Origin of the sequence: Tissierella carlieri (genome assembly GCF_018917285.1) — a bacterium.
GTDB lineage: Bacteria > Bacillota > Clostridia > Tissierellales > Tissierellaceae > Tissierella > Tissierella carlieri.
Genome location: NZ_JAHLOH010000053.1, coordinates 1 through 115,343 on the forward strand (window position 1 = coordinate 1; position 115,343 = coordinate 115,343).

The 115,343-nt window shown below is 30.1% G+C and carries 126 protein-coding genes, 12 tRNA genes, 1 rRNA gene, 1 riboswitch and 2 other annotated features (1 of these 142 running past the window's edge); of the genes, 127 read left to right on the forward strand and 12 right to left on the reverse strand.

Features of this window, described 5'->3' with window-relative positions; all coding sequences use genetic code 11:
• Nucleotides 1–28 precede the first annotated feature (28 nt).
• From rrf to KQI38_RS18960, 15 genes are all read left to right on the forward strand, one after another.
• Nucleotides 29–145, forward strand: a 5S ribosomal RNA gene (rrf, locus tag KQI38_RS18890).
• A gap of 110 nt (nt 146–255) precedes the next feature.
• Nucleotides 256–330, forward strand: a tRNA-Asn gene (locus tag KQI38_RS18895).
• Between the two features lie 21 nt (nt 331–351).
• Nucleotides 352–439 (forward strand) — tRNA-Leu (locus KQI38_RS18900).
• Nucleotides 440–475: 36 nt separating this feature from the next.
• Nucleotides 476–552, forward strand: a tRNA-Met gene (locus KQI38_RS18905).
• Nucleotides 553–608: 56 nt separating this feature from the next.
• A tRNA-Glu gene (locus tag KQI38_RS18910) sits at nt 609–683 on the forward strand.
• Nucleotides 684–697: 14 nt separating this feature from the next.
• A tRNA-Val gene (locus tag KQI38_RS18915) sits at nt 698–773 on the forward strand.
• Nucleotides 774–895: 122 nt separating this feature from the next.
• Nucleotides 896–972, forward strand: a tRNA-Asp gene (locus KQI38_RS18920).
• 109 nt (nt 973–1,081) lie between these two features.
• Nucleotides 1,082–1,157, forward strand: a tRNA-Thr gene (locus KQI38_RS18925).
• 40 nt (nt 1,158–1,197) lie between these two features.
• Nucleotides 1,198–1,282: transfer RNA gene (locus KQI38_RS18930), tRNA-Tyr, on the forward strand.
• A 16-nt stretch (nt 1,283–1,298) separates the two neighbouring features.
• Nucleotides 1,299–1,373 (forward strand) — tRNA-Gly (locus KQI38_RS18935).
• A gap of 67 nt (nt 1,374–1,440) precedes the next feature.
• A tRNA-Gly gene (locus tag KQI38_RS18940) sits at nt 1,441–1,514 on the forward strand.
• A gap of 3 nt (nt 1,515–1,517) precedes the next feature.
• Nucleotides 1,518–1,594, forward strand: a tRNA-Arg gene (locus tag KQI38_RS18945).
• Between the two features lie 1,546 nt (nt 1,595–3,140).
• Entirely contained in the window at nt 3,141–3,251 is a 111-nt protein-coding gene (locus tag KQI38_RS22890; protein ID WP_216562231.1) for a phage holin family protein, read from the forward strand.
• Between the two features lie 64 nt (nt 3,252–3,315).
• A complete protein-coding gene (locus tag KQI38_RS18955) occupies nt 3,316–3,999 on the forward strand; it encodes an N-acetylmuramoyl-L-alanine amidase family protein (RefSeq protein ID WP_246565926.1) in 684 nt (227 codons plus the stop codon).
• A gap of 357 nt (nt 4,000–4,356) precedes the next feature.
• Entirely contained in the window at nt 4,357–4,905 is a 549-nt protein-coding gene (locus KQI38_RS18960; protein ID WP_216562233.1) for a flavodoxin family protein, read from the forward strand.
• A gap of 235 nt (nt 4,906–5,140) precedes the next feature.
• Here KQI38_RS18960 and KQI38_RS18965 read toward each other — a convergent pair whose 3' ends face one another.
• Nucleotides 5,141–5,935, reverse strand: a complete 795-nt coding sequence (locus KQI38_RS18965; protein WP_216562235.1) for an MBL fold metallo-hydrolase — start codon at nt 5,933–5,935, stop codon at nt 5,141–5,143.
• A gap of 264 nt (nt 5,936–6,199) precedes the next feature.
• Nucleotides 6,200–6,445: a binding site (T-box leader), on the forward strand.
• 353 nt (nt 6,446–6,798) lie between these two features.
• On the opposite strand from KQI38_RS18965, the gene asnA reads away from it, so the two are divergent.
• The 31 genes from asnA to KQI38_RS19120 all read left to right on the forward strand — a co-directional run bounded on the left by asnA (nt 6,799) and on the right by KQI38_RS19120 (nt 36,517).
• Nucleotides 6,799–7,779 carry an aspartate--ammonia ligase gene (gene asnA / locus KQI38_RS18970; protein ID WP_216562238.1) on the forward strand — a complete coding sequence of 327 codons (981 nt, stop codon included), beginning with the start codon at nt 6,799–6,801 and terminating at the stop codon, nt 7,777–7,779.
• Nucleotides 7,780–7,902: 123 nt separating this feature from the next.
• On the forward strand, nt 7,903–8,355 hold the full coding sequence (locus KQI38_RS18975) for a GNAT family N-acetyltransferase (RefSeq protein WP_216562239.1): 453 nt from the start codon (nt 7,903–7,905) through the stop codon (nt 8,353–8,355).
• A 190-nt stretch (nt 8,356–8,545) separates the two neighbouring features.
• Nucleotides 8,546–10,207, forward strand: coding sequence for a glycosyl hydrolase family 18 protein (locus KQI38_RS18980; protein ID WP_216562241.1), 1,662 nt, complete (start codon nt 8,546–8,548; stop codon nt 10,205–10,207).
• 49 nt (nt 10,208–10,256) lie between these two features.
• Nucleotides 10,257–10,793 carry an O-acetyl-ADP-ribose deacetylase gene (locus KQI38_RS18985; RefSeq protein ID WP_216562243.1) on the forward strand — a complete coding sequence of 179 codons (537 nt, stop codon included), beginning with the start codon at nt 10,257–10,259 and terminating at the stop codon, nt 10,791–10,793.
• Between the two features lie 69 nt (nt 10,794–10,862).
• Nucleotides 10,863–11,507, forward strand: coding sequence for a zinc dependent phospholipase C family protein (locus KQI38_RS18990; protein WP_216562245.1), 645 nt, complete (start codon nt 10,863–10,865; stop codon nt 11,505–11,507).
• A 138-nt stretch (nt 11,508–11,645) separates the two neighbouring features.
• On the forward strand, nt 11,646–12,743 hold the full coding sequence (locus KQI38_RS18995) for a transglutaminase domain-containing protein (RefSeq protein ID WP_216562247.1): 1,098 nt from the start codon (nt 11,646–11,648) through the stop codon (nt 12,741–12,743).
• Between the two features lie 26 nt (nt 12,744–12,769).
• On the forward strand, nt 12,770–13,261 hold the full coding sequence (locus tag KQI38_RS19000) for an endolytic transglycosylase MltG (RefSeq protein ID WP_216562249.1): 492 nt from the start codon (nt 12,770–12,772) through the stop codon (nt 13,259–13,261).
• Between the two features lie 173 nt (nt 13,262–13,434).
• Nucleotides 13,435–14,169: a hypothetical protein gene (locus tag KQI38_RS19005; protein WP_216562251.1), complete on the forward strand. Its 735-nt coding sequence runs from the start codon at nt 13,435–13,437 to the stop codon at nt 14,167–14,169.
• A gap of 20 nt (nt 14,170–14,189) precedes the next feature.
• Nucleotides 14,190–14,822 (forward strand): CBS domain-containing protein, encoded by a 633-nt coding sequence (locus tag KQI38_RS19010; RefSeq protein ID WP_216562253.1) that lies wholly within the window; start codon nt 14,190–14,192, stop codon nt 14,820–14,822.
• A gap of 69 nt (nt 14,823–14,891) precedes the next feature.
• A complete protein-coding gene (locus KQI38_RS19015) occupies nt 14,892–15,485 on the forward strand; it encodes a BofC C-terminal domain-containing protein (RefSeq protein ID WP_216562255.1) in 594 nt (197 codons plus the stop codon).
• Nucleotides 15,486–15,564: 79 nt separating this feature from the next.
• A complete protein-coding gene (gene ruvC / locus KQI38_RS19020) occupies nt 15,565–16,059 on the forward strand; it encodes a crossover junction endodeoxyribonuclease RuvC (RefSeq protein ID WP_094904008.1) in 495 nt (164 codons plus the stop codon).
• 20 nt (nt 16,060–16,079) lie between these two features.
• The gene (ruvA, locus tag KQI38_RS19025; RefSeq protein WP_246565927.1) at nt 16,080–16,670 is read left to right on the forward strand and encodes a Holliday junction branch migration protein RuvA; all 591 of its coding nucleotides are present in this window, start codon (nt 16,080–16,082) and stop codon (nt 16,668–16,670) included.
• 14 nt (nt 16,671–16,684) lie between these two features.
• The gene (gene ruvB, locus KQI38_RS19030; RefSeq protein WP_216562259.1) at nt 16,685–17,698 is read left to right on the forward strand and encodes a Holliday junction branch migration DNA helicase RuvB; all 1,014 of its coding nucleotides are present in this window, start codon (nt 16,685–16,687) and stop codon (nt 17,696–17,698) included.
• A gap of 26 nt (nt 17,699–17,724) precedes the next feature.
• Nucleotides 17,725–19,092 (forward strand): SpoIID/LytB domain-containing protein, encoded by a 1,368-nt coding sequence (locus KQI38_RS19035; RefSeq protein ID WP_094904010.1) that lies wholly within the window; start codon nt 17,725–17,727, stop codon nt 19,090–19,092.
• Nucleotides 19,093–19,311: 219 nt separating this feature from the next.
• Nucleotides 19,312–20,337 (forward strand): tRNA preQ1(34) S-adenosylmethionine ribosyltransferase-isomerase QueA, encoded by a 1,026-nt coding sequence (queA, locus tag KQI38_RS19040; RefSeq protein WP_216562262.1) that lies wholly within the window; start codon nt 19,312–19,314, stop codon nt 20,335–20,337.
• Nucleotides 20,338–20,359: 22 nt separating this feature from the next.
• Nucleotides 20,360–21,484 carry a tRNA guanosine(34) transglycosylase Tgt gene (tgt, locus tag KQI38_RS19045; protein ID WP_216562263.1) on the forward strand — a complete coding sequence of 375 codons (1,125 nt, stop codon included), beginning with the start codon at nt 20,360–20,362 and terminating at the stop codon, nt 21,482–21,484.
• Between the two features lie 55 nt (nt 21,485–21,539).
• On the forward strand, nt 21,540–21,860 hold the full coding sequence (gene yajC, locus KQI38_RS19050; RefSeq protein WP_094904013.1) for a preprotein translocase subunit YajC: 321 nt from the start codon (nt 21,540–21,542) through the stop codon (nt 21,858–21,860).
• A gap of 136 nt (nt 21,861–21,996) precedes the next feature.
• Nucleotides 21,997–22,374, forward strand: coding sequence for a TIGR04086 family membrane protein (locus tag KQI38_RS19055; protein ID WP_216562266.1), 378 nt, complete (start codon nt 21,997–21,999; stop codon nt 22,372–22,374).
• An 80-nt stretch (nt 22,375–22,454) separates the two neighbouring features.
• Nucleotides 22,455–22,595: a six-cysteine ranthipeptide SCIFF gene (gene scfA, locus KQI38_RS19060; protein ID WP_094904015.1), complete on the forward strand. Its 141-nt coding sequence runs from the start codon at nt 22,455–22,457 to the stop codon at nt 22,593–22,595.
• Between the two features lie 175 nt (nt 22,596–22,770).
• Nucleotides 22,771–24,132: a thioether cross-link-forming SCIFF peptide maturase gene (gene scfB, locus KQI38_RS19065; RefSeq protein WP_216562268.1), complete on the forward strand. Its 1,362-nt coding sequence runs from the start codon at nt 22,771–22,773 to the stop codon at nt 24,130–24,132.
• A 10-nt stretch (nt 24,133–24,142) separates the two neighbouring features.
• Nucleotides 24,143–25,426 (forward strand): protein translocase subunit SecD, encoded by a 1,284-nt coding sequence (gene secD / locus KQI38_RS19070; RefSeq protein WP_246565928.1) that lies wholly within the window; start codon nt 24,143–24,145, stop codon nt 25,424–25,426.
• A gap of 15 nt (nt 25,427–25,441) precedes the next feature.
• Nucleotides 25,442–26,308 (forward strand): protein translocase subunit SecF, encoded by an 867-nt coding sequence (gene secF, locus KQI38_RS19075; RefSeq protein WP_216562271.1) that lies wholly within the window; start codon nt 25,442–25,444, stop codon nt 26,306–26,308.
• Between the two features lie 140 nt (nt 26,309–26,448).
• A complete protein-coding gene (gene recJ, locus KQI38_RS19080; RefSeq protein ID WP_216562273.1) occupies nt 26,449–28,221 on the forward strand; it encodes a single-stranded-DNA-specific exonuclease RecJ in 1,773 nt (590 codons plus the stop codon).
• Nucleotides 28,222–28,355: 134 nt separating this feature from the next.
• Entirely contained in the window at nt 28,356–30,518 is a 2,163-nt protein-coding gene (locus KQI38_RS19085) for a RelA/SpoT family protein (protein WP_216562275.1), read from the forward strand.
• Between the two features lie 14 nt (nt 30,519–30,532).
• Nucleotides 30,533–30,982 carry a D-aminoacyl-tRNA deacylase gene (gene dtd, locus KQI38_RS19090; RefSeq protein ID WP_216562278.1) on the forward strand — a complete coding sequence of 150 codons (450 nt, stop codon included), beginning with the start codon at nt 30,533–30,535 and terminating at the stop codon, nt 30,980–30,982.
• A gap of 11 nt (nt 30,983–30,993) precedes the next feature.
• Nucleotides 30,994–31,614 carry an MBL fold metallo-hydrolase gene (locus KQI38_RS19095; RefSeq protein ID WP_216562280.1) on the forward strand — a complete coding sequence of 207 codons (621 nt, stop codon included), beginning with the start codon at nt 30,994–30,996 and terminating at the stop codon, nt 31,612–31,614.
• Nucleotides 31,615–31,633: 19 nt separating this feature from the next.
• On the forward strand, nt 31,634–33,112 hold the full coding sequence (gene hemZ / locus KQI38_RS19100; RefSeq protein WP_216562282.1) for a coproporphyrinogen dehydrogenase HemZ: 1,479 nt from the start codon (nt 31,634–31,636) through the stop codon (nt 33,110–33,112).
• A 22-nt stretch (nt 33,113–33,134) separates the two neighbouring features.
• Nucleotides 33,135–33,545, forward strand: coding sequence for a bacteriohemerythrin (locus KQI38_RS19105; RefSeq protein WP_094904022.1), 411 nt, complete (start codon nt 33,135–33,137; stop codon nt 33,543–33,545).
• A gap of 91 nt (nt 33,546–33,636) precedes the next feature.
• Nucleotides 33,637–33,835 (forward strand) — a binding site (T-box leader).
• A gap of 43 nt (nt 33,836–33,878) precedes the next feature.
• Nucleotides 33,879–35,657 (forward strand): aspartate--tRNA ligase, encoded by a 1,779-nt coding sequence (aspS, locus tag KQI38_RS19110; RefSeq protein WP_216562285.1) that lies wholly within the window; start codon nt 33,879–33,881, stop codon nt 35,655–35,657.
• 159 nt (nt 35,658–35,816) lie between these two features.
• The gene (locus tag KQI38_RS19115; RefSeq protein ID WP_216562288.1) at nt 35,817–36,239 is read left to right on the forward strand and encodes a SoxR reducing system RseC family protein; all 423 of its coding nucleotides are present in this window, start codon (nt 35,817–35,819) and stop codon (nt 36,237–36,239) included.
• A 17-nt stretch (nt 36,240–36,256) separates the two neighbouring features.
• Nucleotides 36,257–36,517 (forward strand): metal-sensitive transcriptional regulator, encoded by a 261-nt coding sequence (locus KQI38_RS19120; RefSeq protein WP_235601411.1) that lies wholly within the window; start codon nt 36,257–36,259, stop codon nt 36,515–36,517.
• A 2-nt stretch (nt 36,518–36,519) separates the two neighbouring features.
• Here the strand turns inward: KQI38_RS19120 and KQI38_RS19125 are convergent, their stop codons facing one another.
• Entirely contained in the window at nt 36,520–36,957 is a 438-nt protein-coding gene (locus KQI38_RS19125; RefSeq protein WP_094904025.1) for a threonine/serine exporter family protein, read from the reverse strand.
• A 1-nt stretch (nt 36,958) separates the two neighbouring features.
• Nucleotides 36,959–37,747, reverse strand: a complete 789-nt coding sequence (locus KQI38_RS19130) for a threonine/serine exporter family protein (protein ID WP_216562291.1) — start codon at nt 37,745–37,747, stop codon at nt 36,959–36,961.
• A gap of 158 nt (nt 37,748–37,905) precedes the next feature.
• Here KQI38_RS19130 and KQI38_RS19135 point away from each other — a divergent pair, with 158 nt between their 5' ends.
• From KQI38_RS19135 to spoIVA, 6 genes are all read left to right on the forward strand, one after another.
• Nucleotides 37,906–39,135, forward strand: a complete 1,230-nt coding sequence (locus KQI38_RS19135; protein ID WP_216562293.1) for a serine hydroxymethyltransferase — start codon at nt 37,906–37,908, stop codon at nt 39,133–39,135.
• 104 nt (nt 39,136–39,239) lie between these two features.
• Nucleotides 39,240–40,568, forward strand: a complete 1,329-nt coding sequence (locus KQI38_RS19140) for a DUF512 domain-containing protein (protein ID WP_216562295.1) — start codon at nt 39,240–39,242, stop codon at nt 40,566–40,568.
• An 11-nt stretch (nt 40,569–40,579) separates the two neighbouring features.
• Nucleotides 40,580–41,899 carry a ribosome biogenesis GTPase Der gene (gene der, locus KQI38_RS19145; RefSeq protein WP_216562297.1) on the forward strand — a complete coding sequence of 440 codons (1,320 nt, stop codon included), beginning with the start codon at nt 40,580–40,582 and terminating at the stop codon, nt 41,897–41,899.
• A complete protein-coding gene (plsY, locus tag KQI38_RS19150) occupies nt 41,899–42,492 on the forward strand; it encodes a glycerol-3-phosphate 1-O-acyltransferase PlsY (protein WP_216562300.1) in 594 nt (197 codons plus the stop codon). The genes der and plsY overlap by 1 nt, the downstream gene beginning before the upstream one ends.
• A gap of 13 nt (nt 42,493–42,505) precedes the next feature.
• Complete coding sequence (locus KQI38_RS19155) at nt 42,506–43,534, forward strand: NAD(P)H-dependent glycerol-3-phosphate dehydrogenase (protein WP_216562303.1); 1,029 nt, start codon at nt 42,506–42,508, stop codon at nt 43,532–43,534.
• Between the two features lie 115 nt (nt 43,535–43,649).
• Nucleotides 43,650–45,128, forward strand: coding sequence for a stage IV sporulation protein A (spoIVA, locus tag KQI38_RS19160; protein ID WP_216562306.1), 1,479 nt, complete (start codon nt 43,650–43,652; stop codon nt 45,126–45,128).
• A 40-nt stretch (nt 45,129–45,168) separates the two neighbouring features.
• Here spoIVA and KQI38_RS19165 read toward each other — a convergent pair whose 3' ends face one another.
• From KQI38_RS19165 to KQI38_RS19175, 3 genes are read right to left on the reverse strand one after another with little or no spacing between them, the layout of a single operon-like run.
• Complete coding sequence (locus KQI38_RS19165) at nt 45,169–45,393, reverse strand: hypothetical protein (RefSeq protein ID WP_216562309.1); 225 nt, start codon at nt 45,391–45,393, stop codon at nt 45,169–45,171.
• Nucleotides 45,394–45,421: 28 nt separating this feature from the next.
• Nucleotides 45,422–45,763: a hypothetical protein gene (locus tag KQI38_RS19170; protein ID WP_216562312.1), complete on the reverse strand. Its 342-nt coding sequence runs from the start codon at nt 45,761–45,763 to the stop codon at nt 45,422–45,424.
• Nucleotides 45,764–45,794: 31 nt separating this feature from the next.
• Entirely contained in the window at nt 45,795–46,181 is a 387-nt protein-coding gene (locus tag KQI38_RS19175; protein WP_216562315.1) for a helix-turn-helix domain-containing protein, read from the reverse strand.
• Nucleotides 46,182–46,843: 662 nt separating this feature from the next.
• On the opposite strand from KQI38_RS19175, the gene KQI38_RS19180 reads away from it, so the two are divergent.
• The 6 genes from KQI38_RS19180 to KQI38_RS19205 all read left to right on the forward strand — a co-directional run bounded on the left by KQI38_RS19180 (nt 46,844) and on the right by KQI38_RS19205 (nt 49,488).
• Nucleotides 46,844–47,305 (forward strand): sigma-70 family RNA polymerase sigma factor, encoded by a 462-nt coding sequence (locus KQI38_RS19180; protein WP_216562318.1) that lies wholly within the window; start codon nt 46,844–46,846, stop codon nt 47,303–47,305.
• Nucleotides 47,306–47,497: 192 nt separating this feature from the next.
• Nucleotides 47,498–47,683: a hypothetical protein gene (locus KQI38_RS19185; protein ID WP_216562320.1), complete on the forward strand. Its 186-nt coding sequence runs from the start codon at nt 47,498–47,500 to the stop codon at nt 47,681–47,683.
• Nucleotides 47,684–47,927: 244 nt separating this feature from the next.
• The gene (locus KQI38_RS19190) at nt 47,928–48,227 is read left to right on the forward strand and encodes a hypothetical protein (RefSeq protein WP_216562322.1); all 300 of its coding nucleotides are present in this window, start codon (nt 47,928–47,930) and stop codon (nt 48,225–48,227) included.
• A gap of 11 nt (nt 48,228–48,238) precedes the next feature.
• On the forward strand, nt 48,239–48,910 hold the full coding sequence (locus KQI38_RS19195) for a copper amine oxidase N-terminal domain-containing protein (RefSeq protein WP_216562325.1): 672 nt from the start codon (nt 48,239–48,241) through the stop codon (nt 48,908–48,910).
• Nucleotides 48,911–49,019: 109 nt separating this feature from the next.
• Nucleotides 49,020–49,184 (forward strand): hypothetical protein, encoded by a 165-nt coding sequence (locus tag KQI38_RS19200; RefSeq protein ID WP_216562327.1) that lies wholly within the window; start codon nt 49,020–49,022, stop codon nt 49,182–49,184.
• Nucleotides 49,177–49,488: a phage holin, LLH family gene (locus tag KQI38_RS19205; protein WP_216562330.1), complete on the forward strand. Its 312-nt coding sequence runs from the start codon at nt 49,177–49,179 to the stop codon at nt 49,486–49,488. The genes KQI38_RS19200 and KQI38_RS19205 overlap by 8 nt, the downstream gene beginning before the upstream one ends.
• Before the next feature lie 31 nt (nt 49,489–49,519).
• Here KQI38_RS19205 and KQI38_RS19210 read toward each other — a convergent pair whose 3' ends face one another.
• On the reverse strand, nt 49,520–49,690 hold the full coding sequence (locus tag KQI38_RS19210; RefSeq protein WP_094900013.1) for an aspartyl-phosphate phosphatase Spo0E family protein: 171 nt from the start codon (nt 49,688–49,690) through the stop codon (nt 49,520–49,522).
• Between the two features lie 341 nt (nt 49,691–50,031).
• Between KQI38_RS19210 and KQI38_RS19215 the strand changes: the two genes are divergently transcribed.
• A complete protein-coding gene (locus tag KQI38_RS19215; RefSeq protein WP_216562334.1) occupies nt 50,032–50,244 on the forward strand; it encodes a LexA family protein in 213 nt (70 codons plus the stop codon).
• A 177-nt stretch (nt 50,245–50,421) separates the two neighbouring features.
• Here the strand turns inward: KQI38_RS19215 and KQI38_RS19220 are convergent.
• Nucleotides 50,422–50,498 (reverse strand) — tRNA-Pro (locus tag KQI38_RS19220).
• A 238-nt stretch (nt 50,499–50,736) separates the two neighbouring features.
• Between KQI38_RS19220 and KQI38_RS19225 the strand changes: the two genes are divergently transcribed.
• The 12 genes from KQI38_RS19225 (at nt 50,737) to pyrR (ending at nt 58,894) form a co-directional block, all read left to right on the forward strand.
• Nucleotides 50,737–51,111, forward strand: a complete 375-nt coding sequence (locus tag KQI38_RS19225; protein WP_216562336.1) for a hypothetical protein — start codon at nt 50,737–50,739, stop codon at nt 51,109–51,111.
• A gap of 11 nt (nt 51,112–51,122) precedes the next feature.
• Nucleotides 51,123–52,415, forward strand: coding sequence for a biotin/lipoyl attachment domain-containing protein (locus KQI38_RS19230; RefSeq protein WP_216562339.1), 1,293 nt, complete (start codon nt 51,123–51,125; stop codon nt 52,413–52,415).
• A gap of 16 nt (nt 52,416–52,431) precedes the next feature.
• Nucleotides 52,432–53,121 (forward strand): YggS family pyridoxal phosphate-dependent enzyme, encoded by a 690-nt coding sequence (locus tag KQI38_RS19235; RefSeq protein WP_216562632.1) that lies wholly within the window; start codon nt 52,432–52,434, stop codon nt 53,119–53,121.
• Nucleotides 53,122–53,131: 10 nt separating this feature from the next.
• Nucleotides 53,132–53,569, forward strand: coding sequence for a cell division protein SepF (locus tag KQI38_RS19240; RefSeq protein ID WP_216562341.1), 438 nt, complete (start codon nt 53,132–53,134; stop codon nt 53,567–53,569).
• Nucleotides 53,570–53,591: 22 nt separating this feature from the next.
• Nucleotides 53,592–53,858, forward strand: a complete 267-nt coding sequence (locus KQI38_RS22895; protein ID WP_216562344.1) for a YggT family protein — start codon at nt 53,592–53,594, stop codon at nt 53,856–53,858.
• Nucleotides 53,859–53,870: 12 nt separating this feature from the next.
• On the forward strand, nt 53,871–54,656 hold the full coding sequence (locus tag KQI38_RS19250; protein WP_216562347.1) for a YlmH family RNA-binding protein: 786 nt from the start codon (nt 53,871–53,873) through the stop codon (nt 54,654–54,656).
• Between the two features lie 14 nt (nt 54,657–54,670).
• Complete coding sequence (locus KQI38_RS19255; RefSeq protein WP_216562350.1) at nt 54,671–55,204, forward strand: DivIVA domain-containing protein; 534 nt, start codon at nt 54,671–54,673, stop codon at nt 55,202–55,204.
• A gap of 63 nt (nt 55,205–55,267) precedes the next feature.
• Nucleotides 55,268–56,020 carry a bifunctional 3-deoxy-7-phosphoheptulonate synthase/chorismate mutase gene (locus KQI38_RS19260; protein WP_216562353.1) on the forward strand — a complete coding sequence of 251 codons (753 nt, stop codon included), beginning with the start codon at nt 55,268–55,270 and terminating at the stop codon, nt 56,018–56,020.
• A 120-nt stretch (nt 56,021–56,140) separates the two neighbouring features.
• Entirely contained in the window at nt 56,141–56,773 is a 633-nt protein-coding gene (locus KQI38_RS19265; protein ID WP_216562355.1) for a TraR/DksA C4-type zinc finger protein, read from the forward strand.
• A 206-nt stretch (nt 56,774–56,979) separates the two neighbouring features.
• Nucleotides 56,980–57,438, forward strand: coding sequence for a signal peptidase II (gene lspA / locus KQI38_RS19270; protein WP_216562358.1), 459 nt, complete (start codon nt 56,980–56,982; stop codon nt 57,436–57,438).
• Nucleotides 57,438–58,361 (forward strand): RluA family pseudouridine synthase, encoded by a 924-nt coding sequence (locus tag KQI38_RS19275; protein ID WP_216562361.1) that lies wholly within the window; start codon nt 57,438–57,440, stop codon nt 58,359–58,361. Before lspA ends, KQI38_RS19275 begins: the two co-directional genes overlap by 1 nt.
• Nucleotides 58,362–58,363: 2 nt before the next feature.
• Entirely contained in the window at nt 58,364–58,894 is a 531-nt protein-coding gene (gene pyrR / locus KQI38_RS19280) for a bifunctional pyr operon transcriptional regulator/uracil phosphoribosyltransferase PyrR (protein ID WP_216562364.1), read from the forward strand.
• Nucleotides 58,895–58,906: 12 nt separating this feature from the next.
• Here pyrR and KQI38_RS19285 read toward each other — a convergent pair whose 3' ends face one another.
• Nucleotides 58,907–60,682, reverse strand: a complete 1,776-nt coding sequence (locus tag KQI38_RS19285) for an Rqc2 family fibronectin-binding protein (RefSeq protein WP_216562367.1) — start codon at nt 60,680–60,682, stop codon at nt 58,907–58,909.
• Nucleotides 60,683–60,862: 180 nt separating this feature from the next.
• On the opposite strand from KQI38_RS19285, the gene KQI38_RS19290 reads away from it, so the two are divergent.
• The 18 genes from KQI38_RS19290 to KQI38_RS19375 all read left to right on the forward strand — a co-directional run bounded on the left by KQI38_RS19290 (nt 60,863) and on the right by KQI38_RS19375 (nt 77,313).
• Nucleotides 60,863–61,744: a YicC/YloC family endoribonuclease gene (locus KQI38_RS19290; protein WP_216562370.1), complete on the forward strand. Its 882-nt coding sequence runs from the start codon at nt 60,863–60,865 to the stop codon at nt 61,742–61,744.
• A 15-nt stretch (nt 61,745–61,759) separates the two neighbouring features.
• Nucleotides 61,760–62,017, forward strand: coding sequence for an extracellular matrix/biofilm regulator RemA (remA, locus tag KQI38_RS19295; RefSeq protein WP_094900026.1), 258 nt, complete (start codon nt 61,760–61,762; stop codon nt 62,015–62,017).
• Nucleotides 62,018–62,042: 25 nt separating this feature from the next.
• Complete coding sequence (gene gmk / locus KQI38_RS19300) at nt 62,043–62,657, forward strand: guanylate kinase (RefSeq protein WP_216562373.1); 615 nt, start codon at nt 62,043–62,045, stop codon at nt 62,655–62,657.
• A gap of 1 nt (nt 62,658) precedes the next feature.
• Entirely contained in the window at nt 62,659–62,868 is a 210-nt protein-coding gene (gene rpoZ / locus KQI38_RS19305; RefSeq protein ID WP_094900028.1) for a DNA-directed RNA polymerase subunit omega, read from the forward strand.
• Between the two features lie 11 nt (nt 62,869–62,879).
• Nucleotides 62,880–64,088 (forward strand): bifunctional phosphopantothenoylcysteine decarboxylase/phosphopantothenate--cysteine ligase CoaBC, encoded by a 1,209-nt coding sequence (gene coaBC, locus KQI38_RS19310; protein ID WP_216562376.1) that lies wholly within the window; start codon nt 62,880–62,882, stop codon nt 64,086–64,088.
• Between the two features lie 39 nt (nt 64,089–64,127).
• Nucleotides 64,128–66,608: a primosomal protein N' gene (gene priA, locus KQI38_RS19315; protein ID WP_246565930.1), complete on the forward strand. Its 2,481-nt coding sequence runs from the start codon at nt 64,128–64,130 to the stop codon at nt 66,606–66,608.
• A gap of 11 nt (nt 66,609–66,619) precedes the next feature.
• Complete coding sequence (def, locus tag KQI38_RS19320) at nt 66,620–67,102, forward strand: peptide deformylase (protein ID WP_216562378.1); 483 nt, start codon at nt 66,620–66,622, stop codon at nt 67,100–67,102.
• A gap of 2 nt (nt 67,103–67,104) precedes the next feature.
• Nucleotides 67,105–68,034 (forward strand): methionyl-tRNA formyltransferase, encoded by a 930-nt coding sequence (gene fmt / locus KQI38_RS19325; RefSeq protein WP_216562381.1) that lies wholly within the window; start codon nt 67,105–67,107, stop codon nt 68,032–68,034.
• Between the two features lie 19 nt (nt 68,035–68,053).
• Complete coding sequence (locus KQI38_RS19330) at nt 68,054–68,752, forward strand: zinc metallopeptidase (protein ID WP_216562384.1); 699 nt, start codon at nt 68,054–68,056, stop codon at nt 68,750–68,752.
• Nucleotides 68,753–68,780: 28 nt separating this feature from the next.
• Nucleotides 68,781–70,157 (forward strand): 16S rRNA (cytosine(967)-C(5))-methyltransferase RsmB, encoded by a 1,377-nt coding sequence (gene rsmB / locus KQI38_RS19335; protein ID WP_246565931.1) that lies wholly within the window; start codon nt 68,781–68,783, stop codon nt 70,155–70,157.
• Nucleotides 70,158–70,213: 56 nt separating this feature from the next.
• Entirely contained in the window at nt 70,214–71,266 is a 1,053-nt protein-coding gene (rlmN, locus tag KQI38_RS19340) for a dual-specificity RNA methyltransferase RlmN (RefSeq protein ID WP_246565932.1), read from the forward strand.
• Nucleotides 71,267–71,278: 12 nt separating this feature from the next.
• Nucleotides 71,279–72,010 carry a Stp1/IreP family PP2C-type Ser/Thr phosphatase gene (locus KQI38_RS19345; RefSeq protein ID WP_216562385.1) on the forward strand — a complete coding sequence of 244 codons (732 nt, stop codon included), beginning with the start codon at nt 71,279–71,281 and terminating at the stop codon, nt 72,008–72,010.
• Nucleotides 72,011–72,023: 13 nt separating this feature from the next.
• Entirely contained in the window at nt 72,024–73,973 is a 1,950-nt protein-coding gene (gene pknB / locus KQI38_RS19350; protein ID WP_216562388.1) for a Stk1 family PASTA domain-containing Ser/Thr kinase, read from the forward strand.
• 9 nt (nt 73,974–73,982) lie between these two features.
• Complete coding sequence (gene rsgA / locus KQI38_RS19355; protein ID WP_216562391.1) at nt 73,983–74,858, forward strand: ribosome small subunit-dependent GTPase A; 876 nt, start codon at nt 73,983–73,985, stop codon at nt 74,856–74,858.
• Between the two features lies 1 nt (nt 74,859).
• Nucleotides 74,860–75,507, forward strand: a complete 648-nt coding sequence (gene rpe / locus KQI38_RS19360; RefSeq protein ID WP_094900039.1) for a ribulose-phosphate 3-epimerase — start codon at nt 74,860–74,862, stop codon at nt 75,505–75,507.
• 38 nt (nt 75,508–75,545) lie between these two features.
• A riboswitch (TPP riboswitch) is annotated at nt 75,546–75,645 on the forward strand.
• 57 nt (nt 75,646–75,702) lie between these two features.
• Nucleotides 75,703–76,251, forward strand: coding sequence for an energy-coupled thiamine transporter ThiT (gene thiT, locus KQI38_RS19365; protein WP_216562395.1), 549 nt, complete (start codon nt 75,703–75,705; stop codon nt 76,249–76,251).
• A 169-nt stretch (nt 76,252–76,420) separates the two neighbouring features.
• Nucleotides 76,421–77,056 (forward strand): thiamine diphosphokinase, encoded by a 636-nt coding sequence (locus KQI38_RS19370; RefSeq protein WP_216562398.1) that lies wholly within the window; start codon nt 76,421–76,423, stop codon nt 77,054–77,056.
• 86 nt (nt 77,057–77,142) lie between these two features.
• On the forward strand, nt 77,143–77,313 hold the full coding sequence (locus KQI38_RS19375) for a hypothetical protein (protein ID WP_158220037.1): 171 nt from the start codon (nt 77,143–77,145) through the stop codon (nt 77,311–77,313).
• Between the two features lie 41 nt (nt 77,314–77,354).
• Here KQI38_RS19375 and rpmB read toward each other — a convergent pair whose 3' ends face one another.
• The gene (rpmB, locus tag KQI38_RS19380; protein WP_094900042.1) at nt 77,355–77,546 is read right to left on the reverse strand and encodes a 50S ribosomal protein L28; all 192 of its coding nucleotides are present in this window, start codon (nt 77,544–77,546) and stop codon (nt 77,355–77,357) included.
• A gap of 212 nt (nt 77,547–77,758) precedes the next feature.
• Between rpmB and KQI38_RS19385 the strand changes: the two genes are divergently transcribed.
• The 6 genes from KQI38_RS19385 (at nt 77,759) to KQI38_RS19410 (ending at nt 83,459) form a co-directional block, all read left to right on the forward strand.
• Nucleotides 77,759–78,115, forward strand: coding sequence for an Asp23/Gls24 family envelope stress response protein (locus tag KQI38_RS19385; RefSeq protein ID WP_094900043.1), 357 nt, complete (start codon nt 77,759–77,761; stop codon nt 78,113–78,115).
• An 18-nt stretch (nt 78,116–78,133) separates the two neighbouring features.
• Nucleotides 78,134–79,780, forward strand: a complete 1,647-nt coding sequence (locus KQI38_RS19390) for a DAK2 domain-containing protein (protein WP_216562401.1) — start codon at nt 78,134–78,136, stop codon at nt 79,778–79,780.
• Nucleotides 79,781–79,836: 56 nt separating this feature from the next.
• Entirely contained in the window at nt 79,837–81,888 is a 2,052-nt protein-coding gene (recG, locus tag KQI38_RS19395) for an ATP-dependent DNA helicase RecG (RefSeq protein WP_216562404.1), read from the forward strand.
• A gap of 66 nt (nt 81,889–81,954) precedes the next feature.
• A complete protein-coding gene (rsmD, locus tag KQI38_RS19400) occupies nt 81,955–82,512 on the forward strand; it encodes a 16S rRNA (guanine(966)-N(2))-methyltransferase RsmD (RefSeq protein ID WP_216562407.1) in 558 nt (185 codons plus the stop codon).
• Between the two features lie 12 nt (nt 82,513–82,524).
• Complete coding sequence (coaD, locus tag KQI38_RS19405; RefSeq protein ID WP_216562409.1) at nt 82,525–83,007, forward strand: pantetheine-phosphate adenylyltransferase; 483 nt, start codon at nt 82,525–82,527, stop codon at nt 83,005–83,007.
• A 5-nt stretch (nt 83,008–83,012) separates the two neighbouring features.
• Nucleotides 83,013–83,459: an ATPase gene (locus KQI38_RS19410; protein WP_216562412.1), complete on the forward strand. Its 447-nt coding sequence runs from the start codon at nt 83,013–83,015 to the stop codon at nt 83,457–83,459.
• Here the strand turns inward: KQI38_RS19410 and ylbJ are convergent.
• Nucleotides 83,452–84,669, reverse strand: a complete 1,218-nt coding sequence (gene ylbJ, locus KQI38_RS19415) for a sporulation integral membrane protein YlbJ (protein WP_216562415.1) — start codon at nt 84,667–84,669, stop codon at nt 83,452–83,454. The genes KQI38_RS19410 and ylbJ overlap by 8 nt on opposite strands.
• 53 nt (nt 84,670–84,722) lie before the next feature.
• Complete coding sequence (locus KQI38_RS19420) at nt 84,723–85,967, reverse strand: nucleotidyltransferase (RefSeq protein WP_216562417.1); 1,245 nt, start codon at nt 85,965–85,967, stop codon at nt 84,723–84,725.
• Nucleotides 85,968–86,082: 115 nt separating this feature from the next.
• Between KQI38_RS19420 and KQI38_RS19425 the strand changes: the two genes are divergently transcribed.
• From KQI38_RS19425 to fliI, 32 genes are all read left to right on the forward strand, one after another.
• Nucleotides 86,083–87,279, forward strand: a complete 1,197-nt coding sequence (locus tag KQI38_RS19425; RefSeq protein WP_216562421.1) for an acetate/propionate family kinase — start codon at nt 86,083–86,085, stop codon at nt 87,277–87,279.
• A gap of 66 nt (nt 87,280–87,345) precedes the next feature.
• The gene (locus tag KQI38_RS19430) at nt 87,346–87,864 is read left to right on the forward strand and encodes a YceD family protein (RefSeq protein ID WP_216562424.1); all 519 of its coding nucleotides are present in this window, start codon (nt 87,346–87,348) and stop codon (nt 87,862–87,864) included.
• A 13-nt stretch (nt 87,865–87,877) separates the two neighbouring features.
• A complete protein-coding gene (gene rpmF / locus KQI38_RS19435; RefSeq protein ID WP_072972552.1) occupies nt 87,878–88,057 on the forward strand; it encodes a 50S ribosomal protein L32 in 180 nt (59 codons plus the stop codon).
• Between the two features lie 113 nt (nt 88,058–88,170).
• Nucleotides 88,171–89,169, forward strand: coding sequence for a phosphate acyltransferase PlsX (gene plsX, locus KQI38_RS19440; protein ID WP_216562426.1), 999 nt, complete (start codon nt 88,171–88,173; stop codon nt 89,167–89,169).
• Between the two features lie 20 nt (nt 89,170–89,189).
• A complete protein-coding gene (gene acpP / locus KQI38_RS19445) occupies nt 89,190–89,423 on the forward strand; it encodes an acyl carrier protein (protein WP_094900052.1) in 234 nt (77 codons plus the stop codon).
• Between the two features lie 53 nt (nt 89,424–89,476).
• The gene (rnc, locus tag KQI38_RS19450) at nt 89,477–90,202 is read left to right on the forward strand and encodes a ribonuclease III (protein ID WP_256310251.1); all 726 of its coding nucleotides are present in this window, start codon (nt 89,477–89,479) and stop codon (nt 90,200–90,202) included.
• Nucleotides 90,195–91,280: an elongator complex protein 3 gene (locus KQI38_RS19455; RefSeq protein WP_216562428.1), complete on the forward strand. Its 1,086-nt coding sequence runs from the start codon at nt 90,195–90,197 to the stop codon at nt 91,278–91,280. Before rnc ends, KQI38_RS19455 begins: the two co-directional genes overlap by 8 nt.
• Nucleotides 91,281–91,341: 61 nt before the next feature.
• The gene (smc, locus tag KQI38_RS19460) at nt 91,342–94,920 is read left to right on the forward strand and encodes a chromosome segregation protein SMC (protein ID WP_216562431.1); all 3,579 of its coding nucleotides are present in this window, start codon (nt 91,342–91,344) and stop codon (nt 94,918–94,920) included.
• Nucleotides 94,921–94,930: 10 nt separating this feature from the next.
• Nucleotides 94,931–96,214: a signal recognition particle-docking protein FtsY gene (gene ftsY, locus KQI38_RS19465; RefSeq protein ID WP_216562433.1), complete on the forward strand. Its 1,284-nt coding sequence runs from the start codon at nt 94,931–94,933 to the stop codon at nt 96,212–96,214.
• 83 nt (nt 96,215–96,297) lie between these two features.
• Nucleotides 96,298–96,681 carry a YlxM family DNA-binding protein gene (gene ylxM, locus KQI38_RS19470; protein ID WP_216562436.1) on the forward strand — a complete coding sequence of 128 codons (384 nt, stop codon included), beginning with the start codon at nt 96,298–96,300 and terminating at the stop codon, nt 96,679–96,681.
• Entirely contained in the window at nt 96,681–98,021 is a 1,341-nt protein-coding gene (gene ffh, locus KQI38_RS19475) for a signal recognition particle protein (RefSeq protein ID WP_094900161.1), read from the forward strand. The genes ylxM and ffh overlap by 1 nt, the downstream gene beginning before the upstream one ends.
• Nucleotides 98,022–98,054: 33 nt before the next feature.
• Nucleotides 98,055–98,312, forward strand: coding sequence for a 30S ribosomal protein S16 (gene rpsP, locus KQI38_RS19480; RefSeq protein ID WP_094900059.1), 258 nt, complete (start codon nt 98,055–98,057; stop codon nt 98,310–98,312).
• Between the two features lie 33 nt (nt 98,313–98,345).
• A complete protein-coding gene (locus tag KQI38_RS19485; protein WP_094900060.1) occupies nt 98,346–98,576 on the forward strand; it encodes a KH domain-containing protein in 231 nt (76 codons plus the stop codon).
• Between the two features lie 47 nt (nt 98,577–98,623).
• The gene (rimM, locus tag KQI38_RS19490; RefSeq protein ID WP_216562439.1) at nt 98,624–99,127 is read left to right on the forward strand and encodes a ribosome maturation factor RimM; all 504 of its coding nucleotides are present in this window, start codon (nt 98,624–98,626) and stop codon (nt 99,125–99,127) included.
• Nucleotides 99,124–99,855 (forward strand): tRNA (guanosine(37)-N1)-methyltransferase TrmD, encoded by a 732-nt coding sequence (gene trmD / locus KQI38_RS19495; RefSeq protein ID WP_216562442.1) that lies wholly within the window; start codon nt 99,124–99,126, stop codon nt 99,853–99,855. Before rimM ends, trmD begins: the two co-directional genes overlap by 4 nt.
• Nucleotides 99,856–99,963: 108 nt before the next feature.
• Nucleotides 99,964–100,311 carry a 50S ribosomal protein L19 gene (rplS, locus tag KQI38_RS19500; RefSeq protein WP_094900063.1) on the forward strand — a complete coding sequence of 116 codons (348 nt, stop codon included), beginning with the start codon at nt 99,964–99,966 and terminating at the stop codon, nt 100,309–100,311.
• 45 nt (nt 100,312–100,356) lie between these two features.
• A complete protein-coding gene (ylqF, locus tag KQI38_RS19505) occupies nt 100,357–101,205 on the forward strand; it encodes a ribosome biogenesis GTPase YlqF (protein WP_216562447.1) in 849 nt (282 codons plus the stop codon).
• An 11-nt stretch (nt 101,206–101,216) separates the two neighbouring features.
• Entirely contained in the window at nt 101,217–101,825 is a 609-nt protein-coding gene (locus KQI38_RS19510; protein ID WP_216562450.1) for a ribonuclease HII, read from the forward strand.
• Nucleotides 101,826–101,844: 19 nt separating this feature from the next.
• Complete coding sequence (locus KQI38_RS19515; RefSeq protein ID WP_216562453.1) at nt 101,845–103,308, forward strand: hypothetical protein; 1,464 nt, start codon at nt 101,845–101,847, stop codon at nt 103,306–103,308.
• Between the two features lie 4 nt (nt 103,309–103,312).
• On the forward strand, nt 103,313–103,612 hold the full coding sequence (locus tag KQI38_RS19520; RefSeq protein WP_216562456.1) for an EscU/YscU/HrcU family type III secretion system export apparatus switch protein: 300 nt from the start codon (nt 103,313–103,315) through the stop codon (nt 103,610–103,612).
• Entirely contained in the window at nt 103,602–103,955 is a 354-nt protein-coding gene (locus tag KQI38_RS19525) for a YraN family protein (RefSeq protein ID WP_216562461.1), read from the forward strand. The genes KQI38_RS19520 and KQI38_RS19525 overlap by 11 nt, the downstream gene beginning before the upstream one ends.
• Before the next feature lie 99 nt (nt 103,956–104,054).
• Nucleotides 104,055–105,584 (forward strand): YifB family Mg chelatase-like AAA ATPase, encoded by a 1,530-nt coding sequence (locus tag KQI38_RS19530; protein ID WP_216562463.1) that lies wholly within the window; start codon nt 104,055–104,057, stop codon nt 105,582–105,584.
• A gap of 6 nt (nt 105,585–105,590) precedes the next feature.
• Nucleotides 105,591–106,685 (forward strand): DNA-processing protein DprA, encoded by a 1,095-nt coding sequence (gene dprA, locus KQI38_RS19535; RefSeq protein WP_216562465.1) that lies wholly within the window; start codon nt 105,591–105,593, stop codon nt 106,683–106,685.
• A gap of 24 nt (nt 106,686–106,709) precedes the next feature.
• Nucleotides 106,710–108,794, forward strand: coding sequence for a type I DNA topoisomerase (topA, locus tag KQI38_RS19540; RefSeq protein WP_216562467.1), 2,085 nt, complete (start codon nt 106,710–106,712; stop codon nt 108,792–108,794).
• A gap of 128 nt (nt 108,795–108,922) precedes the next feature.
• Nucleotides 108,923–109,702, forward strand: coding sequence for a GTP-sensing pleiotropic transcriptional regulator CodY (gene codY / locus KQI38_RS19545; RefSeq protein ID WP_094900071.1), 780 nt, complete (start codon nt 108,923–108,925; stop codon nt 109,700–109,702).
• Nucleotides 109,703–109,941: 239 nt separating this feature from the next.
• Nucleotides 109,942–110,319 (forward strand): flagellar basal body rod protein FlgB, encoded by a 378-nt coding sequence (gene flgB / locus KQI38_RS19550; RefSeq protein ID WP_338114490.1) that lies wholly within the window; start codon nt 109,942–109,944, stop codon nt 110,317–110,319.
• A gap of 2 nt (nt 110,320–110,321) precedes the next feature.
• The gene (flgC, locus tag KQI38_RS19555) at nt 110,322–110,762 is read left to right on the forward strand and encodes a flagellar basal body rod protein FlgC (RefSeq protein WP_094900073.1); all 441 of its coding nucleotides are present in this window, start codon (nt 110,322–110,324) and stop codon (nt 110,760–110,762) included.
• 5 nt (nt 110,763–110,767) lie between these two features.
• Nucleotides 110,768–111,064, forward strand: a complete 297-nt coding sequence (gene fliE, locus KQI38_RS19560) for a flagellar hook-basal body complex protein FliE (protein WP_216562471.1) — start codon at nt 110,768–110,770, stop codon at nt 111,062–111,064.
• Between the two features lie 25 nt (nt 111,065–111,089).
• On the forward strand, nt 111,090–112,607 hold the full coding sequence (gene fliF, locus KQI38_RS19565) for a flagellar basal-body MS-ring/collar protein FliF (protein ID WP_216562473.1): 1,518 nt from the start codon (nt 111,090–111,092) through the stop codon (nt 112,605–112,607).
• A 12-nt stretch (nt 112,608–112,619) separates the two neighbouring features.
• Nucleotides 112,620–113,624, forward strand: coding sequence for a flagellar motor switch protein FliG (fliG, locus tag KQI38_RS19570; RefSeq protein ID WP_094900076.1), 1,005 nt, complete (start codon nt 112,620–112,622; stop codon nt 113,622–113,624).
• On the forward strand, nt 113,617–114,384 hold the full coding sequence (locus KQI38_RS19575) for a FliH/SctL family protein (protein WP_216562475.1): 768 nt from the start codon (nt 113,617–113,619) through the stop codon (nt 114,382–114,384). Before fliG ends, KQI38_RS19575 begins: the two co-directional genes overlap by 8 nt.
• Nucleotides 114,377–115,343, forward strand: the 5' portion of a protein-coding gene (gene fliI, locus KQI38_RS19580) for a flagellar protein export ATPase FliI (protein WP_216562477.1). 371 nt of this gene lie beyond the right edge of the window; only the first 967 of its 1,338 coding nucleotides appear in the window; it begins with the start codon at nt 114,377–114,379; its stop codon lies off the right edge, out of view. Before KQI38_RS19575 ends, fliI begins: the two co-directional genes overlap by 8 nt.

Here is a 115,343-nt window from a genome sequence, read left to right on the forward strand (position 1 = left end):
CATGAAAATTGTATAGAAGTAGTTTTCGTCTGGTGACGATAGCAAGATGGACACACCTGTACCCATACCGAACACAGAAGTTAAGCATCTTAACGCCGATGGTACTTGGTTGGAAACGACCTGGGAGAGTAGGAAGTTGCCAGGCTTTATGACCTAACCCAATGAGCTTTAGCGAATTGCAGGTAGGTCAAAGGCAATGAGCACCAAATTTGCATGACCAAAGGGAGTGTGCAAATTTGAGTTGCGAAACTGCATTCTTGGGTAGCTCAATGGCGGAGCAACCGGCTGTTAACCGGTAGGTTGTGGGTTCGAGTCCCACCCCAAGAGCCAAAGAAATATAAGGCAATGTATGCCGGGGTGGCGGAACTGGCAGACGCACAGGACTTAAAATCCTGCGACCCTTAAAGTCGTACCGGTTCGATTCCGGTCCTCGGCACCACAAAGATTTATAAAATAGCTGTAAAGAGCAGCGTGACGCGGGATGGAGCAGTCTGGCAGCTCGTCGGGCTCATAACCCGGAGGTCGTCGGTTCAAATCCGGCTCCCGCAACCATAATTTACTTAGCACCCGAAGGGGTCAAGCATTACATAAAAGACGGATGAAAATAAGGCCCCATGGTCAAGCGGTTAAGACATCGCCCTTTCACGGCGGTAACCCGGGTTCGAATCCCGGTGGGGTCACCATAAAAAACATATATGGGCGCATAGCTCAGTTGGGAGAGCACCTGCCTTACAAGCAGGGGGTCACAGGTTCGAGCCCTGTTGTGCCCACCATTATGACCTAACTTAACGAACGATAGTGAGTTTTAGTAGGTCAAACGCAACGAGCACCAAATTTGTACGACCGATAGGGAGTGAACAAATTTGTGTAGCGAGACTGCGAAAAAAATATTTGCGGCCTGGTAGTTCAGATGGTTAGAATGCCAGCCTGTCACGCTGGAGGTCGAGGGTTCGAGTCCCTTCCAGGTCGCCATTAATCAATTAGCAATTCACGATGCACAATGCACAATTAAGAAACATTCTGAGCAAAACGAGAAATTTTGGTTTGAAAGTTTGATTTTTCAATTGTGAAATGAGTAAGTGCTGGCGTAGCTCAATCGGCAGAGCAACTGACTTGTAATCAGTAGGTTGGGGGTTCAATTCCTCTCGCCAGCTCCATTAATCTACAATGTAGTCCTTTAGGGCGCTTAAGTGATGAGGAGGAGTACCCAAGAGGCTAAAGGGGACGGACTGTAAATCCGTTAGCTAAGCTTTCACTGGTTCGAATCCAGTCTCCTCCACCATTAATTTATTTTATATGCGGAAGTGGCTCAGTGGTAGAGCATCGCCTTGCCAAGGCGAGGGTCGCGAGTTCGAATCTCGTCTTCCGCTCCACAAATTCTTATGAAGAGTATATATTCTTCATTTTTTTAACTAATATAATAGCTTTATAATGAATTATGCGGGTGTAGCTCAGTGGTAGAGCCCCAGCCTTCCAAGCTGGTTGCGAGGGTTCGATCCCCTTCACCCGCTCCATTTGTACCCTTAGCTCAGCTGGATAGAGTGTCTGGCTACGAACCAGAAGGTCGGGGGTTCGACTCCCTCAGGGTACGCCAAAAAGACATAACTTTCCGTCAATGGGAAGTTATGTCTTTTTTTATATTATATAATATAGCATGATGTGATACATTTCAGCTTATTACATTTCAGCTTATTACATTATTTTGGGCATGAGCGAACACTGTCTATACATATGTAGTCTATGTATAAAGATAGTAAAATAAGTCAGTGTATGGGGCATCACACTAGATATCTAGGAAAAGAGTTAAAATATCTGAGAAACTAAAAACATTTAATTAATATATTGTTTTATGAATATTATGAATATGTTGTTTAATATCAAATAAATAGAGATAAGAAATCTAATATGATGTATCCAAAATGTGAAGAGATAGATATTAAAGACTAGGCTACAAAAATAATCTAGAGTTTTTAATTAAAACTCATTATTTCAGAAAATTTCGACCGAGTATATTGGGTTTAGGTAAGAGTAAATTATGGTGTTAATATAAATGGGGTTATATAACGTATGATTAAGACGTTTTAAGTCGAAATAAAGGCTTGTTTGTAAGTTTAGGATAAAACCTATAAAATAAAAGGGACTTTTAGTAGCTCCCATGAGATAAAATTTAGCCCAAAATTAGCCCATTAGTTTTTGATGGAATGAAACTATAAAGAACTATATTAGACATGCAATGTTGAAATCAAGCAGTTTTTAAGCTATAACTAACTATATAAAACTATATTTATAGAGCTAGAAGGTCGGGAGTTAGACTCCCTCAGGGTACGGCAAATTTGTCAGGCCGAAAAAGATGCAAGATTATATCTTTTTCAGCCTGATTTTTTATTGTATATTAGATTTGGAAAAAAGTAATATAACAAATAAGAAAACTAGAGGAGGGACGGTTTCATGATTGAACAAATTATTCAAGAAGAGCGTTTTTATTTCATAAGTAATGACTATACCTGCACTGGTGCATATATTCACCATTTGGTGTACATTGCAAATATAAAATAGAATGGTTTTTATTTATAGCTGTTAAGGAACTTAAAAAAAGTATAAAAAAGAATCGGGGACAAGCCCCGATTCCATTATTCTAAATTAGAAGAAATCACAGTTAAAGAAAATAATCACTAGAATTAAAAAGAAGAATAGTAAAGAAGTGTCCATACCACATTCTCCACCAAACCAACTACCACGAACTTTATTGTCAGTCATAACAAATACCTCCTCCTTAATATATCAGCAAGTGAGGATTAAAATAAGAAATAATTATTATATTAGGATTCTTTAGATCCTAATACATTATATGGCGAATGATGCTAAAGTGTTAATTATTATTTTAAAAATAGTGATATAGTGAGTTAATCCAGATAAAAGCCTGTATAGAAAAAATATCACTACTAGGAGTATGAGGAAATTAGTTCAAGTGAGGTCCTATATAATCATAATAAATATACTCATAAATGATAATAAAAATTTATAAAAAATTAATTGAAGATGAAGAAAAAATTCATATATTTAAAAATGGAATTAAAAGTAGGAATATCAAGGGGTTTGGAATAAGCAGAAATATGTAAGAAAGACATGGATTAATTATAGTGTTAATATCTTATAGATTAGACATATATTTTGAGACAAGTTTCATAAAATATACAGTAATAATAGGATATATTGTAAATGAATTATTATCTATAGCTGAGAGTACATAGTTAAAGGGAGTATATTCCTCTACAATATCTCAAGCTATTGATATATAGAGAAAGGAGAATAATAATGAGAGTATTTTTAGATGCAGGGCATGGAGGCAAAGATCCAGGAGCATTAGGTAATAGTTTACGAGAAAAAGACATAAATTTATCCGTAGCTTTAAAAGTAGGTGAAATTTTAAAAAGATACAATATAGATGTGCTATACTCAAGGACTACAGATATATTTGTAGAACTTCTAGGGAGAGCGACTATGGCTAATAAAGCTAATGCAGATATATTTGTATCTATACATTGTAATGCAGATGAAAGTGTAAATGCTAAAGGTGTGGAAACATATAGTTATCCTAGTAGCAGTAAAGGTACTACACTAGCTAAATATATTCAAGACAGTATACTACAAAATAAAGTATATACATTAGACAGAGGAATAAAAATAGCTAACTTTGCAGTATTAAGACAAAGTACTATGCCAAGTGCATTAATAGAGTTAGGGTTTATTACTAATATAGAAGATTGTAAAATTCTAAGAGATAAACAAGATGAATTAGCCTTAGCAATATCCAAAGGAATTTTAAATAATCTGGGAATTAAAGAAACTACAGATGTAGAAAACTATAGTGTTTGGGCAAAGGAAGCTATGGAATGGGCAATAAAATTAGATCTAACTGATGGAACAAGTCCTAAGGAACCTGTCACATTAGAAAGATTTATAACAGTTCTCCATAGATATAATAAGACTCTAGAGTAATCTAGGATATTTTGTTTTAAATAGAGAAGAGACCTACTTAAAGGTCTCTTTATATATGGGGGTGTTTTATCTATTTGGGTGAACTAAGATAACGAACTTTTGATAAGGCATGTATAATGCCTAATATTATTATATTAATTTAACTAAATTATGTGAAACAAATATCTAACTTATAGAATAAAAGTTAATTTTGTAAATGAATCACGATTAACTCAGAAGTCTGAGAGTTAGATACTCTATAATATCTATTGAAAGAAAGTAATATATTTTTTTGCGCTTATATGGTAGAATCCTGATATATTGTACATCAGTTTTAAGATGTAAATCTATAGATTGTTTATAGAAGGGAGTAAAAAGATGAAAACATTAATATTTAATGGTTCTCCAAGAAAAAATGGTGATACTGTGAGTCTAATAAATATAGTCTTAGAAAATTTAAAAGGCGAATATAAAATTATCAATGCATATGATAATGATATTAATCCATGTACTGATTGTAGATATTGCTGGGAAAATGCAGGCTGTTGCATAAGTGATGGGATGCAGAAGATATATAAATATATAGAAGAGTGTGATAATATTTTAATTGCTTCACCAATTTATTTTTCAGAATTAACAGGAGCTTTGTTAAATATAGGTAGTCGCTTACAAACATATTTCTGCGCCAAATTCTTTAGAAAAGAAAAACCGATTAAAAAGGCAAAAAAAGGTGCAGTAATTGTTGTAGGTGGTGGTGATGGTAATATTAATAAACCTTATGATACTGCTTGTTGCTTACTTCGTCATATGAATGCTTATGATATTTTACCAGTAGTATTTAGCCATGATACAAATAATAAACCTGCTAGAGAAGATGAAACAGCGTTATTGGGAGTGAAAAATATTTTAAAATACTTTAATGAATAGTATTTTATTATGAGCAGAACACCTATTTTAAAGAGAATAATATAGTACATTAAAGCGTTTTTCAAATAGCATTATCAATAAAGAAGACAGGCAAAATGGTCATAATTCGGCTGTCTTCTTTGCGAATAAGCGAAAGGCAACCTCAAAATGGGACTGCCTTATTGCAATGTAATTGGGATTAGCTTTAATGGATCAAAAATCACTCATATCAAGTGAATGCTCATAATTCTACAAATTAGGCTTCAATTGTTTCTCCACATGACAGATAAAACAGATTGGATATTTGTTGTGATAGAAACTGAAATGCTTCTGTTCCCGTGCAATGACATGTATAGAATTGGGTTTGGATGTACTTTTTCAACTCTTGTGCAATATCATTTAATAAGGCTATGGATACGGTTTTCTTAGTCAATGGATTGAACAAGTGATAGCCACCAACACATAGTTGTGGATGATATGATTTGGCTTTTTCCATAATATTCACAATACCTGCATGACCACATCCCATTATAAGTGCTGTTTGATTTTCTTTAATGATTAAGTTGTGTTCGTGCAAAAAATCATCTTTTTGACCTTTTGCAAATAGAGCATCATTCGCTTTAGAATAACATTTATCTGTGTGGCTTACAGTAAACAGGCTTAACTCATCATCAATTTGGTAGTCACCTTCGACTAAGACAACCTGCGGATGGTTTTCAAGTCTATCGTCAATACCAATACTCACTTTCAGAAAAATGAACTTGCTATAATGTGGCTCAAATGCTTTCTTTTGCACATAAATTTTAGCAGTTGTGTTGATTTGCAAAAACCGACTTAAAGCTCCTCCGTGATCCATATGCCCATGTGAGATAATAACTGTGTCAACCTTAGAAAGATCAATACCTCTTGTTTTAGCATTATCAAAAATAGTATTGTCAGGACCTAAGTCAAATAGAATTTTATGATTTTGTGTTTCTATGTATAATGATAAACCATGTTTGGCTTTTAATTCACATTTAGTTTGATTCTCAACCAATGCCGTAATTTTCATACTGATCCTCCATGCAAGATTATATAAGTTTGCTTTATAAGCATATACCGTTTGAAAAAAATTTACTTGGTAATATATATGAAAAGTTTACCATAATAAAGTGAATGCTTCAAGATTTAATTTGTGACATTGATAGGGCAGTTAATTCAATTATTTTGATTACATTTTTCATTTAGAAACTAGTTTACATAAATAAAATTTAAAAATATTTTTATTTTCTCTTGACTTTAGTTAGATATCACGCTATACTATTTATAATTTAAAAATAACGCTTTGATAGAAAGAGTAGTTTATTGAAGATGTTATAGAGAATCGGTGATGGTGGAAATCCGATACAAATCAATAAGCGAAGAACATTCTTGAGCATCTAACCGAAATTGTAAAAGAGTAGGCCTAGACGGGAATAGCCTGATATCGACTATAGAGTATCGACTGTAAAGTCCGTACTTATTTAAGTGAGCTTATTGCTAACTAAGGTGGTACCACGGAATTTAACCTTTCGTCCTTTATTTGGATGAAAGGTTTTTTTATGATCTAACTCAGTGAACGTAATGAACTAAAGGTAGGTCAAACATACCATTCGCTTCGTTGTCCGTTTTGTCTACAATTCGCTATGCTCATTGGACAAAAATGCAATGAGCACCAACCTTAATGTAGAATTTATCATTAAGAGTGCCTTTAGAGGCAAATCCATACGAATGTAGACCCCAGCGGACACTACTGAATTATACCCTACGGGGCAGATAGAGGTAGCGAGTGAATAGATTTGAGTTGCGAAACTGCGTAAAATGACCTGAAGAAAGCAAACAAAGGGGAGGTTATTTTTGTTTGTTATTATGAATTTTAAATTAGGAGGAAGAAAGATGAGACAGTTAAATCCAAGAGAAACTCAAATAGCAATAAAAGAAATAAAAGATTATTTTGAGAGAAAATTATCAGAAAAACTAAATTTAATTAGAGTATCAGCTCCATTATTTGTAACACCAAAGAGTGGATTAAATGATAATCTTACAGGAGTAGAAAAAGCAGTGTCTTTTGAAATGAGAAAATATAATGAGAAGATTGAAATAGTACAGTCCCTAGCAAAATGGAAGAGATTAGCATTAAAGTGGTATGGATTCCATATTGGTGAAGGGCTTTATGCAGATATGAACGCTATACGCCCAGATGAAATTTTAGATAATATACACTCTATTTATGTCGATCAATGGGATTGGGAGAAGGTAATAGGAAAAAGTGATAGAACGACAGACTATTTAATTAAGATAGTAAAAGATATATATGATGTTTTTAAAGAAACTGAAAGGTATATAAATAATTTATATCCGAAAATTTTTACCCATAAATTACCGGAAGATATAAAGTTTATTACTACTCAAGAACTGGAGGATCTATATCCTAATGAAACTCCAGAGAAAAGAGAACACCTTATAACAGAAAAATATGGAGCAGTATTTCTATCAAAGATTGGACGAAAATTGAATTCAGGTAAACCTCATGGAACAAGGTCTCCTGATTACGATGATTGGAACTTAAATGGAGATATTATATTTTGGAATCCTACAACAAATGCTGCTTTAGAATTATCCAGTATGGGGATAAGAGTTGACGAGGAAGCATTAAAAGAACAATTACAAATAGCTGATGCTGAAGAAAGAAAATCCTTAGAATACCATAAGCAATTGTTAGATGGGGAATTACCAGCTACAGTTGGAGGTGGAATTGGTCAATCTAGAATATGTATGTTTTTTTTAGAGAAAAAACATATTGGAGAGGTTCAGGCATCGGTTTGGACAGAAGAAATACTACAGGAATGTAGAGAGAATAATATATTCCTATTGTAGAAATATCATTATAAAAGTTTGTTTTGAAATCCATTGATAGTCAAGTTCTTTTGAAAAGTTAAAATTATAGGAATTTATACTTAGAAAGAAGTATTTATGATTAAATAAAGGGTGGAGATACTGATGTTTGAGTTCAAAGATTTTGATTTTCTAACAGATGGTGAGATTGATTTAAGAATAGAAGATAAAACACCTTCTAATGAAGAAAAAGGATATTTGCCAGCATATAAATATAGGATTACCATGCATAATTCAAATGATAGCATAGGTAATATTGATATTCGTATTGGATATAATGAGAATATTTATTATGGTGGTAATATTGGCTATAGTATTGAACAAGCTTATAGAGGCAATAATTATGCGACAAAGGCTTGTGAAATTATTAAACAAGTAGCAATTGCTCATGGAATGGATAGATTGATAATAACCTGTAATCCAGATAATTTTCCATCTCGAGCAACTTGTGAGAAAGTAGGTCTTAAACTTAAAGAAATAATAAATTTGCCACCTTATAATGAAATGTATCAAGATGGAGAGAGGCAAAAATGTGTATATGAATGGAGTTTAAAATAATAGTTCTTCATAATTTTTTACTTTATATATTAACAGGTAGTCTAGATTTAGGTTTAAACTTGACTACTTGTTTTAGTTCATATGATATATAACTAAATTAATATTAATTGCATTTGTATAAACGTATACTTTACATTATACTATGTAAGTAGGATAAAATATTATTTTGCTCAGACAAGGGGGGAATAAATTGAAAAAAAATGTATTAATTCTGCTTTTAATATTAATTTTAGGTGGAAGTATTGGTGGATTTATTTATTATGAACAATATATAAGTCCTAGTCGAAAAGTAATTGCATATTCTGACGATTTATATTTAATTGTTGAAGATCAGGAGGTAGATAGTGAAGATGCAGTGCTATTTTACGAGGATATATTGTATATTTCATTTCCAACTATTGAATATTTTGTAGATAATGATATATTTTATGATGATTCAGAAGAAACATTAATAATTACTGATAAAGAGAAAGTTCTTAGATATAAATTAGATGATACGACTGCAAGTGTTAATAACAAAGAATTTCTTATTACAAATGTAATAAGAAAATTTAATGAAAAGATATATATTCCTATAGATATAATCTTAAAAAACTACAGTATAGATATTAGTTATTTTGAAGAAACAAATGCTGTTGTACTTGATTACGGTGACATAATTTATTTAAAGGGTGAAGTTATTGGAGAAGATGCTGTAATAAGAAGTAATTTGGATATAAGATCGCCTATTGTAGCAAAAGATATCAATGCAGGAATGATTCTAAATGTATATGCAGAATATGAATCTTGGTATAAAGTAAGGACCATAGATGGAATACCAGGATTTATTGAAAAAAAATATTTAAAAATAAATTATACTAAAGATTTGTTTAAAGTAGAAAAATCTATTGAGGAAGACACTCAAGGTATAGGCAGAGAAATTATAAATCTAACTTGGGATTATACCTATAGAAAGATACAAAATGCAGAAGGAATAGATGAAATTCCTGGCATTAACATAATATCACCAACATGGTTCTCTATTACAGATAATAATGGAAATATATTAGATAAAGGAAATATAGAGTATGTGAAAAAGTATAATGAGTTGGGCTATGAAATTTGGCCATTAATTAATAATAATTTTGATCCAGATTTAACTCATGAACTTTTATCTAAAAGCAGCATGAGGGAAAAATTGATAGTAGATATATTAAATCTTTATGGAGAATATGGATTTCAAGGGATTAATATTGATTTTGAGAATGTACATTTAAAGACTAAGGACTTCCTTACTCAATTTTTAAGAGAGTTATATCCAGTATTTAAAGAAGCTGGAATGAGCGTATCTATGGATGTGACAGGTATGTCCACATCTGAAAATTGGTCTTTATGTTTTGATAGGAAAAGGCTTTCGGAAGCTGTTGATTATATGATTCTAATGGCATATGATCAACACTGGGCTAGTAGTCCTATTGCTGGATCAGTGGCAGAATACCCATGGGTTGAGAAAAGTATACTAGGTGTATTGGAATATATTCCCAATGATAAGCTAATCTTAGGAGTACCTTTTTATACAAGGTTATGGATAGAAAAAGAGGGAAAATTATCTTCTCAAGCATTGTCAATGGAAACGGCTAATAAGTTTATATTAGAAAATAATATTAATTTAATTTGGGATAATAATTCTTTACAATACTATGGGGAAATAGAAAAAGATAATATTATATATAAAATATGGTTAGAAGATGCAAAATCCTTAGATAAGAAAGCTTCATTAATCCATAAGTATGAATTGGCTGGTATAGCCTCTTGGAGAAAAGGTTTTGAAACTGCTAATGTCTGGGATAGCTTGGATAGAGCATTAAATTAATATATAAAATAAGAAATAGATTTAATATTTAATTTATAGGAGTGATTTTATGTTTAAATATAAAGATGCACAAATCAAGACTATATTAGGAGATATAACAAAAATAGAGGTAGATGCTATAGTAAATGCTGCTAACAACACCTTATTAGGAGGTGGAGGTGTTGATGGTGCTATTCACAGAGGGGGAGGAAAAAGAATATTAGAACAATGTAAAAAGATTGGGGGTTGCCCTACTGGGGAAGCTAGAATAACTACAGCTGGAGATCTTCCAAGTAAATATGTAATACATACAGTAGGCCCAATATATAAAGATGGAATATCAGGAGAGGAAAGATTATTATATAATGCTTACTATAGTTCTCTAAATCTTGCTAAGGAATATAATATCAAAACAATTGCATTTCCATCTATATCAACTGGAGCATATGGTTATCCCATTGAAAAAGCCATGAAAATTGCAATAAAATCAGTTATAGATTTCATTGATAAAGAAAAGATTGATTTAGATATCACCTTTGTTCTTTTCAATAATGATGATTTTTTACTGTATAATAATTATCTAAATGAGAAATTATTACAATTTTGATATATATTTTATGTTGACTTTATTTTCTAATTATTATACTATAAGTGGGACGTAAGTTTTTGCAAAGGGGTGTTTAAAATATTCTCAGACTCTCATAAAATTATTGCATCGAAAATATATGATAATGTATTTGATATATATGGTTTAAAATTAGATAAAGAAAAATTATTGTGGGGATCAGTGTGTCCTGATATACTGCCTCAATATAAATTTATTAGACATTATAAAGATGAAAGCTTAAATTATATTGCTAAGGAAATTATGAAGGTCATATTTATTAGTAGATATCTAGAATTCAATAAAATGCTAGATCCATTAGCAATAAAAATATTGAGTAAAAAGATAGGAATAATCTCTCATTATTTAAGTGATTATGTGTGTCTTCCCCACGCAAGTAGATGGACATTTATGGATAGTATGATAAAACATATAAAATATGAATCACAATTAAATGATTTTGCGGTAAATCATGATTTTAAAAAGAATGTAATTAATATTGATGATTTGGATATATATGATATTCCTACAACAAAGTTAAGAAATACTATAAAAGAATATATTGATAAAGTTGTAGAAGAATATTCATTAAAAATAGGTTTTAAGAACGATTTGAATTTTGCACTCTCTCTAAACCTAAAAATATCCTACTTCATATTAGATACTATTACAGCATACTCAGATGAAATAGATAGTCATTTTGCGTTAGAATTTTAATTTTTAGATATATTTCTATAAACAAACCTTTTAAATAAAAATTTAAAAGGTTTGTTTTTTATTTTAGGACCATCTTTCTAGTTGGAGTATTATAACTTTTATTATATACTATTAGTGAAGATATTGAGGAGTGAAATTATGAGAAAAAAGTTAATAAAAATATTTTTAGTAGAGATTATTATAATTATAATTGCTTTTGTATATTTTTTTTCAAGATATAATATGTACGATACTTCGTTACAAGGTAGTTTAAGAGTAAATACAGACGAAAATCCAGTAGAAGTTAATAAAAGATCTAAGCTCTATTTAGAGCTTGAAAAAGGATTACTAGAGGGTAAGGAACGAATAGATATTAAAAGCATGGCTTTATTCAAAGACCCTAAAGAGATATTTAATGTTTTAGAAGAAATATCTAATGAGAATCCTGAGATAATGTATTATAAAGCAGCTGAATATCAGTTTGGGAATTTAAGTCTTTTTTATTCAAAATCCAAGGAAGATATAAACAATCATCAAAAGGAAATACGAAAGATAAGAGAAGCGTTTATATCAAATTATATATTACCAGAGATGTCTGATTATGAAAAAATATTAACCATACATGATTATATTATTAATAATAGTAAGTATGATGATAAACTATTTATAAGTGGAGTAGTCCCCCCTGAGTCCTATTCTAGTTATGGAATATTAGCATTGGGGCGTGGTGTATGTGAAGGATATGCGAAATCTATGAAATACTTATTAGATGGAATAGGAATTGAATCCATGATAGTGATCGGAGAATCCAAGGGAGAAAATCATGCTTGGAATTTGGTGAAAATAGAAGATGAGTATTACCATGTAGATACTACTTGGGATGACCCGGTGACAAGTGATGGCTCTGATATAATAAGATATAATTTTTTTAATTTAAATGATGATGAAATATCTAAATCACATACTTGGAATAAGGAAGACTACCCATCTGCAAATGGAGAAAAATATAATTATTTTAAATATAATAACTTTATTGTAAATGGAAAAGATGAATTGAAAGACCAAATAAAAAATATTCTTTTGAAAAGAAAGTCACATTTATTAATAAAGATAAATAATTTCAATAATGAGGACATATTATTAAATGAAATTATTGAAAATGCTGTGTATGAAAATTATAAATTAATAAGCTTGAAAAGCTATTCATACTCTGTTGACGAAGAATATGGTATAGTAAGTTTTGAGTTTTACTATTAGATAAGATATGTAAGGAGAGTTGATTTATGGACAAAAAAATTAAGATTACATATTTATTTTTAGGAGTAGGTATAGGTATTATTATTGCTAGTACTTTGTATTCATTTTATCCCAAGATAGAATATATAGATTTGACCGACGATATAATAATGGAAAGAGCAAGAAGTCTAGGTATGGTTGGTTTAAAAGAGAGCATAGACGTAATAAATAAGGAAGAGTTAGCAGATGAAGAAAATACTATGGAATCAGCCAATGATGAAATGAAGGAAGTACAAAAAGATATAGAAGAAATAAAAGCGGAGGTAGAAGAGAGAGAAATTGTTGTGGAGAGTGGCTCTAGTCTAACTAGGGTTTCAAAACAACTTTATAATGCAAACTTAATAGATAATATAGATGAATTTATTTCATTTGTCAAAGATAAAAAATTAGATAAAAAAATTGTTACTGGGAGTTATAAAATTGAATTAAATAGTTCCTATGATGAAATAATAGAAATTCTAACTAAAAGGCCTAATTAGCTATATAACCTTTATCCAAGATATTAAGTTTTTGTAAAAAAACTATTATATATTTTTAATCAATTATGAAGAATTATGTAGTATAATAGTCTTTACTGTCCTTTAAAATTTTGTAGTTACAATGTTTAATACATCTAAGGATTGTCAACAATTGATAAAAAGGAGGTATTGATGTGGCAATAGCAAATAATGATATATGTAGTATTTATGATGGACTAATATATAAATTTCTTTATAAAAATGATATCAATTGCATACATATCCTCCTTAATCTATACGATTTAGAAGAAAACATTACAAATATCTGCCCCAAATACGTGTCTATACATCATCTTAAAAAACATATTAGTAAATTTTTAAAACAAAGGAAGGGTAATCATTTTATATCTTTAAATCTTGGACAACTAATTCATGAAGATATTAATCGGTTAGAATTATTTATTTATCTTGAAGGGTACAAACATGGTTATTTTAATAATTCTTGGGTAAATATTTTAGAAAAGATAACAGTAAACAATATACCTCTAGATAAATTATATAAAAGTAAATATTTGTATCATTTTGATAATACAACAAAGCAAGTGTTAGATATTAAAGCTATGATTGGTGAAGAAATTCAGGAAAGTGAAAGGCTAAATAAACATCTATATAATATTATTAGAGACTATTGTAATAAGCTGTTAAAAGGAAAGATTTTTAATTTAAATAGACATTTAGATAAACAGTTAACAATAGAATATAATTCAAGAATGTATAGAATTAAGGAAGATGATGGCATATTAACTTTGGAGGAATTAAATAATATTTATAAAGAAATAGTAAAAGTAGTACTTAAAGATGGTTTAAAACTCTATAAAGAAGCCTACTGGTATGGGTTAAATGATAGAGTATTAAAGAGATATAGATAATAGTTAAAGGGGGAGCTTAGATGTTTATTAGAAATTATATGTTATCAAAAGGAAATTTAACTACAGTTGAATTGGAAGAAAACTTAGGTAGTGCCCTTGAGAAAATCAATGAAGGAAATTTTTTATCATTACCAGTTTTAGATGGTAATGAATTTAAGGGTATTCTTATGAAAGAGGCTGTTTATAGAAATTACTTAGAGTCTGGAAAATGTAATAAGGATGAATATTTAAATAATACTAAAGTAAAAGAAATATATAATAACAGTTATGAATCGATTTCTGCAGATGAGAGGATTGAAAAAGCTTCTTATCTTTTGAAAGAACTCAGAACACCATTCTTACCAGTTTTTGATTCTAACAATAAATTTGTAGGTATATTAACCCATTTTGCAATATTCAATGCTTTTTCAGAGATTTTTGGAATAGATAAAGGAACAAGAATTGTTGTAAATATGTTTGATCTACCAGGTCAATTAGCAAGACTTACAGATTTAATTAGAAAAGAAAATATAAATATAATAAATTTTGCTATTATGGATCCAAAAGTACTAGATTTGATTCAAGTTGTACTTAGAGTTGATACTGATGATGTAGATAGATTAGTTGATAAAATTCAATCTGCAGGTTTTAAGATTGGTGAGGTAACAAAATAATAGATGAATGTATAAAAATTCCTAAAATGGATACAATATCCCTCTAGATAGTAATCTGGAGGGATATTTATGAAAAAAGATAGAATTTTACCTATTTTCTTTTTTTCTTTAACTTTGTTTTTGATAAGCTTTATATTTGGTTATCAATTAATGAGTAAAAAGTTAAATCCAAAAGATATTAGTAAAGTTAATGAAAAAGAAACAGATATGTCAGAGCATTCAGGGAGAGAAATATTAAGCGAGGAGAGTAGAATTTCTCCAAATACATTTATAGAAGAGAGAATTCATTATACAGCATGTGATCATGTCGTTACAAAAGTTGAAGTAGTAGAAGATGAATTTGTTAATATGACTAGAGATGAATATACTAGATATTTAGATGAAAATTATCCAAATAAAAGAATAATTTCATATTCATCTAACAAAATAACATTAGGGATTACCAAAAATCATTTATGTGAGAATCATTATGTTGTTGGAGAGGAAGATGGTCTTATAGCTATATTTCGGATAGGAGAAAATGGCGAAAGGCTATTAGAAAAAGTATTTACAGATTATCCTATCTCACTACTAATGGAAATCGATCAAGAAAAAATAGTTGAAGGAATAGTAGTAGATAGTGAGGAAGAATTATCTGAAATTCTAGAGAATTTTATTAGTTAGCTAAGTTAGAAATTCTAACTTAGTTTTTCTTTGGAAATATGGTACAATAATATATATATTTATAGAAGGGAGATTATGGATGATAATTCTAGGAATTGATCCAGGGATTGCAATAGTTGGATATAGTATTATAGAGTGCAATGGAAATAATTTTAAGGCTATTGATTATGGATGTATAACAACGGATTCAGATATTTTATTTCCCGATAGGATAAAGATAATATATAATAAACTTACTGAAATTATAGAAAAATACAGACCAGAAGACTTAGCTGTTGAAGAATTATTTTTTAATAAGAATGTAAAAACAGCAATAAAAGTTGGACAGGCCCGCGGTGTAGAAATATTAGCAGCTGTTAATAAAGGTATGAATATATATGAATATACTCCTCTACAAATAAAACAAGCTGTTGTAGGATATGGTAGGGCAGATAAGAGTCAAGTACAAGAGATGGTAAGGATATTATTGAACTTAAAAGAAAAACCTAAACCAGATGATGTTGCAGATGCTTTAGCAGTTGCTATATGTCATGGTAGTTCTATTAAATTTAAAGAATCCTTTAGAATGAAATAATATTACAGAGGGTGAATATATTGTTTGAATTTATTATTGGAGATGTAGTATCCATTAAAGAAGATTATATAGTATTACAGAATAACGGGATAGGTTACAAGATATTTACATCTACTAATTCAATGATTCAACTTGAGTTAGGGATGAGAAATGCAATGATTTTTACATACCTTAATGTAAGAGAAGATGGATTATTTCTTTATGGATTTACATCAGAAGAGGAAATTAATATGTTTAGGCTACTTCAGATGGTTTCTAAAATTGGTCCCAAAAGTGCATTAGGAATCTTATCTACACTTACACCAAATCAGATTAAGGTAGCTGTAATAAAAAAAGAGTTAGATATTTTATGTAAAGCACCAGGTATTGGTAAAAAGACTGCCGAGAGAATGGTTTTAGAACTTAAAGATAGAATAGACAAGAATATTGAGGTTGTAGAAGATAATATTAGTGGAATTAAGCCTAATGATTATCATGAGGCAATAGATGGTTTGATGTCATTAGGATATACTAGATTAGAAATAGAAAAGATTATTAGGACAATGGATATATCTAAGATGAATATTGAAGATATAATTAGAGAAGCATTAAGAAAATTATCAAAACATTAAGAAGGTGTTAATATATGGAAGATACTAATGATAGAATAGTGGCTGGAAGTTTGAGAACTGAAGACTTGGAAAGTGAATTAACATTAAGACCTAAATGGATTACTGAATATATAGGTCAGGATAAGGCTAAGGAAAAATTAAATATTTTTATTCAAGCAGCTAAGGGAAGGAATGAATCATTGGATCATGTCTTATTATATGGACCTCCTGGGCTAGGTAAAACAACTTTGGCAAATATTATTGCAAATGAAATGGGAGTTAATATTAGGGTAACATCAGGACCTGCCATTGAGAGACCGGGAGACTTAGCAAGTATCTTAACTAATCTTTCCGAAGGTGATGTTTTATTTATTGATGAGATACATAGGATTAATAGAACTGTAGAAGAGATCCTATATCCTGCAATGGAGGACTTTGCTTTAGATATAATAATAGGTAAAGGTCCCTCTGCTAGATCAGTAAGGCTTGATTTATCTAAATTTACACTTATTGGTGCAACTACTAGAGCTGGACTTCTAACATCTCCCCTTAGGGATAGATTTGGTGTAATGCTGAATTTGGAATTATATGATGAGGAGAGTCTTAAACAGATTATAGTTAGGTCTGCTGATATATTGAATATAAGGATTGAAAATGAAGGAGCTCTGGAAATAGCTAGAAGATCTAGAGGAACTCCTAGAATTGCAAATAGATTATTAAAGAGAGTAAGAGATTATGCTCAAGTCGTAGAAAAGGGTGTAATTACCTGGGAAGTGGCAAAGAAGGGTTTAGAAATCCTTGAAATTGATGAGTTAGGGCTAGATAGTGTAGACAGAAGATTAATTCTCACTTTAATAGAAAATTTTAATGGTGGACCAGTTGGTGTAGATACATTATCTGCCGCAACAGGAGAGGAAAGAATTACAATAGAAGATGTATATGAGCCATATCTTTTGCAAATAGGATTTTTAAATAGAACTCCTAGAGGAAGAGTAGTTTCTAAAAAAGCATATGATCACTTTGGAATTCTCTATACTGAAGAACAATAAAAAATGACATAGGAAGGAGTAAGGCAATGAATAGGAAGATACCTAGAATTTTAATTTGTATACTGCTGTTAATTTTATTACCTGTTAAAATATCTTATGCCAATTCAATTAATACTCAATATATAGATATTAGACTGACAAAACCCATAGTACAGAATAATGTAATTAATCTTGGAAGTGATAGTGGTTTTTTACTATTTGATTTAAATAATAAAGATAATTCTATAGGGAGTATAAGTGAAACTAGTATTAAAGCTGTATTAGGAGAAGATGGTATCAATCTAGTTAATTCTCAAAACAATATTGTATTTACTTTACCTAAAGATGGAAGTGTTTTAATTTCTCAAAATACATTAGATAATCAATTAATAAAGGTTGAAAAAGATCGTTATAGAGATTATATTAGATTAGTCAGTAAAAATAATGAGATTTTTGTTATAAATCATGTAAATCTTGAGAATTATCTATATGGGGTAGTTCCAGCAGAAATGCCAGCAACTTTTCATATAGAAGCGCTAAAAGCACAGGCAGTAGCTTCTAGGAGCTTTGCTCTTTCAAATATAAAGAAGCATTCAGCAGAAGGATTTAATTTATGTGATACGACTCATTGTCAAGTATATTCAGGCTTTGAATATGAAAGACCTTCAACTAATCTAGCTGTAGATGAAACAAAGGATATATTTGCATATTACAATGGAAAAGTAATAGAGGCGATATTCCATTCAACTAGTAGTGGTTTTACAGAAGATAGTGTAAATGTATGGGGTGGAGATTTGCCATATCTAAAGTCTGTAGAAGATAGCTTTTCTAGTGAATCTCCTTATAGTATCTGGAATTTTAGTATTAATATTAATGAATTAAACAATAATTTAGTTTCATCTGGAATAAACATTGGAGATTTACAGGGAATTGAAGTTATTGATGCGACCTCTACTGGTAAGGTGAACAAAGTGAAAATAATTGGAACTAAAGGAGAAAAAACTATAGGTGGAACCGAATTTAGAAACTTAGTAGGTGCTACGAAATTTAAGAGTTCTTGGTTTAGCATAAAAGGTGGAAATGCTAATTCATCAAGTAGTCAAGTTTATGTTATAAGCGGAGATACACTTAAACCACAAACTATAGATACTAGCAAAGCTTATATAATAGATGGGAAAGAAAAAAAGACAGTAACAAGAAGTACGGTGAATAGGGCTATTGGAAAAGATAGAGTAGAATCCATAGGAGAATTTTATCCAGTATCGTCTTCCGAAATAGTGATAGAAGGGAAAGGCTTTGGTCATGGAGTAGGTATGAGCCAGTTTGGAGCTAAGAAAATGGCTGAATTAGGGTATGATTTCGAGGAGATTCTTAAATATTATTATACTGGGATAGATGTCTTGCCAAATAATTAATATGTAAATCGATAGATAGGCTAGAATATTGATGTGACTGATAAAAAAGTGCTTAGTAATTAAATGTCTAAGATAATAGAATAAATTTATATGATCTATAAATTTGGATGAAAAAGTTGCTAAATAACTAATAGCTAAAAAAATATATTTACATTTTAAATATAATTGGATAAAAGAATTGTATAGTGGTCAATAATTATAATAAAGAAGGATGGTTTAATGAAACGAGAAGATTTTAATTATTTTTTGCCAGAAAATCTAATTGCTCAACACCCTTTAGAGAATAGAGAGGAATCTAGATTGTTGATATTGGATAAAAAAACTGGGGAAATAGAACACAAAACGTTTAAACATATTATAGAATACTTGGACAAAGGAGATTGTTTAGTATTAAATGATACAAGAGTAATACCTGCTAGACTATTTGGTAATAGAATAGGTAAAGAAGAAAGCATAGAAATATTACTTCTTAAGAGAATAGAAAATAATGTATGGGAGTCTTTAGTGAAGCCTGGGAAAAAGGCTAGGCCTGGACATATAATAGAATTTGGTGGAGGAATTTTGAAGGGTGAAGTTTTATCAATAGAAGAAGATGGAACTAGAATTATAAGATTTGAATATAAAGGAATATTTGAAGAGATTTTAGATAAATTAGGTGAAATGCCTTTACCTCCATATATAACGGAGGTATTAGATGATAGGGAAAGGTATCAAACCGTTTATTCAAAGAATAAGGGCTCTGCCGCAGCTCCTACTGCAGGTCTTCATTTTAGTAATAATTTATTAGATGAAATTAAAGATAAGGGGGTCAATATAGCATATATAACTTTGCATGTTGGACTTGGTACTTTTAGACCTGTTAAGGTGGATAATATTTTAGATCATCATATGCATTCAGAGTATTACAATATCTCAGAGGAAGCTGCTGCAATAATCAATAATTCTAAACATAATGGTGGAAAAGTAATATCTGTAGGCACTACTTCTACAAGGACTTTAGAAACTGTGGCTGATGAAAATGGAAAGATTATATCTAAATCAGGATGGACAGATATATTTATTTATCCAGGATATAGGTTTAAAATTATAGATAGATTAATTACAAATTTCCATTTGCCTGAATCAACTTTACTTATGCTAGTAAGTGCATTAGCTACCCAAGAAAATGTATTTAATGCATATAGAATAGCCGTAGAGAAAGAATATAGATTTTTTAGTTTTGGCGATGCCATGTTTATAAAATAGGGGATATCATAGGAGGAAGATTATGGCAATAAGATTTGAACTATTAAAAGAAGCAAAGGATTCTAAAGCAAGGCTTGGTAAATTATATACTCCCCACGGAGTAATAGAAACACCAATATTTATGCCTGTAGGTACTAGAGCTACTGTCAAAGCTATGACACCAGAAGAAGTAAAAGGTTTAGGAGCACAAATAATTTTAAGTAATACTTATCACTTATATTTAAGACCGGGTCATAAATTAATAGAGGAAGCAGGAGGATTACATAGATTTATGAATTGGGATGGCCCAATTTTAACCGATAGTGGAGGATTTCAGGTTTTTAGTTTAGGAGATTTGAGAAAAATAAAAGAAGAAGGTGTAGAATTTAGATCCCATATTGATGGTTCTAAACATTTTATAAGTCCTGAAAAGTCAATTGAAATTCAAAATTCACTAGGATCAGATATTATGATGTGTTTTGATGAATGTACTCCTTATCCTGCTACATATGAATATGCAAAGCATTCCATGGAAAGAACAACTAGATGGGCTAAAAGATGTAAAGATTATCACAAGGATTGGGATAAGCAAGGATTATTTGGAATAGTACAAGGCGGGGTATATAAGGACTTAAGGGAACAAAGTGCAAAGGAATTAGTAGAGTTAGACTTTCCGGGATATGCAATAGGTGGTCTTAGTGTTGGTGAACCAAAGGAATTAATGTGTGAGATATTAGATTTTACTACACCTTTATTGCCTAGAGATAAACCTAGATACAATATGGGTGTTGGAACTCCTGATTATCTATTTGAATCTGTAATTAGAGGGATAGATATGGCAGATTGCGTGTTACCTACTAGAATTGCACGGAATGGGACAGTTCTTACATCTCAAGGAAAACTAGTTATAAGAAATGCAAAATATTCAAGAGATTTTACTAAGTTAGATCCAGAGTGTGATTGCTATGCTTGCACTAATTATTCAAGAGCTTATATCAGACATTTATTTAATGTGGATGAAATTCTAGGATCAAGACTTACTACAATTCATAATTTATACTTCTTGATAAAACTTATGGAAAACATAAGAAATGCGATAAAAGAAGATAGATTACTTGAATATAAAGAGGAATTTTATAAAAAATATGGTTATAATGATAAAAATTAGGTGAATTATTTAAAATATATTGTATAATAGATTATAGAAAAGGAGGGATTTGTACATGCCACAACAGCTTCAAGGATTAATAATACCAATTGGTTTTTTAGTCATATTTTATTTTATGGCAATTAGACCGCAAAAGAAAAAAGAACAACAAATAAAAGAAATGAGAAACAGCCTAAGAGTTGGAGATGAAGTAATTACCATAGGTGGAATTTATGGTAAAATTATCAAAGCGAAAGAAGATATAATAACTATAGAAGTAGGATCTTCTAAAACGAAGCTAGATATGACTAGATGGTCTGTTGGTTCAGTAGTTAGCAAAAATGAATCAAAAAATAACAAAACTGAAGAAATAAAAACTGAAGAAGATGATAAATAACAAAAAAAGCTTCCTAATTTAATAAGGAAGCTTTTTTATGTAATAAATATTGGTTTCCTTAAATAAATTAAGGATAAGGAGCCCTAAAGGACTACCAAATTATTTCCTATGGAGTAAATATAAGGAGGGATATAATGTGAAAACCAAGAATTTGAACAAAAATATCTATTTATTAAAGGGGTTGGTTCTGGCCTATATTATCACATGTATTTTGATACTATTTTTTTCAATACTATTAACTTATTCAAGTCTTAGAGAAAATAAAATGCCTCTAGTGAATACAATAATCATGGTGATAAGTGTAACCTCAGGTAGTGTTTATGTAGCAAAAATGGTTAAAGAAAAAGGATGGATTAATGGAGGAATAATAGGTATGGCATACTATCTAATATTAATTATGCTTAACTTTATATTTCTAAAGCCTTTAGTATTAGATATATTTTCAATTTCAAAGTTAGTATTGGCATGTATTATAGGAATAATAGGAGGAATTATTGGGATAAACATATCATAAAAGAATAAAAAAAACTTTAAATAAAAAAACTAATATGGTATAATAAGTAGCAGTAAATAGATGCTAAGGAGGGATTTAAGATGAAATACATAAAGACAATATCTGGTAGTAATCTGAAAGATACTATATCCAAGGGCGGATGTGGGGAATGTCAAACTTCCTGTCAATCAGCTTGTAAAACATCCTGTACTGTAGGAAATCAAAAATGCGAGAATAAATAAGAATATAAAGGGTGGTGGTTTATCCATTACTTTTTATGCCCATAGGAAAGTTCTTACTTATTTTAGATTTGTTAAAGAGAACTTTCCGTATATGGGTTTCATAAAAAGATACCTTATAATGCTTCGATGGAAGCTTTTTTTATTTGTATAAAATTGTCAATTAGGAGGAACTTTAATGAATAAAGCATCAAAGATGCATAAGTTTCATTTAAATAATAAATATATTATTTTAGATGTAAATACTGGTGCGGTACATGTAGTTGATAAAATTGTATATGAAATCATAGATTATTATGGTGAAAAAACTATAGATGAAATAAAGAATACATTTAAAAGTACCTACGGCGAAAAAGCGGTAGAGGATGTATATAATGAAATAGATCAATTAGCTAAGGAAGGACTTTTATTCTCTGAAGATGTAAACATTTCTCACTTCAAATATAATGAAGAAAATATTGTTAAGGCGATGTGTTTGCATGTAGCTCATGATTGTAATTTAAAATGTAGTTATTGCTTTGCATCACAAGGTGATTTTAAAGGAGAAAGATCACTGATGTCTTTAGAGGTAGGGAAAAAGGCATTAGAATATCTAGTTAAGAATTCAGGGGCAAGAAGAAATTTAGAGGTGGATTTTTTTGGCGGAGAACCTTTGATGAATTTTAATCTAGTCAAGGATTTAGTAAATTATGGAAGAGAGTTAGAAAAGAAATATAATAAAAACTTTAGATTCACTATTACTACAAATGGAATTTTACTTGATGATGAGAAGATTGATTATATCAATGAAAATATGTCAAATGTTGTTCTTAGTTTAGATGGCAGAAAAGAAGTCAATGATAATATGAGAAAGACAATTGGTGGAGAAGGTAGTTATGATATTATTTTACCTAAGTTTAAAAAGATGGTAGAAAAAAGAGGGGACAAGGATTACTATATTAGAGGTACCTTTACTAGTAATAATATTGATTTCTCTAATGATGCATTAGATTTTTATAATAACGGATTTAAAAAGATTTCAATAGAGCCAGTAGTTACATCTGAGGAAATGGATTATGCTTTAAGAGAAGAACATTTACAATCTGTTCTAGACGAGTATGAGAAATTCTCTAAAGAGTATATAAATATAAAAAAGATGGACAAGGATTTTTACTTTTTCCACTTTATGATAGATTTGACTCAAGGTCCCTGTATTATAAAAAGAGCTGTTGGATGTGGAGCGGGATCCGAATACATGGCTGTTACTCCAGAAGGTGATTTATATCCTTGTCATCAGTTTGTAGGGGAAGAGGAATTTAAGTTAGGAAATGTTATAGATGGAGTTCAACGAGAGGATCTAAGACAAAAATTTAAGAAGGCTAATGTATATAATAAAGAAGAATGTAGGGAATGTTGGGCGAGATTTTACTGCAGCGGTGGTTGTCATGCAAATTCCTATCATGCGCACAATGATCTTAGTAAGGCATATAAGATTGGTTGTGAAATGGAAAAGAAAAGAATTGAATGTGCCATATCTATACTGGCAAATTTAGATGAGTAGGAGGAAGAATATGAAAGCCAAAAGTACTATAATTTTTATATTGATACTAGCTATAGTAGGAGGTAGTACGTTTTTAGCATTAAATGGTGCCAATATTGGAAAATATGAAATTATTAGAGCGAAAGATGCTATAGACTTAGGTCTGGATTTAGCAGGTGGTGTTTATGTAGTTCTAGAGGCTCAAACTGATGCTAAGGGTGCAGAACTTCAAAGAATCATGGAGCAGTCAAAGGCAATTATCAATGAGAGAGTAAATGGCCTTGGAGTATCAGAGCCTAATATATCAATTGAAGGTAGCAATAGAATAAGAGTTGAACTAGCAGGTATAGATGATCCTCAAAAAGCAATTGAGTTAATAGGTAAGACTGCACAATTACAGTTTGTAGATCCAAATAAAGATGTTGTATTGACAGGTAAAAATGTAATTGGTTCAGAGGTACAATATCATAATAATCAATTAGGCCAACAAGAAATTGTAGTAAGCTTAGAACTTGACAAAGAGGGGACTAAAAAATTTGCTGAAGCTACAGGACGACTTACTTTAGAACCAAATAGAGAGGACAGGATTATCTATATAATTTTAGATGATCAAATAATATCCTATCCTGCAGTACAAAGTGCAGAAGAAGGTGGAACAGCTATTACAGACGGTAAGGCTGTTATAACAGGAGGTTTTTCACTAGAAGAAGCTAGTCAATTAGCTACATTGATTAGGGCAGGTGCTTTACCAGTTGAGATGAAGGAATTACAAACCTCCCTTATAGGACCTACGTTAGGTTTGGAGGCATATGAAAGAAGTATCAAAGCGGGAGCAATTGCACTTCTTATAATTATGATATTTATGATAATAATATATAAAATTCCTGGTTTTATTGCTTCTATTGGTTTGATTATATATACATTGATAACAATATTTACAATGTCATCTTTAGGGGTTAAATTAACTCTTCCAGGAATAGCAGGTTTAATCTTATCTATAGGAATGGCCGTAGATGCAAATGTTATAATATTTGAAAGGATAAAAGAAGAAATAAAAGCTGGCAAAAGCATAAGAACTGCTGTAGATGCAGGATTTAAGCGAGCTCTTACTTCAGTAATGGACTCAAATATAACTACATTTATAGCTGGAGTTGTATTATATTACTTTGGAATTGGTCCAATTAAAGGATTTGGAGTAACCTTAATTATTGGTATAGTGGCTTCTATGATAACAGCAGTTATTATATCTAAATATTTATTAAAGCTAATGGTATCAATTACAGGTAATAAAAATACTAAACTTTATGGAGCTTAATAGAGAGGTGAAAATATGAATATTATAAAAAATAGGAAGATATTTGCAATATGTTCAATCGCTATAATAATAGCAGGAATTCTTATGTTTTTCATTAAAGGTTTAAACTATGGAATTGATTTTACTGGTGGGACTTTGATTCAGATAAATGCAGGAAAATTTATACCTATAGATGAAGTTAGAGAAATAACCGATGAATATGATAAAAATGTAAGCATTTTACATGGAGGAACTGAAAAAGACGAATTAATAATAAAAAGCACTTTAGATTTATCTAATGATGTAATAACAGATATAATAAATAAATTTACAGAAAAATACGATATAAACAAAAATAACTTTCAATCTGAAAAATTTGGTCCTTTTATGGGAGCAGAAATAAAAAATAAAGCTTTATTATCTACCTTAATAGCTACTGTACTTATGTTAGGCTATATTACTTGGAGATTTGAATTCAATTTTGGCGTAGCAGCTATCGTAGCATTAGTTCATGATATACTGATTATGTTAGCTGTTTATTCAATTCTTAGAATTCCAGTAAATAGTTCATTTATTGCTGCAATATTAACTATTCTAGGCTATTCTATAAATGATACAATAGTTATTTTTGATAGAATAAGAGAAAATACAAAGTTATATCCTAGAGAATCAGTTGAAAATATAATAAATAATAGTATTAAACAATCTCTAAAAAGAACAATATATACTACACTGACTACATTGATGGCTGTTACTGTATTATATATTTTAGGAGTTGAAGATGTTAAAGTACTGACATTACCTCTTATTATAGGTATGATATCTGGAGTTTATTCTTCATTATTTATTGCAGCTCCATTGTGGTATGAACTTAAGAATAGAAAAATAAAAGCTGCTAAATAAGCAGTTTTTATTTTCAATGATAAAAACTTTGTCAAAAAATGAAGAAATAGATAATAAGAACTAGAATTAAATGTGATTAAATGATAGAATTTAGATACTAATTAGTGTGTCTAAATTTTATTTCTATTGGAGTGAAGTAATTGGAAAGATGGTTTATAAAAAATAAAGTTGCTGATTATAAAAAAATAGCAAGGGATTTCAAAATATCTGAATTTTTATCTAAGCTACTAGTTAATAGAGATATTATTGATTATAATTTGATTGATAGTTTTATATCTTCTAGCTTAGATAGATTACATGATCCTAGTCTTATGAAGGATTTACTAAAGGGTGCAGATATTATTAGAGATAAGATAATAAATAAAAGAAAGATAAGAATAGTAGGAGATTATGATGTAGATGGAGTAATCTCAATTTATTTATTATATACAGGCATAAAAAAATGTGGTGGAAATGTGGACTATGTTATACCAAGTAGAATCAATGATGGATATGGTATAAATAATGAAATTGTTAGAGAAGCGGAAAAAGATGGGATAGATACTATAATAACTTGTGATAATGGTATTGCAGCAATAGAACAGATAAAACTTGCAAAAGAACTTGGACTAACAGTAATAGTAACAGATCATCATGATTTACCTTTTGTAGTAGATGAAGCTGGGGAAAAGAAATATTTATCTACAGAGGCAGATGCTGTGATAAATCCAAAGCAAAAGGATTGTAATTATCCATTTAAAGGACTTTGCGGGGCAGCTGTAGTGTTTAAATTAATACAAAAGCTATACTTCATATTTGAATTACCCTTAGAATCTACATATTGTTTGCTGGAATATACTGCTATTGCTACAATTTGCGATGTAGTTGATTTAATTGATGAAAATAGAATTATAGTGAAAAAGGGCCTAGAACTTTTAAATAATACAGAAAATATTGGACTAAAAGCTTTGATAAAAGAAACAGGAGTTGAAGATAAAGAGATAGGCGTTTATCACATAGGATTTATTATTGGACCAAGCATCAATGCTTCTGGAAGATTAGATTCTGCTTTAAAAGCCTTAGAGTTACTCTTATCAAATGATTTAGATCATGCAAATCTTTTAGCGAAAGAGCTTCGTGAACTAAATGAAGAGAGAAAACAAATGACCATAGATGGAGTAGAGAAAATAATTAACATTATTGAGAATTCCGAGATAAAGAAAGATAAGATACTAGTTATATATGAGCCAGAAATACATGAAAGTATTGCAGGTATCATAGCAGGAAGAATTAAAGAAAAGTATAATAGACCTACAATAGTATTAACTCAAGGAAAAGATGGAGTTAAAGGCTCAGGAAGATCTATTGAAGGATATAATATGTTTGAAGAGATATCAGAGTGTAAGGATCTATTATTAAAATTTGGCGGGCATCCTATGGCAGCTGGATTATCATTAGAAGAAACAAATATAAGTCAATTCAGAAAAAAGTTAAATGAAAACACAAGTCTAACAGATGATGATTTAATATCTAGAATATATATTGACATGCAACTTCCACTAGAATATATTAGTTTTAAGTTAATTGATGAATTAAAGCTTTTAGAACCCTTTGGAAAAGGCAATAATAAACCTATATTTGGTGAAAAAAATCTAAAGATTAATCGTGGTTTTGTATTAGGTGCCAATAAAAATGTTTTAAAATTAATATTAGAAAATGAGAATAGAAAAATAATAGAAGGAATATTTTTTGGAGATATTATGACTTTTGAAAATAGAATTAATGAAATATATGGGAAGGGAGAACTTGATAAAATTTATAAAGGAATAGGGAATAATATAAAATTAGATATATTATTTTATCCTTCTGTTAATGAATATAATGGAAATACTAATTTACAAGTTACAATTCAAAATTATAGAATTAATAAATAATTAAACTTTAGATTAATAAATATTTTTTTATATGGTATATTAACGTAATCGTTATAAATAGTCAATTATGGGTAATTATAAGTAATCAAACTACTTTATATATACATTCATTATAGGTGAAGAAGGTGAATTCAATGTTAGAAAACTTACTCTTGAAAATTGAACAATATAATCCACAAGCTGATTTAAGTCTTATAGTGAAAGCATATAATTTCGCACAGTCGGCTCATGCTGGGCAAGTAAGAAACTCAGGTGAAAACTTTTTTGTTCATCCATTTAATGTAGCTATGATATTGGCAGATTTAAATATGGACACTGCTACTATAGTAGCAGGACTGCTTCATGATGTCATAGAGGATACGGAAATAAGTCATGAAACTATTGCAGAAGAATTTGGCGTTGAGATAGCTGATTTAGTCGAGGGTGTCACAAAGTTAAAGAAACTACAATATAAAACTAAGCAGGAAAACCAAGCTGAAAATTTGAGAAAAATGGTTTTGGCTATGGCAAATGATATAAGGGTTATTATAGTTAAGCTAGCAGATAGACTTCATAATATGAGAACATTAGAATATATGAGAGATGAAAAAAGAAAAGAAAAGGCTTTAGAAACTCTAGAAATATATGCTCCTTTAGCTCATAGACTAGGAATCTCTAAAATAAAATGGGAATTAGAAGATCTATCTTTAAGATATTTAGATCCCGTAAATTATTATGATCTAGTTGAGAGAGTTTCAAAAAGACGACAGGAAAGAGAAGCATATGTAAAAAACATAATAGAGACATTAAGCAATAAACTTGATGAAGTTAACATAAAATATGATATCAGTGGGAGACCGAAGAATTTTTATAGCATATATAAGAAGATGGTTCATCAAGGAAAAGCTTTTGAGCAAATATTTGACTTAACTGCTATAAGAGTCATAGTAGATAATATTAAAGACTGTTATGAAGTATTAGGTATAGTTCATAATCTATGGAAGCCTTTACCGGGCAGATTTAAAGATTATATTGCTATGCCTAAACCTAATATGTATCAGTCTATTCATACTACTGTAATTGGTATGAAGGGAGAAATATTTGAGGTTCAAATACGCACATGGGAAATGCATAGAACAGCAGAATATGGTATAGCTGCTCACTGGAAATATAAAGAAGGAAGTAATAAATCTGATAATTTTGATGATAAACTTACATGGTTAAGACAACTATTAGAGTGGCAATCGGATTTAAATGACCCTAAGGATTTCATGGAAACATTAAAAATAGATTTCTTTACAGATGAAGTATTTGTTTTTACTCCAAAGGGAGATGTGATAAATCTTCCAGATGGTTCTACACCAATCGATTTTGCATATAGGGTACACACTGAGGTTGGGAATAAGTGTGTAGGAGCTAAAGTAGATGGAAGAATAGTACCTCTAAATTATAGATTGAAAAATGGAAATATCGTTGAAGTTATTACATCAGCTAATAGCAATGGACCTAGTAGAGATTGGATAAAAATAGTAAAAAGCACTCAAGCAAAAACTAAAATTAGACAATGGTTTAAAGCTAAGGAAAAAGACTTTAATATCATAAGAGGAAAAGAGTTATTAGAAAAAGAGGTTAAACGATTAGGTTATAAGTCCTCAGAAATTTTAAAGGATGAATGGATAAAAAATATAGCATCTAAAGTGAGTATAAATTCTATTGATGATTTATATGCAGCTATTGGATATGGTAGTATAACATTGAATCAAGTAATCTCAAAATTAAGAACCCAATATAATGAATATTATAAAATAACAGATGAGAAGGCCTTTGTGGAGAGTAAGATCCAACAGACTACACAAAATAAAATAAGTAAACCTACTCAAGGTATCAAAATAAAAGGAGTAGATAATATTAAAATTAGGTTTTCTAAATGCTGTAATCCTGTGCCCGGTGATGAAGTAGTAGGATATATAACTAGAGGCAGGGGTGTTTCTGTTCATAGAACTGACTGTCCAAATATAACTATGTCAGATGATGCAGAAAGATTCATTGAAGTAGAATGGGATTTTCAAAAGAAAGCATCCTATCCTGCAGAAATTCAAATTAAAGCATCTGATAGATCAGGTCTTTTAGCAGAAATTACTCAAAAGATAACAGATTCTGATTTAGGAGTAATATCTTTAAATGCTAGAACATCTAAAGATAAAATAGTATTTATAAATGTAACCCTTGAAATTAAAGATATTGAAGAGTTAAGGGATCTAATGAGAAAAATAAAAAGAATAAGAAATGTAATGGATGTATATAGAGTTACAGCTTAGAGAGAGGGAGATATATGAGAGCAGTTGTGCAAAGAGTTACAGAAGCATCGGTCAAAGTAGATAATGAGATAGTTGGGGAAATTGGCACTGGACTATTAGTACTACTTGGAGTAGGTGAAGGAGATAGTTCTAAGGATTTGGATTATCTAGTAGATAAAGTATTAGGGCTTCGCATATTTCAAGATGAAAATGATAAAATGAATTTATCTTTATTGGATATCAGTGGAGAATTATTAGTAATTTCTCAATTTACACTTTATGGTGATGTAAGGAAAGGTAAAAGACCTAGCTTTACAGATTCAGCACATCCTGATATTGCAGAGAAAATTTATTTAGAATTTATTGATAAATGTATAGAAAAAGGGATAAAAACAGAAAGAGGTATTTTTGGTGCAGATATGAAGGTAAACCTTATAAATGATGGACCTGTTACTATATTATTAGACAGTAAAAAGACATTTTAGGAGGTATAGAATTGAAGATAATAAGAATACCAGCAGGTATATATGCAGCTAATTGTTATGTTATATATTCAGAAGCCACTAGAGACGGAATAGTAGTAGATCCAGGAGGAGACGTAGATGAGATACTCACATCAGTAAGAGAAAACCAGCTTAAAATAAAATATATAGTATTAACTCATGGTCATGCAGATCATATAGGGGGAATAATTAATCTTAAGAAAGCATTGCCTGCTTCTGTAATGATACATGAAGAAGATAGAGAGATGCTAATTGATGGAAGTAAGAACTTATCTACAATGATGGCTATGGGTACTATAGAAATAGAACCAGATTTGTTACTTAAGGATGGGGACATAATAGAGTTTGGCGATGAAAAGGCTGAGATTATTCATACTCCTGGTCATACCAAAGGAGGAATATGTATAAAAATTGGAGATAATATAATAACAGGAGACACTTTATTTGCAGGATCAATAGGTAGGACAGATTTACCAGGTGGAGATTATGAAACCATTATAAAATCAATAAAAGATAAACTATTGATTTATCTAGATGATGTTCAAGTATTTCCAGGACATGGAGCTCCTTCTACTATAGGTAGAGAAAGGGTTTCAAATCCTTTTTTACGTTAATATTAAATAAGGTGATTATGTGATAAAAATATTGTTAATAGGTCATGAGATTAAATATGAATTAGTTGAATTAGTCAGAGTCTTTTTCCCAGGGGAAGAGATTCTTTATATTGATAGATTAGATGAATATACAGGTGAGGGTACTCTTATTATCAATTATTTATATGAAGAAGATGGAAAGTTATATACTATAACAAAGATATATAGGGATAATATTTTAATTAATCAAGCAACGGAAAATATTAGTACTCTAGAAGTATATGGTGATTCTATAGATAAATATATAAGAATCGGAATTAAAAAATCATTATATAATACATTAATTTCTCTAGGAGAGAGTAAAATTCCATGGGGAGTATTGACTGGTATAAGACCAGTCAAAATCGTTCATGATTTATTAGATAAAGATATAAACGAAAATGAGATAATCAGAGTATTAGCAGAAGAATATAAATTATCCTTTGATAAAGCTAAGTTGATACTGGATATTGGAAGAAAGCAAAGGGAATATATCTACCCTTTAAATAAGGATAGGTATAGTCTATATGTTAGTATACCATTTTGCCCTACTAGATGCTTATATTGTTCCTTTCCAGCATTACCCATAGGCAGATATGAAAATCATATTAAAGAATATACTTCAAAGGTAATATATGAAATTGAACAAATTAGTGAAATGATGAAAGGTAAAAAGATTAATACAGCATATATAGGGGGAGGTACCCCTACAGCAATTCCATTAATGGAACTGGAAAAGATAATTCAAGCTATTTATTATAGATTTGGACAAAAAAATATAAAGGAATTTACTGTAGAAGCTGGTAGACCAGACACTATTACAAAAGAATATCTAACAATGTTATATAAAAACGAAGTTGGAAGAATAAGTATTAATCCACAAACTATGAATGATGACACCTTGAAACTAATTGGAAGACAACATAAATCTAAGGATATTATCGAGACTTTTAACTTAGCTAAAGAAATTGGTTTTGATATAATTAATATGGATTTGATTGTGGGGCTTCCAGGAGAAGAGATTAAACATATAAAAAAAACTCTGGAAGAAATTCAGAAATTAGATCCAGAAAACCTAACGATACATACACTTTCGGTAAAAAGAGGGTCTAAATTCAAAGCTACTATTGACCAATATTCATTACAAAGTCAGAATATTTTAAGTGCTATGTTAAATGAAACCAGAGAGTATACCAAAGATATGGGCTTAGAACCATATTATCTTTATAGACAAAAGCAAATATTAGGTAACTTTGAAAACATAGGCTATTGCAAGGCTAAAATGGAATGTATATATAATATAGCTATGATGGAAGAAAAAGAAACAATAATGGCGGCTGGAATGGGTTCTGTGTCTAAGATTTTTTTCCCAGAAGAAAATAGAATAGAAAGAGTCCCAAATTTTAAAGATTTAAAAGAGTATCTGGAAAGAAGCAGTGAATTGATTGAAAGGAAGAAAAAGATACTAGGAAACAATTAATACAAAGGAGGATTTTAGGGCTATGCTATGGTGGACAGATGACCTTAAAACAGGTATAGATTCTATAGATAAACAGCATAAGAGTATATTTGATAAAGCTAGTGAGATTTTTAATTTAGAAACAAATTCTAGCACAAAAGAAATTGAAAGTATATTTGTGTTTTTAATGAGTTATGCAAATAATCATTTTTATGAAGAAGAAATTTTGATGATGGAAAATTCATATGAAAATTTTATTGAGCATAGAAGACAACATAACTATTTTATTGAAGAAATCTATAATATATACCAAAATATTGTAAATGGACATGCATCTGAGGAAAACCTAAATAATCTAAAGGTATTAATAATTGACTGGCTTGCAAACCATATTAATGGAGATGATAAAAAATACATTGAAAGGATTAAAGAGAAATCAACAATCGTATATTAAGATTATATAAACAGAAGATATACATTAAGAGATTAGATGATTTTACTTCTTGACATGATTTATTTTATAGTCTATAATTAATGAAAATAAATATAATACGATGAAAAGGAAGAGTAGTTGAATTCCTTAGTTATAGAGAGTCGGTGGAGGTGGAAATCCGATACTAATATTCGATGAAGACACTTTGGAGTAAATAATCTTTAATGATTAATTCGCAGAAATGCGTTAAGTTTTTGAGTGAGGAAATACCTAATTAGGGTGGTACCGCGAGATAACCTCTCGTCCCTGTATATCAGAGATGAGGGGTTTATATTTTTTTGAGGAGGTATGTATATGTCAGAAAAGATGGGTAACTTAAGAAGAACTATTATGTGTGGAGAATTGAGACCAGAGCATGATGGTCAAGAGGTGGTATTGATGGGATGGGTACAAAGAGAGAGGAATTTGGGATCAATCATATTTATTGATTTAAGAGATACGACTGGAATTTCTCAAATTGTATTTAATAATACAGTATCCAGCGAAATATTTGATAAGGCAGAGAAAATTAGATCAGAGTTTGTATTAGCAATAAGAGGTAAAGTAAGAATTAGACAATCTATAAATAAAGAAATACCAACTGGAGAGGTAGAAGTCTTAGTAGAAGAGCTTAGAATATTGGATGAATCTGAGACTCCGCCGATTTATATTAAAGATGATGATAATGTATCGGAAGGCATGAGATTAAAATATAGATATCTTGATTTAAGAAAACCATCTATGCAAGAAAAGTTGAAATTAAGAGCAAAAACTGCCAAAGTGGTCAGAGATTTCTTAGATGATAATGGGTTTATTGAGACTGAGACCCCTATGCTTACAAAACCAACACCAGAAGGAGCTAGAGATTATTTAGTGCCAAGTAGAGTAAACCCTGGTGAGTTCTATGCCCTACCACAATCTCCGCAGCTTATGAAGCAGCTTCTTATGGTTGCAGGAATGGATAGATATTATCAAATAGTTAAATGCTTTAGGGATGAAGATCTAAGAGCTAATAGACAGCCTGAATTCACTCAAATAGATATTGAAATGTCATTTGTAGATGTTGAGGATATTATTTCAATTAATGAAAAATTATTATATAAATTATTTAAAGAAATTAAAGGAATAGAAATAAAACTACCAATAGACAGAATGACCTATAGTGAGGCTATGGAAAGATATGGGGTAGATAAACCAGATTTAAGATTTGGATTTGAGTTAAAAAATATTTCTGATCTGGTTCAAAATTGTGGATTTAAAGTATTTAGCGGAGCTGTGGAAAGTCAAGGTTCTGTACGAGGTATAAATATTAAAGGATATGGAGATAGATTTACTAGAAAAGATATAACTGCTTTGGAGGATTATGCAAAGACTTATGGCGCAAAAGGATTGGCTTGGATAAAGATTACAGAAGAAGGTATTACTTCCCCTATTGCAAAATTCTTTAGTGAAGAAGAATTTGCTAATATTTTGGAAAGAATGGAAGGAGAAAAAGGTGATTTAATTCTTTTCGTAGCTGATAAAAATTCAGTTGTATATGATAGTTTAGGTAATTTAAGAAATGAAGTAGCTAAAAGATTAAATATAATTGATCCTAGTGATATGAAATTAGTTTGGATTACTGAATTCCCATTATTTGAATATGACGAGGAAGAAAATAGATATGTAGCAAAGCATCATCCTTTTACCCATCCAATGGATGAGGACATAGAACTTCTGGAGTCTCAGCCTGAAAAAGTAAGGGCTAAGGCTTATGATATAGTTATTAATGGAGATGAAATGGGTGGAGGAAGTATCAGAATCAATAATTCTGATTTACAAAAGAGAATGTTTAGTGCATTAGGATTTACAGAGGAAGAAGCTTGGGATAAGTTTGGATTCCTTTTAGAAGCTTTTAAGTATGGAACTCCTCCACATGGAGGTATTGCATATGGATTTGATAGACTTATTATGCTTTTATCAAATACATCAAATATTAGAGATGTCATTGCTTTCCCTAAAACTCAATCTGCTACATGTTTGATGACAAGCGCACCTACTACTGTATCAGAAAAACAGTTAGAAGAAGTTCATGTAAAGCTTAATATTAAATAGTATATAGGCTAATATAAGAGTCATTTAAAATTATAAGTATTAGTAAGAACTGGATTGGATAACACTTTACTGATAGTTTATGATATAATAAATATAACTAACAGATTATATTACAAATTAGTAAAAAATAAATGACACTGTGCTTTAGGAGGTGTACCTATGGATCAAGTTGGATTTGTAAGAAAAGTATCCAATGGAAAGGTTGAAGTAGAAGTAAGGAGAATCTCAGCATGTGGAGATAACTGTAAAAGCTGTGGTGGGAGCTGTCATGCTCCAAATCATGTTGTTATCCTTCCAAATAATATAGATGCTAAAGTAGGAGATCTTGTTGAGATAAAAGGAGAAACTAAAAATATATTGAAATATACTATGGTTGTATATATGATTCCTTTTACTATGTTAATTTTAGGAATATTAATAGGTATGAAGACTTTTAAAAACCTAGAAATATCTAATTATGAGCCTTTGAGTTTCTTAATAGGTTTAGTATTTATGGCTTTAGGATATTTTATAGTTAAAACTATCGATAAAAACATTGGAAAGAAGGAAGAAGACATTATAAGAATGACAAGAATTATTTAGATGAAGGGGTGCGACTGTTGGGAGATAAAACTGCTGTTATCAAAAGGTTAAGAAGAGTTGAAGGACAAATAAAAGGTATACAAAAGATGGTTGACGAAGACAAGTTTTGCGGGGATATATTAATCCAAGTAGCTGCTGCAAGAGCAGCATTAAATAGTGTAGGTGGATTAATACTTGAAAATTACATGAAAAATTGTTTAAAACATTATTTAGAAGGTGAAACTGAAGAAGAGGCATTAGATAAATTGGTAGATATAATGATAAAATATACAAAGTAAATCTAGTCTTTTAGTTTAACTCTTCTTATTGACCTAGAGAAACCTGAAGAAATTATTATTCCTACAGCTATGGCAGCGGCTATAAAGAAAGTTTCTACACCTTTAGTTGCAGCCATAGTAAAATCATTTTCTATTATAGCAAGCATTGTGTAATACATGCCAGCACCAGGAACCAATGGAACTATTCCAGAGGTGATAAATATGGTTGCTGGCTTTTTGCGTAGTCTTGCCAAAAATTCACCTAATAATCCTACGGTGACAGCACCAAAAAATGTACCTGTTATATTACTATGAAATACTTTTGTAGTTATATAGTATAAAGTCCAGCCTATAGAACCATTAAGACCAGCGTACCCTAAGGTTTCCTTTGGAGAGCTAAATAATACAGAGAATCCAATTGTAGATAAAAATGATAATACTAATTGTTTGATTATATCCAAGTTAAAATACCCCCTTAGCATAAAAGTTGAGAATGATTCCAACACCGAGTGCTATTGCGATTGCAGAAAATACAGCTTCTGCACCTCTAGATAGTCCAGATACAAAATCTCCTGACATAGTATCTCTAATAGAGTTTGTAATTGCAACTCCAGGAACTAAACACATTATAGAACCTATTATTACCTTATCAATATTTTCACCTACTCCAATATGGACTAAAATATGGGAAAGTAAAGCTGCAAGAGCTGAACCAATTAAATTATCTATAAAGAAAGTAAGTTCAAGTTTGGATATTAGATTTACAATAGTCAAGGCAATAAAACTTACAATAGCAGATCCAATGAAGTCTAGAACTGAGCCTCCAAATAGAACACAAAAAAATGCTGCAGCTAAAGAGCCAAAGATAGTTTTAGTTAATCTTGTATATCTATTTACTTTATTTATTCTTTTTAATTCCTCAAGCCAAATATCTAGAGGTTGCTGGGAATTAACAAAGGCACGAGAAAATTCATTTACCATAGCGATTTTATTTAAATCTATAGAAATAGATTTAATTCTTTTAATATAAGACATCAATTCACCTTTATATTCCAAGGATATAAAGATTCCTGTTGGAACTATATAAGCATCAACATATTTAATTCCCTTTCTTGATTTGCAAATTCTAATTATAGTATCTTCAACTCGATAGATTTCAGCTCCACTTTTAAGCATTATACTGCCAGCTAAAGTTGCCAAAACTAATAATTTTTTGATTTCTTCTCTATTATAGATTTCAGAATTATCCATATTCTCACCTCTTTGATTAATATTCTTGTAAAAGTAGTAAAAAATCTATATAATGTAAATGACTGGTTTTTTTACCTTTTAAATTGATTATATTATATTATAGCATAATATGCTTATAATTAATTACAAAAAATAAAAGATGAGGGGAGTATAAGAAGATGGATTTTACAAATTTAACTAAGCATGATCCTGAAGTAATGAATATTATTGAAATGGAATTAAACAGGCAAAAAAAGCATATTGAACTTATAGCTTCAGAGAACTTTGTAACCCCGCAGGTAATGGAAGCAGCAGGCAGTTATTTAACTAATAAATATGCAGAAGGATATCCAGCTAAAAGATATTATGGTGGATGCGAAGTAGTGGACAAGGTTGAAAACTTGGCTCGTGACAGAATGAAGGAAATATTTGGAGCTGACCATGCTAATGTACAACCACATTCAGGTTCTAATGCTAATTTAGGAGTTTATTTTGCAGTATTAAAACCTGGTGATAAGGTATTAGGTATGAATTTATCACAAGGTGGTCACTTAACTCATGGTAGTCCAGTTAATATCTCAGGTACCTACTTCAATTTTATAGCTTATGGAGTAAATAAAGAAACAGAGACAATAGATTATGATGAAGTTAGAGAAATCGCTTTGAGAGAGAAGCCAAGAATGATAGTAGCTGGTGCTAGTGCATACCCAAGACAAATTGATTTTGCTAAGTTCAGAGAGATTGCAGATGAAATAGGAGCATATTTAATGGTAGATATGGCTCATATAGCAGGTTTGGTTGCAGCAGGACTTCACCCTAATCCAGTTCCTTATGCTGACTTTGTAACTACTACGACTCATAAAACACTTAGGGGACCACGTGGCGGAGCAATACTTTGTAAAGAAGAGTATGCAAAGGCAATAGATAAAGCAATTTTCCCTGGAATTCAAGGTGGACCATTGATGCATATAATTGCTGCTAAGGCAGTTGCATTTGGAGAAGCTCTACAGGATGATTTTAAAGCTTATCAACAGCAAACAATTAATAATGCAAAAGCTTTAGCTGAAGGATTATTAAAAAATGGTTTTAGACTTGTTTCAGGAGGTACAGATAATCACTTAATATTAATAGATGTTAGAACTAAGGGATTAACAGGAAAAAAAGCAGAAGCTCTTCTAGATGATATTGGTATAGCAACTAACAAAAACACTATTCCTAATGATCCAGAATCACCATTCATAACTAGTGGAATAAGGATTGGTACACCAGCTATGACAACACGTGGAATGAAAGAAGAAGATATGATGGAAATAGCAGAAATAATTACATTGGCTTTAGATGAGAATAATGATAGAGATGAAATAAGAGCTAGAGTAGCTAAATTATGTGATAAATATCCATTATACTAAGCAAAATGAAAGGCCTACAGATAATTCTGTAGGCTTATCTTTACATATGAGCTATACTGTATTAGAATAATAAACATATACTTAAAATCAATTGAGGTGTAGAAATGGAATTAAAAAACTTTAATGAGGATAAAAATATTATAGAAGAAGTTGCAAAAGGCAGTATAGCAGAAGAGTTGGAAATAGAACCGGGAGACATATTATTATCTATAAATGATACTCCTGTTAGGGACATTATTGATTATAAATATTTGGTTTCAGATGATTATATAGTAGTTGCTATAGAAAAAAAGGATGGAGATATTTGGGAATTTGAAATAGAAAAGGATTTTGATGAAGACTTGGGTTTGGTATTTACTAATCCTTTAATAGATAAAGCTAAATCCTGTAGAAACAAATGCATCTTTTGCTTTATTGATCAATTACCTCCTAATATGAGGGAAACTTTATATTTTAAAGACGATGACTCGAGGCTATCTTTTTTACAAGGAAATTTTATCACTTTGACTAATATGAGTGATGAAGAGATAGATAGAATTATAAGCTATAGACTTAGTCCTATAAATGTAAGTGTTCATACAACCAATCCAGAGCTTAGGGTAAAGATGTTGAACAATAAAGATGCTGGAAAGGTATATGAGATATTAAAAAGATTTAAAGATGCTAAGTTAGAAGTTAATTGTCAAATAGTATTAGTACCTGGAATAAATGATGGTTCTGAACTAGATAGAACTTTATCCGACTTATCTAAATTATATCCTACTATTGAAAGTGTTGCTGTAGTACCAGTAGGTATAACTAAATATAGGGAGAAACTTCAAGAATTAAAACCATATACTAAAGAATCAGCGAATGATTTATTGGATTTTATATCCGATAAACAAGAATATTTTTTAGAAAAGCTAGATACCAGATTTGTATTTGCTTCTGATGAGTTTTTTGCATCCACTAAGAGAGAACTTCCTAAATACGATGAATATGAAGGATTTCCTCAATTGGAAAATGGCGTAGGACTTATGAAATCCTTTGAAGATGAAGTAATTAAGGAACTTAAGCTAATAAAATCTACAATTAATAGTAAGAAAAGATATATTTTGGCTACTGGGACTTTAGCATATGATTTTATGAATAGAATAAAAGATAAGATACTTGAAAAATTTAATGGATTAGAATTAATAGTTATACCAATAGTTAATAAGTTTTTTGGAGAGACTATTACTGTATCTGGACTAATAACAGGTCAGGACTTAGTTGCTCAATTAAAGGGATATGATAATGTAGATGGGATCATTGTTCCGAGAACTATGATGAAGAGAGATGAGGAAATCTTTTTGGATAACTTAACTATTGAAGAAGTATCTAAAGCATTAGATATTCCTGTAATCTCATCTAAAGTTGAAGGAAAAAATTTAATTGATATAATAAAGAATTGAGGGATGAATAAATGAATAGAGCAATTGTTTGCATAGTTGGGAGACCAAATGTAGGAAAGTCAACTTTATTTAACAAATTAGTGGGAAAAAGAATCGCAATAACAGAAGATACACCAGGAGTGACTAGAGATAGGATTTATGCTGAGGGAGAGTGGCTAGGGAAATATTTTACAGTAATAGATACAGGTGGACTTGAACCTGAAAATGAAGAGATAATTATGAAAAATATTAAAAGACAAGCTGAAATGGCTATAGACACGGCTGATGTTATTTTGTTTGTAGTGGATGGATTAGAAGGGCTAAATTCTACAGATAGAGAAATAGGAAATATGCTTAGAAAATCAGGCAAAAATGTAATAGTAGCTTGTAATAAAATTGATACCCCCAATTTTAAAAATCAAGTGTATGAATTTTATGAATTAGGGCTTGGAGAACCTATGATTATATCTGGTGAACAAGGCCTTGGTATTGGAGATTTATTAGATGAGATAGTGAAACATTTCCCTGAAGATAAGGATACTGATTATGATGAAGATTTAATAAGAGTTGCTTTAATAGGTAAGCCAAATGTAGGTAAATCTTCTTTAATCAATAATATCTTGGGAGAGGAAAGAGTAATCGTAACCAACATTCCAGGAACAACTAGGGATGCCATTGATACTTACTTTAACTTTGGTGATAATAGATATGTATTTATTGACACTGCAGGGTTAAGGCGTAAGAGAAGTATTTATGAGGATGTCGAAAGATATTCTGTAATAAGGACATTGACTGCTGTAGATAGATCAGATATTTGTGTACTAGTTATTGATGCAGCAGAAGGTGTCACAGAACAAGATACTAAGATAGCAGGATATGCTCATGACAATGGAAAAGCTATTATTATTGCTGTTAACAAATGGGATTTAGTTAAAAAAGATAGCAATACTCATTTAGAATTTGAAAAGGAAATTAGAAGAGTCTTAGGATTTATAACATATGCACCGATTATTTTTATTTCAGCATTGACAGGCCAAAGAGTAGATAAACTATTAGAGTTAATAAATGTAGTAAATAATAATTATAATTTAAGGATTAGCACAGGTGTATTAAATGATATAGTAAATGAGGCCGTATTAATGAATCAGCCTCCTAGTGACAAGGGTAAAAGAGCAAAAATTTATTATGGTACACAAGTTTCTGTAAGACCTCCAAAGTTTGTAATATTTGTAAATTATAAGGAACTTATGCATTTTTCATATGTAAGATATTTGGAAAATCAAATAAGAAATCATTTTGGTTTTGTAGGTACACCTATCCAATTTGAATTTAGACAAAAGGGAGAAAAATAATGAGAATACTTATAACTATATTATTATCTTATCTAATAGGATGTTTTTCATCAGCTTATTTTTTAGGAAAGATATCGAAAAATATTGATATAAGAAATTATGGAAGCGGAAATGCTGGTGCCACTAATGCACTTCGAGTTCTAGGTAAAAAGGTGGGAGCATTAACTTTTGCTTTAGACATATTAAAGGGAGTAATAGCTGTACTAATAGGGAAATACATGTTTGGATTTAACGGAAGCCTTTTAGCGGGAATTTTTGTTGTTTTAGGGCACGATTTTCCTATATTCCTTGGATTTAAGGGTGGAAAAGGGGTGGCAACATCTTTCGGAGTTTTATTGATCCTTAATTGGAAAGCAGGCTTAATATGTTTATTAGTAGCTGCTAGTATAATAATATTTACTAAATATGTATCTCTAGGTTCAATTGCAGCTTCTATTTCTGCACCTGTTGCTATGGTATTAACTTTAGATTCAGTAAATAAGTATTTATATATTACTACATGGGTGCTTGCGGCACTATCTGTGTATAGACATAAGGCTAATATACTTAGACTATGTAGAGGAGAAGAGAACAAGCTAGGAAATAATATATAGGTAGGTGTTATAAATGACGGAACAAATTGGAATATTAGGAGGCGGTAGTTGGGGTACTGCCCTAGGAATCTTATTGGCTAACAAGGGCTATGGTGTTCAAATATGGTTAAGAGATAAGAATCAAATTGAAGAAATCAATAATTCAAGAATTAACAAAAAATATCTTCCTAATACAGTATTACCATCAAATTTAAAATTAACAAATGATTTAGAAGAGGTTAACTATAAAAAAGATTTAATAGTTTTATCTGTAGGAACTCAAGGCATTAGAGAGGTCTTAGAAAACTCAAAGCCCTATATTAAAAGGGATCAAGTAATAGTAAATGTTTCTAAAGGAATTGAGAATGAAACTCTACTTAGAATATCTCAGATAGTCGAGGAAATAGTACCAAATAGTAAGTACGCTATAATTTCTGGGCCTTCTCATGCTGAGGAGGTTGCCAAAGATATGCCTACTACAGTTGTTTCTGCTTCTAAGGACAAAGAAGTTGCTGAATATGTCCAGGATCTATTCATTACTCCTAGTTTTAGAGTATATACAAATCCAGATGTTATAGGTGTAGAACTAGGTGGAGCTTTGAAAAATGTAATTGCATTAGGAGCTGGAATATCAGATGGCTTGGGTTGGGGTGATAACACTAAGGCGGCACTTATGACCAGAGGTATATTTGAAATGGCTAGACTTGGTGAGAAAATGGGTGCACAAGCAAGCACATTTTTAGGTTTAGCAGGTATAGGAGATTTAATCGTAACTTGTACAAGTATGCATAGTAGAAATAGAAGAGCTGGCATATTAATTGGACAAGGAATAAAAATAGATGATGCTATTAGACAGATTGGAATGGTTGTAGAAGGTATAAAGACAGCAAAATCTACTTTTGAACTGTCTAAGAAATATAATATTAACATGCCTATTACTGAAGAAATATATGGAGTGATATATGAAGGTAAGGATGTTAAAGACTCGGTTTCTAATTTAATGATTAGAGATAGAAAGCATGAAATGGAAAATATAGTATTAGAAAATAATAATTTATGGTAACCTGCTATTTTTAGCAGGTTTTTTTCATTAGCTTGTAATATTTCATAGTACTAGACGTATATATATAATGTTAAGTATTGTATTTAAATAATTATATTCATAAGGGGGGAATGATGTGGAGGTATTTGATATATACAAAGATATTGCAGAGCGAACAGATGGAGATATTTATGCGGGCATTGTCGGACCAGTTAGAACAGGCAAATCTACTTTTATAAAAAGGTTTATGGAACTGCTTGTTTTGCCTAATATCGACAATAAGCATAAAAAAGAAAGAGCCAAGGATGAACTACCTTTAAGTGGGTCAGGAAAAACAATAATGACTACAGAACCCAAATTTGTACCTAATGAAGCCGTAGAGCTTACTTTAAATGAAAATGTGAACTTTAAAGTAAGAATGGTAGACTGTGTTGGATACTTAGTTAGTGGAGCTTTAGGTCATGAGGAAAATTTCATACCTAGAATGGTTACTACCCCTTGGTATGAGAAAGAAATTCCTTTTGAAGAAGCAGCTGAGATAGGTACAAGAAAGGTAATAACAGATCACTCTACTATTGGATTAGTTGTAACAACAGATGGATCTATAACTGATATAGACAGATCTAACTATATAAAAGCAGAAGAAAGGGTAATTTCAGAATTAAAGGAATTAGGAAAACCATTTGTTATAATTTTAAATTCAAAGCATCCTAACTTAGATAGTACAATTGCTCTTAGAGAAAGTTTGCAAAGTAAATATGGAGTATCGGTAGTGGTCGTAGATTGCTTAAATATGGATGCTCAAGATATTGAAAAGATTTTTGAAAAATTATTATTTGAATTCCCTGTGAAAGAGGTTACCATCAATCTTCCAAAATGGATAGAAGGATTACCAAAGAAACATTGGATAAAGTCAAGTATATTGAATTCATTAAAAGAAACAATTGAAGGTCTTCAAAAACTAAACGAAGTTTCAAGCTTTTTGAATCCCCTAAAAGAATTAGAAATTGTAAAAAATGTAAAATTGGTTGAAATTAAATTAGGAGAGGGGATTGTACATTCTGAGATAGTTATTGATGATGGATTATTCTATAGTGTATTAAAGGATATGACTGGATATTCTATAGAAGGAGACTATCAATTATTAGGCCTAATTTCTAAATTAGCAGAAACGAAAAAGAAATATGATAAGATTGAAAAAGCATTAATTGAAGCCAGAGATATTGGGTATGGCTTAGTAAGCCCTAGTTTAGAAGAACTTGAGCTTGCAGAACCTGAAATCTATCGTCAAGGAAATCGTTTTGGAGTAAAATTAAAGGCGAAAGCACCATCACTTCATGTACTTAGGGCAGATATAGCAACTGAAGTTTCTCCGCTTATAGGCACAGAAAAACAATCTGAAGAGTTAATACAATATTTATTATCTGAGTTTGAAGGAGAGCCTTCAAAGATTTGGCAATCAAATTTATTTGGAAAGTCCTTGTATGATTTAGTAAATGAACAACTTCAAGGAAAGCTTAGCACAATGCCAGAAGATGCAAGGCAAAAACTTAGAAGGGCTCTTGAAAGGATAATAAACGATGGTAGCGGAGGATTAATCTGTATAATCATATAATAAAAAAGGTAGAATGATTTTCTACCTTTTTTCATATTTATTAAATGATCTTTTTATCTTCTTCAGATGAATCTATTTCTATGGTATTTGATTTTTTAAATATCTTAGTATCTTTTAATGTATAAACTAAAAATATTCCTGCAAATAAAGCTAATACTTGAAAAACAAGTAAGGCAAAATCTTTATTAATAATACTTGATACTGCGGCAACTATAGAAATCATAACAATAAAATATCCAAATATCTTTAATATCTTTCCTAACATTTTACTATCCCCCTAATAAATCTAGATTTTATATATATTTAATTACTCTTTCTGCTACTATATCAGCTTCATTTTCAAAATATGTATATTGCATGTTAATCCCAATCATATATCCCATTTGTGGCATATCTTGTGTAATGTGTTTTATTTCATGTACAAAAGTTTTACATTGAGTTTCATAGTTTACATTTCCATTCAAAATAAGATGATATTTCTTTCTCCGACTAAGATATACAAATCCTAGTACACTACATTCTAAATTAAATGCTATAGATGTTCTAATATCATAAGCATTCATTACTTCATGAAAAGAAATATTTCCGTCAATTAATGATCTAAGTAAAGGTTCATCTAATATATCTATCTTCATTTGCAGTGCCCCCTTTGTTGCCTTATACATTTTATTCGTTCTCTCTATCCTCTTCGTCCTCAATAGCTTTTATTATTCTGATAACCTGCTGTATTCCTTTTGGTGATAAATCCTTAGTTTGTTTAAACAGCAATTGTAAGTCTTCTCTTTCTTTTAATATATTCCAGAAGTCTAATAATTCTTTATCATCCTTTAAAGTGTTAGATATTTTTATTGTAGAATTATTTTCACCTAATAATATGCTTACATCCACCTCTAGACTATTGGCAATTAGTTTCAAGGAATCTAAGCTTGGATTATATCTATCTCTCTCTAAATCAGCCAAGTAGGAACGGGAAAGATTACTTTTTTCAGCTAATTCTTTCTGTGTAAGACCCTTCTCTTTTCTATATTTTTTGATATTTTCCCCTATAGTCATTTTACCAACCTCCTAATGTCGTAACAACCGACTATATTTAGTATATCCAAATTAATACGGAAATACAATACATAAAAAGACATAAATACAAGATAGATTAAGAAAGAAGACGGTCATACAATATCAGTCTAATTTAATTCAATTTTTATACCCAAAATTAAGATATTTGATATTTTACACAAGGACGGATATACAATACAATCTAAGTAAGAGGTGAGAGGAATGAATAATAAAAAAACAATAGAACAAGAAATAAGAGATAAAAGAATTCAGAAGGAGAAAAAATAATTACAAATAACAAAAAAACGTAACAATACCAAGAGGCTATCTTTTTGATACAGAAAATGGAAGTATATGTCTAATGTAGAAATTTTGATTAAATTGGTTTCATGCTTAGGATTGGATATTAATTTTTTATCAAAAATGACGGAAATACAATTAGAATTAAAGGAGGAGTAATTATAAGGAATTTAAAAAAGGAAGGTTATATTAACTAAAATTAAAAAGAATAAAGGAAAATAAATAATAAAAAGTTTCTAACAGCTATCAATTATATGTCTATATAGAAATTTGGAGCATATGACCAATATGGATAGATTAGCTATGAAGATTAAAAAAATTATAGAAATCATAAGAAAACGAATCTAAGGGGGAACAAAACAATGGATAAATATAAAGCTGTAGAAAAATTATTATATAATTATAAAATGTCTGAGATAAGTATAGAAAATATGAAAGAAGAAATAAAACGTTTAGAAAGAGAAGATGGATTAACTGCAATAAACTATGATTCAGTAAAGATAAGCCCTACATTTAAAATCAGTAGTAGTACAGAAAGTACAATGCTATCCATATTAGAGAAAATAGATTATTTAAGACATAGTATAGAAAGGATTAGCGAAAAATTAGAATCTATAGATAGGGCAATGGAGGGACTGAATGAAGTAGAAAGACTAGTAATAGAAAAAAGATATATAGAAGGACTGCAATGGTGGCAAGTAGCCTATTTAGTCAAATATAGCGAAGTTCACAGCAAAAGAATAAGAAAAAAAGCTATAAATAAATTAGTAGTAGGAATATATGGAGAGAATGATACGAATATGATACCTTTTGAGTCAAAATAGGTGGTATTATAGTAGCATGAGATTATGTCTCAAATACAAGTTCATTATAACTAGATAGAACAGTAGTATACTGTGAAAATATCCTCTAGAAAAAAATATAAAAATAAGTAAGCTGATGGAGAAATCTATCCGCTTATTTTATTTTTGTATTCAAAAAGATATTATCATAATTAAATTAAAGGAGGGAGAATCATGATCATAGGAGAATATATAAGACAAACAGATATAGACGCATACAACAAATTAATGCAGACAGATGAGAAAGATATAGATAAGGAAAAGAAAGAAATCAAGATAGGGGATAGTATAGAAAATCTAATGAAATCTGATAGCTACTGTAGAAAGGGTAGGAGGATTAAACAAAGGGGATGGAGTTAAAGGATGCATAAAGAGATTTAGAAACTATTAATAAAGTTGCTGTATATTATGTTATGGATTTGTATGAAGTGAAGATGAAATTACAATTACTTCGGGAGGAATACCAGAAATGGCATAGTTAAATTCTGATTTGGCTGATTATGTAGAAGTATAAATGAAAGTGGGAATACAGATAGGGCTGCAACTGATGAAATTAATTTATAAAAAATGATTTTAAATTGAAACGCAGATCGGGAGGTAGAATATGGAACAATGTAAATGTACTAAAGAGGGAGAAATAGCCACATTAAAAGTAGAAAACAAGACAATTTTTAAAGAGATAGATAATCTGAAAAATATACAAAATACTATATTAGAATTATCTACAAATATAACTAGACTTGTGGAGCAGATGAGAGAAACAAAGGAAGATGTGAAAATCATTAGAGATGATTTAGATGAGATTAAAAAAATCCCTTCATCTGATCTCCAATATTATAAGAAATTAATTATAGGCGGAGTTATTACAATAATGCTAGGTTTTTTAATAGGTAAGTTATTGTAGGGAGTGATATATTGGATAATATTAAATTAGTAGAGCATTGTAAAATAGCAGAGAAAGAGAAATGGGGCTATGTCTATGGTACATTTGGTACTGTATTAACAGAGCCTTTATTGCAGCAGAAGTTAAAACAGTATCCAAGTAAAGTTAAAATATATGAATCTTTTATTAGAGAAAACTGGATGAATAAGAGGATTGTAGATTGTGTAGGACTTATTAAATCTTTTCTTTGGTGGAACGATGGAAACATCAAATATAATCTAAGTGAAGATAAATCAGCTAATGGAACTTATAATTTGGCAAAGGAAAAAGGTCCTATACCTACAATTCCAGAAATGCCTGGAATATGCGTATGGAAGGATGGACATATAGGAGTATATATCGGTAATGGAAAAGTAATAGAAGCAAGAGGAACTAAACAAGGAGTGATCAAATCTCCTCTAAAAGGTAATTCTTCAGTTAGATGGACCCATTGGTTTAAACACCCTTATATTCACTATATATCTTCAAGAGAAACTATAGAAGTAAACATCAATGGTAGAAAATTGAATCTGGAAGGTTATTTAGAAGATGGAATCAACTATATTAAATTAAATGGCAGTGATATACCGATCAGAACTATCGGAGAATTATTAGGATTTAAAGTATCTTGGGATGATAAAGATAAGTTGGTGGTAATGGAATGAATAAGTTGTCTACAGATGAATTAGATAAGATAAAGAAAATATTAGTGCTAGAAGAAAAAATAAAAGCAAAACAAAGTTTTCCAAAAAGATAGTAACATTAATAATTGTAATGAATATCTTATTTACTACTATAGTTTTCTTATACTATAAGACTGGTTCAGAACCTTCCATACTTATAGAAAAATGGTTTAAATTTACTGGAACAGAGCTTATTGCCATGACAGGTATAAAAATAGTTGATATTTTTAAGGAGGGATTTGGTAAAGATGAATGAAGGGATGATTAAGATAATATTGGGTTTAATTGGATTATTAGGCACCATTATAACTTATTTATTAGTGCCTTATCTTAAATCCAAGACCACAAGAGAACAAAGAGAAAATGTTTATTTTTTAGTTACTCTTGCAGTTCAAGCAGCGGAACAGATTTACGGATCTAAAACTGGAAATCAAAAGAAGGAATATGTTATTAATTATTTGAATAGTCATGGTATAAGTGTATCTGTAGAAGATTTAGATATGATGATTGAGGCAGCAGTAAAGGAACTTAATATTATACAAGAGAAAGCCTTGGAGTAATCTAAGGCTTTCTCTTGTATAAATAGTATAATTATAACTTTTTAACAATTAGATCATTATACTTACTAATAGCAATATTAAGTTCTTGACTAGCTTTAATGATTTCCGAATCTTGTAGATTGAAATTTTTCTTCTCAATTAATTCATTTAAGTTCTTCTTTAATGTATCTATATCTTTAAGTAATTCTTGTATCTCAGACAAAATTAACACCTCCTGCATATTAGGATGTGTTAAAAAAAATTAAATATAATGGGAAATAATTGAAAATAAAAGCTAATATTATATGCTACAGATATTGCACAGTATAATTATTAAAAGATAAAGCAACATTATCCAATAAATAATGTAACCATATCAATATGAAATACTCAGATAAAGTCTACAATATTAAATAAATAAAAAAACTAAAAAAGATATATAGTTTTTCTAAAAAGCATATAAGAATCAAAATTAATAATATAACCTATTTCACCAGAAATTGACAAATTCCTCCTTTACACAGAACTAACGTTCATATATAATCAATTAAAGGGGGAATTTACATGCTAACTGAAAGAGAATCACAAGTATTAAATATAATATTAGATTATGTAAAGGAGAATGGATATGCTCCTAGCGTTAGAGACATATGTCAGCTAATAGGACTTAGTTCTCCTAGCACAGTACATAAATATTTAAAAAATCTAGAATCAAAAGGATTTGTAGAGAGAAAAGGAAGCTCTCCTAGAGCATTAAAAGTACTAAATAAGAATTAAATTGATAGCTATTTAATAAAACAGAAAGGACCATTAAGGTCCTATTTTTTTGTTGAAAATTATTAATATTTACGTGCCACTTGAGCCGATTTTAATAAATTATATCCAAATATACACAATTCAGAAAAACATAAATGGATATTTTACAAGGTTACAAAGGTATACCAAGACGTAAAATGGTCGGGATGACTGGATTTGAACCAGCGGCCCCAAGTCCCCCAGACTTGTACGCTACCAAACTGCGCCACATCCCGCTAGATTTTATTATACTAAATATTATTTTAGAGATAACATTTTTATTATACTCTAAAACTTCTTATATTGCAAATATATTACTAAAACTTCTATATTCAACATCCATTTACATAGAATTACATAAAAATACATAAAAAATCAGTACTTAATATTCATAATTTGATTTCGTAAAGTAGTTTAAAACAGCATATAGTTATGTTATACTATTAATATGTTTAAGATTTTGGAGGTGTAGGATTGTTATATTATTTACGAATCATGCTAGTATTACTATTTATAGCAAGTATATTTGGATATATATTTGTAATATTAAAAGAAAAAATCTATTTAAAAAATAATATAATAATAATTGATAAAAAAGTAGTTACACAAGAACATTTAAATGAGGCAGATATGAAAGAATTTATTTTAGATGGATTAAGAGTAAAGGCTGGAGATGAGATTAGGGTTATTACAAAAGAAAATAAGAAGTATAATGGAATACTTTTAGGAGCGAAGAAAAAGGATAAATCCATATTGATGGTTACACATAGAGATGAAATAAAACTTTTCGCAATTGACAATATTTTGAAATTTAAGGTAGTAAGCAAGTATGGAAAGTTTTTTAATTAAGGGTGAAATATATGTCTTATGAGAAAAGAGAAAAAAATAGAAGGAAAAGAAGAGTTTTTCGTACTGCAATTATATCATTTGTCCTTATATATTTAATATTTAGAGCAGTTCCTTCTTTACTTGCAAGCAATGCAAAAACAATATTACCTGAAAAGGGGACTTTGATAGAAAAACTTTCTACTCAAGGCTTTGTGATAAAAAATGAGACAGTGATTAAATCAACTAGCAATGGTGAATTACAAACTTCTTCTACGGAGGGACAACGATTATCTGCAGGTGTTGAGGTTGCTAGTGTTAACTCTTTAAATGATACTTCATCACTAAAGGAGGAACTTTCCCAACTAGAAGAATCGATTTCTGCTTTAGAAAAGTCTGAAATTGAAACTAAGATTATATTAAATGAAAAAGAAAAAATTCTAGAGATGAAGGATTCCTTAGTTAATGAATTACAAAATGCAATTGCTACAGGCAATTTTGACGAAATTTATTTATTAAAGAGTCAACTTTCTTTGTATGATGAAAAAAATAAAGATATTTCTTTTTCTAATACATTAGTAGGACAAAGTATTGAAAATTTAAAATCAAAAAGAGATAGTATTAATTCAGAAATTAAGAGTAACAATATAAAATATTATTCTAGCCATGGAGGAATCATATCTTATGTGGTGGATGGCTATGAAGAAAATTATTTACCTAAGGACTTTGAAAACTATACTTATGATAAATTAGTTTTAAAGGAATTAAAAGATGCGGATATAAAAACAAAATCAGCTATAACTGTAGGTGAACCTATTTATAAAATCATAGATAATTTTGAATGGTATATTGCTATGAAAATAGAGGACTTAAAACAGATTGAAGGCTTTCAAGTTGGAAACAATATTAAAGTCACACTAGAAAAGGACAAGCGTGAGCTTAAGGCCAAAATTGTATCGATTAATCCTTCTGATAAAAAAGGTGTTGTTGTAGTAAGACTTAACACTATGCTACATGATTTTTATAATATTAGATTTCCTAAGGTAGATATTATAAAATCTAAAAAAGAGGGATATAAAATACCTACAAAATCAATTGTAGATAAAGATTCTATAAAAGGGGTATATATTAAGGACAAAAGTGGTATAGTGAAGTTTAGACCTATTATTATCATTGGTGAAGATGATAATTATACTTATGTTGATATAGGTGACAATAGTGGAAATATTACAATAGAAGGTCAAAAACAGCCAGTAAAAACTATAACTTTATTTGATGAGATATTTTTAAATACTATTAATATAAAAGAAGGACAAATACTTAATTAAGATGGAGGGGATGAAAATATCTATTCAAAGTAACATAATCATGATAGAAGAAAATATGGAAAAAGCTTTAAAGAAATCTGGTAGAGAAGGCGAAAAGGTTGAACTAATAGCTGTTACTAAGACTATAGATATCGATAGAATAAATGAAACCATTAGAGTTGGCATTTCTAATATAGGCGAAAATAAAGTTCAAGAACTAGAAAAAAAATATGACTTAATTGGTGATACAGTAAACTATCATATGATAGGACACTTACAAACCAATAAGGTCAAAAATATTATTGGAAAGACTAGACTGATACATTCTTTAGACAGATTATCATTAGCAAAAGAATTAGATAAGCGTTCGAAGAACAATGCTATAGTAACAGACGTTCTGATACAGGTTAATGTAGCTGAAGAAGAAAGCAAATTTGGTCTTAAAGTAGAAGAAGTTTTATACTTTATTGAAGAAATCTTAGATTTCAAAAATATTAAAATTAGAGGGTTAATGACAATTGCCCCTAATACAACAGATGAGATCCTTTTAAGAAAGATCTTTAGAACTTTGTATAATTTAAAAGAGAATATAAAAAATAAAAATTATGAGAATTTATCTATGGATTATTTATCCATGGGGATGACAAATGATTATGAACTAGCAATCGAAGAGGGCTCCAATATGATTAGAGTTGGTTCTGCCATTTTCGGTAAAAGAAATTATTAGGAGGGATATAATGAGTAATTTTATGGACAAAATTAAGTATTTCATAGGTGTACAGGACTTAGAAGATGAAGAAATGAATGAAGATTATGAAGAATACGAAGAAGATTATGATGTGGCAGTACCTACTAAAACAAAAAAGTTAAATAATAAAGTTGTAAACATCCATACTAATAGTAACATGAAAATTATAGTACATGAACCTCTTAGCTATGATGAAGCGCCTAGCATAATAGATGATTTAAAATCTAGAAAAACAGTTATTGTAAATTTAGAACAATTAGATAATAATATTAAGAGACAGATATTTGATTTTATCAGTGGCGGTCTATATGCTTTGGAAGGTAACATTCAAAAGGTTACAAAAGACATTTTTATTTTTGCACCTAGTAATGTAGAAATTGATGGATTGAAAGATGAACTTAAAAGTAAAGGTATATTTTCTTGGTAGAAAAAGGAGTAGATTATATTAAATGTTACTGTTATATAGGTCAATTATAATATTACTTAATTTAATAGAAATACTAATTGTAGTTAGGATTGTACTTTCTTTCCTAAATATTCATAGTGAAAATCTTTTTACTCGATTAGTTTATGAATTAACAGAACCTGTACTTGGACCCGCGAGGCAATTAATTGCAAAACTAGGATTAAATACTGGTATTTTTGATTTTTCGCCTCTATTAGCCATTCTTTTTTTAAGAGTAATATACAGTATTGCTAGCAGAATATTACTATAGATAGGTATTAAGATGAAAATTGATAAAGATAAATATACTTCTCATATAAAAGACAATGATAAGATTATAGATATGAGAAGAATTATAGACAAAGTTGAGATAGTAATGAATAATCACTCCTGTGAATCTACAGATTTTCTTGATCCATATGAGAGATTATTAGCCAAATCAATTCTTAATAGATTTGATGAAATAGATTACTTAGAAAATGGTGGAACTATACAGGCTGAGAGACAAATAATAACTATTTATCCTAGCTATTATGATCCTGATAATCTCCCTCAGAAAATTACTGCTTTAAGGATATATGGCGATTTAGATGGATTATCTCATAAGGATTTTTTAGGGGCAATACTTAATTTAGGTATAAAGAGGTCAAAAATAGGGGATATTTTAGTACATGGAGATTATACAGATGTAGTAATAAAAAAGGATATAGGAGACTTTCTTTTATTCAATCTAGAAAAAGTAGCAAATAAGAAGGTCAGAATAGAAGAAAAATCTTTGAATTCTATATCTTCTGTTGAAATTTTATACAAGGAAATAAATAAAACCTTGTCTTCCTACAGGCTTGACGTATATATTAGCTCTAGTTATAATTTATCAAGGCAAGAAAGTATGGATATAATAAAATCGGGATATGTGAAGGTTAACTGGGAACCTATAGATAAGCCTGCTAAGGAATTAGAAGTTGGAGATGTAATTTCTATTAGAGGATATGGACGTTCTATTCTTCACTCTGTTGAGGGATTAAGTAAAAAGGGGAAAATAAAAGCTACTATAAGAATATTAATTTAGATGGAGTGAGACAAATGATTACACCACTAGATATACAAAATAAGGAGTTTAAGAAATCTTTAATAGGCTATAATACACGAGAAGTTGATACTTATTTAGATTCTATCAATGATGATTATGAAAAGCTATATAGGGAAAATATTGAGCTCAAAGATAAGATAGGGATATTAACTGACCAAATTAGACAGTATAATAATCTGGAAGAAACGTTGAAAAGTACATTAGTAATTGCTCAGAGTACAGCGGATGATGTAACCAGTGCTGCGAGAAAGAAAGCTGAGCTAATAATTGAAGATGCTGAAATTCAGGCTAAGAATAGAACTAATGAAGCACTTAATGAAGTTAGAAATATAATGAAAGAGTATGACTATTTGAAAAAAGAGATTTTTATTTTTAAAACTAGATATGAATCTTTTATTAAAGCACAACTTATTTCTATAGAAGAATTCTATAAGGATTATGAGAATAAAAATCAAGCTAAAAATATAGATGTTGACGAAGAATCCATAGATGAAAATTTAGATGAGATTGACCATTTAGGGGCATAATAGCCTCTTTTTTTCTTTAATTGGAAATTTATAATTTACATGAAAGTAGTTGGAGGAATTTAAATGACTAGAAGTATTGAAATAGATAGTGAAATTTGTATTGGAGATGGTTCCTTTACGATTATTGCAGGTCCTTGTGCAATAGAAGATTATAGACAAATGGAAGATATTGGTAGATTTCTATCTGATTTAGGAGTTAAGATATTAAGAGGTGGTGTTTTTAAACCAAGGACTAGCCCTAATTCCTTTCAAGGATTAGGATTAGAAGGATTTAAAATTTTAAATGATATTAAAGCAAAATATAATTTCAAAATAATTTCCGAAATAATGGATCCAAGAGATATAGAAGAATCACAGAATTACATTGATATTATTCAGATAGGTTCTAGAAATATGCAGAATTTTTCATTGCTAAAAGAAGTTGGTAAAACTCATAAGCCAGTAATGCTAAAAAGAGGAATGAGTGCCACTATTAAGGAATGGATTATGGCTGCGGAGTACATTAGAATAGAGGGTAATGAAAAAATCATCTTATGTGAAAGAGGAATTAGAACATTTGAAGATTACACTAGAAATACATTAGATTTAATGAGTATTCCTATATTAAAGGAAAATACAGACTATCCAATATTCGTAGATCCATCTCATGGTACTGGTAGAAGGGAATTGGTTTTTCCAGCATCGAAGGCTGCAAAAGCTTTAGAAGCAGATGGTATAATAGTAGAAATACACCCAAATCCAGATAAGGCTTTATCAGATGGATTTCAATCTCTTGACTTTGAAAGATTTAAGGATCTATATAAAAAGCTAACATAAATATCATGATAATTTTGAAATAATGTAATTTTATTCTATCTTAAATTTTGAATGTTTATTGCTCTGCTGGATATATTATTAATCAAGACATAATTTATCATTGCAAGATTGGAGGAAGCTATGGATAAGAATAAACTTCATTATTTTAGAAAAAGATTATTAGAGGAGAAGAAAAATTTATTAAAAACATTAGATAATATGAATAATATGGAAGAATACGGTTCCATGGATGTATACTACAGTGAGTTATCTAATTATGATAATCATCCTGCTGATATTGGTACTGAATTATTCATGATGGAACAAGATAATGGATTTAAAAATAGAATGAAAGATACCTTATACGAGATAGATAGTTCTTTAGAAGATATTAAAGATGGTAGTTATGGACTTTGTAAGAAATGTAAGAGCAAAATCAATGAAGAAAGGCTTGATCTTATACCTTATTTAAAGAATTGCATAGAATGTGCTGATAGTATTACGATTACACAGAATACTAGAATGGATAATAGACAATTTGTCCCTATAGATGAAGAACATAATTCATTTAGTGATACTACAGAAGATATGGTAGAGTTCGATAGGGAAGATGCCTATCAAAAAGTGGCATCATTTAATATGGTTCCTGATGACCCATCATTTACCACTGGTGATCACCTGGGGATTATGGATGAACAGGATGGTGACGGCGGTGATGGAGTTGAGGAAGTTGAGAATATATCTCAAGAATATTATGATGATACTTTAAAATAAAAAATCTTCTATCGCAGTATTACAAGATAGCCTTTTGATTCTATATGCCGAGTTCTTGTTAACAAGATAATAAAGTGAAAACTTTTTATAGATTAAAAAACCTCTGGATAGTATTCAGAGGTTTTTTTAATCTTCCTAACTATTGATATTAATATAATAATAATATAAAATAGAATGTATACTTAAATGACTAGGAGGAATCAAATTTGATATTTATTTTATCTGCTGTTATTATTTTATTAGATCAACTTAGTAAATTTGCTGCTATTAAGTATTTAAAGGGTTCAGCTTCTTATAATATAATTCCTAATTTCTTTAGATTATCTTATGTTGAAAACTTTGGTGCTGCTTTTGGGATTTTACAGAATAAGAAAATATTTTTTATTATTATAACTTGTATAGTAATATTTTCTCTTTCTTTTTTTCTAATAAAAAATTATTATAAATTAAATATATTCATGAGACTAGGACTTGGAATGTTCTTAGGAGGTACCATAGGTAATTTTATTGACAGAGTTAGATTCGGTTATGTTGTAGATTTTATTAGCTTTAGGTTGTTTAACAAGTTTGAATTTCCTGTTTTTAATATAGCAGACATTTCTATAGTGGTAGGAACCTTTATAATATTAATTTTAGTACTATTTGATAAGTATGAGGGGTTATAATGGATATTGTTGAATTTTATGTTGATGAAGATGACAATGAAAGATTAGATGCCTATCTTGCAAAAGAATTAGATGAAATCTCTAGATCTTATATACAGAAACTGATTAAAGAAGATCTAGTCTATGTGAATGATAAGCATGTGAAATCTAGTTATTTAGTTAAAGAGGGAGATTATATAAAGGTAAACCTTCCTAGCCCTAAGAAACTGGAAATTATCCCTGAGGATATACCAATAGATATAGTCTATGAAGACGAAGATCTAGCTATTATTAATAAGCCTCAGGATATGGTTGTTCATCCTGCACCAGGTAACTATACTGGAACCTTAGTTAATGCATTATTATTTCATATTGATAATTTATCCTCTATAAATGGCATTATAAGACCTGGCATAGTCCATAGATTAGATAAAGATACCTCTGGACTATTAATTATAGCTAAAAATGATAAGGCGCATAGAATTTTATCAGAAAGTCTTAAAGAGAGAAATGTTAAAAGAGTTTATATCTCCTTAGTTCATGGAATACTCTCTAATGATGAGGGAACCATTAATGCACCTATAGGAAGACATGGAACTGATAGAAAGAAAATGACAGTAACTCAGAAAAACAGCAAAGAGGCCATAACACATTATAAAGTATTAGAAAGATATAACAATTACTCTTTAGTAGAAGTTAATCTAGAAACAGGAAGAACTCATCAAATAAGAGTACATATGGCTTATATTAATCATCCTGTAGTAGGGGATCCTGTATATTCTAAAGGAAAAAATGAATTTGGATTAGATAAACAAATGTTACATGCTTATAAATTGGGCTTTTCTCATCCATCAACAGGAGAACATATGGAGTTTCAAATTGATTTGCCTGAGTATTTTAAGAATATTTTAAATACCTTAGAAACCAAAAGGAAGCAGGGATGAATATGAATGTCAAAGCAGTGATTTTAGATGAAAAAGCTATACAAAGAGCAACAACCAGAATAGCTAATGAGATAATTGAAAGAAATAAAGGGATTAAAGATATTGCTTTGGTCGGAATTAAGACTAGGGGATGTCCTTTCGCAGAGAGATTGGCTAAGAAAATTGAAGAGATTGAAGGAGACAGTATTCCAGTATTTTCTCTTGATATTACTTTATACAGAGATGATTTAACAGAAATTAGTGAAGAACCGATAGTCAACGATAACGTGGATATAAATATTGATGGTAAAATAATTATTCTTGTAGATGATGTTATATATACTGGAAGAACTGTTAGAGCTGCTTTAGATGCTTTAGTAGATAAAGGAAGACCTTCTAGAGTACAATTAGCTGTTTTAATAGATAGAGGCCATAGGGAGCTTCCAATTAGGGCTGACTACGTAGGTAAAAATGTTCCTACATCTAAATCTGAGAATGTAAAGGTAAATTTTAAAGAAATTGATGGAATAGATCAAGTGTTTATAATTAGTTAAAAAGGTAAAATCCTAGGATTCTACCTTTTTAATATTATCTACTAATTCTCTAGAAGGATTGATAATCATAGTTTTAAAGTTTTCATATATTACCATTCCAGCTTTAGCATTTTTAGGTTTCTTGACGTTTTTTCTCTCTGTATAATCCACTGGTACATGATTTGAGTTTTTCCCTTTACTATAATATGCGGTTAATATCGCCGCCTCTTCTAAAGTAGAATCTGGAATAGCTTTACCTTCTTTGCCTATAATCACATGACTGCCTGGCATATTTTGAACATGCAACCATAAATCATCTTTATGAGATAAACGAAGTGTTAAATAATCATTTTGCTTGTTATTTTTTCCTACGTAAATATTAAATCCATCTTTTGAAATATAATGAAGAGGCTTAGAAACTGAATCCTCTTTTTTCTTTTTCTTTTTTAGAGAACCTTTTATATAACCTTCACTGATTAATTCCTCTTTAATTTCATCTAACTCTTCAATTTCAGTTGAATTTTCTATACTCATAAGTACATTTTCTAGATATGAAACCTCATCTTCTGTCTCAGGTATTTGTTCTAACAGTAACTGATGGGCATTTTTCAGCTTTGAATATTTTTTATAATATTTCTGAGCATTTGCTACAGGAGATAGTTTTATATCAAGAGGAACATTTAGCTTATTCATATTTTCATCATAGAAATTTTCAAGTTCTATATTATTTGCTCCCCTAGGGACAACGTGAAGGTTAGCAGATAATAAATCAGCATAAATCTTATATCTTTCCCTATCTTGACTTTCTAGTAATTCTTCTTTTTGTTTTCCTAACTTATTTAATGTTCTATCTAATTTTACCTGAATTGATTTCCTAATGGATTGTGATTTCTGACTTATTCTATCTATAATATCTTTCCTACGATAGAAATTATCTAAGAGTTTTGATATGGAATCAAATGAAAGCTTATTTTCTACTCCGAATTGATTAAGATCCATGGCGTGAAAAGCTACTATTTCAGCTTTATTATTATTTAAGACTGAAATAGGTGTGAATTCTTCCTTAGATATTTGATTCATAAATTTATTAAAAGAAAGATATAAAGTATTTTTATCTTTTTCATACATACTACCAAGATTTCTATCTATATCTAAATTTGCATCAAAGCATATCTCTCTACTTATTAATGGACTTAATCCTAGATAGCTAAAATAAAGAAATTTAAAACAAGGTAAATTTTTGTCTGATGAATTCATAATGTCAAAGAAAACTTCTTTTGTAATATCTAAAGGATTAACCTTATCCTGTAGTGGCGGATATTCATAAACCATACCTGGCAATATCTGTCTAACTCTACTCATATCTTCATAAACTCTCTTTACTGAGTCTATTATTTTAAGTGAAGATTTATCTGCTAATACAATATTGCTATGTTTGCCCATTATTTCAATGATTATTCTTTTTTCTGTAGGTTGACCTAGTTCATCTATAGCTGATATATCAATAAAAGCTACTCTATCCAAGCTAAACTGCTCAATATTTAATATTATTCCTCCAATAAGGTGTTTTCTTAGAAGCATACAAAACATAGGTGGTTCAGGAGGATTTTTCTTAGAATAATCTGTTAAATAAACTCGTGGATTATTACTACTAGCAGACATTATTAATCTATAATTAATCCCCTTATTATGAATATGGATTAGAATTTCATCTTTCTCCTGCTGATAAACTTTATCAACTCTTCCTCCCACTAATTTTTCTTTTAATTCTTTAACAACTGCTTTTGTTACAATACCATCAAATGCCATATTAATTCCTCCAATATTAACTAAGACTACTAAAAGTATACCACTATATTAAGAAATAATAAACTAAAAGGAATTAGAAAGAGAATATTAAAAATTTGTAATATATAGTAGATTAATATTAATATAAGATATATAATACTTAACTGTAATACAATAAGTGGTGAAAGAGAGGTGTTTATTATGATTAAGAGTATGACAGGTTTTGGTAGAGGTGAATTTAGTAACGAATTCTATAATTTTAGGGTGGAAATAAAGGCTGTTAATCATAGATACAATGATATTATAGTCAAAATGCCTAGACATATTGCATATTTAGAAGAAAAAGTTAAAAAAATTATAAAAACGGAAATTAGTAGAGGTAAGATTGATGTATATATCAATCTAGATTATATAAATGAATCAGCTATAGAAATTAAAGTAGATATTCCTTTGGCAAAAACCTATAAATCTGCTTTAGAAGGGTTATGTAAAGAACTGAATCTAGAGGATAATGTTAGATTATTTAATATACTAGGTTTATCTGAGATCATAAAAACAGAAAGAAAAGAATTAGATGAAGATACTGCATGGACTTGTCTAAAAGAAGCATTAAATGTAGCCCTTAGAGATATTATGGGTATGAAAGTAGTAGAAGGGCAAGAGTTAAAAAATGATATGATTTCAAAATTAAATAGAATTGAAGCAATAGTATTGGAAATAGAGAAAAGGTCTCCATTAGTTGTATTGGAGTATAAAGATAAGTTAAAAGAAAGAATTAGCGAGTTGCTTGATAAGGACATTAGTATAGACGAGGATAGAATTACTTCTGAGGTAGTAATTTTTGCAGATAAGAGTAATATTAATGAAGAGATTGTAAGGCTCAAATCTCATGTAAAACAATTTTTATCTATATTGGATGAAAAAGATTCAGTGGGAAGAAAGCTTGACTTTTTGATTCAAGAAATGAATAGAGAAATAAATACAATTGGGTCAAAAGCAAATGACATGTTGATTTCTCAAAATGTGGTAGAAATAAAATCAGAATTAGAGAAAATAAGAGAACAAGTTCAAAACGTTGAGTAGTTAGGGAGGATGATTATGTCAATAAAATTAATTAATATTGGTTTTGGAAATATTGTCTCAGCCAATAGAATAATCGCTGTGGTCAGCTCTGAATCTGCACCTATTAAAAGATTGATTCAAGAAGCTAGAGATAATGGACTTTTAATAGATGCAACCTATGGAAGAAGGACTAGAGCAGTTATAATTACAGATAGTCAGCATGTAATTTTGACACCTGTTCAGCCAGAGACGGTTGCAAATAGATTTCATGATAAAGAAGAACATACTGAATAATTAATATAGAAAGTTGGAGATACAAATGTCAAAAGGTTTTTTACTTATTATTTCAGGTCCTGCTGGTACTGGCAAAGGTACCGTATGTAAAGCATTATTAGAAAGAAATAAAGATATAATATATTCTATTTCTGCAACTACAAGAAAACCAAGGGTTGGAGAAGCGGAAGGTGTTAATTACTTTTTCATAGATGAAGAAGAGTTTAAGAGGATGAAGAAGAATGATGAATTTTTAGAGCATGCCTATGTACACACCAATTATTATGGAACCCCTAAGAAATTTGTTATGGATGAAGTCAACAAAGGGGAGATTGTTTTGCTTGAAATAGATGTACAAGGAGCTTTGCAAATTAAGAATAATTACTCTGAGGCAGTATTTGTGTTTCTTTTACCTCCAACAATGGAGGAATTGAAGAATAGAATAGTTAAAAGAGGAACAGAAACTGAAGAGGATATAAATAGAAGATTTGAAAATGCTTTTAAAGAATTAGACTTTGTAGGCAAATATGATTACTTTGTTGTAAATGACAAGATAGAAGATGCTGTATCAGATATTGAAGCAATAATAAAGGCAGAAAAATTAAGGGTAAAGAGACATTCTGATATTAAAGATAAAGTTATTTCACAGGGAGGTAAATAATATGTTAAATCCATCTTTTAATGAATTAGGGAAAAGGGGAGATAGTAGGTATACACTGGTTATGCTTACGGCTAAGAGGGCTAGAAAAATTATTGAAGGAGCTGAGCCACTGGTTGAAACCAATTCTAAAAAACCAGTGAGTATTGCTTTGGAGGAAGTTTTAGAAGGGAAAATAACTTATACTAGACCACCTATAAATAGTATAAAGTAGGAGGTAATTATATGCTAAAGGGTAAAACCATTGCACTTGGAGTTACAGGAGGAATTGCTGTATATAAAGCTGCTGATATTGTTAGTAGGTTAAAAAAACTCCATGCTAATGTTGAAGTTATTATGACAGAAGGAGCTACTGAATTTGTCACTCCCTTGACTTTTCAAACTATGTCGGGAAACGTAGTTCATAGAGAAATGTTTAGTGAGATCACAAACTATGATGTAGAACATATATCACTTGCACAAAAAGCAGATATTATTTTAATTGCTCCAGCAACTGCAAATACTATAGGTAAAATAGCCAATGGTATAGCTGATAATTTATTGACTACAGTGGTAATGGCCTCTACAGCTAAGATAATATTTGCACCTGCTATGAATACTAAGATGTATCAAAATCCTATTGTAAAGGAAAATATAAATAGGTTAAAAAGTCTTGGATATAGTTTTATTCAACCAGGAGCAGGACGACTTGCGTGTGGAGATTATGGTGAAGGAAAAATGGCAGAGCCGGTAGATATTGTAGAATATATTATTGATAGTCTTGTAGAAAAAGATCTATCTGGAAGGAAGATAGTTGTGACTGCCGGACCAACAATAGAACCATTAGATCCTGTTAGATATATGACTAATCATTCAAGTGGAAAAATGGGATATAGCATAGCTAAGGAAGCTGTATCTAGAGGTGCAGAAGTTGTGTTGATTTCTGGGCATACATCCATTACTCCGCCAAAAGAAGTTGAACTTGTCAAAGTAAAAACCACAGAAGATATGTTAAAGGCAGTTGCTAAGCATTTTGATTTCTGTGATGTATTAATAAAATCTGCTGCCCCTGTTGATTATAAGCCTGAGACTGTAAGTCCTATTAAGATAAAGAAAAAAGAAAATGAAGAAGATGAATTAATTATTAAATATGTTAAAAATCCAGATATAGCCGCTTACTTTGGTAAACAAAAAAAGCATCAGGTTATGGTTGGATTTGCAGCCGAAACTGATGATTTAGATAAATATGCACTGGAAAAATTAAAAAAGAAAAATTTTGATTTTATAGTAGCAAATGATGTAACAAAAGAAGGGGCAGGCTTTGATGTTGATACTAATATAGTGACTATAATTGATAATAAGGGTATAAAGACCAATTATCCAATGATGAATAAAAGAGAAGTTGCAAGAGTCATAGTGGATAAGGTAAAATATATATTAGATAATAAAAGCTAGATTGGACTATCTAGCTTTTAATATTCACATATAAAAGGAATGATTAAATTGAATAAGAAATATGCACAAATTATAGTAAATAATAGAGCATCACAGGTTGATCGACCATATACATATATTGTTGATGATGATTTAAAGGATGTTGTGAAAGAAGGCATGAGAGTAATAATTCCCTTTGGGAAAGGAAATAAATTGATAAAAGGAATTGTAGTTCAAATTATTGATTATTGGAATGATGGATATAGTTTAAAAAAAGTTGTTGATGTATTAGATGATAAGCCTTTAATCTCGAAGGAACTAATAGACTTAAGTACTTGGATGAAGGAATACTATTTATCATCCTATATAGATGCTTTTCAGCCGGTACTGCCTCCAGGAGACTTTAAAGAAGTGAATACATTTGTAGAGAAAGTAGAAGATTACTATAATAAGGATATAAATGAGGATGAATTAAAGATTATTTCTTATTTAGATATTAATGGAAAGATATTATTAGAAGATTTAAAGAAAAGTTTAAAGCTTCCTAATATTAATAAAACATTGAATTCTTTAGAAAATAGAGGGATTATAGAAACTACAATAGATATAAAAACAAAAATAGATAGGAAGTTGGAAAAATGGGTTAAACTCTTACAAAGAGAACTTTCTTTGCTAGAGATGTATGATAGTATTGGAACAAGAGCTGTTAAACAAAGAGAGATAATCCAGTTTCTTTATGAAGTAAAAGATATTTCTTTTAAGGAACTTTCAGAGAAGATGAATACAACATTATCTACAATAAAAGCAATAGAAAAGAAAGGATTATTAAAGATATATGAAAGAGAAGTTAATAGAGATCCAATAAAAAAGGATATTAGTGATTATAAAAAACATGATCTATCAGTTGCCCAAAGAAAAGTTTTTGATAGAATTGTAAGATCATTTAATAAGGAGAACGAGGAGAATAAGTTTTTAATTCATGGAGTAACAGGAAGTGGAAAAACAGAAATATACCTGCAGCTCGTTGAAGAAATGATAAAAAATGAAAAGGGTTCTATTATACTTGTTCCAGAGATATCCCTTACTCCTCAGACTATTGATAGGTTTGTTGGTAGGTTTGGAGATCTAGTAGCTGTATTACATAGTAGGTTATCTTATGGAGAAAGGTTTGACCAATGGAGAAGAATAAAAGAGGGGAAAGTTAAAATAGTTGTAGGTGCTAGATCTGCTGTATTTGCTCCTTTTAAAAAACTAGGACTTATAATTATTGATGAGGAACACGAAGCCACGTATAAATCATCTCAAAATCCTAAATATAATACTGTTGAAGTTGCAGCTAAAAGAGTTGATATTGAAAATGCATTTTTGGTCATGGGTTCAGCTACACCTTCCTTAGAAACTTACTATAATAGTTTAAATGGAAATTTAAGACTTCTAGAATTACAAGAAAGAGTAAATAAATATGCATTACCGGAAGTAATAGTAGTAGATATGAGAGAAGAGCTAAGTAATGGCAATAAATCTATATTTAGTAAAGAATTATATGATTCTATATGTGAAAATTTTAGAAATGGAAAACAAACCATATTATTTTTAAATAGAAGAGGGTTTTCTACTTTTGTATCATGCAGAAATTGTGGATATGTAGTAAAGTGCGATAATTGTGATATATCAATGACATATCATAGAAATATGAATAAATTAAGATGTCATTATTGTGGTTTAGCTATAAATCCTCCAAGCATTTGCCCTGTATGTAAATCTAACTATATTAAATATTTTGGTATAGGAACTGAAAAGGTGGAAGAACTTGCAAGAGAGTTATTTCCAAATGCTAGAATAGCTAGAATGGACATGGATACTACGACAGGAAAGGGAAGTCATGAATCAATTTTAGAAGATATGAAAAATGGTAAAATAGATATTCTAATTGGGACACAGATGATTTCAAAGGGATTAGATTTTGAAAATGTAACCTTAGTAGGTATAATAGCTGCTGATACTACTTTGAATTTGCCAGATTTTCGATCTCCAGAACGTGCTTTTCAATTGGTCACACAGGTAGCTGGAAGAGCTGGGAGGGGAGATTATAACGGTAAGGTTATACTGCAAACTTATAATCCCGAACATTATAGTATCCAATTTTCTAAGGAACATGATTATAAAAGTTTTTATAATACAGAAATATCCTTGAGACAAGAGTTTTTATATCCCCCTTTTTTAGACCTTATTAGTTTGCTTATATATGGAGAAAATAATAATAAAGTTGCATCTATAGCTAAGGAGGTATATAATTTACTTGTTGAAGAATCAAAGTGGATTGAAAGAGAAATATTAAATAATCATATTATTGGACCATATCCTGCACCTTTAGAAAAGATTAAAAATAATTTTAGATGGCAAATACTAATTAAATCTAAAAGAGAAAATATAAGTAGTTTAAAAACTCTTTTAAAAAGGGTATGTATAGACAATAAATATAAATTAAAAATAGATGATGTAAAATTTAGCATTGACATTGACCCAAATTCTATACTATAGGAGGAATATAAATGGCATTACGTGAAATAAGACTATATAATGATCCAATCTTGAGAAAAAAATCTAAGGAGATTACAGAAATTACAGATAGAATAAAAATTCTTTTAGATGATATGATAGAAACAATGAATGAGGCAGAAGGAGTTGGGTTAGCAGCTCCACAGGTAGGTGTTCTCAGACGTGTAGTAGTTATAGATGTAGGTGAAGGACCTATTAAATTGATAAATCCAGTTATATTGGAAACACAAGGTGAAGTAATAGATATAGAGGGTTGTTTATCTGTGCCCAACCGTTCAGGCACTGTAAATAGACCTGAGTGGGTTAAAATAAAATATATAGATATAGATGGAAAAGAGAAAACACTAGAGGGAAGAGGACTATTAGCAAGGGCTATCTGCCATGAAATTGATCATCTAGAGGGTATTTTATATACAGATAAAATAATTGAAGAAGTGGAAATAGAAGAAGATGAAGATTTAAGTAATGAGGTGTAAGTATGAAGATTGTATTTATGGGAACTCCTGATTTTGCTGTACCTACTTTGGAGTCCTTATTTTCAAAAGAATATTCTATAGAATTAGTTATAACACAAAAAGACAAACCTAAAGGGAGAGGAAAGAAAGTTCAATATACTCCAGTGAAGGAAAAGGCGTTAGAATTAGGATTAGAAGTTTATCAACCTGAGTCTATCAATGATATAGAAGCAATTAATACGATTAAGTCAATAAATCCAGACTTTATTGTTGTTGTTGCCTATGGACAAATATTAAAAACAAATATTTTAGAAATTCCTAAATATGGATGCTATAATGTTCATGCATCATTATTGCCTAAATATAGAGGTGCAGCTCCTATAAACTGGGCAATAATAAATGGTGAAAAAGAAACAGGAGTTACTATTATGGAGATGGAAGAGGGTCTAGATACTGGTGATATGGTATTGTGGAAATCAATTCAGATTAGTTCAGATGATGATGCTCCAAGTATACATGATAAGCTTTCTGAGCTAGGAGGAGAGCTAATAATAGAGGCCTTAGAGGGTATTAGAAATGGAGCATTAACTAAAACTCCTCAGAATCATAATTTATCAACATATGCTCATATGTTAGATAAGGATATGGGTAGAATAAATTGGAATGATAAAGGGGAAAATATCATAAATTTAATTAGAGGATTAAAACCTTGGCCTTCTGGATATACACAATATCAAGATGAAATTGTAAAGATACACAAAGCAAGTTTGACAGATAAAGTCAAAGAAGGAAATAATGGTGAGATAATAAAGGTAGACAAAGAAGGCATATATGTGAATACACAGGATAAAATTGTTATTTTAGAAGAAATTCAATTTCCTGGGAAGAAGAAATTAAAAGTAGAAGAATATTTAAGAGGAAACTCTATAGAAGAAGGTATTATTTTAAAGTAGATAAGAGAGGAGAATTGGAATGATAGGAAACTATTATGGTGGTGGATATTATAGTTCATGGATATTATTTGTTCTTCCTGCGATGCTATTTGCTTCCTATGCTCAGCTTAAGATTAGTTCAGCATTCAATAAATATTCTAGAATCTCTAGCGGAACAGGGTATACTGGTGCTCAGATTGCAAGGATGATATTAGATAGAAATGGACTCCACGATGTTAGAGTTGAGCAAGTAGGAGGAAAATTGACAGATCATTATGATCCTAGGACTAAAGTTGTAAGACTATCCAGTTCTATTTATGGAGGAAATAGTATTGCTTCTATGAGTGTAGCTGCCCATGAAGTAGGTCATGCTATCCAGCATGCTGAAGGATATTTTCCATTAATTCTTAGAAATAATATAGCACCGATTGCAAATATTGGTTCAAGGCTTGTATGGTTGTTTATTATTATTGGATTTGCAATATCTCCATTTTTCATCGAACTTGGAATTGCTTTATTTTTAGCTGTAGTGCTATTTCAAATTGTAACATTGCCTGTAGAATTTAATGCAAGTAGTAGAGCTTTAGTTCAATTGGAAAATGGGATTATGGAAAGAGATAAGATTAAACCAGCAAAAGACGTATTAAAAGCCGCGGCATTAACCTATGTAGCTGCAACATTAGTGGCTATTGGAGAACTTCTCAGGTTGTTGGCATTAACAAGTAGAAGAAGAGATTAGAAATTTGGGGGATAAGTCCCCCTTTTTTTTGAATATTAATAGAAAATACAGAGGTGTTAGAATGAATTTATCTGCTAGAGAAATAGCATTAAATATACTATACGAAATTTTTGAAAATGGAGCATTCTCTAATATAACTATAAAAAAACATTTAGTAGAAGGACTAGATCATAAGGAAGAGGGATTAATTAGAGAAATTGTATATGGAGTTTTGGAAAATGATATTTACATAAATTATATAATATCAAAAGCATCAAAAATAAAGTTGAAGAAAATTCATCCGGTTATTTTAACTATACTTAAGATAGGAGTATATCAGCTTATATTTATAGATAGAATACCTCCTAGTGCAGCAGTTAATGAATCTGTTAATTTAGCTAAGAAGCATGGGCATAAAGGGACTATTGGATTTGTAAATGGAATTTTAAGAAATATAAGTAGAAATAAAGATGAATTTATGAAAATAGAAGTGAAAGATAAGATAGATTATATTTCGATAAAATATTCTCATCCCAAATGGATGGTAAAAAGATGGATAAAAGATTATGGTGATGAATTCACTGAAGAACTATGTAGAAAAAATAATGAATCCCCTGAGTTAAATATACGAATAAATACTTTAAAGACTAATAAAGATGAGTTAAAAGAAAGATTAATAGATTATGGATTTATAGTTAAGGATGGTATCTATGCTAGGGACTCTTTAATCATAGAAAATCCTGTTAGAATAACTGAACTTCCCGAATTTAAAAAAGGACATTTTATTATTCAAGATGAGAGTAGTACCTTAGTGGGACAAATCATGGATCCTATTTCTGGAAGTACAGTTGTCGATCTTTGTAGTGCCCCTGGAGGAAAAGCAACACATCTGGCACAGATAATGAATAATAAAGGAAAAATATTGAGTAGGGATATTTATGAACATAAGATTAGGCTTATTGAAGAAAATGCAAGGAGACTCGATATTAATATTATTGAAACTTCTATTTCCGATGCAACTAAAAGAGATGAATCTTTAGTAAATATTGCAGATTATTTGTTATTAGATGCTCCCTGTTCTGGTCTAGGTCTAATTAAGAGGAAACCTGAGATTAAACGAAATAGAAGAGAAGAAGATATAGATGAATTAGTTAAGCTACAATATGATATTTTAAATAATGCAAAGGATTATTTAAAAATAGGTGGAATATTAATTTATAGCACCTGCACTATAGAAAAAGATGAAAATATTAATTTGATTAATAAGTTTTTAGAGAAAAATAAAAATTTCAAGCTAGTTAATATAGAAGATAAAATGAACAATAAACAGGATATAACAACTTTAAAAAGTGGATATATCCAGTTATTTCCTCATATTCACAATACTGATGGATTTTATATTGCAAAAATAATTAAAGAAAGATAGATATATATTTAATAATTATGTATAATATTATATTAGGATAGCATTGAGGTGATTATTTGAACAAGATTGAACTAAATAGTTTAACTTTGAAGGAACTGAAGAAATATATGATTTCTATAGAAGAAAAAGCCTTTAGAGGAGAACAAGTATTTTCATATTTTAATAGAAATAAAAAATTAGATATTGAAGATTTAAAGATATTACCTGAAAAATTAAGAAAGTATCTAATAGAAAATACAAAAATAAATAAGATAGACATTTACAAAGTCTTTGCTTCCAAAATCGATAATACCAAAAAATATTTATTTTCATTAGATGATATGAATATTATTGAATCTGTGGCTATGGAATATAATCATGGATTAACTGCTTGTATATCTACTCAAGTAGGTTGTAAGATGGGGTGTTCTTTCTGTGCTTCTACTAAAGAAGGGCTAATAAGGAATTTAACCCCGGCGGAAATGGTAAATCAAATCTATATGATGGAAAAGGATTTAGGAAAAAGTATTTCTAATATAGTATTAATGGGAAGTGGAGAACCTCTAGATAATTACGATAATACTATGAAGTTCATAGATATTATCCATGATGAAAAGGGTCATAATATTAGTTTAAGAAATATCACTTTATCAACTTGTGGTGTTGTTCCTAGAATTTATGATTTAGCCAAGGAAAATCTACCAATAACTTTATCTATATCCTTACACTCACCATTTGATAATGATAGAAAAAAAATAATGCCTATAGCTAATAGATATTCTATAGAAGAATTAATAAAGGCATGTAAATTTTATTCGGAAAAGACTAATAGGAGAATCACCTTTGAGTATACTTTAATTAACAATGTAAATGACAGAGATAAGGATATAAAAGAGCTAATTAAAATTCTTGAGGGTTTAAATTGTCACATTAACTTAATTCCCTTAAATCCCATTCAAGAATTTGAAAAGGACAGGCCAAGTAGAGAAAATATAGAGAGGGTGCAGGCAAGATTAATTAAAGCTAATATTGCTGTAACTATAAGACGAGAAATGGGTGGAGATATTAGTGCTTCATGTGGGCAGTTAAGGCGTGCTGTTACTCAAAGTAATGATAATAAAAGATTTTAATGGGGTGGTATTATGGTCATAGGTTCTATTTCTGATATTGGTAAGATTAGAGAAAATAATCAGGATGCTTTTTACGCATCTAAGGATTTATATTTTCCCTTATATATGGTGGCCGATGGAATGGGAGGACATAAAGCTGGAGAAGTAGCAAGTACTATGGCAAGAAGTATTATTGAAAGCAATTTTTTGAAGGCAAAAGATAATCTATTACATGAAAATATAATAATCAAGTTGATAAAAGAATCAATAGAAGAAGCTAATACAAAAATATATCTTAAGTCCCTAGAAGATGAAAAATATAAAGGTATGGGTACAACTATAACGTTGGCCTACATATTTAAGGATAAAATTTGTATAGGACATGTTGGGGACAGCAGAGCTTATTTAATTAGAGAAGGGAATATATGCCAAATAACGGAAGACCATTCCTTTGTAAATGAACTTCTAAAAACTGGTAGCATAACGAAAGAAGAAGCAAAAATCCATCCAAAAAGAAATATGATAACTAGAGCTGTTGGTTCTAGTAGTATTATAGAAATGGATTTGATAATTAGAGAATGTAATAAAAATGATATATTACTATTGTGTAGTGATGGCCTTTCTAATATGTTAAAGGAATTTGAAATTAGGGATGTTTTTATGGGAGAAAATGATGTCCAAAAAGCCTGTGAGACTCTGGCTACTATGGCCAACAATAAAGGTGGTTTCGATAATATTACCATAGTGGCTATTAAATTTAATTAGATGAGGTGAAAAGATGATAGGCAAGATTTTAGGTGGAAGATATGAAATAATAGAACAAATCGGAGGCGGAGGCATGGCTTTAGTATATAAAGCAAAGTGCCAGCTACTAGATAGGTTTGTAGCTATAAAGGTTTTAAAAGATGAATTTGTAAATGATGAAGAATTTGTTAGAAAGTTTAGAAGAGAATCTCAAGCTGCTGCTAGTCTTTCTCATCCAAATATAGTGAATATATATGATGTTGGTGTGGAAAGCGATGGAAATAATCAGATTTATTATATTGTTATGGAATATATAAAGGGCAAGACATTAAAAGAACTTATAAAAGAAAAAGGTAAATTATCTATAGAGAATGCATTAGATTATTCCTATCAAATAGCAGAAGCTTTACAACATGCTCATAAAAACCATTTAGTTCATAGAGATATAAAACCACACAATATTATGATTACAGATGATAATAGAGTTAAGGTTACAGATTTTGGTATAGCTAGAGCAGCAACAAGTTCTACAGTGACTACCACTTCTAATGTTTTGGGTTCTGTTCATTATTTTTCTCCAGAACAAGCTAGGGGAGGATATACTGATGAAAAGTCTGATATATATTCTCTTGGTATAGTTATGTATGAAATGGTAACAGGAAAATTACCTTATCAAGGGGAAAGTCCAATAACTGTTGCACTAAAACATGTTCAAGAAGATATAAAGCCTCCTAGAGAGTTAAACAGTCAGATACCTATAGGCTTTGAAAATATTATTTTAAGATGCGTCCAAAAAAGGCAGGCAGACAGATATAGCAATATTACTGAACTAATAAAGGATTTAAAAAAAGTAAGAGACAATATAGAGGATGCTGATTTTGAAGATATAAATGGTTATGATTCCCATACTAAAATAATTCCTATAGTTGATGTAGAGGATGATGAAATTGTGAAAAGCAAGAAACAGGTAAAAAGTACAAAGAAGACAAGTAAGAAGGATGGTAGCGGAAAAATTATTTTCTTAGGTATATTTTTGGCATTTCTATTGGCAACTAGTATTTGGTTAGGAGCCTATAAATTAAAAAGCTTCTTTATTAGTGAAGAAGTCACTGTTCCTAAAATAACTGGAATGCAAGAAGAACAAGCTAAAAAAGAAATAGAAGATTTAGGTTTGAAATTTGAAGTTGTTGGTAGAAAGAAAAGTAGTGAGTTCAAAGCTGGTGAAGTTATGACTCAAAACGAAGAAGAAAATGCTAAGGTAAAAAAAGGTTATACTATTGAAGTGACCGTAAGTGAAGGGGATAATCTTGTAAAAGTTCTCGATGTAGTAAATAGGGATTTAGCAGATGCAGAAGAAATTCTTAACGATGCCGGATTAAAGACAAAAGTAGACTATGAACATTCAGACACCATACCTGAAAATGTGGTGATTAGTCAAGATCCAGATAGTGGCTCTGTAGAACCAGGTACTAGAATTAAATTAGTTGTAAGCCAAGGGGAAGAAATAAAGCATGTAAATATGATAAAAGTAGTTGGACTTAATATTGAAGAAGCTAAAAAGAAAATACTTGATTTAGGCCTTGAAGTTGGGGATATAACACCTCAGCCAAGTGAAACTGTAGCTAAAGATCAAGTAACTTGGCAAAGTTATGTACAAGGAACAAAGTTAGAGACAAAGACTGCTGTTGATTTATTTATAAGTAGTGGACCGAGTGAGGAATCTATTAATAATGGAGAAGAAAATGATGTTAGTAATAAGGAGAGACCAATAACCTTCTTATTGACTCCATTGCCAGAGGTAGAAGAGACCACAATTAAGATACTAAGAACTCAAGATGGTATAACAGATATAGTATATAATAAAAAGCATAAGGCTACTGAAGAATCAGTTTATGAAACATTTAGTGGTAAAATAGGTGCTGTATTTGAAGTATACTGTAATGATACACTTGTGCATCAAAGGACTATAACTAAGGATGAATAGGGGGCTTTTATGGTAAATGGGATAATAATAAAAGGCATTGGTGGATTTTACTATGTAAAAACAGAATCTGGTATAGTAGAGTGTAGGGCAAGAGGTATATTTCGAGAGGAGAACTTAACTCCTCTCGTAGGAGATAAAGTAAAGATTAGGATAAGCGATGAAGATAATACAGGATATATTGAAGAAATATATCCAAGAACATCTCAGCTCTTAAGGCCACCAGTAGCAAATATTACTCAAGCTATAATAGTCATGAGCATAAAAAAGCCAGATGTTAATACTTGGCTATTAGATAGATTTCTTATAATGGCTGAGCATGAAAAACTGGAAATTATGATTTGTATAAATAAGTCTGATTTAATGCCAGAGAAGGCATTAGAACTGAAAACTATTTATGAAAATATAGGATATAGAGTGATAAATACTAGCGTACTAACGGGAATTGGTATTGATGAATTAAAAATTGCATTAGATAATAATATATCAGTATTTGCTGGTCCTTCAGGTGCTGGAAAATCATCTCTATTAAATGCAGTTAATAGGAATTTCAAGCTGGAGACTGGTGATGTAAGCACTAAGACTAAAAGAGGTAAACATACTACTAGACATGTTGAACTTTTAGAATTACACGATAATGCCTTTGTTCTTGATTCTCCAGGTTTTAGTTCTTTAAATATAGATTTTATTGAAGAAGAGATTCAATTAAAAAATTATTTTAAAGAAATATATAAATATGGAGAAAATTGCAGATTTATTAGTTGCTTACATGGAAATGAACCAGATTGTGAAGTGAAGAAACAAGTAGAAGAAGGAAATATTGCTAAGGAGAGATACGAAAATTATTTACTTTTCCTTGAAGAAATAAAAAACATTAGGAGGTACTAATATGGCTAAAATTGCGCCTTCATTACTTTCAGCAGATTTTGCTAATTTACAGGATGAAATAAAGAAAATAGAAAATGGTGGTGCCGATTATCTTCATTTAGATGTAATGGATGGTATCTATGTACCTAATATTACCTTTGGACCTCCAGTAATAAAGAAACTGAGGAAAATTACTAAAATCCCTTTTGATGTACATTTAATGATAGATAAACCTGAAAGGTATATTAAGGATTTTGTTGATGCAGGTGCTGATTTAATAACTGTACATCAAGAGGCAACTACTCATCTTCATAGAACTATACAGGAGATAAAATCCTATGGCATCATGGCAGGCGTATCACTAAACCCTGCTACACCATTAGAGTCTATAGAGTATGTTTTAGGGGATTTAGATTTAGTTCTTATTATGACAGTGAATCCAGGGTTTGGGGGACAATCCTTCATTGAGTCTATGAAGGGAAAAATAAAAAGACTAAGAAAAATAATTGATGAAAGAGAACTAAATATTATTGTTGAAGTAGATGGTGGAGTGAAATTAGATAATGCCAAGGAAATCTTAAATTGTGGTGCTGATTTATTAGTAGCAGGTTCAGATGTATTTGGAGCAGAAGATATAGAACATAGAACTAGACAATTTAAACAGTTGTAAATTAATAATTATATGCTATAATAGAATTAATTGAAGAAGATTAACACTAGGGGAGCCAATTGGCTGAGAGTGGATTTATCCCGACCCTTATGACCTGACCTAGGTAATGCTAGCGTAGGGAAGTGTGTATTAGCCTTTAAATACCCATTGCCTACGTTGGTAATGGGTTTATTAATTTAAAGGAGGAGAGTTTTTATGGTGAAAAGATGGGATGTAAAGATGTTGACAGAAGGTGGTATGATGATTGCTCTAGCTACTATACTAAGTTATATTAAAGTCTATGAGGCACCTATGGGAGGATCAGTTACTGCTGGAAGTATGATTCCAATTATTTTATTTGCCATTCGTTGGGGTTTAATACCGGGATTAGCCATAGGAAGTACTTATGGTATATTACAATTTATCTTAAAACCTTATTTCTATCATCCAATTCAATTTGTGTTAGACTATCCGCTAGCTTTTGGTTTGCTAGGTTTAGCTGGAATTGCATATTATATAAAGGACAAGAATTCTTTTAAAGGATATTTAAATGTTTTTTTAGCTGTATTTATAGGGATATTGGGAAGAATGATATCACATGTTTTATCAGGTGTAGTTTTTTTTGCTGAATATGCTGGAGATAAAAATCCTTGGATTTATTCAATTGAATATAATGCTTATTATTTAGTTCCAGAATTAATTATTTCTTGTATTGTAATCGCAATTATTTGGAAACCATTAAATAAGGCAATAAAAGCAAAATAAGAAAAACTTCTAAATGAAAATTAGCAGAAGTTTTTCTTGGTCACTGCATAGGTTACTTGCACAAAATCAAAGATTTGGACAATTTGCTTAAAATTCATTGACGGAAAGTTCTTAATACTATACTATTAACGTAGAACTTTCCTATTCGTTATAAAAAAGGATGATGTAAATGAAAGGGTTAATCATTTCAAGTGGGACTATTACAGATTATAGTATATTAGAGTTAGTAGTTAAGGAATCTGATTTTATTATATGTGCAGATGGAGGAATGAATCATCTTGCAAAAATCAATAAAAAGCCTAATTTAGTAATGGGCGATTTAGACTCTATTAGCGAATCTGCATTAAATTATATAAAAGATAACAATATAACTGTGGAAAAGTATTCATCTATTAAAGATGCAACTGATACTGCCCTTGCTATGGAATATTTAATAGATAAAGAGTATAAGGAAATTATACTAATGGGAGTGACAGGAACTAGACAAGACCATACCATGGCAAATATATTTTTGCTAAATACTTTACATGATAAAGGAATTAAGGGAAAAATCATAGATGATAATAATATTATCTATTTAATAGACAACTATATGGAATTACAGTATTTAGAGGATAAATATATCTCTATTGTACCAATAGTAGAAGAGGGAATAATTATATCTTTAAAGGGTTTTTTCTATAATTTAGATAGAGAATTTATTAAATTTGGATCTACCCACGGAATCAGTAACAAAATTATTGATGATATTGGAATAATTGAAATTCATAGAGGAAAAGCATTAGTATTTATTTCAAAAGATTAAAGCTTAGGATAATTATCCTAAGCTTTTTGTAACTATTTCTTTAATGTTTGAATACAATATAATAAAGTATTATAGGGGTGTTGATTATGAAGAGGTTTTACTATAGGTATATACAAAAAATGAGAAAAATAATAGGTATAACTTTAGCTGCAGTTGGTTTTTTAATAATTATTAAGTTTATACCTATAGAAGTACTTCTAATATTAATTGGAATCGGATTACTTATAATGGGAGCATTGATCCTAAAAATAAAATAAGGCTTACCATTTTTATATGGAAGCCTTATTTTATTACATAATTATAGTGCTCTTTCAACATATCCAGATCTTAAACATCTAGTACATACATTAACTTTTTTTGTTCCACCATTAACTACAGCTCTAACTGATCTAATGTTAGGTGACCAACTTCTTGAACTCTTTTTATTTGAGAAAGTAACTTTGTTACCAAATACTTTTCCCTTTCCACATACTTCACAAACTTTCGCCATGAAAAACACCTCCTTAATCTACTACTGAAAATACTTTAAAGTATATTTTCTACATTTCAATAATAACACATTATATTCTAACATAATAATTAGTAAAAATGCAACCAAAATGTATTATTATCTTATTATAATCATAGGATTTAGTTGAACTATTTTTACATTTAGGGTAAAATATAGAATATGGTATATTGAAAAGAAGGAGGCGATTATACATGCCAGCCAAGACCAATACAGAATATGGAGCAATTAGTATAGATGACAATGTCATAGCCACTCTTGCAGGAATATCTGCAATGGAGAGTTATGGTATAGTGGGTATGGCTTCAAAGAATGCGACAGATGGATTATTTGAGTTATTGAAATGGGACTATTTATCTAAAGGTATAAAGGTATATACAAAGGATGATAAATTGACTATTGACTTACATGTTATATTGGAATATGGTGTAAGGATTTCTGTAGTTGCTGAGAATATAATTGATAGGGTTAAGTTTAATGTTGAAAATTTAACTGGTCTAAAAATAGACAAAATAAATGTACATGTACAAGGAATAAGAGTTGAAAAGTAGTTTGAGGAGGTACTATAATTGAAAATTGAAATTCTAGATGGGGCAATGCTTAAAAAAGCTTTAGCTGGTGCAGCAAAGTTCCTAGAAGATAATAAAGAGGAGGTAAACTCCTTAAATGTTTTTCCTGTTCCTGATGGAGATACAGGTACAAATATGTCGCTTACAGTAAATTCTGCTATAAAGCAAGGACTTAACCTTCATGAAGATAGTGTTTCTAAAATAGCATTAGCCACTTCACATGGATCATTAATGGGGGCTAGGGGTAATTCAGGTGTTATTTTATCACAGCTTTTTCGTGGATTCGCAAATGGTTTAAATGGAAAAGATACTGCTGATGTTAGAACACTTGCTGAGGCTTTTAAACAGGCTGCTGATACAGCATATAAAGCTGTTATGAAGCCAACAGAAGGGACTATATTAACAGTAGCTAGAGAGTGTGGAGAATATGCTATTTCTATTTGTAAAGAAGAGAGAGATATTTTAGTTTTTCTTAAAAAAGTAATAAATCATGGAGAAATAATTTTAAATAAAACTCCAGAAATGCTTCCAGTTTTAAAGCAAGCAGGGGTTGTGGATGCTGGAGGCAAAGGTTTAATTTATGTATTGACAGGTGCATATAATGCTTTAGCAGGTATTGATAAAATCGAAGTTAAGACCCCAGAAAAGAAGAAGGTGGAACAAAAGGAATATATCCACCATGAACATATAGATACTGATGATATTAAATACGGTTATTGTACAGAATTTATAATTAATACTAAATATGAGGACATTGATTTATTTAGAGATGAATTATCATTACAAGGCGATTCACTACTTGTAGTAGGTGGGGAAGGTCTAATAAAGGTACATGTTCATACAAATAACCCTGGAATAGTACTTGAGAAAGCTCTTAGTATTGGAGAACTGACAGATATAAAAATTGATAATATGAGATATCAACATGAGGAGATTTTATTAAAATCGGAATTATCTAAGTCTAATAATGTAGAAAATAATGATTTTGAAAAGGAATATTCCTTTGTAGCAATATCCATTGGGGAGGGAATTGATGAAGTATTTAAGGGACTTAATGTAGATTATTTAGTCTCTGGTGGGCAAACAATGAATCCAAGTACAGAGGATATACTTAAGGCCATTGATAATACTTCAGGTAAAAATGTATTTATACTTCCTAACAATAGCAATATTATTTTAACAGCAGAACAAACCAAGGAACTTAGTTCTAGAAATATTATAGTTATTCCTTCTAAGACTATACCTCAGGGGATTGCTGCATTACTAGCTTTCGATGAGTCTAAATCTGTAGATGAAAATACAGAAAGTATGAAAGAGTCCATAGCTTACGTTAAAACAGGTCAAGTTACTTATTCTGTTAGGGATACAGAATTTAATAATACAAAAATATATAAAGATGATATTATTGGAATTGCTGAAGGCGATATAATAGCAAATGGTAAGGAGATAAATGAAGTTGCTATAAAACTACTTGATAATATGGTTGACGAGGATACTTCACTAATTACAATATTATACGGAAGTGACTTAACTGAAGAGTTAGCTGAGGATTTAGAAAATTATTTATCTAGTGCGTATAATGATATAGATATAGAATTAATATTTGGTGGTCAGCCTATATACTACTATATATTTTCTGTAGAATAATTTACCCTGCCCTTTGGTGGGGTTTTTTAATATGATTAATTTTGGAGGGATCATATATGGCAGTAAATATTCAATATTTAAAAGGTGTAGGTCCCAAAAGAGCTTCTAGATTAAGAAAATTAAATATAAATACTGTAGAAGACTTAATGTATTTTATACCTAGGGATTATGACGATAGATCAAAATTTAAGACTTTGAGAGAATGTATGATAGGTGAAAAAGTAAGTTTAGAGGTTGAAATAATTGGTAAAGCCAATATACTTAGACCTAGAAGAAATTTATCTATTATAAAAATTCCCGTCAAAGATAGTTCTCATAATGCTTATTTAGTGTGGTTCAATCAAGAATATTTAAAAGATAAATTTATAGTTGGTGAAAAAATAATAGTAAACGGTAAAATAAATAAGGTAGGTATGGAGATTCAAATAATGAGTCCTGTTTTTGAGAAATCAGGAACTATGAATAAGGTAGGTCGAATAACTCCTATATATTCCTTAACTGAAGGATTAACTAATAACGAGATTATGAAGATAATAGATTATTCTATCAAGGAATATATAGATCAGATTAGAGAATTTTTACCACAGGAAATAATAGATAAATATGATCTTATGGATATAAAGGATGCTATCATAAATGTTCATTTTCCTATGAATAGTGTACTATTGGAAAAGGCTAGAAAGAGACTTTCATTCCAAGAACTTTTAACTTTACAAATGGGACTTTTTATTATTAAAAATAGAAATTTTACAAATAATAAAGGTATTAGGTTTAATAAAACTGTAGAAATAAATGACTTTATCCAAAAGCTACCTTTTGAACTTACAAACTCACAAATTAAAGTCTTTAAAGAGATCGAAGCAGATATGGAAAATGACATTCAAATGAATAGACTAGTTCAGGGAGATGTGGGATCAGGAAAAACTATAATAGCAGTCCTTGCAATGTTTAAGGCTATATCTTCTGGATATCAAGCTGTCATGATGGCTCCTACAGAGATATTAGCTAGTCAACATTTTGAATCAATTAGAAAGTTTTTTTCTGGCTATAATATTAGGACGGAGCTATTGGTTGGAAGTCTTTCTCCTAAAGCTAAAGAAGAAATTTTACTAGACTTAAAAGAAGGAAGAATAGATATTTTAATTGGGACTCATGCTGTAATCCAAGAAAATGTAGAGTTTAATAGATTAGGCCTTGCTATAACAGATGAACAACATAGATTCGGTGTGAAACAAAGAGCTATTTTATCACATAAAGGTAATAATCCAGATGTAATAGTTATGACTGCAACTCCAATTCCTAGGACTTTAGCCCTTATTTTATATGGAGATTTAGATGTTTCAATTATTGATGAATTGCCACCAGGTAGAAAGGAAATAGAAACATATGCTGTTGGGCCTGAGATGATAGAAAGGATTAATAATTTTATTAGAAAACAAATCTTAGAAAGTAGGCAGGCATATATAGTTTGTCCTTTAATTGAGGAAAGTGAAACCTTGACTGTTAATGCTGCGGAAGAACTATATAAGGATTTTAAAGATAATATTTTTAAAGAATTTAAAGTAGGACTGCTACATGGTAAAATGAAACCTAAGGAAAAAGATTTAGTCATGGAAGAATTTAAAAATCACAAAATTGATATACTTGTATCTACTACTGTTGTAGAGGTAGGAGTAAATGTGCCAAATTCCAATATCATGGTTATTTATAATGCAGAGAGGTTTGGATTAGCTCAATTACATCAACTAAGGGGAAGAGTTGGTAGAGGTGAACATCAATCTTATTGCATATTAATAAATGAAAGTAATAATCAAATATCTAGGGAGAGAATGAGAGTATTACAAAATTCTACTGATGGATTTAAAATCTCTGAAAAAGATTTAGAACTTAGAGGGCCTGGAGAATTCTTTGGAACCAGACAACATGGATTACCTGAGCTAAAAGTTGCAAATTTATTTACAGATATGGATATTTTAAAAGTAGCACAAAAAGAAGCTGTAAATATAGTAAATCAAGATCCAAACTTAGAACAAGAAAAATATAGAGAATTAAAGAAAAAAATACAAGAAATGTTTTCAAATTTAGGAGAATATTCTACATTTAATTAATTTCTATTTTAATATTGGCAATATATGATAAAATACTAGTGATATAGTTTTTAAGGAGGTAAATATTTGAGAGTTATATCAGGTTTAAGAAAAGGACATAAATTAAAAGTACCTAAAGGAATGAGTGTAAGACCAACTGAGGATAGAACTAAGGAATCTTTATTTAATATATTAGGACATATTGATGAAGATAGTGTAGTATTAGATGCATTTGGGGGTTCTGGTTCTATAGGTATAGAGTTTTTAAGTAGAGGAGCAAAGACTTGCTATTTTGTAGATAATTCTATAGAAAGTATAAATATTATCAATGAAAATTTGGAGCATACAAAGTTTTTATCACAAAGTATTGTAATTAAATCTGATATTCTATCGATAGTAAAGAAATTTGGTATAAAACGATTGGTATTTAACTATATTTATTTGGATCCTCCTTTTCGCCAGAATGGTTTAATTGAAAAATTACTAGAGGTAATTAATAGGGAAAATATTTTGGCTAATGATGGTATAATAATAATAGAACATGAAAAAGAATTAGATTTAGAAGACAATTTATCTGGGTTTCTAAAATCAGATTTTAGAAGATATGGCAGCAAATCTTTATCATTTTACAAGAGAATGGACTAAGGAGGAAATTTTATGAAAGCAGTGTATCCAGGTAGCTTTGATCCAGTTACCTATGGTCATTTAGATATTATAGAAAGAGTTTCTAAAAAAGTTGAACATCTTATTGTAGCTGTATTAAATAATCCCTCAAAAAAAAGTGTTTTTTCATTAGAAGAAAGAATTCAATTGTTGAGGGAAGTTACAAAAGAATTCCCTAATGTGGAGATAGACTATTTTTCTGGACTTCTTACTGATTATGCAACAAAAATGAATTGTACAACTATGATTAGAGGTCTAAGGGCTGTTTCAGATTTTGAATATGAAATGCAAATGGCTTTAGTGAATAAAAAAATAAACAATGAACTTGAAACTTTTTTCATGGTATCTAGCAGTAAATATGCATATCTAAGTTCAAGCATTGTTAAAGAAGTAGCTATGTTTGGTGGAAATATTTCCTGTTTTGTTCCTGAAGTTGTTGAACAAGCTTTGAAGAATAAATTTAGAGGAGGGCTATAATACTTATGGAAGTTTTAAAATTAATTGATGAAATTGAAGATATTGTAGAAGCTGGGACAAGCTTACCATTCTCAGGGAAAGTTATGGTGGATAAATTTGAAATTTTAGAAATATTGAAAGAAATTAGAATTAAGTTACCAGATGAAATCAAGCAAGCAACTTGGATAAAAGAAGAAAGACAAAGAATTCTAGCAGAAGCTCAAAAGGATGCAGATACGTTATTAAAGGAAGCAGAATATAGATTACAAGAGTTAGTTGATGATGATGAGATTACAAAAAAAGCAAATTCCAGGGCAGAAGAAATAATTACAAAAGCCCAAACAAATGCCAAAGAAATTAGACTTGGTGCCATGGATTATGCTGATAGTCTTCTAGAAGAGACTCAAGAGAATCTGAAAGAGTTAATTCAATTGTTAAATGAAAATAGAAAAGAATTAAGAGGCTCTAATTAGAACCTTTTAATGTCTTAAATGCTGTTGAAACAAGCATTGATAATAAGAATATATATATAATCATAATTAAAGCAAGTTTTGTTGAACTAGTAAGTAAATAAATCCAATTAGACAAATTAAATTGATTATTATAGTACATCGGATAGTAAATAGTAGGCTGTATATAGTTCTGATATTTTAACAGATATAGTGCATAGCCAAATAATACTGATAATATTCCATGTAAGAATTTGGATACTATATATAGCTTAGTATTTATATCTGTATTGTTGATGAAGCTGAGTGCTTGACTATGAACAGAGAAACCACTCCATCCAATCGTAAAGTTAAGGATTAATATTTTTGTAATTAAACTTGACTGTGAAGCTGCAATATTTTTACAGCCTATAGTAACTTCAAAAAATCCTATAATTATACCTTTTATTAATTGTATATCTATAGGTAATAAATTGCTTAGATGATAGATTATATTATTTAAGAATTCCATATTAAATAATATTTCAACTATTACTGAGTAGAAGATTACTAGACCACCTATCAATATAATAGTATCCATACTTTCTTTGACAGCCTTTGTTATCAAAGAACCTATGGATTTTTTTGTTTTTATCCATGTAACATATGATTCTTGAATTTCTTCAAATAGATTTCTTTTTTTTGAGATAATAAGCCTTCTATTATTGGATTTATAAAAGCTAAATAATAAGCCTAAAACCAATACAGATAAATAATGAGGGATAATAATAAGTGGTGCAAGCTTAGAGTCATTTAACATTCCAATGCTAACTGCTCCCAGCATAAAAAGAGGTCCAGAAGTACTGGTAAAGCATATCAGTCTAGTACCTTCATCTTTTGTTATTAGACCTTCTTCTCGTAACCTAGATGTTAATTTAGCGCCTACTGGATATCCTGATAATATGGACATAGTCAATGGAAAAGCTCCTTCTCCTGGAACGTTGAAGATAGGTCTCATTAATGGCTGTAGCAATTTACCAATAAAATCAACAAAGCCTAACCCGATGAGTATTTCAGATATAATAAAAAAAGGTAGAAGAGAGGGTAAAATAATATTAAACCATACTGCTATGCCAGATGCAGCACTGCTTAGAGAAAGTTTAGGGTTAGTTATGATTCCGATTAAAACTATAATAACTATTAATAGAAAAAATAATGTAAAGTTAAATGTTTTATGCCCATTTTTATTTTTCATATTTGCACCTCCTATAATTCATATTATGAACTATAGAAGGTTAATATGATGTGTTATTTAATATAAGGAGAATTATAATAATCCATATTTGATAGTGGCCTTGAAGAGTTTAATCCAATAAAAAATATATCTGTTGCTTTTTTATCGAACATAAGAATTTTTTCTAAAGATTCATTATTAAAATGTTTATAATCAGCAAATTTAGTTATAATAGGTAAGGAAGAATTTTTTTTGATTTCACTTAATAAGAATAAACCTTTTTTATTAGCACCTAATACTCTAATATAGGATGGATAAAGATCATAAAGGTCTTTGAAAGTATTGCCATCAAGTTGGTTTAGTAAATGAACAAATAATCTCTGTATACGAGTTCTTGGATATCTTTTTGTTACAATGTTGTCAATTATTTCTTTGATATTATTATTTTTATATCCTTGTTCAATCATCCTATTTTCAAGACCAGGTTCAATATCTAATAAATTCTGAACCTTACTTTTATCTAGTGTACGAATTAGATAAAGAAATATTTGATCGTAATTTTCTAGATAATTAAAATGATTATATTTTTCTATATATTCTTGTAAACAAAAATAAGTTTCAATAGGAACTAAGTTTTTGATAGAACTTAGAGTGCTATTTTTTACTAAATTTCTTATGGCAGTAGCACTGGCAAAACCATCAGATAAATGTAAATCGTTATAATTGCTACCAGAGCGTTTTATTGCTATAGGAACTATTTTAGAATTAATTTTATTTAATGCTTTTAGGTACTCTATACCTAATATATTATTAGATTTCCTAATTATTTCCTTATAGTTATGATAATTATCTGGAGAAGTAATATTAATGTATTCTTCTAATGCATTGCTTCTTGATATTGAATATGATAGTCCACGGGATAGATAATATTTTAATTTTTCTTTATAGTATTCCGGTTCATCTGATAGTACAGAAGTTATTTGAGCTAATGGCTCTAAGTCTCCTAACTCACTGCCAAATGCTAAATAATCAACAATGTTTAAGCTATCCATCAACTTTACTCCCCCATAAGCAAATAATTCTGCACTTTGGGATGAAAAAATAAAGGGTAATTCTAATACTAAATCTATGCCATTATCTATGGCCATTTTGGCCTTAGTCCATTTATCAATAAAGGATGGTTCACCTCTTTGCAGGAATGATCCGCTCATTATGGCAATTGAATAATCTGCATCAGTTTTTTTTATAGACTGCTCTAGGTGGTATTTGTGACCATAGTGAAAAGGATTGTACTCGGTAATAAATCCAACAACTGTCATAGTAACCTCCAAATTATATTTTCTTTAATTATATCATGTTGATTTTTTAACACAAATGTAATATTATGAATTATAGACAAAAGAACAATTAATTAAATTAGGAGGAATAAAAAATATGAAGATTCTTGTAATTAACTGTGGAAGTTCTTCACTAAAATATCAACTTATAGATATGAATGGAGAAGAAGTATTATGTAAAGGACTTGTAGAGAGAATTGGAATCGAAGGTTCTAGAATAAAGCATGATACTACAGGCAAAGAAAGAGTAATAATTGAAGAGCCTATGGCTAATCATAAAGTTGCTTTAGGTTTAGTACTTAATGCTTTGATTGATGAAAATCATGGAGCAATAAAATCTATGGATGAAATTGGAGCAGTAGGACATAGAGTTGTGCATGGAGGAGAAACATTTGCTTCATCTGTTATAATTGATGACGAAGTTATGAAAGTTCTTGACGAGTGTATAGAATTAGCACCTTTACACAATCCACCAAACATTACGGGTATTGAAGCTTGTAAAGAGCTAATGCCTAATACACCTATGGTTGCAGTATTTGATACGGCTTTCCATCAAACTATGGAGGCAGATAATTATATATATCCTATTCCTTATGAATTCTATGAAAAATATAAAATTAGAAGATATGGTTTCCATGGAACTTCACATAAATATGTATCATTAAGAGCAGCCGAAATATTAGGCAAAGATATTAAGGATTTAAATATTGTTACATGTCACTTAGGAAATGGTTCTAGTGTGTGTGCAGTACAAGGTGGAAAATCTATGGATACAAGTATGGGCTTTACTCCTCTAGAAGGTTTAGCAATGGGAACTAGATCAGGAGATATAGATCCAGCTATAATTCCATTTATCATGGATAAAGAAAATATGACATTTGAAGAAGTAAATAGTATGTTAAATAAACAATCTGGTGTACTAGGAATATCTGGAATTAGTAGTGACTTTAGAGATCTGGAAATAGCAATGGAAGAAGGAAATAAAAGAGCTAAATTAGCTTTAGATGTATTTGTTAATAGAGTTAAAAAATATGTAGGAGCTTATGTAGCTACTATGTGCAGTATAGATGCTTTAGTATTTACAGCAGGTATTGGAGAAAACTCAAGTTACATTAGAGAGAAAGTTTGTGAAGGGTTAGAATGTCTAGGTATTAGAATCGATACTGAATTAAATAACGTAAGAGGTGAAGAAGCTCAACTTAACAAAGATTTGACTTCTGCTTCTATACTTGTTATTCCAACAAATGAAGAATTAATGATAGCTAGAGATACATTAGGATTAGTATCTAAATAATATTATTCTTGACAAATCGATGCCTCCTTTATATAATTATCTTTGTTAGTCTAAGAGGTGAAAAATATGATAATTGATTTATCAAGTTTTCTTGATGGGACCAATGATCTTTTGCATTTTGAAGAAGAACTAGAAATAGATAGTTTAAACTTAGATGGAAGAGACATTGCAATAGTTGAACCTATAAAATATGAAGGTGAAGTATTTAAAATAGACGGGGAAAAGGCTATAGATATTAGAATATCTTATGTTTACAATGAGATATGTCATAGATGCCTAAAGCCTGCTACTAATGAAATAAAAACTATTTTATCTGGAAAGCTTGTAAAGGGAAAGGAAGAAACTGATAGAGAATATGAGGGCTATGATGAAGTTTTCTACTATGAAGATGATACCTTAGATATTAGAGAACATATTTTAAACCAAGTAATTCTTTCTTTACCAATGAAATCCTTATGCAACTTTGATTGTAAAGGATTATGTTCTACATGTGGAGCAGATTTAAATAATACAAGATGTAATTGTATTCAAGAAAATATTGATCCAAGATTTGAAAAACTAAAGAATTTTTTTCCTAAGAATTAAGGAGGTGTTTTAAATGGCTGTACCAAAACGAAAAACTTCTAAAGCTAGAAGGGACAAGAGAAGAGCTTCTTCTTATAGACTAAACAAAGCTACAGTTGTTGAGTGTCCACAATGTCATGAGCCAAAACAACCACATAGAGTTTGTAGATCATGTGGATATTACAAAAACAGAGAAGTTATCGCAGTAGAATAATAAAAAAAGATAGTGATATCACTATCTTTTTTTAATTTAATATTGCATTTTATTTTAGTCTAATATATATTTAATATCAGTAGTCTTAAAATACACAGCATTGGAGGGTAATTATGAAAATTATTATTGATGCTATGGGTGGAGACAATGGACCGATTGAAGTGATTAAAGGAACTGTTGATGCTGTAAATGAATATGGTGTTAATGTTATATTGGTTGGTAAAGAGGATATAATAGGAAATGAATTAAAAAAATATGACTATCCAAAAGATAAGGTTGAAATCTTGGGTGCTAGTGATATAATAACCAATGACGACGACCCAGCTATAGCTATTCGAAGAAAGAAAGATTCGTCTATGGTAGTAGGATGTAGGGCTTTGGCAGATGGAATGGGTGATGGTTTTATATCAGCTGGAAGTACAGGAGCACTATTGGCATCAGGAATCTTTATCGTTAAAAGAATAGATGGTATTGATAGGGCGGCATTATCTGTTGTATATCCTACTAAAAATGGATTTTCATTGCTTCTGGATGCAGGTGCAAATGTAGATTGCAAGCCAGAGTATTTATATCAATTTGCTTTAATGGGATCTGTTTATATGGAAAAGGTCATGGGAATAAAATCTCCGACTATAGGTCTTGTAAATATAGGTATAGAAAAGGGAAAGGGAAATACCCTATCTAAGGAAACATATGATATTATCGAAAGATCGCATTTAAACTTTAAAGGAAATATAGAAGCTAGGGAATTACCTAGTGGAGTAGTAGATGTTATTGTATCTGATGGTTTTGTAGGAAATGTAGTTTTAAAATTAACTGAAGGTATGGCCATTTCAATTTTTTCAATATTAAAAGAAGAATTTACGAAGAATTTTAGAACAAAATTGGGTGCCATGCTACTTAGACCTGAATTGAAAAATATAAAGGGTAGGATGGATTATAGAGAGCAAGGTGGAGCACCACTATTAGGCATAAGCAAACCTATAGTAAAAGCCCATGGAAGTTCGGATGCTTTTGCTATTAAAAATGCAATCAATCAATTAAAAAAATTTATAGAGAAAGATGTAATAAAAATAATAGAAGAAAATATGCATGTACTAGATAATAAATAATAATTTTGGAGGTAGATAATATGATTTATAAAAAAATAAAAACCATAATTGCAACACAATTTAATATTGATGAAGATGAAATTACAAAGGATACTTCTTTTAAAGATACACTAAATGCTGATTCACTAGATTTAGTAGAGTTAATAATGGCATTAGAAGATGAGTTTGGTCTTGAAGTAGAAGATGAAGAAATGGAAAATATAAAAACCGTTGGAGATGCTGTTGAATATATTACAAATGCTCTAGAAGAATAATAATCAGGGCTAAGTTTAGCCCTGATTACTCTTGAAAATTTGGGGGTATTAAAGTGAAAGAAAATATTAAAGGAGTTAAATGGTTAGAGCCCTTAGAAATGAACTTAAATTATAAATTTAGGAATATTAGTTTATTGAAAACTGCACTAACTCATAGCTCCTATGCAAATGAAAATAAGATGAAAATAACTGATAATAACGAAAGACTTGAATTTTTAGGTGACACTATTTTGAACTTAATAGTAAGTCAATATTTATATAAAAAGTATCCATATTATCCAGAAGGAGAATTAACCAAAATCAGAGCAAAAGTAGTCTGCGAATCTTCTCTAGCATTTGCTGCTAGAAAGATTGATTTAGGCAAATATCTTCTATTAGGCAAAGGCGAAGAAGCTACAGGAGGACGTGATAGGGATTCAATTTTAGCTGATGCAAGTGAAGCATTAGTGGGTGCTGTTTATATGGATAGTGACTTTCAAGTTGTAAACAAACTATTACTTGAAAATTTTGAAGCTGATATAGTATATGCGGTAGCAAAAGGAGCATTATTTATTGACTATAAAACTGAATTGCAGGAAAATCTTCAAAAAATAACTAGAGCTAAAATAGAGTATAAGGTTGTGAAGGAAGAAGGTCCAGATCATAATAAAATTTTTTATATGGATGTAATAGTTGATAATAAAACTGTTGGGACAGGAACAGGACGTAATAAAAAAGAAGCAGAACAAATGGCTGCTAAAGAGGCACTTCTAGTAATGGGGGAAATTGGTGATGAGTAAACATTATATAATCCCAATATTTGTTCCACATTATGGTTGTCCCCATGATTGCGTTTTTTGCAATCAGAAAAAAATCACTGGATTATCAACTAATGTAACATCAAGAGATGTAAAAAATATCATTGAGGAACATTTAGTTACTTTTAAGCCTGGGTCTACTATAGAAGTTGCATTTTATGGAGGGAGTTTTACTGCAATAGATATAGATATTCAAAAAGAATTACTAGCTATTCCATACCAGTATAAGATTGAAGGAAAGATAAGTGGTATTAGATTATCTACTAGACCAGATTGTATAGATAAAATAATACTAAGAAATTTAAAGGACTATTTAGTAGATACTATTGAACTAGGTGTTCAATCCTTAGATGATTCTGTACTATTTGCAAGTGGAAGGGGACATACTTCGAAAGATGTATATAAAGCAGTGGATTTAATAAAGGAATTTGGATTTAATCTTGGACTGCAAATGATGGTAGGTCTTCCAGAGGATACTAGAGAAAAGACAATATACACCTGTAAAGAATTTATAAAGCTAAAGCCATACTGTGTAAGGATATATCCAACTTTAGTAATAAAGGATACTTATCTAGAAAGACAATTTTTCAATGAGAAATATTCACCTGTATCTTTTGAAGAAGCAGTAGATACATGCTCTATACTTCTTATGCTTTTTGAGATAAATAACATTGATGTTATTAGAATTGGGTTACAGCCTACGGAAAATATTCAATTAGGGAAAGATGTAGTTTCAGGACCATTTCATCCTGCTTTTAGGCAGATGGTAGAATCAAATATATTTAAACTTCTATTAGAGTATTATTTTGATATAAATAACATTAAAACTGAAGATAAAAAACTAACTATAGACTCTAATAGTAAAAACATATCCTCTATTGCTGGTCAAAAGTCAAGTAATGTAATGTATTTTACTGATAGATATAAGTTTAATAATATAAAAATATATAGAAAAGAAATAGATACAAATTATATTGACATTACAATTGGTGAATTTTATGATAAAATAGATATGAAATTATTAATGGAGTCCTATTTAAAGGACGATTCTATTATTTAGATTAGTATTAAAGGTTTCCTTTAGCCTAGGAAACCTTTAATTATAAGAAGAGGTGTTTTGCTTGCGACTAAAAAAGGTAGAGATACAAGGATTTAAGTCCTTTGCTGATAAGACAGAAATACAAATTAAAAATGGAATTACAGCTATAGTAGGGCCAAACGGTAGCGGTAAGAGTAATATATCTGATGCCATAAGATGGGTTCTAGGTGAGCAAAGTGTAAAAAACCTTAGGGGTAGTAAAATGGAAGATATAATCTTTGCTGGTACAAGCAAGAGAAAAGCATTAGGCTATTCAGAAGTTACTATTACATTTGATAATAAGGATGGAGAAATACCTATAGATTATACTGAAGTAGCAGTTACACGAAGGATGTTTAGATCAGGAGAATCAGAATATTATATAAATAAAAATTCCTGTAGATTAAAAGATGTTCGAGAACTATTTATGGATACAGGAGTAGGAAAAGATGGATATTCAATTATTGGACAAGGCAGAATAGAGGAAATACTTAGCAATAGACCTGAAGATAGAAGAAGTATTTTTGAAGAAGCAGCAGGAATAGTAAAATATAAATCAAAGAAAGAAGAAGCTGAAAGAAAGCTAGAAAAAACAGAAGGAAATATAATAAGGATAAAGGATTTAGTATTTGAGTTATCTAGTCAATTAGAGACATTAGAGGTACAGTCCCATAAAGCCAATTGCTTTACTGAATTATATAATCGATTAAAAAAATTAGAGATTAATTTATTTATAAAAGATATAAAAAAAATTAATACCCAGATAGAGGAAATAAACAAGGAAAATCTTAATTTAGAAGAACAGCTTGCTAGAAAAACAGATGAGAGACAAAAGATTGAGGATAAATTCAACTTACTTAAGGAAACTATTGAAGATTTAGAATCAAAAATTGAAATATGCAGAAATAAAAGTTTGGGAATTATAAATGAGTTAGATAAAAATCAAAATCAACTTGCTATAATTGAAGAAAAGGATAAATTTTTTAATAAGGATTTAGAAAGATTAAAAGAAGAAAAGCACAATTTAAATTGTAGATTAAAAGATATCGAAAAGATGAATGTTGACTTAGTAAGAGAAAAAGACATGGCTCAAGAAGAATATAATAAGCTTCTAGAAGAATATAATAAAAAAACATTGGAACTAGAAAAAAGTTTTGAAGTTCTGCAAGAGAAAGAAAGAGATATTGAACTTGAAAAAAATAATATAATTAAAATATATAATAATTCATCGGATAAAAAATCGGAATTAAATAGTATTATTTCTTTCAATGAAAATATCGAGAAGAGAATATCTCAATTAAGTAAAGAGATAAATAGTATGTATATTGAAAAGAAGATAAATATAGAAAAGCATGATGATTTAGTTAATAAGGAAGATGAACTAAAAAAACGATTATGTGCTTTAAGAGATGAACTAGAGAATATAAAGAAATTAGAACTAGATAATAGCAATGATTTAGATATTATTAATAAAAAGATAAATACTAATAATATGGAAATACAGTCTAAAACTTCTAGTTTCAAGTTACTTAAAAATATGGAAGAAGATTATGAAGGATACTATAAAGGTGTTAAATCTTTACTAAAGGCTGCCAAAAAGGAAATAAGATTAAAAGAAGGACTTATGGGAGTAGTAGCAGAGCTTATAAATGTGGATGAAAAATTTGAAAGGGCTATAGATATTGCCTTAGGATCTAATGCACAGAATATAGTTACTAAAACAGAAGAGGATGCCAAAAATATAATAGAGTACTTAAAACATAATAAACTTGGAAGAGTAACATTTCTACCACTTAATATAATTAAAGGTAATACTTTAGATATAAATCCTCAAGATAGAAATAATTTTATGATTCATGGTTTAGGATTTGAATTAATTAAGTTTGATAGAAAATATGAAAATATATTTAAATTTTTACTTGGAAGGACTATAGTAATTGAAAATATAGACTATGGAATTAAGTTTGCAAATAAATCTAACCACTCCTATAGAATCGTCACTTTGGAAGGCGAAGTTCTAAATCCAGGTGGCTCTATGACTGGAGGAAGTCATAACACAGGTGGAATAAGCATAATTAGCAGAAAAGGCAGGATACAAAAATTAATTGAGGATATTAATGAATTAAATAAAATTCAAGAAATTTTAGAAGAAGAAAGAAATATATTTTTAGATAAACAAAAAGATATTAGAGAAAAGAAAATTAAATTAGAAGAATCTATTAAAGATACGGAGTATTCAATAATTGATGTAAAGAATCAAAAAGAAAAGTATATGAATGAAGCAACTAGACTAGAAGAAATTATAAACAAGTCTAAGAAAGAAATAGATAGTCTAGATGTTGAAATAAATAACTATGAAAATAAAAAGAAAGAATTACTTGCTTTATTAGCTCAGTTAGATGAAGACAGTATAAATCAGAAAGAAAAAATTAAAGATTTAACAAATCATTACAATGAGGAGAAGTTAGTTAGGGAAGATAAAGCAAAAGTTGTTACAGATATGAAAATTAATCTTAATTTAATTCATAGTAAAATAAATAATTTACAGGAAAAACTAACTAAAAATGAATCAGAATTTGAGAACATTAATAATTCAATCAGAGAAAAGGATGAACTAATAATATCTAATAAAGATAATATTGAAGAAATAATAGAGAATAGAGCTACTTTAGATGAAAAGATAAAAGAATTAAATATTATAGAAGAAGATACAAAGAAGGAGTTAGAAGGTTTGATATCTGACAAAAATAAGTTTATGGAAGGTTTTTACTCTGAACAGGATAGGTTAAAAGAAATTAATAAATTAATTGCGGATACTGAAAAAAACATTAATTCTAATGAAGTCAAATTAGCTAGAATTTCTGTACAACTTGAAAATTATCATAAAAAATTAGCCGATGATTATGAATTAGGTTATGAAGAAGCATTGGTCTATGAAGGTGAAATAAAAAACACTCAAGAAGCAATAGTGGAGGCAAGAAGATTAAAGGTAGAAATAAAAGAACTAGGTACAGTTAATTTAAGTTCCATAGAGGAATATAAAAATTTGAAAGAAAGACTGGATTTCATTTTAAATCAACAAAAAGACTTAATTAATGCAAAAGAAAATCTAAAAGAAGTAATTAAGGATATAGAAAATAAAATGAAAAATCAATTCCTTATAAATTTTAATGAAATAAATACTAACTTTCAAGAAATATTCAAGATTTTATTTAATGGAGGACAAGCAGAGTTAATTATAGAAAATAATGAGGATATTTTAAATTCTGGAATTGAAATTAAAATACAACCTCCAGGAAAGAAACTTCAAAGTTTGACTTTATTATCTGGTGGAGAGAAATCTTTAACTGCAGTAGCACTTTTATTTGCAATATTAAAATTGAAACCTTCTCCCTTCTGTATTCTAGATGAAATAGATGCTGCTCTTGACGAAGCCAATATTAGCAGATATACTAACTATTTAAAAACTTTTTGCGATGATACTCAGTTTGTTCTTATTACTCATAGAAAAACAACTATGGAGATAGCAGATATATTATATGGTGTAGCTATGGAAGAGGAAGGAATATCCAAACTAATATCGGTTAAACTAAAAGATAATGTAGATGAAATAGCAAGTTAGGGGGAATAAAATGTTTAAGTGGTTTAAGAAACTCGGTAAAAAAAATGAGGAATTAAATGAAGATGAAAAAATTATTGAAACAAATGAAGAAGAATTCCTTGAAGAAAAAATTGAGGAGTTGATTGAAGAAGAAATAGATCAGTTAGAAGAACAAGAAGAAATTATAGAAGATATGGAAGAATCTGTAGAAGAAACGATAAAGGATTTTGAAACAGAGTTAGTGGAAGAATCTTTAGAGTTTGAAGAACATGAATCTAAAGATGAAGAGATTATAGAAGAAAATTTAGAAGAGCTATGTATAGACGTGGAAGATGAAATTGAAAATTTCCAGCAATCTCTACCTGAAGAGGCTGAAGAAGAAAAACCCTCTAAAAAGAAACCTGGATTTTTCGAAAAACTCATGAATGGACTAACTAAGACTAGAGATGATATTTCCAATAAGATTGACGGAATTTTAAAGTCCTATAAGAAAATAGATGAAGAGCTTTTTGATGATCTAGAAGAAGTATTAGTTACTGCCGATGTAGGTGTAAACACTACTATGGAACTTATAGATAGGTTAAGGACTAGAGTTAAGGAAGAAAAAGTAACTGAGCCAGAAGAAGTAAAAGAACTTGTCAAAGATGAAATTAAAAAACTTATGTTAGAGTCAGTTTCTGATAATGAGCTAAAAACAGAGCCTTCACCTGCATTAATTTTGGTTGTTGGCGTAAATGGTGTTGGTAAAACTACTACAATTGGAAAACTTTCTAATAATTATAAAAAACAAGGTAAAAGGGTTTTAATAGCTGCAGGAGATACTTTTAGAGCTGCCGCTATTGAGCAATTAGAAGAATGGGGGAATAGAGCTGGAGTCGAAGTTATAGCTCATAGTGAGGGTGCAGACCCAGCAGCAGTTATTTATGATGGTATCCAAGCCGCTAAAGCAAGAAAAACTGATATATTAATTTGTGATACAGCAGGTAGACTTCACAATAAATCTAACCTTATGAATGAATTAAATAAGATATTTAGAGTTGCAGAAAGAGAGTATGGAGATGCTACTAAAGAAGTGTTGCTGGTATTAGATGCTACAACTGGACAAAATGCTATAAACCAAGCAAAGGTATTTAAAGAAGTAGCAAATATTACGGGTGTTGCACTTACTAAACTAGATGGAACAGCAAAAGGTGGAGTTATCATAGCTTTACAAGCAGAGCTAAAAATACCTGTTAAACTAGTAGGTGTGGGAGAAGGAATCGAAGATTTACAGCCTTTTATTGTGGAAGATTTTGTAGAAGCAATATTTGATTAATAATCATTGACAAAAGAGGAATCATATACTAGAATAATACTGTCAAGTAAAACACTTGACAGTATTATTTAGTTGGTGATATAATGGTTGAGAAGCTTGTAGAGATAGGTACTTTGTTTGATTTTTACGGGAAACTACTTAGTGAAAAACAATATTTAGTAGTGGAATTATATTATATTCATGATTTATCCTTAGCTGAAGTCGGTGATGAGCTTAGTGTTACTAGGCAAGGTGTATTTGATCTTTTAAGGAGAGCAGAGCAAAAGCTATATCAACATGAAGAAAACTTGGGATTGGTAAGGAAATTTTATAGCAGCCATGAAGAGATTAAAAACATAATAAATATTTCGGAAGAAATAATAAAAATTGCGAAAGCAGAGGATAATGATGAAATTCAAGAAAAAGCTATGACTATTAATGAAATCGGTAAAAAAATATTAGATAATAGTCGGGAGGTTGTTGATTGATGGTATTTGAATCTTTGTCAGAAAAGCTTCAAAATGCTTTAGGAAAATTAAAAGGAAAAGGTAAACTTTCAGAAAAAGATGTAGACTTGGCTATGAGAGAAGTAAGATTAGCTTTATTAGAGGCCGATGTTAACTTTAAAGTAGTAAAGGATTTTATTAAAACGGTCAAGGAAAGAGCTATTGGTTCTGAAGTAATGGAAAGCTTAACTCCTGGACAACAAGTTATTAAAATAGTAAATGAAGAATTAACTAATCTTATGGGGAAGAGCGAAGCTAAGCTAAATTTCTCTTCGACTCCACCTACAGTAATTCTTATGTGTGGTTTGCAGGGTGCTGGTAAAACAACTACTACTGGTAAATTAGCTTTTAATTTAAAAAAACAAAATAAAAGACCTTTGTTAGTGGCTTGTGATATTTATAGACCTGCTGCTATTAAACAGCTTGAAGTTGTAGGGGAAAAAGTAGGTGCTCCAGTTTTTACTATGGGAGATAAGATAAATCCTGTAGATATAGCTAAAGCCGCCTTAGAACATGGAAAAAAACATGGTAATGATGTCATTATTATAGATACTGCAGGAAGACTTCATATTGATGAAGAATTAATGATTGAGATAAAAAACATTCATGAAGCGGTAAAGCCAAATGAAGTACTTTTAGTACTAGATGCTATGACTGGTCAGGATGCAGTTAATGTTGCTGATTCTTTCAATCAGAGATTAGGTATTACAGGAGTTATACTTACTAAGCTAGATGGTGACGCCAGAGGTGGTGCTGCATTATCCATAAGAGCTGTAACAGAAAAACCTATAAAGTTTGCGGCTATGGGAGAAAAATTTGATCAATTAGAACCATTTCATCCAGATAGAATGGCATCAAGAATACTTGGAATGGGTGATGTACTTAGTCTTATTGAGAAAGCACAGGCCAATATAGATGCTAAGAAGGCAATGGAGTTGGAGCAAAAAATTAGAAGCCAGCAATTTTCTTTCGACGATTTTTTAGACCAGCTGGATCAGATGAAGAATTTAGGACCTATTGACCAATTATTAGGTATGATTCCAGGAATGAATTCTAAGGCTTTAAAAGGTTTAGATGTAAATGAAAAAGATATTAATAGAATCAAAGCTATAATTCAGTCTATGACTAAGAAGGAAAAAGATAATCCTGACATAATAGACAGTAGTAGAAGAAAGAGAATTGCCCAAGGTAGTGGTACTACCGTCCAAGATGTAAATAAGATACTAAAACAATTTAAAGAAACAAAAAAAATGATGAAAAGATTTACAGATATGGAAAAAACCATGAAGAAAAAAGGGAAATTTGGATTCCCCTTTTTCTAAATAGATAGTTAAATTTATAAGGAGGTGAAAATAGTGGCTGTTAAAATTAGATTAAGAAGAATGGGAGCTAAAAAAAGTCCTTTCTATAGAATAGTTGTTGCTGATTCTCGTGCTTCAAGAGATGGAAGATTTATTGAAGAAATTGGCTATTATAATCCATTAACTGAGCCTAAGACAGTTAAAATAGATAATGAAAAAGCAATTAACTGGATGAAAAATGGAGCAAAACCAACTGATACTGTAGATAGACTATTTAAGGAAAATGGTCTATATGAGAAGGAAACAGAATAATTACTTAGGGATAGTATCTAGGAGGTGCTAGAAATGGGAGAATTAGTAGAATTTATTGCAAAATCTCTTGTGGAGAATCCAGATGAAGTGGTAGTCAATGAGATAGAGGGAAGCCAATCTATCATTATTGAACTTAAAGTTCACCCTGAAGATATGGGTAAAGTAATAGGTAAGCAAGGTAGAATTGCAAAGGCCATTAGAACTGTGGTTAAAGCAGCAGCTATTAAAGATAACAAAAGAGTTGTTGTTGAAATTATTCAGTAAGGGATTAGAAGACCTAATCCCTTTAAATAATAAAGATAGGTGAAAAAATGGATTATACAATAATTGGAAAGATAATTAGTACCCATGGAATTAAAGGAGAAGTAAAAGTTTATCCAATGACTGATAACCTTGATAGGTTTGATTATTTGAAAACTGCATATATTGGTGATAAAAAAATCAAAGTAGAATTAGAGAAAGTTAAATATCATAAGAATTTAGCTATATTAAAATTTAAAGAATTCAATGATATTAATGAAATAATTCCATTCAAGGATAGTTTTATCTATGTTGATGAAGAGGGAAAAATTATTTTGCCTGAGAACCATTTTTTTATTTATGATTTATTAGCCTCTCAAGTTTTCGATACAAAATCTAATTTGATTGGCACTATAGTAGATGTTTTACAAGGGGCTAGTAATGATATCTACGTAATTAAAGATATTGAAAGAGATAAAGAATATCTTATCCCTGCTGTGAAACAATTTGTGGTTGATGTTAATCCTGTTGACAAGAAAATAGTTATTGATCCTATTGAAGGAATGATAGAATGAAGATAGACATTCTAACATTGTTTCCAGAGTTTTTTTCTCCACTAATAAGTTGGAGTATAATAGGCAGAGCTTATGAGGATAATAAAATTGCAATAAATAGTATAAATATTAGAGATTTTTCCCAAAATAAGCATAGAAAGGTAGATGATTATCCTTTTGGAGGAGGCTCAGGTATGGTCATGAAGCCAGAGCCGATTTTTGATGCTATTAATAGTGTAAAAAATAAAAACTCTAGAGTAATTTATCTATCACCTCAAGGTAAGAAATTTAATCAAGAACTAGCAAATGAATTGTCGAAAGAAGAGCATCTAATTCTACTATGTGGACATTATGAGGGTATAGATAATAGGGTTATTGAACATTATGTAGACGAAGAAATATCAATTGGTGATTTTGTATTGACAGGTGGAGAAATCCCTGCAATGTTGATCATTGATGCTGTTGTAAGGCTATTACCAGGTGTACTTCGTTCAGATGAATCTTTTATAGATGAATCTCATTATAATGGGTTATTAGAATATCCTCAATATACTAGACCTAGGGAATTTGAAGGACATTTTGTGCCTGATGTGCTACTATCTGGCAATCATCAAAAGATAGAGACATGGAGAAAAGAAGAGGCTTTAAAAGCTACTTTGTTAAAAAGACCTGATTTACTTGAAAAGAAAACTTTATCAAAGGAAGAAGTAGTTATTCTATCAAAAATAAAAAAAGATTTAGAACTATAAATTAGTTGTAATTAAATCACGCATATGCTATAATACCTAGCGTATGGAATTACGGATGGTCCTCTACCATTAGGGTAAGAACATCTAAGGAGAAGGGAGGTCTATACAGTGGATATAATTAAAATGTTAGAAGATGAACAATTAAGAAATGATTTACCAAGCTTTAATGTAGGAGATACTGTTCAAGTTCATTACAAAGTTGTTGAAGGAACTCGTGAGAGAATTCAAGTATATGAAGGTACGGTAATTAAAATTCAAGGTGGCGGAGCAAGAAAGACATTTACAGTAAGAAGATTATCTTATGGTGTAGGTGTAGAAAGAACTTTTCCTATACACTCTCCAAGAATTGAGAAGTTAGTTGTTACTAGAAGGGGTAAAGTAAGAAGAGCTAAACTTTACTATCTAAGAGATAGACAGGGTAAAGCTGCTAAGGTTAAGGAAAAAAGAATTTACTAATTTATTGGGACTATATAGTCCCAATTTTATTTAGGTGGTGAAATTATGAATATTAACTGGTATCCGGGTCATATGAAGAAAACAAGAGAATCTATACAAAAATCTCTTACAATGGTAGATATTGTTTTTGAATTAATTGATGCTAGAATACCTGCAAGTAGTCAGAATCCTGTTATAGATTCAATAGTAGGAGAGAAGCCTAGAGTAATTATATTAAATAAATCAGATTTAGCTAACTCCCATGGAAATAAGATATGGCAAGAATATTTTTTTGGGAAAAATATCTCTTCAGTTTGTTTAGATGCATTAAGTGGAAAAGGTATAGATAGATTGCTAGAAATTTCTTATGACCTTACAGATGAAAAAAGAAAAGCCTATGAGAAACGTGGTGTAATAAGTAGACCCACAAGAGCTATGATTTTAGGAATACCAAATGTAGGAAAATCAACTTTAATCAATTCCCTTTCCGGCAGAAAAGGAGCAAAAACTGGGAATAAGCCAGGTGTGACAAAATCTAATCAATGGATTAAAACTAAGGGAAATTTAGAATTATTAGATACGCCGGGTATATTATGGCCAAAGTTTGAAGATCCAGATGTAGGTTTAAATCTTGCCTTTACGGGTGCAATAAAGGATGAAATATTAGATATAGAAACCTTAGCCCTTAGGTTAGTGGAAAAACTTACCAATTATTTTCCAAATCTTTTAAATAATCGTTATAATATTGAAATAGAGGGTAAATCATATTTAGAAATAATGGAAGAAATCGGGAGACGAAGAGGATGTATCATTAAAGGTGGAGAAATAGATTATACAAAGGTTAGTAATATTGTTCTAGATGAATTCAGAAAAGGTGTAATTGGGAATATAACACTTGAATTCCCTAAAGAATAGGAGATGTTACCGTGTTAGAGATTGAAAACAATATTTGGCAATTAGGATTTGATAATGTTGCTTGTATAGATGAAGTAGGTAGAGGATGCTTAGCTGGAGATGTGGTTGCCTGTGCGGTAATAATGCCTAAAGACTTAATAATTAATGGGGTAAAGGATTCTAAAAAACTTTCAGAAAAAAAACGTGAGTCTTTGTATAGTGAGATATTATCTAATTCAATTGCATATGGTATAGGCAGAGTAAATTCCAATATAATAGATAAAATCAATATAAAAAAAGCTACTCTCTTAGCTATGAAGATAGCAGTAGAAAATTTGCAGGATAGAGATGGAAATAAGATTTATCCAGATTTTTTACTTATTGATGCAGAAAAGATTGATCTGAAGATACCACAAGAATCTATTATAAAGGGGGATGATAGATCTCATGGTATAGCTTGTGCATCAATCGTTGCTAAAGTGTTTAGAGATAGACTATGCATAGAATGGGATAGAGAATTTCAAGGATATAATTTGAAAAAACATAAAGGCTATGGAACTAAAGAACATAGAGAGCTTATTAGAGAGTTAGGTCCATCACCTATACATAGAATAACATTTTTAAAAAATATATTAAAGTAGCTTATAAAGGGTGATTTTATTGAGAATTGAGAATCTATTATTAAATAAATTTATATTAGACAATAGGGAAGAAATATTCAAAGAAGGATATTCTTTTAAGGGCAAGGTATTAGAATTAATAGATAATCTAATACTTATTGATATCAAGGGGCATGGAACTATTCAAGCTAAATTAGATTCCAATGTAAAGATGGCTGTAAATGATGAAATATCCTTTCTAGTAAAATCAGCGGATAATAATGAGATTATCCTAAAGCCTTTAATCAAAGACAAACTTCCAGAAGTACAATTATCTAAGGATTATAAAGAAAACAATCCTATTTCCCATTTGCTTAAGAGTATTAATATAAAAGAAACTAAATTATCAATTGGAATTGCAGAAAATCTAATGAAATATAACGCACCTATAACTGAGCAAAATTTAACAGATGGGATAAAAACCTTAGAAAAATTATTTCAATTATCTAATTTAGAAGATGGAGAAAAGGTTATTCAAGTTAATTCCCCTACTGTAGAGAAAGATTCTATATTAGGAAAAATGGAATTGGATAAAATAGAAGTCCATAAAGAAAATTTTACTATAGATTTAGAAACAAAGAAAACATCATTAACTCAAGACAATGCTTTAGAGAAATATGTTCCAGCAGAAAAAGTAGATATAAAATCTTTGTTAGTTATTGCTAAAGATGATTATAAGGGAAGTGAGGATGTAACTCAGCTGGTAAAAGATTTCTTAGGAAACCAAGTAGATATAGATAGAGAAGATGAATATATTAAAATAATTAGTTTCTTTTTAAAGAACAATATTAAAGCCTCACTTAATAACATAAAAAACTTTCAAGAATTCAATAAAAATCCTATAGAGTTTATAAATGAATTAAAACTAATAGATAAAATGATAAATAAACCTGAATTTAATGAAATAAATAAAATATTGTCTGATGATAATGAAAACATTAATAAAAGATATATAATTTCCAATAGAGATGAAAAGCTTATTGATCTACAAAAGAATATTCGCAATTTTGATAATATAACAGATTTGAAATTGAAGGAAGATCTTAAAAGCTTAATTAATAAAATAGATTTTTTTAGAGACATGAATAGGGACCTATCTTTTATGTTTTTGCCTATTAACAATAGACAAAAACAACTTGATGGTATATTAACCTTTATAAAAGAGAATAAAAAACAAAAAAACTATAATGAAAGAACGAATATTTATATAAATGTAGAAACACATAATCTAGGAAATGTCAAAGTTTCTTGCCAACTTATATCTAATTCCTTATCTATAAGAATGAATATAAAAAGTGAAGATTTAGAATTATTTAAATCAACAGAAAAACAATTAGTTGAAAAAATTTCATTAATAGGTTATAGTCTAGACAAGATTGATTTTGTATTAGATAATGATATTCAAATAATTGATACTATGGTTTCTAATCCGAATCCAATTTATATTTTAGATTTGAAGGTGTAATCCTATGGATAAAGGAAAAGATTTAGTTAAAAAAACAACAAATAAGGCAGTTGCATTATCTTATGAAACTAATGATGCAGCACCAAAGGTCATTGCTAAAGGTGAAGGATTTATTGCAAATAAAATAGTTGAAAAGGGATTAGAGGAAGATATAACTATTTATAAAGATGAAAACTTAGTAGAAAGCCTTATTGGATTGGAAATAGATGAAGAAATACCTGAAGAGTTATATGACGCTGTTGCAGAGATAATCTTTTATATCTATAATTTAGATACACAAAGAGGAAGAAATTATGGGAAGTAATATAGAAAAAGGAAAAAAGGGTGAATTGATTGCTAAAGAGCACCTTATTTTAAAAGGATATAATATTTTAGATTTAAATTATAGAAATAAAGTTGGAGAAATAGACATAATTGCTTTAGATAAAAATACATTGGTTTTTATCGAGGTTAAATCAAGGACAAGTACAAATTTTGGATATGCTTATGAAGCAGTTAATAGAAGGAAACAAGAGAAGATTATTTATTGCTCTTACCTATATCTAAATCAAAAAAGATTAATGTCATGTCAGGTAAGATATGACATAATAGAAGTATATTTGACACCGAATATAAAAATAAATCATATAGAAAATGCTTTTTGTTGATAATGATTGGAAAATTGAAAATTTTCACTATTGCCTAGGTAATAAAGTAAACTATTGATGGGATAAAGGAATAAATTAAATGGGGAAAAGGGGTTTATTATGTATTCGAAAATTAATACTTGTGTACTTCAAGGGCTCAATGGTAGTATCGTTGAGGTTGAAGCTGATTTATCTAGAGGTTTGCCAGTATTTAATATAGTTGGATTACCTGATACATCTATAAAAGAATCTAAGGAAAGAGTGAGAGCGGCAATCAAGAATAGCGGGTATGAGTTTCCTCTTAGCAGAATCACTATTAATTTAGCTCCAGCTAACCTGAAAAAAGAAGGCTCTCAAATGGATTTAGCAATTGCTATAGGTATTTTGAAATCTTCTGGTGTTATAATAGAAAAAAACATGGATAATACAATTTTTATAGGAGAACTGTCCTTAGAAGGAAAGATAAATCCAGTTCAAGGGGCATTACCAATGATTATTTCAATGAGAGAATTAAATGTTTCAAGATGCATAGTTCCTTATGATAATAAAGAAGAATGTAGTGTTATAGAGGATATGGAAATAATACCCGTAAGAAGCCTAAATAATGCGGTTGATTTTCTAAATAATGATTTACACATTGATCCATATATTAGAGAATTAAATGAGTTTAATACTGAGAATAGTGAGTATCTTTTAGACTTTGCAGATATAAAAGGGCAAGTTGGTCTTAAGAGATCCTTGGAGGTAGCTGCCGCAGGTTCTCATAATTTGATTATTATAGGACCTCCTGGTGCCGGGAAGACTATGGCTGCAAGACGACTGCCTACAATATTACCTAAATTATCATTTGAAGAAGCAATAGAAGTGACAAAAATCTATAGTGTTTCAGGACTATTACAGTCTAATTCTTTAATTAAAGAGCGCCCATTTAGAGCTCCTCATCACACTGCTTCTGCTATATCTTTAATTGGTGGTGGCAGAATTCCAAAACCTGGAGAAGTTTCATTGGCAAATAATGGTGTCTTATTCTTAGATGAGCTCCCCGAATTTTCAAAAAATGTACTAGAAGTATTACGTCAACCATTAGAGGATGGAACTGTGACTATTTCAAGAGTAAATGCAAGTTTATCATATCCTGCTAAGTTTATGTTAGTGGCAAGTATGAATCCTTGTCCTTGTGGTTATTTCGGAGATCCCTTACATGAATGTACATGTTCTCAAGCTAGTATTGATAGATATCTAGGTAAAATTAGCAATCCATTACTTGATAGAATTGATATTCATATTGAGGTATCACCTGTAGAATATAATGATTTAAAAGGAGATAGAGAGGAAGAGTCATCTTTAATTATTAGAGAAAGAGTAAAAAGGGCAAGAGATATTCAAATTAACCGATATAGAAACCAGAGGATATTTAATAATTCGCAAATACCCAACAAAGATATAAAAAAGTATTGTAAGCTTACTAATAGCTCTGAGAATATTATGAATCAAGCTTTCAAAAAATACAAATTTAGTGGCAGAACTTATAATAAATTGCTGAAGGTATCTAGAACTATTGCAGATTTAGATGGGGAAGAGGTAATTCAAGATAAACATATTTTGGAAGCTATTAGATATAGGACTTTAGATGATAAATATTGGGGGTAGAAGGATTTGAATATTACTCAAAGGGATATTCTTATTTGGTTAAGTAGTTTGGGAATAGGAAATGTTAATATAGGGAAGATTATTGATCATTTTTACGATTTAAGGGACTTGTGGGAGCTTAATAGTAATCAATTTAGTTTTATAAAAAATCTAAATAATGAAGTAAGAGAAAAACTCATACATAATCGAAACAATGAATATATAAAAAGATTATTTGATAATATAGAAAAAGAGAATGTTCATGTTATTACTATATACGACGAAAACTATCCTACTAGATTGAGATATATTAATGATAGTCCAAGAGTGATTTATGTTAAGGGTAATATAATCGAAGAAGACAGTGTTGCAATTGCCATAGTAGGTTCTAGAAAAGCAACAACCTATGGTAAATGGGCTTGTGAAAAATTCACTAAAGAATTAGCAAATTTAGGAGTAACAATTATTAGTGGGTTGGCTTCAGGTATAGATACAATTGCACATAAAACAGCTTTAGATAATGGAGCTAGAACAATTGGCGTTTTAGGCAATGGGATTGATATTGTTTATCCAAAGAAAAATTTATTTTTATATAATGACATAGAAAAAAATGGCGGCATAGTTTCTGAGTTTCCTTTGGGAACTCCTCCTTTGGCTTTTAATTTTCCACAAAGGAATAGAATAATATCTGGATTATCTATGGGAGTTATAGTAGTTGAAGCCCAGGAAAAATCAGGGTCACTGATTACTGCCCATCATGCCTTAGAGCAAGGAAAGGATATTTTTGCATTGCCTGGTAATATTAATAGTATATTTAGTGGTGGAACAAATAAACTAATTAAAGATGGAGCAAAGCCGCTTTTAGAAATAGATGATATAATTGAAGAAATTAATGAATTGCAAGAAAAATTAATATTAAGTAAAAAAGATGGTTTAGATTATTCAAATTATAGTGAAACAGAAATTAAAATAATCAAGTTTTTAGAAGAAGGGCCTTTACATTCAGATAATATTGCATATAAAATGGGCATAGATATAGTTACTTTAAATAGTATACTAACAATTTTAGAATTAAAGGGTTCAGTTAAAGAACTATCTGGTAGAGTATTTACCATTTGTTAGATTTATTTAGTGGAGGTGTAAATATTGCAAAAAAACTTAGTAATAGTTGAGTCCCCAGCTAAAGCAAAAACTATTGAAAGATTCTTAGGAAAAAATTATAAGGTTGTAGCTTCTGTAGGGCATATAAGAGATTTACCAAAGAGTAGTTTAGGAATTGATATAGATAAACAATTTGAGCCTAAATATATAACTATAAGAGGTAAAGGTCCTGTAATTAAGGATTTAAAAGAGGTGGCTAGAAAATCAAAGAAGATATTTCTTGCTACTGACCCTGATAGAGAAGGGGAGGCAATTTCTTGGCACTTGGCTCATATTTTAGGAATAGATGAAAAGGAAAAAGTAAGGGTAGAATTCAATGAAATAACTAAAGATGCTATAACAAATGCTATTAAGAAACCTAGAGCAATAGATTTAAGCTTAGTTGATGCACAGCAGGCTAGAAGAATATTAGATAGACTTGTTGGTTATAAAATTAGTCCTTTATTATGGAGAAAAATCAGAAAAGGTTTAAGTGCAGGAAGAGTACAATCTGTTGCTGTTAAATTAATTTGTAATAGAGAGAATGAAATTCAAAATTTTATACCTGAAGAATATTGGAGTATAAAGGCAAAACTAGAAAAAGATAAAGAGAAATTTGAGGCTAATTTTTATGGAGAAAATATAAATGGTAAGGAAACAAAAATCGAATTAAAGACAAAGTCTGATGTAGATGATATATTAGAAAAAGTTGATAATAATAGTTTTACAGTTAGTAATGTAAAAAATGGGACAAAAAAAAGAAATCCCTATCCACCGTATACTACAAGTACATTACAACAGGATGCTTCAAAAAAACTTGGATTTTCTACTAAAAAAACTATGATTATAGCTCAACAATTATATGAAGGAATCGACATTAAGGGTGAGGGGTCTGTAGGTTTAATTACTTATATGAGAACTGATTCTACAAGAATTTCTAAAGAAGCTATCCAAGCTGCCAATCTATATATTAAAGAACATTTTGGAGAGAAATATACTGATGGTGGAAAAGATTTTGTTAATAAATCAAAGAAGGATTCACAGGATGCCCATGAAGGAATTAGACCTACAAGTATTACTAGATCTCCAAGTTTAATTAAAGATTCGCTAACATCGGAACAATTTAAGCTATATAAAATGATTTGGGAAAGATTTTTAGGTTCACAAATGACTCCAGCTATTTACAACACAATTTCTGTTACAATAGAAAGTAATAATATTTTATTTAAATCTAGTGGCTCAAAGCTAATGTTTGATGGTTTCCTAAAGATATATACTACTACAGATGAAGAAGAAAAGGATATGCAAATTCCACTGCTTGCAATAGGTGATAAATTAAAATTAAAGGATATTAATCCGAATCAACATTTTACTCAACCGCCTGCTAGGTATACAGAAGCATCCCTTATTAAGACTCTGGAAGAATTGGGAATTGGTAGGCCAAGTACGTTTGCACCTACCATAGCGACTATATTAGCAAGAGATTATGTCGTTTTTGATAAAAAATCTTTTGTGCCTACAGAATTAGGGATATTAGTTAATGATTTACTTATAGAATATTTCAAAGACATAGTAAATGAAGAATTTACAGCTGAATTAGAAGAGAAACTTGATGAAATTGCTGAAGGAGATCTACCTTGGGTCAAAGTTGTCGAAAGTTTTTATAAGGATTTCGACCTATTTTTAAAAAAAGCTGAGGAAGAAATCAAAGAGATTGAAATACAAGATGAAATTTCCGATGTGATTTGTGAGAAATGTGGTAAAAATATGGTGATTAAGCATGGAAGATTTGGAAAATTTTTAGCATGTCCTGGATATCCTGAATGCAAGAATACTAAAGCAATTGTAGATGAACTTAATGTTAAATGTCCTAAATGTGATGGGAATCTTGTAAAAAGGAAATCAAAAAAAGGTAGAGTTTTCTATGGATGTAATAATTATCCAAATTGTGATTTTGTATCATGGGATGAGCCTATAGAGGAGAAATGCCCACAATGTGGAGGAATAATGGTAATAAAAAGAAATAAGAAAGAAAAAATAATTAAATGCATAAACAAGGAATGCGAATACATGGAAGTCAAAAAAGTATAAATAATTAAAATTTTCTGTACATTTTTATTTTTTTGTAGTAGAATTATATATGTAGTTAAATGTAAAAAAACAATCGATTTAAAATCTTATAGATAATAAATTGAGTTTATTTTAAGGAGGATGTATATATGGAAAGTTTATTACAAAGAACTAGAAAACTAAACAAGACGTTGCAGGGATATGGCTCTAGAGCTGTGTCTTTTTCAGATTTAAGTGAAATACTTAGTGATATACTTGATGCTAATGTCTATATAGCTAGTACTAGTGGAAAAGTTTTAGGATATGAATTATCGGGAGGATTTGATTGTGATATAGTTCAAGCTGAAATAGTCAAAGAAAAAAGATTTCCTAAAAAATACAATGAAGAATTGTTGAGATATAATGAAACAAATGAAAATATGCGGGAAGTTACCGATTGTGTTTTTGATCAAGTATCAGAATGCCCTTATCCAGATAAAATTGCAACTGTAATTCCAATAAATAGTGGAGGAAAAAGATTAGGAACTTTAGTTTTAGCTCGCTTTGGAAAGGAATTTACTGAAGATGATCTTGTACTAGCTGAATATAGTGCAACTATAGTAGGAATGGAAATACTAAGAGCTAAATCTGAAGAAATAGAGGAGGAGGCTAGAAAGAAATCCATTGTTCAAATGGCTATAGGAACTTTATCTTATTCTGAGTTAGAAGCAATGGAACATATTTTTAGTGAACTAGAAGGTAATGAAGGCTTACTTGTTGCGAGTAAAATTGCTGATAGAGTTGGTATAACAAGATCTGTTATTGTAAATGCCTTGAGAAAATTTGAAAGTGCAGGAGTTATAGAATCTAGATCTTTAGGAATGAAAGGAACACATATTAAAATCTTAAATGATAAATTAATAGAAGAGCTTCTAAAATCAAAAGAATAGTAAATTTACTATTCTTTTTTTATGGGACTTTGGTCTATGGGACTTTAGGGTGATTTAGTTAATTAACGTAATTTTTACTTGCAATAAAATGTTAAAATATGTAATATTAAAAAAGAAGATATTTATCGTTTTATAAGGTTTTTCTAATTATTATGTAGAAAATTCTTATAAAATAGGGTAATATAGAGATACTAGAATAGTAAGAGGTGAACTATATGTTAAGGGGTATTTATAACAATGTGGACTTTTATAAAAAGGCTTTAGATGGAACTTGGGAACGACATAAAGCAATAACAAATAATATTGCAAATGAAAATACGCCTAATTATAAAAGAAAAGTAGTTACATTTGAAGATCAATTAAAACAATCAATTCAGAATAGCAGAATCAATTTAATGAAAACTCATGAAAACCATATTGGTTCTGGGACAAGCAATTTTGCTCCTAGGATTATGGAAGATAAATCCACATCCTATAGATTAGATGGAAATAATGTGAACAGTGATACAGAATCAGCTAATCTAGCTATAAATAATATTATGTATGACACTTTAATCAAGCAAGTAATAGGTGAGTTTGATAAAATAAAAAATGTTATCGCTGAAGGGAGCAAGTAATTATGAGTATTTTTAATTCAATAAATGTATCAGCAACTGCTTTAACGGCAGAAAAAACAAGAATTGATATTATAGCTAAGAACATGGCTAATGCAAGTACTACTCGAAGCACAGGTGGAATGCCATATAGAAGACAAATGGTTGTTTTTGAAGAAAATAAATCAACACCTTTTTCAGAATATCTAAGTAGGCAAACTAATAAATTTGAGGGAAAAGGTGTTAAGATTAGTAAAATCGTCGAAGATGAATCACCTTTTAAACTTGTTTATGAACCAGGGCATCCTGATGCTGATGAAAATGGTTATGTTAAAATGCCAAATGTCGACACTATAAAAGAAATGGTTGACTTAATTAGTGCACAGCGTTCCTATGATGCTAATATAACAGCCATGAATGCATCCAAGTCAATGCTTATGAAGGCTTTGGAAATTGGTAGGAGGTAAGATATATGAATGTAAACAGAATTGATGGATATAAAAGCCTTGCCGAGATTGGCGAAAAGAAATTACTTGATACAAAAGAAGAAAAGAGTTTTAGCAACTTTTTAACAAATGCCTTAAATCAGGTTAATGAAATGCAATTACAAAGTACAGAATATAAAAAATTATTAGCTGTAGGAGAATTGGACAACCTCCATGATCTAACCATAGCTGCAGATAAGGCAGATACTGCTCTACAAGTTGTTATGAGTATAAGAAGTAAAGTTGTAGAGGCTTATAAGGAAATTATGAGAATTCAAATTTAGTAATCCATAGGGAAGAGGTGCAACGGTGCAGGAATCAATACATAAAGTAAGTCTACAACTAACTGAATATTGGAAAGAGATGGATAAAAAGAAGAAAATTAGACTAGTGCTTATTAGCTTGTTTATCATTTTTGCTGTAACTGCACTTATTCTTACATTGACACGTACCAAATATGAGGTACTATATGGTGATTTAAGTTTAAAAGATATGGGACAAATAACTACTAAGCTAGATGAAATGGGTACTCCTTGGAAAACTGGAGATGACCAGAAAAGCATTTTGGTGCCAGCTGAAAGCAAAAATCGTATTAAAATAGAATTGGCTACCTATGGTTTACCCAAAGAAGGATACACATATATGGATGCTTTTAATGATAGTAGTTGGACAATGACAGATTATGATAAGAAGCAAAGGATGAAGTTAGCTTTACAAAGTGAATTAGCATCTACCATATCTGAAATCGATGGAATCCATAGTGCAGAGGTATATATAGCTGAAAAAGAAACAACAAACTTCATTTTAAATAATAATGATGATGATAAAACTACTGCTTCCGTATTTATTGTAAAAGATAGTGGGGGAAAATTATCAGGAGAAAAAGTAAAAGCTATAAAGCATCTAGTATCAGGTCCAATAAACATAGACCCAGAAAATGTTAGGGTAGTTGATGATGAGGGAAGACTTTTAGAAGAAGAAAATGAAAATGATGTTTTTGCAGCTGATCAATTTGCAGTGAAACATAATCTAGAAACTAGAATTAACGATAGTATAAAGAAATTTCTAGAGAATATCGTTGGATTGGGAAATGTTGATGTTATGTCAAGTGTAAAAATTAACATGGATATAGAAAATACTACAATAGTAGAATTTTCTCCACCTATTGAAGGAAATGAAGAGGGGCTTATTCGTTCCCTTGAAGAAGTAGAGGAGCATATGGTAGGTGGTGCTACAGGGGGAATTCCAGGAACTGACACCAATGTAGAAGATTATCAAATGGTTGATGATGGCTCTAGTAGATATGATAAAGTAAGTAGAATAATAAATAATGAGTTAAATGAGATAAATAAAGAAATTAGAAAGACACCAGGTCAAGTAGAAAGCGTTACTGTAGCAGTACTGATTAATAAGGATGCTTTGGTAGATGGTGAAATGACTCCAGAAAGAGAAAAGGAATTTTCTGATTTAATATTTGCAGCAACTGGTTTAGACACTAAACAAGTACAAGTAAAGGCAGTGAGCTTTAATAAACAAGCAGCAGATACTAATATTCTTCAAGGAAAGTCAAATAATTGGTTATATATTGGTATTATTTTATTAGTGTTACTAATATTAGCAATAATTATTTATATGAGGTTAAAAGCTAAAAAATCTGCTACTGATGAATTAGAAAGAATATTAGAAGAGAGATCTTCAATTGAATTAGAAGTTGCGGACCTTGACTTTGATGCAGAAGAATCAAAAATGAAGGCTCAAATTGATAAATTTATTGAAAAGAAGCCTGATTCAGTTGCTCAGTTGCTTAGAAATTGGTTAAATGAATAGGAGCGAGTTAATATGTCTAAGAGACAATTTAGTGGGAAAGAGAAGGTAGCAATATTACTAATTGCATTAGGACCTCAAAAATCTGCTGAGATATTTAAACATCTAAATGAAGAAGAAATAGAAGAGTTAACATTGCAAATTGCAAATATGAGAATGGTTTCTCCTGAGGAGAAACAAACGGTAATTGAGGAATTTTATCAAATATGCTTAGCTCAAGAGTATATATCTGAAGGCGGTATTAACTATGCTAAAGATGTATTAGAAAGAGCTTTGGGATCTGATAAGGCCATAGATATAATTAATAAATTAACATCTTCATTACATGTGAGGCCGTTTGAGTTTATAAGAAAGGCTGATCCAAATCAGCTTTTAAATTACATACAAAATGAGCACCCACAAACAATAGCATTAATATTATCTTATTTGGGATCTTCACAGGCAGCACAAATTCTTTCATCTTTACCATTGGAAAAGCAATCAGATGTTACTAGAAGAATAGCAATAATGGATAGAACGTCTCCAGAGGTTGTAAGAGAAATAGAAGATATTTTAGAAAGTAAATTCTCAAATATTCTAGCACAGGATTATACAACTACTGGCGGAATTCAAGCAGTAGTAGATATTTTAAACTCTGTAGATAGAGGAACAGAAAAACATATAATGGAAGATCTTGATATTAGTGATGCAGAATTAAGTGAAGAAATTAGAAGAAGGATGTTTGTATTTGAAGATATTATTACCCTTGATAATAGAAGTATCCAAAGAATTATTAGAGAAATTGATAACTCTCAATGGGCTATTGCTCTTAAGGGTGCAAGTGAAGAAGTTAAGGACCTTATATTTGCTAACATGTCAAAACGACTAGTTGAAATGATAAAAGAGGATATAGAATTCATGGGTCCTGTGCGTATTAGAGATATAGAAGATGCACAACAAAATATAGTAAATATTATTAGAAAGCTAGAAGATGATGGGGAAATAATTACTCCTAGAGGAGGAGATGAGATAATTGTCTAGTGTTATTAAATCCTTTAGAGTAGTAGAGACAGAGCCAGTGCATTTATCGAAAGACTCAGATAATGAACATGAAAAACTTATGGAATCAATTATTGAAAAAGCAAGAGATGAGGCAAAAGATGAATATGAAAAAATAATTGATGACGCTAAAAAAGAATCAGCAAGAATAATAGAAGATGCTGAGAATCAAAAAGAATCCATGATAAGCTCTGCTTATATTAAATCCAAGGAAGTTTTAGAACAATCTAAAGAAGAAGGCTATAAAAAAGGCTATGATGAAGGTCATGATGAAGGGTATGAAGTAGGTTATAATGAAGGGAAAATTAAATCTGACGCTCTAATAGAAGAAGCTTTGGAAATAAAAAACGGATATTTATCAAAAAAAGAAAGTCTTTTAAAAGAGCTAGAAGCAGATATTATTGAATTAGTCACAAGCATCTATGAAAAGGTAATAAATAAAAAAAATGAAGAGGATACTGATATGATAGTTTCTTTAGTTTTAAATGGGATTAATAGTTTGGATTTAACAGATAAGTTAACTATTATTACTTCTAAAGAAGATTATAATATCTTAGAAATGGCTAAGGATGAAATATTAGCCAAGGCAAGTATGATTTCTCAACTTGATATTAAATATGATATTTCTTTAGAAAAAGGTGATTGTATTTTAGAAACCTCTAAGGGAAATATTGATGTAAGTCTTAAAAATCAATTAGATGAAGTTAGAGAATTACTGACAACAATATTAAATAATGAGTGATGATATGGAAAATACAATTAATATAAAGAAATATATTGAGGCTATAAAAGAAAAAAGATTTGTTAAATATACTGGCAAAATAACAAAGGTTACGGGATTAACTATTGAATCTAATGGACCAATGGCTACTATTGGAGAACTATGCTACATATATCCTTATGGAAGCAATAAACCAATTTTATCTGAAGTTGTTGGGTTTAAAGAAGATAAAATACTTCTTATGCCCCTAGGTGAAATGGAGGGAATTGCTAGTGGTAGTGTAGTTGTTGGAAGTGGTAAAACTCTTAGGGTAAATGTAGGAGAAGATTTAATTGGGAGAGTCCTGGATGGATTAGGAAATCCAATGGATGGATTAGGTCCAATTAAATCAAATAAATATTATCCAGTATCTAATGCTCCACCAAGTCCGCTAGATAGAATGGTCATAAAAGAGCCTTTGTCCGTAGGAGTTAGAGCAATTGATGGCTTGTTGACCTGTGGTAAAGGGCAAAGAGTTGGTATATTTGCAGGTTCAGGAGTAGGAAAAAGTACTTTAATGGGTATGATTTCACGAAATAGTACAGCTGATGTCAATGTTATAGGTTTAATCGGAGAACGTGGAAGGGAAGTTAATGAGTTTATCCAAAATGACCTAACAGAGGAAGGTCTAAAAAAATCTGTAGTGGTTGTTGTAACTTCAGACCAACCTGCTTTAATAAGGGTAAAGGGAGCGATGGTTACTACTGCTATAGCAGAATATTTTAGAGATAAGGGATTAAATGTAATGCTCTTAATGGATTCATTAACAAGATTTGCTATGGCTCAACGTGAAATAGGTCTAGCAATTGGAGAACCACCTGTTACCAGAGGATATACACCTTCTGTTTTTGCAACTATGCCAAGATTATTGGAAAGAACTGGTGCTTCAGATAAAGGCACTATTACAGGCCTTTATACTGTACTAGTAGATGGGGATGATC

Excerpts from the sequence above, each read along its gene's own strand:
- KQI38_RS18955 (WP_246565926.1), top strand. The coding sequence starts at position 3,316 with ATGAGAGTATTTTTAGATGCAGGGCATGGAGGCAAAGATCCAGGAGCA.
- KQI38_RS18960 (WP_216562233.1), top strand. The coding sequence starts at position 4,357 with ATGAAAACATTAATATTTAATGGTTCTCCAAGAAAAAATGGTGATACT.
- KQI38_RS18965 (WP_216562235.1), bottom strand. The coding sequence starts at position 5,935 with ATGAAAATTACGGCATTGGTTGAGAATCAAACTAAATGTGAATTAAAA.
- asnA (WP_216562238.1), top strand. The coding sequence starts at position 6,799 with ATGAGACAGTTAAATCCAAGAGAAACTCAAATAGCAATAAAAGAAATA.
- KQI38_RS18975 (WP_216562239.1), top strand. The coding sequence starts at position 7,903 with ATGTTTGAGTTCAAAGATTTTGATTTTCTAACAGATGGTGAGATTGAT.
- KQI38_RS18985 (WP_216562243.1), top strand. The coding sequence starts at position 10,257 with ATGTTTAAATATAAAGATGCACAAATCAAGACTATATTAGGAGATATA.
- KQI38_RS18995 (WP_216562247.1), top strand. The coding sequence starts at position 11,646 with ATGAGAAAAAAGTTAATAAAAATATTTTTAGTAGAGATTATTATAATT.
- KQI38_RS19000 (WP_216562249.1), top strand. The coding sequence starts at position 12,770 with ATGGACAAAAAAATTAAGATTACATATTTATTTTTAGGAGTAGGTATA.
- KQI38_RS19010 (WP_216562253.1), top strand. The coding sequence starts at position 14,190 with ATGTTTATTAGAAATTATATGTTATCAAAAGGAAATTTAACTACAGTT.
- KQI38_RS19015 (WP_216562255.1), top strand. The coding sequence starts at position 14,892 with ATGAAAAAAGATAGAATTTTACCTATTTTCTTTTTTTCTTTAACTTTG.
- ruvC (WP_094904008.1), top strand. The coding sequence starts at position 15,565 with ATGATAATTCTAGGAATTGATCCAGGGATTGCAATAGTTGGATATAGT.
- ruvB (WP_216562259.1), top strand. The coding sequence starts at position 16,685 with ATGGAAGATACTAATGATAGAATAGTGGCTGGAAGTTTGAGAACTGAA.
- KQI38_RS19035 (WP_094904010.1), top strand. The coding sequence starts at position 17,725 with ATGAATAGGAAGATACCTAGAATTTTAATTTGTATACTGCTGTTAATT.
- queA (WP_216562262.1), top strand. The coding sequence starts at position 19,312 with ATGAAACGAGAAGATTTTAATTATTTTTTGCCAGAAAATCTAATTGCT.
- tgt (WP_216562263.1), top strand. The coding sequence starts at position 20,360 with ATGGCAATAAGATTTGAACTATTAAAAGAAGCAAAGGATTCTAAAGCA.
- yajC (WP_094904013.1), top strand. The coding sequence starts at position 21,540 with ATGCCACAACAGCTTCAAGGATTAATAATACCAATTGGTTTTTTAGTC.
- scfA (WP_094904015.1), top strand. The coding sequence starts at position 22,455 with ATGAAATACATAAAGACAATATCTGGTAGTAATCTGAAAGATACTATA.
- scfB (WP_216562268.1), top strand. The coding sequence starts at position 22,771 with ATGAATAAAGCATCAAAGATGCATAAGTTTCATTTAAATAATAAATAT.
- secD (WP_246565928.1), top strand. The coding sequence starts at position 24,143 with ATGAAAGCCAAAAGTACTATAATTTTTATATTGATACTAGCTATAGTA.
- secF (WP_216562271.1), top strand. The coding sequence starts at position 25,442 with ATGAATATTATAAAAAATAGGAAGATATTTGCAATATGTTCAATCGCT.
- KQI38_RS19085 (WP_216562275.1), top strand. The coding sequence starts at position 28,356 with ATGTTAGAAAACTTACTCTTGAAAATTGAACAATATAATCCACAAGCT.
- dtd (WP_216562278.1), top strand. The coding sequence starts at position 30,533 with ATGAGAGCAGTTGTGCAAAGAGTTACAGAAGCATCGGTCAAAGTAGAT.
- KQI38_RS19105 (WP_094904022.1), top strand. The coding sequence starts at position 33,135 with ATGCTATGGTGGACAGATGACCTTAAAACAGGTATAGATTCTATAGAT.
- aspS (WP_216562285.1), top strand. The coding sequence starts at position 33,879 with ATGTCAGAAAAGATGGGTAACTTAAGAAGAACTATTATGTGTGGAGAA.
- KQI38_RS19115 (WP_216562288.1), top strand. The coding sequence starts at position 35,817 with ATGGATCAAGTTGGATTTGTAAGAAAAGTATCCAATGGAAAGGTTGAA.
- KQI38_RS19130 (WP_216562291.1), bottom strand. The coding sequence starts at position 37,747 with ATGGATAATTCTGAAATCTATAATAGAGAAGAAATCAAAAAATTATTA.
- KQI38_RS19135 (WP_216562293.1), top strand. The coding sequence starts at position 37,906 with ATGGATTTTACAAATTTAACTAAGCATGATCCTGAAGTAATGAATATT.
- KQI38_RS19140 (WP_216562295.1), top strand. The coding sequence starts at position 39,240 with ATGGAATTAAAAAACTTTAATGAGGATAAAAATATTATAGAAGAAGTT.
- der (WP_216562297.1), top strand. The coding sequence starts at position 40,580 with ATGAATAGAGCAATTGTTTGCATAGTTGGGAGACCAAATGTAGGAAAG.
- plsY (WP_216562300.1), top strand. The coding sequence starts at position 41,899 with ATGAGAATACTTATAACTATATTATTATCTTATCTAATAGGATGTTTT.
- KQI38_RS19155 (WP_216562303.1), top strand. The coding sequence starts at position 42,506 with ATGACGGAACAAATTGGAATATTAGGAGGCGGTAGTTGGGGTACTGCC.
- KQI38_RS19165 (WP_216562309.1), bottom strand. The coding sequence starts at position 45,393 with ATGTTAGGAAAGATATTAAAGATATTTGGATATTTTATTGTTATGATT.
- KQI38_RS19170 (WP_216562312.1), bottom strand. The coding sequence starts at position 45,763 with ATGAAGATAGATATATTAGATGAACCTTTACTTAGATCATTAATTGAC.
- KQI38_RS19175 (WP_216562315.1), bottom strand. The coding sequence starts at position 46,181 with ATGACTATAGGGGAAAATATCAAAAAATATAGAAAAGAGAAGGGTCTT.
- KQI38_RS19180 (WP_216562318.1), top strand. The coding sequence starts at position 46,844 with ATGGATAAATATAAAGCTGTAGAAAAATTATTATATAATTATAAAATG.
- KQI38_RS19185 (WP_216562320.1), top strand. The coding sequence starts at position 47,498 with ATGATCATAGGAGAATATATAAGACAAACAGATATAGACGCATACAAC.
- KQI38_RS19190 (WP_216562322.1), top strand. The coding sequence starts at position 47,928 with ATGGAACAATGTAAATGTACTAAAGAGGGAGAAATAGCCACATTAAAA.
- KQI38_RS19200 (WP_216562327.1), top strand. The coding sequence starts at position 49,020 with ATGAATATCTTATTTACTACTATAGTTTTCTTATACTATAAGACTGGT.
- KQI38_RS19205 (WP_216562330.1), top strand. The coding sequence starts at position 49,177 with ATGAATGAAGGGATGATTAAGATAATATTGGGTTTAATTGGATTATTA.
- KQI38_RS19215 (WP_216562334.1), top strand. The coding sequence starts at position 50,032 with ATGCTAACTGAAAGAGAATCACAAGTATTAAATATAATATTAGATTAT.
- KQI38_RS19230 (WP_216562339.1), top strand. The coding sequence starts at position 51,123 with ATGTCTTATGAGAAAAGAGAAAAAAATAGAAGGAAAAGAAGAGTTTTT.
- KQI38_RS19240 (WP_216562341.1), top strand. The coding sequence starts at position 53,132 with ATGAGTAATTTTATGGACAAAATTAAGTATTTCATAGGTGTACAGGAC.
- KQI38_RS22895 (WP_216562344.1), top strand. The coding sequence starts at position 53,592 with ATGTTACTGTTATATAGGTCAATTATAATATTACTTAATTTAATAGAA.
- KQI38_RS19250 (WP_216562347.1), top strand. The coding sequence starts at position 53,871 with ATGAAAATTGATAAAGATAAATATACTTCTCATATAAAAGACAATGAT.
- KQI38_RS19255 (WP_216562350.1), top strand. The coding sequence starts at position 54,671 with ATGATTACACCACTAGATATACAAAATAAGGAGTTTAAGAAATCTTTA.
- KQI38_RS19260 (WP_216562353.1), top strand. The coding sequence starts at position 55,268 with ATGACTAGAAGTATTGAAATAGATAGTGAAATTTGTATTGGAGATGGT.
- KQI38_RS19265 (WP_216562355.1), top strand. The coding sequence starts at position 56,141 with ATGGATAAGAATAAACTTCATTATTTTAGAAAAAGATTATTAGAGGAG.
- KQI38_RS19275 (WP_216562361.1), top strand. The coding sequence starts at position 57,438 with ATGGATATTGTTGAATTTTATGTTGATGAAGATGACAATGAAAGATTA.
- pyrR (WP_216562364.1), top strand. The coding sequence starts at position 58,364 with ATGAATGTCAAAGCAGTGATTTTAGATGAAAAAGCTATACAAAGAGCA.
- KQI38_RS19285 (WP_216562367.1), bottom strand. The coding sequence starts at position 60,682 with ATGGCATTTGATGGTATTGTAACAAAAGCAGTTGTTAAAGAATTAAAA.
- KQI38_RS19290 (WP_216562370.1), top strand. The coding sequence starts at position 60,863 with ATGATTAAGAGTATGACAGGTTTTGGTAGAGGTGAATTTAGTAACGAA.
- remA (WP_094900026.1), top strand. The coding sequence starts at position 61,760 with ATGTCAATAAAATTAATTAATATTGGTTTTGGAAATATTGTCTCAGCC.
- gmk (WP_216562373.1), top strand. The coding sequence starts at position 62,043 with ATGTCAAAAGGTTTTTTACTTATTATTTCAGGTCCTGCTGGTACTGGC.
- rpoZ (WP_094900028.1), top strand. The coding sequence starts at position 62,659 with ATGTTAAATCCATCTTTTAATGAATTAGGGAAAAGGGGAGATAGTAGG.
- coaBC (WP_216562376.1), top strand. The coding sequence starts at position 62,880 with ATGCTAAAGGGTAAAACCATTGCACTTGGAGTTACAGGAGGAATTGCT.
- priA (WP_246565930.1), top strand. The coding sequence starts at position 64,128 with ATGATTAAATTGAATAAGAAATATGCACAAATTATAGTAAATAATAGA.
- def (WP_216562378.1), top strand. The coding sequence starts at position 66,620 with ATGGCATTACGTGAAATAAGACTATATAATGATCCAATCTTGAGAAAA.
- fmt (WP_216562381.1), top strand. The coding sequence starts at position 67,105 with ATGAAGATTGTATTTATGGGAACTCCTGATTTTGCTGTACCTACTTTG.
- KQI38_RS19330 (WP_216562384.1), top strand. The coding sequence starts at position 68,054 with ATGATAGGAAACTATTATGGTGGTGGATATTATAGTTCATGGATATTA.
- KQI38_RS19345 (WP_216562385.1), top strand. The coding sequence starts at position 71,279 with ATGGTCATAGGTTCTATTTCTGATATTGGTAAGATTAGAGAAAATAAT.
- pknB (WP_216562388.1), top strand. The coding sequence starts at position 72,024 with ATGATAGGCAAGATTTTAGGTGGAAGATATGAAATAATAGAACAAATC.
- rsgA (WP_216562391.1), top strand. The coding sequence starts at position 73,983 with ATGGTAAATGGGATAATAATAAAAGGCATTGGTGGATTTTACTATGTA.
- rpe (WP_094900039.1), top strand. The coding sequence starts at position 74,860 with ATGGCTAAAATTGCGCCTTCATTACTTTCAGCAGATTTTGCTAATTTA.
- thiT (WP_216562395.1), top strand. The coding sequence starts at position 75,703 with ATGGTGAAAAGATGGGATGTAAAGATGTTGACAGAAGGTGGTATGATG.
- KQI38_RS19370 (WP_216562398.1), top strand. The coding sequence starts at position 76,421 with ATGAAAGGGTTAATCATTTCAAGTGGGACTATTACAGATTATAGTATA.
- KQI38_RS19375 (WP_158220037.1), top strand. The coding sequence starts at position 77,143 with ATGAAGAGGTTTTACTATAGGTATATACAAAAAATGAGAAAAATAATA.
- rpmB (WP_094900042.1), bottom strand. The coding sequence starts at position 77,546 with ATGGCGAAAGTTTGTGAAGTATGTGGAAAGGGAAAAGTATTTGGTAAC.
- KQI38_RS19385 (WP_094900043.1), top strand. The coding sequence starts at position 77,759 with ATGCCAGCCAAGACCAATACAGAATATGGAGCAATTAGTATAGATGAC.
- recG (WP_216562404.1), top strand. The coding sequence starts at position 79,837 with ATGGCAGTAAATATTCAATATTTAAAAGGTGTAGGTCCCAAAAGAGCT.
- coaD (WP_216562409.1), top strand. The coding sequence starts at position 82,525 with ATGAAAGCAGTGTATCCAGGTAGCTTTGATCCAGTTACCTATGGTCAT.
- KQI38_RS19410 (WP_216562412.1), top strand. The coding sequence starts at position 83,013 with ATGGAAGTTTTAAAATTAATTGATGAAATTGAAGATATTGTAGAAGCT.
- ylbJ (WP_216562415.1), bottom strand. The coding sequence starts at position 84,669 with ATGAAAAATAAAAATGGGCATAAAACATTTAACTTTACATTATTTTTT.
- KQI38_RS19420 (WP_216562417.1), bottom strand. The coding sequence starts at position 85,967 with ATGACAGTTGTTGGATTTATTACCGAGTACAATCCTTTTCACTATGGT.
- KQI38_RS19425 (WP_216562421.1), top strand. The coding sequence starts at position 86,083 with ATGAAGATTCTTGTAATTAACTGTGGAAGTTCTTCACTAAAATATCAA.
- KQI38_RS19430 (WP_216562424.1), top strand. The coding sequence starts at position 87,346 with ATGATAATTGATTTATCAAGTTTTCTTGATGGGACCAATGATCTTTTG.
- rpmF (WP_072972552.1), top strand. The coding sequence starts at position 87,878 with ATGGCTGTACCAAAACGAAAAACTTCTAAAGCTAGAAGGGACAAGAGA.
- plsX (WP_216562426.1), top strand. The coding sequence starts at position 88,171 with ATGAAAATTATTATTGATGCTATGGGTGGAGACAATGGACCGATTGAA.
- acpP (WP_094900052.1), top strand. The coding sequence starts at position 89,190 with ATGATTTATAAAAAAATAAAAACCATAATTGCAACACAATTTAATATT.
- KQI38_RS19455 (WP_216562428.1), top strand. The coding sequence starts at position 90,195 with ATGAGTAAACATTATATAATCCCAATATTTGTTCCACATTATGGTTGT.
- ftsY (WP_216562433.1), top strand. The coding sequence starts at position 94,931 with ATGTTTAAGTGGTTTAAGAAACTCGGTAAAAAAAATGAGGAATTAAAT.
- ylxM (WP_216562436.1), top strand. The coding sequence starts at position 96,298 with ATGGTTGAGAAGCTTGTAGAGATAGGTACTTTGTTTGATTTTTACGGG.
- ffh (WP_094900161.1), top strand. The coding sequence starts at position 96,681 with ATGGTATTTGAATCTTTGTCAGAAAAGCTTCAAAATGCTTTAGGAAAA.
- KQI38_RS19485 (WP_094900060.1), top strand. The coding sequence starts at position 98,346 with ATGGGAGAATTAGTAGAATTTATTGCAAAATCTCTTGTGGAGAATCCA.
- rimM (WP_216562439.1), top strand. The coding sequence starts at position 98,624 with ATGGATTATACAATAATTGGAAAGATAATTAGTACCCATGGAATTAAA.
- trmD (WP_216562442.1), top strand. The coding sequence starts at position 99,124 with ATGAAGATAGACATTCTAACATTGTTTCCAGAGTTTTTTTCTCCACTA.
- ylqF (WP_216562447.1), top strand. The coding sequence starts at position 100,357 with ATGAATATTAACTGGTATCCGGGTCATATGAAGAAAACAAGAGAATCT.
- KQI38_RS19520 (WP_216562456.1), top strand. The coding sequence starts at position 103,313 with ATGGATAAAGGAAAAGATTTAGTTAAAAAAACAACAAATAAGGCAGTT.
- KQI38_RS19525 (WP_216562461.1), top strand. The coding sequence starts at position 103,602 with ATGGGAAGTAATATAGAAAAAGGAAAAAAGGGTGAATTGATTGCTAAA.
- KQI38_RS19530 (WP_216562463.1), top strand. The coding sequence starts at position 104,055 with ATGTATTCGAAAATTAATACTTGTGTACTTCAAGGGCTCAATGGTAGT.
- codY (WP_094900071.1), top strand. The coding sequence starts at position 108,923 with ATGGAAAGTTTATTACAAAGAACTAGAAAACTAAACAAGACGTTGCAG.
- flgC (WP_094900073.1), top strand. The coding sequence starts at position 110,322 with ATGAGTATTTTTAATTCAATAAATGTATCAGCAACTGCTTTAACGGCA.
- fliE (WP_216562471.1), top strand. The coding sequence starts at position 110,768 with ATGAATGTAAACAGAATTGATGGATATAAAAGCCTTGCCGAGATTGGC.
- fliG (WP_094900076.1), top strand. The coding sequence starts at position 112,620 with ATGTCTAAGAGACAATTTAGTGGGAAAGAGAAGGTAGCAATATTACTA.